Source organism: Shinella oryzae (genome assembly GCF_023038235.1).
GTDB lineage: Bacteria > Pseudomonadota > Alphaproteobacteria > Rhizobiales > Rhizobiaceae > Shinella > Shinella sumterensis.
In genome coordinates this window covers 2,034,585-2,144,797 of the sequence record NZ_CP081987.1, presented here as the reverse complement: position 1 = coordinate 2,144,797, position 110,213 = coordinate 2,034,585, and the positions used below count along the sequence as shown (strand labels likewise).

Sequence of the window (110,213 nt, the reverse complement as noted above, 5' to 3'; positions counted from 1 at the left end):
GCAGCTTGTCCCTGGTCACCAATGCGCCGTGGTGCTGGATGACGGTGGCGGCGACGTTTGCGGCGAAACGCGCGGCGTCCTCAGGGCTTGCGCCCGTGGCGAGGCGGGCGAGGAAGGCGCCGTTGAAACTGTCGCCGGCGCTGGTGGTGTCGACGATCGTCTCGACCTTTGCCGATGGGGCATGACTGCGCTCCTCGCTGAAGACCAGCGTCGCACCCTCGGCGCCGTCCTTCACCACGAGGTCGGCCACGCCGAGCGCGCGGTAGCGGGCGATGGTCTCCTCCAGCCCGGCATCGCCGAAATGGGTCGTTTCGTCGTCGAGGCTCGGCATGACAAGTGTGGCGGCGCGTGCGCCTTCGGTGATCGTGGCGCGCATGCGCGCGGCATCGTCCCACAGGCGCGGGCGGATGTTGGGATCGAAGGCGATGCGCTTGCCGGCGGCGCGCGCCCGGCGCAGTTCGGCCAGCAGCGTCTCCACATCTTCCGGCGGCAGGATCGCCAGCGTGATGCCGGAGAAGACGATGAGGTCGGAGGCTTCCATCGCCGCGCGCAGACGGTCGCCGTCACGCGCCAGCAGCCGGGCGGCGGAGGCGGAGCGCCAGTAGGAGAAACTGCGCTCGCCATTCTTCAGATGGATCATGTAGAGGCCGGGCGAACGGCCCTCGATGCGGGCGGCATGCGCCGTCCCGATGCCATGACCCTGCATGAAGGCAAGCATCTCGTCGGAAATCGTGTCCGTCCCGACGGCGGAGAGATAGTCGACGCTCCAGTCGGAGGGCAGGTACTGGCGGGCATAGTAGGCGGTGTTGAAGGTATCGCCGGCATAGCCCTTGCGCAGGAGCCCGCCGTCGGCCTGCATCAGCTCCACCATGCATTCGCCGATTGCAAGCAACCGCCCTGCCATGCCCTGTCCCTCCCGCCTAATTGCGTCGGAAAGAGGAAATACTGTCAAAGAGTTGGCGCGGCAAGACGATGCCCGCGCTTTCGGTTGCCTCTTGCCGCGAAAGGCGACCCAGGCCCGGCACATGGACGCCGTAATCGCGGGAAAGCCGTTCCACCTGCGCCTCGAGCCGGGCGGTGAAATCGTCGGCGAGAAGCTGCGGCGACAGGGCCAGCACGAAGAGGCCGGCGCCGGGCGATGCATCTCCCGCCTGGAAATCCGGCGCGTCGAGCGACCAGTTCGCGCCGGTCAGGCCTGCCGCGAGGATTTCGACCATCAGGGCGATGTTGGCGCCGCGCGTGCCGCCGAAGGCGAGAAGCGCGCCCTGCATGGCGGCGAAGGGATCGGTCGTCGGCCGGCCGTCCTGGTCGAGCGCCCAGTCGCCCGGGATCGGCTCACCGCGCGCCGCGGCCTCGCGCACCTTCACGAAGGCGGTGGCGCTGGAGGACTGGTCCATCAGCACGAAGCGGCCATGAGTGAGCGGTGCGGCGAAGGCGAGCGGATTGGTGGAATAGACCGGCTGGGTGGCGCCGGCGCCCGCAAGCAGAGCCGGCCCGTTCGTCGCGGCGATGGCGACGAGGCCTTCCGCCGCGAGGCGTGCGGCATACCAGCCGAGTTCGCCCGTCGTGTAGCTGTTGTGCGCGGTGAAGATGGAAACGCCGAGCGCTCTGGCCTTCGTGACGAGCTCCTCTGACGCGATGTCGAAGCCATACTGCGCCACGCCGCCCATGACGTCGCATTTCAGGATGGCCGGCACGGGGGACGTGATGAGGGGCTCGGCGCGCCCGTCGATGCGGCCATCGACGAGGGCGTGGAGATAATCGGTGAGGTGCGCGAAGCCGACCGCGCCCTTGCCGGCGGCTTCGGCGTCCACCGTCGCGCGGGCAAGCGCAGTCGCCGCCGCCTCGACCATGCCGACGCGCATCAGCGCGTTTTTTGCAAGCGCGAGGGCTTCATCTGGCAAAAGGGTGACGTCAGCTGTCATGCGGTCAACCTGTCTTGGAAAATCGGGGCATCATCCAGACCCGTCGCTGCTTCGTCAACCGGCGAAAAATCCCGCCGTACGCCGTTTACCCTCCACCGGGCGCGCGCTACATCTTGGCCGAAAGCAATCGAAGCCGGAGCGAGAACGCATGACGAAGCCCCCTGGAAAGGCCGACGACTGGTGGCGCGGCGCGGTGATCTATCAGGTCTATCCCCGCTCGTTCCAGGACACGACCGGGGACGGCATGGGAGACCTGCGCGGCATCACCCGGCGGCTCGGGCACATCGCCTCGCTGGGCGTCGATGCCATCTGGCTGTCGCCGTTCTTCAAGTCGCCGATGGCGGATATGGGCTATGACGTCTCGGATTACTGCGATGTCGATCCGATGTTCGGCACGCTTGCGGATTTCGACGCCATGCTGGGGGAGGCGCATCGCCTCGGCATGAAGGTCGTCATAGACCAGGTGATCTCGCACACGTCGGACCAGCATCCGTGGTTCATCGAGAGCCGTGCGAGCCGGGACAATCCGAAGGCGGACTGGTATGTCTGGGCAGACCCCAAGCGCGACGGCACGGCGCCCAACAACTGGCTGTCGATCTTCGGCGGGCCGGGCTGGGAATGGGACGGCGTGCGCAAGCAATATTACATGCACAACTTCCTGACCTCGCAGCCGGACCTCAACTTCCACAATCCGGATGTGCAGGATGCGCTCTTGAAGACCGTGCGCTTCTGGCTCGACCGCGGTGTCGACGGCTTCCGGCTCGATACCGTGAACTTCTATTTCCACGACAGGAAGCTGCGCGACAACCCGCCGCACGAACCCGACCCCGAAGAGATCGGCCTGGATGCGCCCGACGTGAACCCCTACGGCATGCAATCGCACCGCTACGACAAGACGCAGCCGGAGAACATCGACTTTCTCAAGCGCTTTCGCGCGCTGCTCGACGAGTATGAGGGGCGCATGACGGTGGGCGAGGTCGGCGACGGCGCGCGCTCGCTCAAGACGGTGGCCGATTACACAAGCGGCGGCGACAAGCTCAACATGTGCTACACCTTCGACCTGCTCGGCCCGGATTTCACCGCCGAGCACATCCGCAAATGCGTGCAGGCCTTCCAGCGCGCGGTGACGGACGGCTGGGTCTGCTGGGCCTTCTCCAATCACGACGTCAACCGCCATGTCAGCCGCTTCATCAAGGGGCTGGAGGAGCGCGAGCGGGTGGCCAAGCTTGCGATCACGCTGCTGTCGACGTTGCGCGGTTCGATCTGCCTCTACCAGGGCGAGGAGCTTGGACTGACGGAAGCGGAGCTTGCCTTCGAGGACCTGCGCGACCCCTACGGCATCCGCTTCTGGCCCGCTTTCAAGGGGCGCGACGGATGCCGCACGCCGATGCCATGGCAGCACGGCGAGGCGCATGCCGGCTTCAGTACGGCCAAGCCGTGGCTTCCCGTGCCGGAGGACCACGCGCGCCACGCCGTCGATACGCAGGAAAAGATCGCAGGCTCGGTGCTCAACCACTATCGCACGACGCTCGCCTTCCGCAAGGCGCACGACCTGCTGCATGACGGCGACATGGCCTTCGTGCATTCCAACCAGGACATCCTCGCCTTCACGCGCGAGAAGGGTGGCGAGAAGCTGCTGTTCGTCTTCAACCTGACGCGCGAGAAGGCCGAATTCGTGCCGGCGAAATCGCTGAAGCTCGGCGAGTCGGTCCCCGTTCCGGGCTTCGGCGCGAAGTTGAAGGACGGCACGATCGAGCTGGACGGACTGGATATGGCGTGTGTTCGGGTTTAGCTTGCGAGTATGCCAGCGCAATAGTATCATAAAGTGATACTTTGGAGATGCACATGGCTTCCAGTTACACGCTCGGCACTCACTATGAAACCTTCGTTCGTGAGCTTCTGGCCAGTGGCCGTTATGCCAGCGCGAGCGAGGTCGTTCGCGATGGCCTGCGCCTTCTCGAGGATCGCGAGATGCAGCGCGAGGCCAGGATTACGGCACTGCGGGAGGCTATTCAGGAAGGTTTGGAAAGCGGGCCCGCAACAGCGCTCGACATGAATGCGATAAAGGCACGCGCTCGCATCGGCCGGCGAACCACGCGCAATGCTTGAGGTCTTTCATCTTCCGCGTGCGGAGGAAGACCTGTTCGACATCTGGCGCTACATTGCGCATGACAGCGAAAGCGCCGCCGATCGACTGCTTGACAGGTTTGCCGATGCCGCAGAAAAGCTCGCGGCCCATCCGGACGCCGGCCGCCCGCGACCGGCACTGGCGGAAGGTCTGCGCAGCCTTTCTGTCGGAAACTACGTGTTGTTCTAAACGGTGACGCCGAACCGCCTGATCCTCGTGCGCATTCTAAGTCGCTATCTCGACATCGACGATGCGGATTTTCAGCCTTAAGGCAAACGTCACCCGATCAGCGCGAACCGGTCCACATCCACCATGCCGCGGTCCGAGATCTTCAGGTGGGGGATGACGGGGAGCGGCAGGAAGGCGAGCTGGAGGAAGGGTTCTTCCAGCGTGGCGCCGAGCGCGAAGGCAGCCTGGCGCAGGTGGTGCAGGGTATCGCGCACGCTTTCATAGGGCTCCAGGCTCATCAGGCCTGCGACGGGCAGGGCGATCTCGCCGGTGACCACGCCATTCTCGACCACGACGAAGCCGCCCTTGATCTCGCTCAGCCGGTTTGCGGCGCGGGCCATGTCGTCTTCGTCGACGCCGACCACGCAGATATTGTGGCTGTCATGGCCTACGGTGGAGGCGATGGCGCCTTTCTTCAGGCCGAAGCCCTGCACGAAGCCGTTGGCGTGGTTGCCGTTCTTGCCGTGGCGCTCGATGACGGCGACCTTGATGATGTCCTGCGCCAGATCGACTGTCGTCTGGTTGCCCTTGGCGGGCAGGCGGTAGCGCCGGTGTTCGGTGATGATCTTGCCCGGCAGCACGCCGATGACGGGGGTCTCCGCATTGGCGGCGGGCACGGCGAAATGGGCCGCCTCCACGGCGCGCGCCTTGACGCTGTCCAGCCCGACGGGGTCCACAGCGGCGCGGGTGGCGAAGAGGGCGTCGTCCACACGCCTGCCGGCGGAAAACACCATCTCGGCCTTGCAGTTCTCCAGCGTGTCGATGACGACGAGGTCGGCGCGCCAGCCTGGGGCGACGAGGCCGCGGTCGCTGAGGCCGAAGGCCTTCGCGGCGGAAATGGAGGCGGCGCGGTAGACGGCGAGCGGCGCCCGGCCATGGGCGATCGCGGTGCGGATCATGTAATCGAGATGGCCCTGCTCGGCGATGTCGAGCGGGTTGCGGTCGTCCGTGCAGAGCGCAAGGAAGGGCGACAGGCGTTCCGTCATGATGGGCAGCAGCGCCAGAAGATCCTTGGAAACGGAGCCCTCGCGAATGAGGATATGCATGCCCTTGCGGATCTTCTCCAGCGCCTCCTCGGCGGTGGTGCATTCATGCTCGGTGCGGATGCCGGCGGAAAGATAGCCGTTGAGGTCCTTGCCCAGAAGAAGCGGCGCGTGCCCATCGATATGCCCGCCCTGGAAGGCTTCCAGCTTGGCGAGGCAGACCGGGTCCTTGTGGATGACACCAGGGAAGTTCATGAACTCGGCGAGGCCGATGACCTTGGGATGATCGCGGAACGGCAGGAGCCGTTCGACGGGCAGGTCGGCGCCCGACGTTTCCAGATGAGTGGCGGGCACGCAGCTCGACAGCTGCACGCGGATATCCATGATCGTCTGCATGGCGCTGTCGAGGAAGAACTGGATGCCCTCCGTTCCGAGCACGTTGGCGATCTCATGCGGATCGCAGATCACCGTCGTGACGCCGTAGGGCAGGACGCAGCGGTCGAATTCGTGCGGCGTCACCAGCGAGGATTCGATGTGCAGATGCGTGTCGATGAAGCCCGGCACTACGATGCGGCCGGTGATGTCGATTTCCGTTCTGCCCGTGTAGGTGCCGCAGGTGCCGACGATTCGGTCGCCGCAGATCGCGATGTCCGACGCGACGAGTTCGCCCGTCACCAGATCGAAGAACTGCCCGCCCTTCAGCACGATATCGGCCGGCTCGCGGCCGGTTCCCTGGTCGATGAGGCGTTCCAAGTCGGTCATGGCGGGTCTCCCGAATCCTTTTCTGCGACTCTAGCGGGGTGCGCGCCGGAGGGAAGGGCTGTGCCGGGAAAACCTCAGGCCGGAAAGGTCACGGAGAAGGCGAAGCGTTTCGTTTCGCCGCCGTCCAGCACGCTCGTATAGGGCCGGTCCTTCAGTTCGGGCGACGCGCCGTATTCGGCCGCCGTGCCATGCCAGGGTTCGATGCACAGGAAGGGCGCGCCGGGCTTCGTCCACAGCGCGAGGTTGGGCAGGTTCTCGAAACGAAAGGCGAGGGACGGACCGCCCTCGGCGGCGTAGACGAGGCTGTCGCCGGCCCCTTGCGGGAAAACCAGGGCGTCGTTGGCGAACAGGTCGTGCGCGAGCACGAGGCGGCCGTGCTTAAAGGGGGATGGCGTGCGGCTCGTGGAGAGAAGGCCGTTTTCCAAGGGCTGGCGCAGCGGCTCGACGCCGTTTGCAAGCGTCACCGTATGCGGTTTTCCCGCGGCGCCCGGCAGCGGCCAGGAGAAGGCGGGATGGTAGCCGAAGCCGAAGGGCATCGGCTCTTCGCCCCGGTTTTCCACCATGCTGGCCACCGTCAACGTGCGGTCGTCGAGGCTGTGTTCGACGGTGAGACGGAAATCGAAAGGGTAGACGGCGCGGGTTTCGTCGGAGGCCTCCAGCGCATAGCGGCAGGCCGTGGCCGACGTGGTCTCGATGGTGAACTCGCGTCGCCGGGCAAAGCCATGCTGGGCCATGGGATAGGGCCTGCCGTCGATCAGCAGCGTATCGTCCGGCGCCTTGCCGACGATGGGAAACAGCACCGGCGAGCGGCCGGTCCAGAAGGCGGCGTCGCCGTTCCAGAGCCAGTTGCCGCCGTCTCCAGATGTTATGGACTGCATCTCGGCGCCGAGGGACGAGACCTCGACGGTCAGGAAGGCGTTCTCGATACGGGTGGTCGTCGGCATCGAATCTCCTTTTGCGGAAAGCCGGCCACACTTTAGCGCAAATCTTAGCGCCGCGTCTCGCGAAGGGCACGTTGCCGGCCGATCTGCAGCATCGCGATGCTGGCGAGCACGAGGACGATGGCAGCGATTTCCAGCATGCCGACCGTTTCTCCGGCCGCCCAGCCGATCAGCAGCGCGACGTTCGGCGTGATATAGGTCGCGCCGGAGGCAGCGACGGCGCCCAGTTCCTGTAGCAGGTAGTAATAGATCAGGAAGGCCATGCCCGTGCCGAGGATGCCGAGCCCCACGGCCACGCCCGCCGCCGCATGCCAGTCGGTCAGGATGGCCGAGATGCCGGTGCGGTCGGTGAGCGCGAGAAGCACGAGAAGGGCAAGCCCCGTTTGCCACGTGGCGAGTGCCAGCGGCGGCAGGTTATGGGGCGAGAGAAAGCGGCGCACATAGACATAGGAGAGGCCGAGGATGCTGGTGGCGGCAAGCATCCACAGCACGCCGTCGATATCGATGCTGCCGCCCGACCGCTCCCACGGGCGGGCGATCAGGACGATGCCGGCAAAGCCCGTCACCACGCCGGCGAGCATCAGGGCATTGGGCCGTTCGGTGCGCAGCACGAGAAGCGTGGCGAGCGTGGTGAAGAGCGAGATCGAGCCGCCGAGAACGCCCGCAATGCCGGACGGCAGGCGCGCGGTGCCCTCCGCGATGGCGAAATAGTAGAAGGCCGTCGCCAGCACCGCCATGACGAGGAAATGCGGAAGGTGCCGTATCTGCTCCCTGTGGATTACGCCGTTCCGCCATGCGACCACGGCAAGCGGCAGGAAGCCGAAGAAGACCCGCAGAAGCGTGATCTGCGCGGGCGTGATCAGCTCCGATGCCCATTTCATGTAGATGAAGTTCGAGCCCCAGAAGAGGCCGAGCAGGATAAAAGCCAGATAGATCGATCGCATGGATTTGCTCCCACCATGTGGGCCTCCGCCGCCAAGGCGGAGCCGACCCGGATCACGGTAAGGAGATGATGCGACCCGCCGCGCCATCCCTGTGGGACCGGCGCGACGGGAAGTCGCCTGTATACGACCTACTGTCGGCTCAGATGTTGTTCTGGAGCACGTCGCGCAGCTTGCCGAACAGCTCGTCGATATGGTGCTTTTCGATGATCAGCGGCGGCGAGAGCGCGATGATGTCACCCGTCGTGCGGATGAGCAGGCCCTGCTCATAGGCCTTGAGGAAGGCATTGAAGGCGCGCTTGGTGGGCTCGCCGGCTATGGGCGAAAGCTCGATGGCGCCGATCAGGCCGACATTTCTGATATCGATGACGTTGGGGCAATCCTTGAGCGAATGCAGGCCGTCTTCCCAGTAGGAGGCGAGTTCGCTGGCGCGGGTCAGCAGGCCCTCTTCCTTGTAGGTGTCGAGCGTGCCGAGGGCCGCCGCGCACGCGATCGGGTTGCCGGAATAGGTGTAGCCGTGGAAGAACTCGATCATGTGCTCCGGGCCGTTCATGAACGTGTCATGGATCTCGGAGGTGACGAAGACGGCGCCCATCGGGATCACGCCGTTGGTGAGGCCCTTGGCGGTGGTGATGATATCGGGCTTCACGTCGAAATACTGGGCGGCGAAGGGCGCGCCGAGGCGGCCGAAACCGGTGATGACCTCGTCGAAGATCAAGAGGATGCCATGCTGCGTGCAGATTTCGCGAAGCTTCTGGAGGTAACCCTTCGGCGGAATGAGAACGCCGGTGGAACCGGCGACCGGCTCGACGATGACGGCCGCGATGGTGGAGGCGTCATGCAGGGTGATGATGCGCTGCAATTCGCTGGCGATATCACCGCCATGCTCCGGCTCGCCGCGCGAGAACGCGTTCTTGTCGGGGAAATGGGTGTGCGGCATGTGGTCGACGCCGGTCAGCAGCGTGCCGAACATCTTGCGGTTGGAGACGATGCCGCCGACGGAGATGCCGCCGAAATTGACGCCGTGATAGCCGCGTTCCCGCCCGACGAGGCGGAAGCGCGAGCCGTCGCCCTTGGCGCGGTGATAGGCCAAGGCCACTTTCAGCGCCGTTTCGACCGATTCGGAACCGGAATTGGTGTAGAGCACGTGGTTCATGCCCTCGGGCGCGATGTCGACCAGACGGTTGGCGAGTTCGAACGCCTTGGGATGGCCGAGCTGGAAGGCGGGCGCATAGTCGAGTTCGCCCGCCTGTTCGCGGATCGCCTCGGTGATCTTGGGCCGGCAGTGGCCGGCATTCACGCACCACAGGCCCGCCGTGCCATCCAGCACCTGACGACCGTCATGGGTCGTGTAGTACATGTCCTTGGCGCCGACGAACAGGCGCGGCTCCTTCTTGAACTGCCGGTTTGCCGTGAACGGCATCCAGAAGGCACGCAGATCGTTGGGGGTGTTCAGGCGGTTGGACATGCGGTTCTCCATGGTCCCTAAAGTGCCGGGCCCCCGCAGGGCGGTGCCGGCCGGCAGATGCTTGGCGATTTTTACCCGATGGTCAAACTATCAACGCGCCGGCCACCGTCAAGGCGTCGTGCGGAGGAGCGCATAAGCAAAGCGCCCCGGACTTTCGGCCGAGGCGCAAAGAGGTGGTTATCGGGTGTATCAGGCGATGCGCAGTTTCTTTTCCGCGCCCGGCGCGGCGTAGATGCGGTCCAGCGAATCGAGGATCGTGAGAACGGCTGCGGACTTGCTGGAATAGTAGATCGTCTGGGCGTCGCGACGGGTCGTGACGAGGTTCTGCGCGCGCAGCTTGGACAGGTGCTGCGAGAGCGCCGACTGGCTGAGGCCGACCTTGGTGGCCAGCGCGCCGACGGCGATTTCGCCGCCGACCAGGACCCGCAGGATCAATAACCGTTTGGGGTTGGCCATCGCGGACAGGAAGTCGGATGCAACTTCGGCCTGCGTGTGCTCAGCCTCTGAAATCTTGTCCATCTGAAAACTCCTTCTGGCGTTTCCGCTTCAAATCATGACGTTTTAAGTTAATGCGCTTGTAAGCATATAAACAAAACCTCCTGCATCAAGGGCAAGAAATGGGGGTAGCAGCACACGCATAGCGCTAATATGAATGCGATATTCAAGTCTTGATGCCCGGGAGGTCGAGGTCGCTGGAAAGCCTCCGGCGCTGCTCAGTCGGATGCGCGCGCCTCCCGCAGCAGGCGGGCCAGCTCACCGCGCAGCGCGCCGGCAGCCGTCAGCACGTGCGGGAATTCGAGGCGCTTTAAACGGTCGCCGCTGGCGAGATCGACACCGGCCGCATCCAGGCCGACGATGCTCCAGTTTCCCTCCTTAGCGCCGCAATAGTGGGCTGCGTAGACGCCGGCGGCCTCCGCATGGTCGCTGTTCATGTGGTCGATCGCGCCTTGCTCCATGGCTGCGAGCGCATCGCGGGCCGGCGAATGAATCAGAAGATCGTCCGCCGTCAGCACGAAGGCCTTGCCGAAACCGCCGTTGAGATGGGCGCGCAGCGGCACGAGCCGGAAGAAGGCGAAATCGGGAAAATCGACATAGAGTTTCGCCTTTGGGTGGCGGCGGATGAAGCGCTCGCGAAGTGCCGTGCGGGCTTCACTTTCGCGTGATACTTCCTCGGCCTCGCACAGTACGGTGAGGCGGGGATGGGCGAGCGGATCGCCCTTGCCAGGTTCGCCCGCCAGCAGGGACGCGCGCGGATCGGCGCGCAATGCCGTGGTGTGCACGGAGAGCGCCGAGACCAGGATGACAGGTGTTCCGTCCGTATCGGTGCCCGTCAGCGTGCGGCTTGCGAAGGGCGCGCCCGTTTCCGGCTCGAGCACGGCCAGCGCGCAGGAGCGGGCGGAACGCAGCAGCGTGCGGGCGAGGTTGCGCGCCTTGTCGTCGGTGTCGCGCAGAACGCCGGGTTTGTCCTTCTCGGTCATGGCTGGGCTCCGTATCGGCAGGAAAAAAGCGGCGCCCCGGGGGGAGCGCCGCCCTGTCTAGACCGAAGCGGGCCGGTTGTCAGCCGCGCCGGCGGTGGCGCGTCAATCCGCCTATGACGTCCTGCGCGCTGATCGTGCCGACGACGGTGCCGTTTTCGACGACGCCGACATTGCCGGGCGTGCGCGCCATGGCGTCGAGCACGTCGACCAGCGGCGTTTCCGGCGCTGTGGTGGCCGTGACGGTGCCGCTGTGCGAGGCGCCGGGCTGCATGACATCGTGCGCCGTCAGCATGTTGATCGGGTTCATGTTCTGCACGAAATCCGCGACATACTGGTTGGCCGGGTTCTTCACGATCTCCTGCGGCGTGCCGCACTGGATGATGCGCCCGCCCTCCATGATGGCGATGCGGTTGCCGATGCGGAAGGCCTCGTCCAGGTCATGGCTGACGAAGATGATGGTCTTCTTCAGCCGGCGCTGGAACTCCAGGAGTTCGTCCTGCAGGCGGGTGCGGATCAGCGGGTCGAGCGCGGAGAACGGCTCGTCCATGAGCAGGATCGGCGCGCCCGTCGCGAAGGCCCGGGCGAGGCCGACACGCTGCTGCATGCCGCCCGAGAGCTCGTTGACCTTGCGGTTCGCCCATTTGGTGAGGTTGACGAGTTCGAGCTGCTCGGCGACCCGCGCCTTGCGCTCGCTGTCCGGCACGCCCGCAAGCTCGAGGCCGAAGCCGACATTGTCGGCGACGGTGCGCCAGGGCAGGAGCGCGAACTGCTGGAACACCATGGACACGGTGTGCATGCGGAAATCGCGCAGCGCCTTTGGCGTCGCCTTGTACGGGTTCACCGCGCCGTTGCCGGCCTTGACCGCCACATCGCCGCGCACGACGGGTGCGAGCCCGTTGACGGCGCGCAGCAGCGTCGACTTGCCCGAGCCGGACAGGCCCATCAGCACGAGGATCTCGCCCTCGTTGATCGACAGCGTGGCATCGGCCACGCCGAGCACGAGGCCGGTTTCGGCACCGATCTCGTCACGCGACTTGCCGGCATCGGCCAGCGCGAGCGCTCTCTGCGGATTGTCGCCGAAAATGATGGATACGTTGTTGAAGACGACAGCGTCGGTCATTTGCCGTCTCCTTCGTCAGCGGCGCGGAAGAGGCGATCGAGAATGATCGCGAGGATGACGATACACAGGCCCGCCTCGAAACCCATGGAGATGTTGACGGTGTTGAGCGCGCGCACCACGGGAACGCCGAGGCCCTTGGCGCCGACGAGGGCCGCGATGACCACCATCGACAGCGACAGCATGATCGTCTGGGTGAGGCCGGCCATGATCTGCGGCGTGGCGAAGGGCAGTTCGACCTTGCGCAGCACCTGGCCCGGTGTCGCACCGAAGGCTTGTGCTGCTTCGACCAGCGCGGGCGGCGTGGAGATGATGCCGAGGCGGGTGAGGCGGATCGGCGCGGGGATGGCGAAGATCACCGTCGCGATCAGGCCGGGCACCATGCCGAGCCCGAAGAGAATGAGGGCCGGGATCAGGTAGACGAAGGTCGGGATCGTCTGCATGAGATCGAGGATCGGCCGCAGGATGGAATAGAACCAGGGCCGGCGGGCGGCCGCGATGCCGAGCGGCACGCCGACGATCATGCTGACGCCGGTCGCCGCCAGGACGAGGGCCAGCGTTTCCGTGGTTTCCTTCCAGTAGCCCTGGTTCACGATGAGCAGCAGGCCGAGGAAGGTGAAGAGCGCCACCCCGACGGACCGGCGGAAATACCAGCTTGCGGCCGAGACGAGCAGGATGAGGGCGATGGAATAGCCGAATTTGCCGCCGGCGCTGGCGAACGGGCCCTGCAGCACATAGAGCACGGCATCGATGCCGGCCTGCAGGAAGACTTTCAGGAAATCAAACAGTCCCTTGCCGTTCGTCGTCAGCCAGCTGACGGCCTCTTTGGCGATGGGTCCGATCGGAATTTTGGAAACGGTAAGCCAATCCACGAGAATAGGTCCCTGGCTGGAGTGCGAATATTGGCAGCAAGGCGTCCGCAGGCGCAGGCGCAAAGCCGCTCGGATATGTCTGAAGCGCCAGCAGTATCCGGCGGCAAGAAGGGCGGGAAAGTTTCCTCCCCGCCCGATTCTTGTCTGTTAGAGACCAAGTGCGGTTTTCACCGCCGGCAGAGCCTCGCCGCTGCCGTCCTTCGTCGTGACGCCGGCGAGCCACGGCTCGATGGCGGCGGGGTTGGCCTTCAGCCACTCGGTCGCTGCGGCTTCCGGATCCTGACCGTCGTTCAGGATCTTGCCCATGATCTGGTTTTCCATCTCTAGCGAGAACTTGAGGTTCTGCAGGAACTTGCCGACGTTCGGGCACTCGGCCGTGTAGCCCTTGCGCACGTTGGTGTAGATCGTCGCGCCGCCGAAATTGGGGCCGAAGACGTCGTCGCCGCCGGTGAGGTAGGTCAGCTTGAAGTTGGCGTTCATCGGGTGCGGCTCCCAGCCCAGGAAGACGACCGGCGTGCCTTCCTGCTCGGCGCGGGCGACTTCGGCCAGCATGCCCTGCTCGGAGGACTCGACCACTTCGAAGCCCGAAAGATCGAACTTGTTGCCCGACACCATGTCGATGATCAGGCGGTTGCCGTCATTGCCCGGCTCGATGCCGTAGATCTTGGAGCCGAGTTCGTCCTTGTGCTTGGCGATGTCGGCGAAATCCTTGATGCCGAGTTCCGCACCCTTGGCATTGGTCGCCAGCGTGTACTTGGCGCCTTCGAGGTTTTCGCGAACGGTCTCGACCGAGCCGTCCTCGCGGAAGGGCTTGATGTCGGCTTCCATCGTCGGCATCCAGTTGCCGAGGAACACGTCGATGTCCTTGTTCGACAGCGAGGTATAGGTGACGGGAACGGACAGCACGGTGACTTCCGTCTCGTAGCCGAGGTTCTTGAGGATGGTCGTGGCGGTCGCGGTGGTGGCGGTGATGTCCGTCCAGCCGACATCCGAGAAGCGGACCTTGCCACAGCTTTCGGCCTCGGCGGCGGATGCGCCGGCCACGCCCAGTGCGATGACCGAGACGGCGGCGGCAAGCAGTGTCTTGAATGGTGATGCAGAGTTCATTTTATGGCTCCCCTTATAACTGGTGTATTAGACAATCATCAAAACAATGGGCTTTCAAGCCGTCTGAACTAGCCGGAAGCCTCTGAAAGGTCCAATAAATTTCGGGCCTGTTCGCAATTAAACACATTGATGTCGCACCGGATGGGCCCCGGTGTTTTCTGTGGTTTTCAGCCGTTTGCGGCTGGAAAATCGCCCCCTGACGCGCCATGAGGCGGGGACGGAGAAAATCATGGCCAAACTCTATTTCAGCTATGCGACGATGAATGCGGGCAAGTCGACGCTCCTGCTTCAGGCGTCCTATAATTACCGCGAACGCGGCATGCGCACGGCGATCTTCATCGCCTCCTTCGACGACCGCGCCGGCGCCGGCCGCATCTCCTCCCGCATCGGCCTCTCCGCGGATGCCATCGCCTTCGACCGGAGCGACGATCTCTATCGCCATATCGAGGACCTGAACGGCAACGGCGAGGGGCCGATCGCCTGTGTCTTCGTCGACGAGGCGCAGTTCCTGACGGAGGAACAGGTCTGGCAGCTCGCCCGCGTGGCCGACCGGCTGCATGTTCCCGTCATGGCCTATGGCCTGCGCACGGATTTTCAGGGCAAGCTGTTTCCCGGTTCGAAGGCTTTGCTCGCCATAGCCGACGAGATGCGCGAGGTGCGCACCATCTGCCATTGCGGGCGCAAGGCCACGATGGTGGTGCGGCTCGGCGCCGACGGCAAGGTGGCGAAGCACGGCGCGCAGGTGGAAATCGGCGGCAATGACAAATATGTATCCTACTGCCGCCGGCATTGGGACGACATCATGAACGCCGATTGACATCGGCGCCGGCAAAGGAGCCCTCCGATGAAGCCGCTTGCCGCACTGGCCGCCTTGCTCTGTCTTGCCACCCCGGCGCGCGCCGACGGGGATGCCGCCGCGGGTGCCGTGGTTTTCCGCAAATGCCAGGCCTGCCACTCCACCGAACCGGTCAATCGCGTGGGTCCGACCCTTGCCGGGATCGTCCGCCGGCCCGTCGCGTCCGTGGCGGATTACACATATTCGCCCGCCATGGCGGCCTTTGCCGAGGGCGGCAAGGTTTGGGACGAAGCGCTTCTTGCCGAATACCTCCTGTCGCCGAAGGCGATGGTGCCCGGCACGCGCATGACGTTTGCCGGATTGCGCAAGGCGGAGGATATCGCAGATCTCATCGCGTTTCTGAAAGCGCCGCAGGCTCCCTAGCGGGCGCGGAAAAATTTTCCGTGCAGCCTTGCGGCGCGTCCGGCCTGTCCCACATGTTCTGCGGGAAAACCCGCAGGCAGGTTCCTATCTGTCTGAAATCGTATAGTGTTGCGACGGAATAAATCGGGGGGCGAGGACGTCTGCCGTGGAGAGCTCAAGGGGATAGAGGCATATGGCCACACTTCAGAACTTCGATACGGAAATCGAGAAAACCCGCTCGGTCGTCGACCAGATGCGCGGCAAGCTGGAGCAGTCCGGCATCGTGCTGGAGCAGTTCGCCAAGGCGGATACCAAGCTCGGCGACGTGAATTTCGATATCGAGAATGCCCGTATCCAGGACGTCATCAACCAGCAGAAGGTGATGGAGGGCAATATCGCCGACCTCATCATCGGACTGGAGGATGCGACCAACATCTTCGGCACCGAATTCGAGAGCATGAAGAGCTATACGGGCTACGAAAAGTTCATCGGCATCTTCTCCAAGCAGAAGATGCAGCGCATGCGCACCGACCGTGTGCGCAACATGTCGCTCGCTGGCAACCTGCAGGAACTGCTTGCAAAGTCCGACACGATCGTCGGCATCCTCAAGGAGCAGAAGTCGATCCTCGAACAGCGCTACAAGACTTCCGAGGCGAGCCTGATCAGCGTGATCGAGCGCCGCAAGGGCACGATGACCAATCTGGAGGCCACGCAGAAGCGCATCGAGGAATTGAACCCGCTCCTGATGGACCTCGAAAACCGTATCGCCGCCTCCACCGACCAGCGCGCCCGCACAGACCTCGAAGGCGAGCGCTCGGCGCTGGCGACCGAATACAACCAGATGCAGGCGAAGGAACAGGAGCTTCTGGCGGAGAGCCAGACGCTGGAGCGCTACACCTCGATGTTCCAGACCTTCGTGGATTCGCTCAACAACCAGATCGCCGCGCAGAACACGCTGATCAACAAGCTGACCATCGATACCGAGCAGCGCATCGTGCTCTACAAGGCGCTGGAAGACTCGCTGAAGACGGCAGCCCAGCAGGACGTGGCGCACAAGATCAACACGCTCGGTTCGCAGGTCGATACCGCGGCCGAGGAAACGATGGCCGGCATCGGCTCCGCCTCGCAGCGCCATATCGGCGACCTCCTGGAGATGCACGAGAAGAACATGCTGGCGACGCAGGACATCCAGCGCCGCAAGAAACTCGCCGACGACGCCTTTGCCCGCCGGTTCCAGGCCGTCATGGACAAGCACAACGCCGCGAATTACGTGAAGTCGTGATGGTATTGGCCGTGCATTTCTTTGCCGGTGCTCAATTGCCCCTCACCCTAACCCTCTTCCCGCAAGCGGGGAGAGGGGACGTGCCCCACGCTGGGTTGAAGATGGGGGAAACCGACGCGGCATATCTCCTTCGCCCCGCTTGCGGGGAGAAGATGGCCGGCAGGCCGGATGAGGGGCCATGCTCTCCTTACAAGGGCGTTGTCCGATGAACGCCCCTGCCGACAGCGCCATCGCGCAATATTTCTCCACCATCCGATCCGCCCTCGGCGGCCTCGAGATCTTCCTAGGCGACCGCAATTCTCCGCTCTACCGCAATTCCGTGGTGGGCGAGGTGATCATGCCCTATCTCGCGCGGCTGAAGGCGTCCTTTGCCTGCTGGGAGAACCGCATCGGCTTCGTCGACCAGTTCCGCGTGTCGCGGGCCGAAAGCGGATTTCCGGTGTTCCAGAACGTGCTGGAGCTGGAAAACGACCGGCAGAGCGCGGAAAAGCGGCTTGCGGCCATGCCGAACGCCGACCAGCTGCGCACGGAAATGGCGGATTTCATTCTTCGCCAGAAGGCGTTCCCGAGTGACCTTCAGGCCCGCATGGCCGAACGGCTCTATCTGGAGCAGATCGGCAAGGGCGACATCTTCTCGCCCTTCGTGCTGCCCGAGACCATTCGCGTCGCGGTCAATCCCAAGACCATGCGGCCCTATTACGTGGTGTGCTGGGGGGCGTTCGACGGCTCGGCGACGCTGCCGATGGTCTATATGGCGATGATCGAGGATTCGAGCGACAACGTCGTGAAGATGCTCGTGACGAAGGACGGCAAGCTCAATCCGGATGTCGACATTCCGCTGCCGGTCGGCGGGCTGCTGAACCCGGAACTCGCCAGCCGCTTCGACGATTTCGCGCTGAAGAACAGCGCCTATTCGCTGACGCCGGTGACGATCGCCACCAATCTCGACAAGGATTTCCCCACGCTGCATCCCAAGCAGCTGCGCCGCATCGTGCTGGGGCCGTTCTATTCGGCCGGCATCACGGAGAACAATGCGCGTATCAACGACATCCTCTCCAAGGTGCGCCGGCCGGAAAATGCCTGGCTTCTGACCTGGACGGTGCAGGAGGTGTTCTCCAAGTCGGAGCGCCCCGCCCAGAAGGGGTTCTGGAGCTCGACGCCGGCGCAGGAGGAATTCCACATCGAGACCAGCGATCTCGAAGCCACGCGCATGGGCGTCAGCGCCTATGAGAAACATGCGCTGGTGCCGCACGATGCCTACCAGGCGCTCTACGCCGCGGGCGAGACCGAAGGCATTTTCGGCGCCTACAAGGTGCATGTGATTTCAGGAAACCAGGTGATCAGCGAGGTTTGAGGCCAACGTTCCCGGCCCGCTGTTCCCGGATTTTGCATAAGGATTCCCGATGAGCCTCAACGCCGGACTGACGACGATCCACGAAGACGACATCGCCAAACACCAGGCCGCCGCGCAGAGCCTCGTGTCCAAGCTCGTCATTCTCGAAAGCGACGACGGCCAGAACGGAACCGCCCTTGCCGGCACCGGCCGCCGTTTCGTCTCCACGGTCTCGACCGCCGGCGCGCGGCGCACGCGGGAGGTGGAACTGGCAAAGACCATCCAGGCGGTGCGGGCCGGCGATCCGCTGCTGTCGCCGCAGCAGCACGCCGTGCTCTACCGGGCGCGGCGCGGGCTGCAGGTGGCGCTTGCCGTGACGGACGCCTTCTCGCGCCAGACAAACCTCGAAGGGTTGCAATCGCGCAATCTTGCCGCGCCGCTGTCCGGTGACGAGGCCAACCAGTTCAAGGCGCTGCTTGCGGCCTCCGCCTATATCGCTGCCTTCACCTTCGCCGCCTATCTCGGCGCGACGCTGCCGGGCGAGGGCGAGCCGGTCGAGGATGGCGGGGAGCCGGACTATCTGTTCGACACGCCGCAGGATGCGCTGAAGAGCATGGTCTCGGGGCTCGACCGCACACTTGCCGGCGCGCCCGACGATGCCGCGCTCGTCAGCCGTGCGCGCGCCTTTTCACGCGTCGCCATCGAGGGGCTGATCTCGCGCCGCGCCCGTTTCACCGGGCTTGCCGGCTTCGAGAACGCGCATATCCGTATCGAGCAGGACGATTTCACGCTCTCCGGTTTCGACGTGGCGCCGGGCCAGAAGCGCAAGCGGCTGTCGATGACCTTCAAGAAGCCGAACGAGATCATCGGGAACCACATCGCCAAGTATCAGGCGATGAAGCTCGCAAAGATGCTGGTCGCCTACGATTTCGAACGGCAGATGAATCCGTTCGTGGAGCTTGGCGGCTTCCTCTTCACCTTCATTGGCGATGGCATGCCGGGAACGGGCAAGACGATCCTGATCCAGATGCTGGCCGGCCTCGTCAACGATTACTGCCAGACCGCCGGCTATGCTTTCCACTACGAGAATTTCGGCGTCGACCAGATCTCGTCCTACCAGGGCAAGTCCGGCCAGAACTGCAAGGAGTTCGTCACCAACGTCATGAACCCGAAGGCGATCGGTTTCGGGACCATCGATGACGTCGACCAGGTGGCCGCCAAGCGCTCCGATGACCGGGCATCCGCCGGCCAGCATGAAGTAACGGCGGTGCTGATGGAAAGCTTCGCCGGCGCCTCGACGGTGGTGCGGGGCAACTGCACCTTCGGCATGTTCTCCAACTATCCGGAGAACGTCGATGACGCACTGCGCCAGCGCGCCGGCGCCCGATGGCTGGTGGACGGGCCGCAGACCGAGGACGACTATATCGACATCTTCGCCATGCTGGTCGGCAAGAACCATTCGATCCCGCTCGGCGAGCACACGCTGTTCGAGGGACAGGAGATCAAGCGCGCCGTCTCGACCTCCTACGGGCAGCATGCCAGGCCGCAGGAGGAGGGGCTGCTTGCCGTGTGGGAGGCGCACGAGAAGGAACATGGCGCGATCCGCTCGCTCGCCGATGTCGGCGCCTACCTTCACCGCATCAAGGTCGCCGAGCCGCGCTTCACCGGCCGCGCGATCAAGAACATCACCGACGCGATCAAGATGCGCGCCATGGATGTGGACCTGCCGGACGACTGGTTCGTGGACGCGGGCACCTTCATGCACAAGAGCTACGACGAGAAGAAGGCCATGATCGAGGAGCTGCGCGGGCCCATCTCCATGGACATGGTGCTGCAGGAGATCAACCGCTACGCCGACTCGGAATTCCGCTACACCGACAAATCCGACGACGCCGCCGTCTCCGACATCATCCGCCGCGAACGCCAGCGCGAGAAGGCCATCCGCGAAATGGAGAAGATGAAGGCGGAGGGGCGGTGGTAGCGGCTTTGTTGGAAAAGTCTTGTCACAGATGCTATATGTCAGGGATACATGTACCCCAAGGAGGATGGCATGGCGAAACAGACGGCAATCCGACTTCCTGACGAGACCTATGAGAGGCTGCAGGCGTTGGCCGCACGGACTGGGCGCACAGCGACATATTACATTCGCGAGGCCATTGAACAGCATATCGAGGATCTCGAGGATATTTATCTCGCGGAGCAGGAACTTGAGCGCGTGCGGCGTGGCGAAAGCCGTGTCTATTCTCTGAAGGAGGTTGAGGACGAGCTTGGCCTGGGCGATTGAGATCACCGAAGGGGCTAAGAAAGAGCTCGATAAACTCGGTCATGTCGAGGCAAAGCGCATTCGTAATTTTCTTGTCACGAAGCTTGCTTCCTCGGAAAATCCTCGTCTGCTGGGCAGCGCTTTGCAGGGCGCGCGGCTGGGAAGCTATTGGCGGTATCGCGTTGGCGACTATCGGATCATTTGTGACATCCAGGACAACAGGCTTGTCGTGGTCGTCGTTCGTGTAGGACATCGGCGTGAAATATATTCCTGAAGTTTCCGGTGTCTCAGCATGAAACTCCTCCTCGAAGCCGAACTGATCTATGGGCGTTTGCTGCCGATCGATGAGCCGCATCTTGTCGAGCGCTACAACAAGGCGCTGGACGGGTTCGGGATGCGGCGCACGCAGCTTTCCCGTTTCCGCATCGATATGACGGGCTTTTCGCCTGAAATCGCCGATGAACTGGGCGACCGGGATTATCTCGATCCGAACCGCGTCAACCGCCGCTTCATCATCATGACGCCGGAGCAGGTGAACCTGCCGGTGGTGCATACGAGCTTTTCCAACACCGCCGCGCTGATGCACGAGTTCTTCTCGGCCAATGCACGCGCGATCAACGCGATCACCATCCGCGATGCGCTTTATGGCGAGATTGAGGACTCGGTGTCTGTCGTCAACGATATCGACGACCTGCTGTCGATCAACGAAGTGCGTTTCAAGGTGCTGTCGGCGGAGGACATGCTCGGCAAGGCGGCGGAGCTGCGCGGGTTGGTCGACCGGTTGAAGACGGTGCCGAACGCCTGGTCGGACGATGCGATGCTCAACCGCATGGCGGACCTCGCCAAGCAGACCGGCGACATCAGGCAGAACGCGTTGGTGCCGGACCAGCTGGTGTTTCGCCATGATGCCTATTGGGCGAACCATTTCGGCGGCGTCTATGTCTTTCTCGACGACAAGACGACGACGGTCATCTGCGATCCGACCGTGCCGGGCTTCCGCCGTTCGCGCCCGTGGCAGGTCAGCTATATCGCGCTCGACGACCACAAGCGCATCTTCGATTTCCTTGCCTCCACCGGGCGGCTGGAACTGCCGCGTGCCTCCTGGGTCGAGCCGTCCGGGCTCTTCCAGCACCGGGCGGACATGACGATCGTGAACCTCGTCAACCAGGCCGATCCCACGACCGATCTGGAGAAGATGGACCGGATCTGGCTACAGACCTGGATGCACCGCAATGCCGGGCTCGTGGCGCGCGACGGGACCTACCCCTTCCTGCAGGAGGCGATCCGCACGGTTGCGGCGACGGGCGAGATCAAGATCGCCGACGTCGCGCCGGAGCGGCGGTTCATGCTGGTGCGGGCAGCCCCCGCGCATCCCGATCAGTGGCTGGTCAACCGTCTGATTTCACAGATGGTTCCCTACGATTTCGTGTCCCGCTTCGTATTCGACAAGCAGGGTTTCTACACCGCCTACGATCAATACAGCGAAAAGTTCCGCGCCTATGTTGTTGCAACGTTGACGCGGACCTATCTGCAAGACAAGGCTGCCTTCCGCAGAAAACTTTACGGCATCAGAGAGGATAACCCCTATGCTTGATCCGGTCGTCGCGTTCTTCCAGCGCATCTTTTCGGCCATCGGCCGGGGTATCGGCACGGCGGTCGCCTGGCTGCTCTGGCCCTTCGTCACGGCGACGAACTGGTGCCGGGAGCGCAGCTGGATCATCAAGGGACCGATCGGTATCGCCGTATTGCTGCTCGTCGGTTTCTATGCCTATTTCATCTGGCAGACGCAGGTATGGAGCGGGTTCAATCCCGACTACGTCAACGCCTACAACCTCGCGCAGCGCAAGCAGGATGCCGGGGTCGCATCGGGTACCGATGCCACCACGCCGGCGGCCGGTGAAGCCGCAGAACCGGCGCCGAAGACCTGCGTGCGCTCGGCCATCGTGGACGTAACGGCCGATCTCATCGACTACAATGTCAACCAGAACGCCTGGATATCCTCCATGCTGCTCTACAAGCTCGGCCTGTTCGGGCTCGACTGGGACAGGACGCCGTGGTTCGACAACAAGGCGGCCTTCCAGCGCGGCGTCAACCAGACCGTTCGCCGCACCGCCGTCGAGCTCGTGGATGCGCTCGGCCGCGTTCGTGGTACCTCCGGCATCAACGCCGATCTCCAGCGCGCCCGCGGCAACCTGCAGTTCGACGAGGAGACCTGGTATTTCGGCTCGGATTCGCTTCTGCCCAAGACCCCGACGCCGAACTATTACCGCACCGCCATGGCGGACCTGCGCAAGTTCAACGCGTCGCTTGAAGCCTGCGACGCGATCTTCGACGGCCGTTCCGACAACCTGATCGAATTCCTCGACCGCATTTCGAACGACATCGGCTCCACCTCGGCCATCATTCGCGAGCGCTCCGAGTTCCACAACGGCGGCTGGTTCGATACGCGGGCGGACGATCGTTTCTGGTTCGCCTATGGCCAGCTTTACGGTTACTACGGCATTCTTTCCGCAGCCGGTGCGGATTTCGATGCCGTGATCAAGGCGCGCGGCATCGAGCCGCTGTGGACGGAAAGCATCAAGCAACTGCGTTCGGCGCTCAACATCCAGCCGGCGATCATCTCCAACGGCCGCGAGGACGGCTGGATCATGCCGACGCATCTGGCCACCATCGGCTTCTATATCCTGCGCGTGCGCTCCAACCTCGTGGAAATGCGCGACGTCCTGGCACGCTGATCGCCGATCCATTCCGGACGGCACGCATCGGAGGATGCGTGCCGTTTTCGTTTGGGCGCAATTTAAAAGCCGCATGTCGCTTCTGGCGTATCGGGCGGCAAATTCCGGCGTGGCATCGCGCACGGCTTCACGATGAAATGACGCGCCAGAACAAGAAAGTGCCGCTGCGGGAGAGGAGCCCGTGGTAGGCAGGAACGCTGAAGAGGGAGCGACACCGTATGGCTGATGTGAAGTCCGATATCGAAATTGCCCGCGCCGCGAAAAAGAAGCCGATCGCCGAGATCGGGGCGAAGCTCGGCATCCCGTCCGAACACCTGATCCCCTATGGCCACGACAAGGCGAAGATCGACGCCGCGTTCATCGCCGCGCAGAAGGGCCGCAAGAACGGCAAGCTGATCCTCGTCACCGCCATCAATCCCACGCCGGCCGGCGAGGGCAAGACGACGACCACGGTCGGCCTCGGCGATGGCCTCAACCGCATCGGCAGGAAGGCGATCACCTGTATCCGTGAGGCGTCGCTCGGGCCATGCTTCGGCGTGAAGGGCGGGGCGGCCGGCGGCGGCTATGCGCAGGTCGTGCCGATGGAGGATATGAACCTCCATTTCACCGGCGATTTCCACGCCATCACCTCGGCGCACAACCTTTTGTCCGCGCTGATCGACAACCACATCTACTGGGGCAACGAGCAGAATATCGACATCCGCCGCATCGCCTGGCGTCGCGTGATGGACATGAACGACCGGGCGCTGCGCCATATCGTCGGCTCGCTCGGCGGTGTCGCCAACGGCTATCCGCGCGAGACGGGCTTCGACATCACGGTCGCCTCGGAGGTCATGGCGATCCTGTGTCTTTCGGTCGACCTCAAGGACCTCGAAAAGCGCCTCGGCAATATCATCATCGGCTACCGGCGCGACAAGTCGCCCGTCTTCGCGCGCGACATCAAGGCGGATGGCGCGATGACGGTGCTGTTGAAGGATGCCATGCAGCCGAACCTCGTGCAGACGCTGGAGAACAATCCCGCCTTCGTGCACGGCGGTCCCTTCGCCAATATCGCGCATGGCTGCAACTCCGTCATCGCCACGACGACGGCCCTGAAGCTTGCCGATTATGTCGTGACGGAAGCCGGCTTCGGCGCCGACCTCGGTGCGGAAAAGTTCTTCGATATCAAGTGCCGCAAGGCCGGGCTGAAGCCCGATGCGGCCGTCATCGTCGCCACGGTGCGCGCCATGAAGATGAACGGCGGGGTGAAGAAGGACGATCTCGGCCGTGAGAATATCGAGGCGGTCAACAAGGGCTGCGCCAATCTCGGCCGGCATGTGCAGAACGTCAAGAAATTCGGCGTGCCCGTCGTGGTGGCGATCAACCACTTCACCACCGACACGGATGCGGAAATCCAGGCGGTGAAAGACTATGTGGCAACGCTGGGTGCAGAAGCCGTTCTATGCAAGCACTGGGCGGAGGGTTCGGCCGGTATCGAGGAACTGGCGCACAAGGTGGTGGAACTCGCCGAGTCCGGCCTCGCGCAGTTTTCCCCGCTCTACCCCGATGAAATGTCGCTTTTCGAGAAGATCGATACCATCGCCCGCGAAATCTACCACGCCTCGGAGGTCACCGCCGACAAGAGCGTGCGCGACCAGTTGCGGGCGTGGGAGGAGCAGGGCTACGGACACCTGCCGGTCTGCATGGCCAAGACGCAATATTCGTTCTCGACCGATCCGAACCTGCGCGGTGCGCCCTCCGGCCATGTCGTGCCGGTGCGCGAGGTGCGGCTGTCGGCCGGCGCCGGTTTCGTCGTCGTCATCACCGGCGAGATCATGACCATGCCCGGCCTGCCGAAATCGCCATCGTCGGAGCGGATCCGACTGAACGAGCAGGGCCATATTGAAGGCCTGTTCTGAGACTGAAGGGGCGCCGCAGGGCGCCCCTCAGGTTCTTCTTTGAAAGTGACGGCTACGCGCGGCCGAGATAATCCAGTTTGCCCACCGGCACGCCATTGTGCCGCAAGATCGCGTAGGCGGTCGTGAGGTGGAAGTAGAAGTTCGGCAGCGCGAAGGTGAGGAGGTATTCCTTGCCGGTCGACGTGTTGTCACCACCGCGCGATTTCACCGTGACCATGCGCTCCATCGCGCCCTCGAAGGCGGCCTGCGGCACGGACGCGAGGTAATCGGTGGTCCTGGTGATACGGGCGCGCAGGTCGGCAAGCGTCTTCTCGTCGTCCGCAAAGCTCGGCGCTTCCGTTCCGGTGAGGCGTGCGGCGGCGAACTTCGCCGTGTCGCTCATGCGCTGGATCTGGCCGGCCAGCGACAGCATGTCGGGCGCCAGCCGCGCGTCGACCAGGACCTCCGGCTTGATCTTGCGCTCCGCCGCAAAGGCCTCTGCCTTGTCGAGCAATTTGGAGAGCACGGTAAAGCCGCGCTGGAAGGCGGGCACGGAGATTTCGTAGGGCGTGATCGACATGGAAGGACCTTTGCGAATAAAGCGGGTCCGGGACAGATAGGTGGCGTGACCGGTCTTTTCAGCAGGTCCGTGCAATTAATCCGCGGCTACCAGCAATAGCGATAGCCGCCGCGCCGTTCCTTCACGTCGAGATGGAGATGGTTCTCGTGGGCGGCGTCGCTGCCGGGATCGAGCACCGTCGTGAAATAGAGGCAGGCGGCCTCCGTGATGGCGCGCTGGAACGCACCTTCAAGGGACGGGTCCTTGTCGGCCGGGCGGATCGTGATGGTCTTGCCGCTTTTCAGCGTGAAGCCCGCGATATCGATGGCGTTGCCGAAAGCATGCTCGGAAATCCGCCCCGTCTCGGCATTGTTGCGGTTGCGGCAGACATAGGCGGATGCCTGGGAAAGTTGGCTGACCGTCTCGCCCGGCATGGCCGTCGACAGCGCGGGCGCCACCGAGCCTTCCATCCAGCGGGCAAGCTGGAGGGCCGTGTCGCAGCGCACCGTGGCAGGGGGCTCGACCTTCACGCCGTCCTTGAGCGCACTGAGAAGGAGCGGCTTGTCGATGCCACAAGCCTTGCCGTCCTCAATGGCCGGCGCCTCCGTGAAGACGGCGCCGATCTTCTGCAAGGCAGCCCGGCATGCCGCCTCGTCGGCAGCGCTCTCCTTCGGCCGCTCCGCAGCCTTCTCTTCCTCTTCAGCGCTCTCCTTGTCCTTTTGTGCCGCCTTGTCCTGTTCGGTGGGCTTGCCCTCGCCCTCGCGCTTGCCCTTGTCGGCCTCGGCGGCAGCGCCCTCCGGCGCGGCCTTTTCCTTCTCAGGCGTCACCGTTTCCACCGGCCGCGGAACCGGTCGAGGCCCGTTCTCCGGCAGCTCGGCGGCGCCTGTGAGGGTGAGGATGGCCGCAAGAAGCGCGATGCGAGAAATGGTAGCGATCGGACCCGTCTCCTACGAAAGAGCACGTTGAAAACGCGGTAGGACCGATTTGGTTGCCGCAACCAGCCCCATAAATGCAAAAGCCCGCCGTCAGGCGGGCTTTCTCAGGTTCGGCTATCGATCAGAACTTCTTCGTAATCGAGACCTTGAACGTCCGGCCCGGTTCGCTGAAATAGTCTCGGGCGGCAAGCGCCGTGTCCGCCGGCACATCGAGAGCATTCCAGTACCGCTTGTTGAAGACGTTGAAGACGCCCGCCTGGACGCGCAGGCCGCTCAGATCGGTGTCGCCGATCTTTTCCGGCTGCCACCACACGGTCGCATCAACGATGCCGTAACCGGGAGCCTCGAAGCCCTTGCCCGTAACCTGGCCGTTGCTGGTTTCGCCGCGGCTGACCTTGTTGCGAGCCGACGCCATGCTGAGCGAGAGATCGCCGCCCCATGTCTCCGTTGCGTAACCGAGACCGACAATGGCGCGCAGCGGAGCGACGGAGTTGAGGTAGTCGTCCTTCTGCGTGTCCTTGCCATGCGACCAGGCGACCGAACCCCATGTGCGCCAGTTTTCATGGAAGCGCCATTCGCCGCCGAGTTCGACACCGTAGATCCGCACCTTGTTGCGGTTTTCGTAACCGGTGATGCCGCCGACCGGATAATCGCCGCCCGGGGGAGCGATGACGACGGTGTCGATGAAGTTGCGGTAGTAGTTGTTGAAGACCGTAGCGGACAGCGTGTAGTCGTCGCTCTCGTACCGTGCACCCGCTTCAAAGCCGTTGCTGGTTTCCGTATCCAGATCCGGGTTGCCCAGGCGGGCATACGAGCCGGGCGCGCCGTAGTTCTGATAGAGTTCGGTCACTGTCGGCGCGCGGAAGCCGCGGGCATACTGGGTGAAGAGTTCCAGTTCCTCGGTCGCCTGCCATGCAAGGCGCAGCTTGGGCGAGATGCCGAAGTCATCGGCCTTTTTCATATAGGCCGGGTCATAGTTCGGGCTGCTTTCGAAGGTCGCCGTCCGCTGAGGCGAATGGCTGTACCAGTCCAGGCGCACGCCGGGCGTAACGGTCAGGCGGTTATCGAAGAACTTGATGTCGTCCTCGAGAAACAGGCCTGCCACGCTGCTGTCCACATCGGGCATGTCGGACGCGTTGGTGTGCAGCATGCGGCATGATTGCGGGCCGAATGGCTGAGGAATGCCGTTCCAGTTGATCGTCGGGCAATTGTCCTTGCCTGCGGAATACTGATGGGTGTCCTGCCAGTAGATTTCGCCGCCGAAGCGGAAATTATGAGTGACGCCGCCGAGTACCAATTCCTTGGAGGCATTCCCGGTCAGGCCGTAGGAGGACTGCTCGAGCATGTTGTCGCGCATGTAGTCGCCGGTTGGGAAACCGTACCGGAAGGGGTCTCCGGGGATGATGTCGGCGCGTGCGTCGCGGAGACGGAAGCCGTTCGTCGTGCGGTTGAGGGTTTCCTTTTGCCAATAGGCGGTGAGGCTTGCCTTGTCGACGATGTCCGAACCATCGGGGGATTCGAAGTCGTAGCTTGCGGAGAGACGCTTGCGATCGACTTCATCGCCGGTCTTCAGCGTGCCCGGCCGATAGCTGGCTGTCGTGCCACGCCGATCGTCGATGTCCTCGTCGCGGTTGTATAGGTCTGCCGTCAGGCCGAGACGGTGGCCACCCTCGAGATACTGATGGAATTTGACGAGGAGGTTTCTCTGTACGAAGTCGGACGGGTTGGCTTCCGTGCGGGTGTTGCCGTAACCACCGATTTCACCGCGGTTCTTCGTTTCGTGGCCTTTCTTGTAACCACCCTGCACGAGAACCCAGGTATCGTCATAACGCGCGGCGACAGCGGCATTGCCTCCCGTGCTGCGGTCGGTGCTGTCATATCCGCTCTTCACGAGGCCGCCAAACGCCTTGCCGTCTTCGATGAGGTCTTCCGGATTGAGCGTGCGCAGTTCGACGACGCCACCGAGCGCACCCGAACCGTACTTGCTCGAATCCGCTCCCTTCGTGATGTCGAGCGAAGACAGGCTGTCGAAATCGAAGGCGTTGACGCCGCCCCTGGCGCTGTCGCGCGGGTCGGTCAGCCATGGCAACCGGATGCCGTCGATCGTCGTCAGGACGCGGTTATCCTGAAGGCCGCGCAGGTTGACGCTCTTGCTGGTGCTGTTGAAGTTCACACCGGCGTCGACACGGCGGGAGAAGTCGTTGAAGTCGGTGACCATCCGTTGGTCGAGTGTGGACCGTTCAGTCGTCTTCGTCAGGGGCGACTGTGCGACGCGCGCCTGCTTCTTTCCCTGGACCGTGATGGTTTCGAGTTGCGTCTCGGTGGTCGTCGCCTGCTGGGCGAGGGCGACCGTGGGAATGCAGAAGATGAGGGCGACCGATCCACTCAACAAACGTAGACGCGGCGATTGGGACCAGCGCATGAAGGCTCCTTGGCATTTTGCAATTGGGCGGAAATGTGGCTACTAAATGTTTCCTCAATGAGTCAAGTTTGAATATGATTTTTTTAATCATGTTTTTCGGCGTTGCGCTTTTGCGACATGTGGGGAAATGCCCGGCCTGCGCACGCGGTGGTCTTGCGCTGTTGCGCATCTCGCGCTAACAATCCCCGCCATGACCAATATGAACATCATCGCTGGCTGGTGGTGGGCTCGCTGAGGCGGCCTTGACCAGTCATGCGTGATTGAGACGACAAGCCGCCCGGAAAATTCGAGGCGGCTTTTTTGTGTTTTGGGCCGCCTTCTCGAAGACCGGGCCTGAAAACGGAGTGGGGAATGGCGACGAAAGTTCTTGTTGACGGCAGCGAGGCCTATGAGACCAAGGGCGGAGTGACCGTCACGCGGCGGCGTCGCGCGGCAGATTACGCCAATGCGATCTCGACCTATGTCGACAAGCTCGACGAGCGGCGCGGCGCGGTGTTCTCGTCGAACTACGAATATCCGGGCCGCTACACCCGCTGGGATACGGCCGTCGTCGATCCGCCGATCGGCATTTCCTCCTTCGGCCGTGCCGTCTGGATCGAGGCCTACAATGCGCGCGGCGAGGTGCTGCTCGCCTTCATCGCCGACCGTCTTGCCGCTGTGCCGGAACTGGCGCTCGGCGCGCGCACCGCAAGCCGCCTCGATCTCGACGTGAAGATGCCCGACAGGGTGTTCACCGAGGAAGAGCGCTCGAAGATGCCGACGGTCTTCACGGTGCTGCGCGCCGTGACCGATCTCTTCCATTCGGATCAGGACGCCAATCTCGGTCTTTATGGCGCCTTCGGCTACGATCTCGCCTTCCAGTTCGACGCCATCGACCTGAAGCTCAAGCGGCCGGACGACCAGCGCGACATGGTGCTGTTTCTGCCGGACGAAATCCTCGTCGTGGATCACTATGCCGCCAAGGCCTGGATCGACCGCTACGACTTCGCAAAGGATGGACAATCGACCGAGGGCAAGGCCGAGACGATCGCGGCCGAGCCGTTTGAGACCGTCAATGTCATCCCGCCGCATGGCGACCATCGCCCGGGCGAATATGCCGAACTCGTCGTCAAGGCGAAGGAAAGCTTCCGGCGCGGCGACCTTTTCGAAGTGGTGCCCGGCCAGAAATTCTTCGAGCGCTGCGAAAGCAAGCCCTCGGAAATCTCGCGCCGTCTCAAGGCGATCAATCCGTCGCCCTATTCCTTCTTCATCAATCTCGGCAACCAGGAATATCTCGTCGGCGCCTCGCCGGAAATGTTCGTGCGCGTGTCGGGCCGCCGCATCGAGACCTGCCCGATCTCCGGCACGATCAAGCGCGGCGATGACCCGATTGCCGATTCGGAGCAGATCCTGAAGCTGCTCAACTCCAAGAAGGACGAGTCCGAGCTCACCATGTGCTCGGATGTCGACCGTAACGACAAGAGCCGTGTGTGCGAACCCGGTTCGGTGAAGGTCATCGGCCGCCGGCAGATCGAGATGTATTCGCGCCTTATCCACACGGTCGACCATATCGAGGGCCGGCTGCGCGACGACATGGACGCTTTCGACGGCTTCCTGTCGCATGCCTGGGCCGTGACGGTGACGGGCGCGCCGAAGCTCTGGGCCATGCGCTTCATCGAGGCGCATGAGAAGAGCCCGCGCGCCTGGTATGGCGGGGCGATCGGCATGGTCGGCTTCAACGGCGACATGAACACGGGTCTGACGCTGCGCACCATCCGCATCAAGGACGGCATTGCGGAAGTGCGCGCCGGCGCCACGCTGCTCTACGATTCCAACCCGGACGAAGAAGAAGCCGAAACCGAACTGAAGGCCTCCGCCATGATCGCAGCCATTCGTGACGCAAAGTCCGGCAATGCCGCCAAGGTCCAGCGCGATGTCGCTTCGGTCGGGGCGGGCGTGAAGATCCTGCTCGTCGATCACGAGGACAGCTTCGTGCACACGCTCGCCAACTACTTCCGCCAGACCGGTGCGGAGGTGACGACCGTGCGCACGCCGGTGCCGGAAGAGGTGTTCGACCGCATCAAGCCCGATCTCGTCGTGCTGTCGCCCGGTCCGGGCAACCCGAAGGATTTCGACTGCAAGGCGACGATCAAGAAGGCGCGCGCCCGCAGCCTGCCGATCTTCGGCGTCTGCCTCGGCCTGCAGGCGCTGGCCGAGGCCTATGGCGGGGAGTTGCGGCAGCTCGCCATTCCCATGCACGGCAAGCCCTCGCGCATCCGCGTGCTGGAGCCGGGCGTCGTGTTTTCCGGGCTGGGCCGCGAAGTCACGGTCGGCCGCTACCATTCGATCTTCGCCGATCCCTCGACCCTGCCGCGTGATTTCATCATCACGGCCGAGAGCGAGGACGGCACGATCATGGGCATCGAGCATGCCAGCGAACCCGTCGCAGCGGTGCAGTTCCACCCGGAATCGATCATGACGCTCGGGCAGGATGCCGGCATGCGCATGATCGAAAACGTGGTGGCGCATCTTTCCAAGAAGAAGGACGCCAAAAGCAAGGTGGCCTGACCGACCGTTTGCCGCGCCTGTCCACGGGACAGGCGCGGCGCAGCCGGAGATAATGGAATGATACAGTCCAAGCGAATGATCGCCGGAATTTTTGCGGCTCTCAGCCTGTCGGCGGCAGGGGCCCACGCGGCGGACGAGCGGGAGGCGGCGGCGAGGACCCTCGTTACGGCCAGCCTGCCGGTCTGGCTGGCGCAGGCCGGCGCCTTCACCGCCGATACGACGGCGATCCAGGCGGCGACCGAACGTTCCGCGCACGGTCTCGCATCCACGCTCCCCGAGACCTGCGACGTGGCGCGCATGAACCACGACCTCTGTGGCGTGAAGCTGGTGCGCATTCCGTCCTTGGCGATGGCGCCGGCACTGCTCGAAAAAGACACCGTCGCGGTGCTGCAAAAGGATTTCGGCGCCGTCCGCCGGGGCGATGTCCTCGTGCACAATGCGACGTACCAAGGCGCTGCCTCGCTGGGCATAACGCGGGTGATCGGCATGCCGGGCGATACGGTGGAGATCCGGGCGGGGGACGTGCTTGTCAACGGCACGCCGTTTGCCCGCGAGGCGACCGGCGAGACCTATGGCGACGACATCTTCTCCGCTGCGGTCGTGCGCGAGACGACGCCGGAAGGGCGCAGCTACACGATCGCCATGCCGGACCCGCGTCCACAGACCCAGGCGGACAATTTCGGGCCCGTGACGGTGCCGGAAGGCAAATATTTCGTCATGGGCGACAACCGGTACAACTCGCTCGACAGCCGGTTTCCCGACATGTTCAACGAAGACGGCTTCGTCGCGCAGTCCGACGTCGTCGGCGTCGCAGCCTCGGTTCTTGCGGCCAACGACCATGCGCGCATCGGGCTGACGCTCCGCTGAGACGCCGAAGGCCGTTTGCGGTTTTGACAAACCCGCCCGTCTGCTCTAAACGCCATCATTAACAAACCGCCTGCGCGACACACCGCGCGGGCGGTTTTGCGTTGATGGGCCAGGCTTTTTGCAACTCGGTTGCATGCGCATGGAGAGCGGCATGGAAAAATCGGATATCAGGACGGTCCAGCGGCTGGCGCTGTGGGGCATTCCCTTCGCATTCTTCGTGATGGGCCTGAAGCTCGTCGCCTGGTGGGTGACCGGTTCGGTCGCGCTCCTGTCGGATGCGATGGAATCGAGCGTCAACGTGATCGCCGCCATCGTGGCCTTCGCGGCGATCAGCTATGCGGCGAAACCGGCGGACAAGACGCATCCCTTCGGCCATCACAAGGCGGAATATCTCTCGGCGGTGCTCGAGGGCGTGCTCATCGTCGTCGCAGCACTTCTCATCGTGAAGGAGGCGCTGCCGGCGGTCTTCGCCCCGACAAGGATGGATGCGCCGGCGCTCGGCCTTGCCATCAATTTCGCGGCCGCGGTCTGCAATGCGATCTGGGCGACGGTGCTCATTCGTGCCGGCAAGCGCTACCGCTCGCCGGCGCTGGCGGCGGACGGGCAGCATATCCTTTCGGATGTCGTGACATCCGTCGGCGTGCTTGTCGGTCTCGTGCTGGCGATCCTGACCGGCTATGCGGTGCTTGATCCGCTGCTTGCCGTGCTCGTCGCGCTCAACATCCTCTATCAGGGCTGGAAGGTCATCGCGCATTCGGTCGATGGGTTGATGGACCATGCGGTGGAGCCGGAGGAGGCCGAGGCGATCAAGGCGGCGATTGCCGCCAATGCCACGGGTTCGCTTGGCGCGCACGATCTCAAGACCCGGCGTGCGGGTGCGGCGACGTTCGTGGATTTCCATCTGGTCGTTCCCGCCACGATGCCGGTCGGGCAGGCGCATGATATCTGCGATCGCCTTGAAGATGCCATCCGGGAGGTGCAGCCCGGCGCGCAGATCGCCATCCATGTCGAGCCGGAAACGGAGCAGGCGCATGGCATCAAAGTCAAGATCGAAAGGATCACACGATGAGCAAGACAGACGTTTCAGGCCTCTCCCAACTGGGCCAGAAGGTCGATCTTCCCGCAGATCCGGACGCGGCGGTGCTGGAAAGGGTGCCCAGCAGCCATGCCGGCACGGATTTCGTGGTGCGATTCACCGCGCCCGAATTCACCTCGCTCTGCCCGATGACCGGTCAGCCGGACTTCGCGCATATCGTCATCGACTATATTCCCAATGGCTGGTTGGTCGAATCGAAGTCGCTGAAGCTCTACCTGCATTCCTTCCGCAACCACGGCGCCTTCCATGAGGACTGCACCATCGACATCGCCAAGCGGCTGGTCGATCTGCTGGAGCCGAAATGGCTGCGCATCGGCGCATACTGGTATCCGCGCGGCGGCATTCCGATCGACGTTTTCTGGCAGACCGGAGATGCGCCGCAGGGCGTGTGGATTCCCGAACAGGGCGTGCAGCCCTATCGCGGATGCGGCTGAAGCGGTTCAGCCGAAGGCAAGCGCAAGGCCGGCCAGTGCCGTCAGGCCGCCGATGATGCGGGCCACGATGCCGTTGCCCGAAAGTCGCGCAATGCCCAGACCGAGCCCGATGCCGGCGGCATGCAGCAGGGCGGTCGCGATGACGAAGCCGACGCCGAAGGGCAGGGCGCCCGCGGCACCAAGCTCGCCGCCATGAGCGTGGCCATGGAACAGCGCGAAGACCGCGACGATTGCCATCGACATCGCCGTATCCAGCCGGACGGCCATGGCGACGAGCAGGCCGAGCGCCACGACGGAGGCGAGGATGGCCGGCTCGACGAAGGGCAGGTCGATGCCGGCGATGGCGAGGCCGAAGCCCACGGCCATGGTCGCGACGAAGGCGAGCGGCACGCGCCACAGGGCATTCCCGCCGATCTGCGCGGCCCAGAGGCCGACGGCGACCATCACAAGAATGTGGTCGAGGCCGAAGAGCGGATGCGAGAAGCCGGCCATGAAGGAGCCGTGCTCGGCCGGGTTGAGATGGGCGAAGGCGGGTGCGGTGGTGGCGGCGAAGGCGAGGGCCGCCAGCGCAAGGATCCTGATCATGATGTCCCCTGTCTTCCGGCCCCGGGAGCGGGCCGGGCATCGATTTATCACCGTGCCATCCTAGGGGCAGCGCGGCGGCCAAGTCCATACGCAATTCATGCAGGGTCGGGCGCGCCCGTCGTCCGCCGGCACGGCGTTTACCCTGTTTTCCAGTGTCGCGGCGAGGCTCTATCGCGCCTTATCCGTTTTGTTGCATTGTCTTGGCGGGTGAGTCGCATTATCTGACAGCGACACGACTATTGACGAGCAATCCGGAGACTTTGGATGAGCGACGAGGACGACAAGAAGACGGAACTGCCCCTGGGCAAGGAAACGGAGGCGAACCTTTTCAAGTCGCGTTCGATCTTCATCTACGGGCCGATCAATCAGGAACTGGCGCAGAAGGTCTGCTCGCAGCTCGTGGCGCTTGCCGCCGCCAGCGATGAGGATATCCGCATCTACGTCAATTCGCCGGGTGGCCATGTCGAATCGGGCGATTCGATCCACGACATGATCAAGTTCATCAAGCCGAAGGTCTGGATGATCGGAACGGGCTGGGTGGCCTCCGCCGGCGCGCTGATCTATGTCGCCGCTCCCAAGGAGCAGCGCCTTTGCCTGCCCAACACCCGCTTCCTGCTGCATCAACCGTCGGGCGGCACCCGCGGCATGGCGTCGGATATCGAGATCCAGGCCCGCGAAATCATCAAGATGAACGAGCGCCTGAACAAGATCTTCGCCGACGCTACCGGCCAGCCGATCGAGAAGATCGCCAAGGACACGGACCGCGACTACTGGCTCTCGGCTGAAGAGGCCAAGGGTTACGGCCTCGTCTCGCGCATCGTGACGTCTCAGGCCGATATCTGAGCGGCCTGACCCCTCATCCCCTGCCGGGACCTTCTCCCCGCAGGCGGGGAGAAGGGGCAGAACGGTCAAGCCCATCGCTCCTCTCCCCGCCTGCGGGGAGAGGATGTCGGGAGGCAGATGAGGGGCATCTGCTAAAAATTTCATCCCCCGCTTGCCCTTTTATCATTCAAAAGTTATAGACGCCTCATGTTGAAGACCGGCGCACAGATCATCGAACGAGTTTCCCGCGGCAGCGCAGCTGTTCGCGAGCGTTCGCGCGGCTTCTCCTCGCTTCTTCTTCTCGGCCTTACGCGCGGTTGCCGGGTTCGTTGAGGAGCGCCCGGCGGCCGAAAAGCCCGCCCAGGCCATAGCTCCTCGTTTCACCCTATGCATTCATTCCGGTTCTGGCCGCCATGGCCACATTCGCCGTCGCAAAATGCGCATGGTCCTTGCTACAGCGGCCTTTGCACGTCATGAAATGACGTGCGGCGCCGGAGAGCTTGCGCTAAGACGCTTTCGCGAATGCCGGGACGACGAAGAGACGAAGACGATGATTTTGAAGACCCATACGCCCAAGCAGGGCATGCCCGAAGCCGCCGCCAAGTATCAGCCCTATCCTGCCATCAACATTCCCGACCGCACCTGGCCGGGCAAGGTGATCGACAAGGCGCCGATCTGGTGTTCGGTGGACCTGCGCGACGGCAACCAGTCGCTGGTCAACCCGATGGGCCACGACCGCAAGGCCCGCATGTTCCAGCTGTTGCTGGACATGGGCTTCAAGGAAATCGAGATCGGTTTCCCCTCGGCATCGCAGACAGACTTCGATTTCGCCCGCTGGTGCGTCGAGCAGGGCAATGTGCCGGAAGATGTGTCGCTGCAGGTGCTGGTGCAGTGCCGTCCGGAGCTGATCACCCGCACCTTCGAGGCGCTGGAAGGCGCGCATAACCCGATCATCCACTTCTACAACTCAACGAGCGAGTTGCAGCGCCGCGTGGTGTTCGGCAAGGACGTCCATGGCATCAAGCAGATCGCGACCGATGCCGCCAAGATGATCACCGATATGGCCGCCAAGGCCGGCGGCGGCTACCGTTTCGAATATTCGCCGGAAAGCTTCACCGGCACCGAGCTGGAGGTTGCGCTGGAGATCTGCAACGCGGTCGTCGAGATCGTGAAGCCGACGGCCGACAACAAGCTGATCCTCAACCTGCCTTCGACCGTCGAGATGGCGACGCCGAACGTCTATGCCGACCAGATCGAGTGGATGTGCCGCAACATCGACAATCGCGAGAACGTCATCATTTCGCTGCATCCGCACAACGACCGCGGCACGGGTATTGCAGCCACCGAACTGGGCCTGATGGCCGGCGCCGACCGCGTCGAAGGCACGCTGTTCGGCAATGGCGAGCGCACCGGCAATGTCGACGTGGTGACGCTGGCGCTCAACATGTACACGCAGGGCGTCGATCCCAAGCTGGACTGCTCGGATATCGAGCGGATCAAGTCGGTCTATGAATATTCCAACGAGATGGTCATTCCCGAGCGTCACCCCTATGTCGGCGAACTGGTCTATACCGCCTTCTCCGGCTCGCACCAGGATGCGATCAACAAGGGCATGAAGGCCATCAAGAAGGCCAACAAGCCGCTGTGGGAAGTGCCCTACCTGCCGATCGATCCGCAGGATGTCGGCCGTTCCTACGAGGCGATCATCCGTATCAACTCGCAGTCCGGCAAGGGCGGCATCGCCTATATCCTGCAGGAAGACTACGGCATCAACCTGCCGCGCAACCTGCAGGTCGAGTTCCGCGACGAGATCCAGCGCATCACCGACGAGGAGGGCGTGGAGCTTCCGGCCAAGCGCATCCACGAAGAGTTCATGCGCACCTATGTCACGCAGCCCGACACGCGCCTGCGCTTTGTCGACCATCACACCTATCCCGATACGAAGGGCAAGGGTGGCCGCATCGTTGCCGCCGAGATCACAGACGGCGGCGAGACGAAGCGCATCGAGGGCAAGGGCACCGGACCGATCGACGGCTTCATCCATGCCCTGTCGATCTATCTCGGCATCGACATGTCGGTCGCCGACTATTCCGAACACTCGCTGCAGCAGGGTTCGAATGCCGCGGCCATCGCCTATGTCGAGGTCGTGCATCCCGGCGGCAAGCTGTTCGGCGTTGGCATCAACACGAATATCGTGACCGCCTCGCTCGAGGCGATCGTATCTGCCGCCAACCGCGTGCTCACGACACGCCGCTGATTCCACGTCATTAGACATAAAAACCCGGCAATCGCATTGCCGGGTTTTTTGTTTTGAGCATGTCGGTCTGGCCGAACGTCGTTCGTCTTCCAGATATCGATCAACCAGACCACTGAAGAGAGGATCATGTCATGGCGAAGAACACCATCTGCATCTGGTACGACAAGGATGCCGAGGCGGCGGCACGCTTCTACGCGCAAACCTTTCCCGATAGCTCTGTCGGCGCGGTCACGCGTGCGCCGGGCGACTATCCCAGCGGCAAGGAGGGGGAGGTGATCGTGGTCGCCTTCACCGTGGCGGGTGTTGAATGCATCGGCCTCAACGGCGGCCCGATCTTCAAGCACAACGAGGCCTTCTCCTTCCAGATCTCCACGGAGGACCAGGAGGAGACCGACCGTTACTGGAACGCCATCGTCGGCAATGGCGGACAGGAGAGCGAATGCGGCTGGTGCAAGGACCGCTGGGGCATTTCCTGGCAGATCACGCCGCGTGTGCTGACCGAAGCGCTTGCTGTCGGCGGTGAGGAAGCCAAGCGTGCTTTCAGCGCGATGATGACGATGAAGAAGATCGACGTGGCGGCGATCGAGGCGGCACGGCGCGGCTGAGGCCGGAGCCTCCCCATCCGGCGCGGGATTAGTCCCGCGTCGGACGATTCGGCAGACCGAAAAAACTCAGATCGTCGTGGAGACAGCCTCGGCGATACGCTCCAGATCCGGGTCGGCGGACGGGCCGACGACCACGAAGGAGGCATCGCCCTTCTGCCAGGAGATGAGCCCGACATCGTTGCGCATGCTTTCCACCATCGCGGTGGTCCCCTCGACCGGGTCGCTCTTCAGGAAACAGATCGCGAAGATCTCGTTTTCGGCGTCCCGGTAGAGCAGTTGCGCCGTCGGCTTGCCGTTGGCGACCAGCAGGCGTGCACCCTCGAAGGTCAGCTTCTGCGCCGTCAGGTCCGGCACGGTGAAGGCCACGCCGGTGCTGGCCGCGAGCCACTCCGCGATATGGTCCTTCTCGCTTGCCGGCACTTCCACGAGATGACGCGCCTGCCGCGCATAGATGCGGTGATAATCGGCGATATCGTCCAGCCAGGTGCGGGCGGGCGTGAACTCGTTTGCGGCGGACTGGAACGAGGTCTGCTTCTGCTCCGAAATCAGGTAGCCCACGGCGCCGCCGGCGAGAAAGATCACCAGCGAGGCGGCCAGCGCCTGCGGCCAAAAGGCGCTCCGGCGCGGGGCGCGGGTTTCCGAAATCGGGATGGCGGCGAAGCCGAGCGAGGACGATGTGTCGTCATCGCCGCCGCGGGCTTCCTTGATGTTGCGCACCAGATCGAGCGGGATGGGCTCCTGCAGCATCCTCTCGAAGGCGCGGGCGCCGAATTCGCTGCCGAGCTTGAGCTTTTCGTAGACGGCGCGTGCGGCAGCATCCTCGGCGAGGATCGCGTCGATTTCGGCCACTTCGTCCGGCGGCAACTGGCCGTCGAGATAGGCGGACAGGCGGACTTCCAACGGGAGACCCTGCGTACTTCCAACCATCAGGCCCTCCTTTCCGTCTGCTCGGAGATCATGGCCGACAGCCTGATGCGCGCCGCCGAAAGCCGGCTCATCACGGTGCCGATCGGTATGCCGAGAATATCGGCCGCCTCGCGGTAGCTGTGGCCTTCGACATTCACCAGAAGGAAGACGCTGGACAGGCCTTCAGGCATCGTCATGATCAATTTGTGCAACTGCTTGGCATAGACCGCCTTGTCGGCCGATGCCTCGATATGCAGGCTATCCTGCTCGGCCACGTCTACCGTGCCGGACCCTGTGCGGACCTTTCGCTTGCGGATTTCGTCCACCCAGAGATTGCGCGTCATTGCATAAACCCAGCTTTCGAGCCGGCCTTCACCGTTCCAGAGATGGCACCGCGTGATCGCTCTTTCGCACGCCTCCTGCACGAGATCGTCTGCATCGCTGCCGTTGCGCGTCAGTGTCATGGCGAAACGACGCAGCTTCGGCAGCAAATTGACCAGTTCTCGCCGGAACTCATTCGATTCAGCCGTCGGACGCATTGCTTTTCCAGGGAAACGTTTGGGATCAAGGCTCTATTCGCCGCCGCGATGACGGCGAATGCCTGATATGAAACATTCTTCCACTGGTCTGCAAGCATGAACGGCACCCGGATGAGCAGTTTCCTGCGTTCCCGTCTGGATTGTTTGTCGGTTTCCGGCGTCTTCAGCGTCCCGGGGCACGCATGGCCGATGTCAGTAGGTGGTGCGTTCGCCGCCAAGCGATTGCAGGAGCGCGCGATAGGCCCAGGTGTTTTCGCCGCCGCGGTCGCGAATCTCGACGAGCTGCACGCGGGCACCCTCGACATCGCCCTGCTCGAGCAGCGCCTGGCCCATATAGGAGCGGGCGAGAATGTAGTTCTCGTCCTTCTGGAGCGCACGCTTGTAGTAGGTCATGCCGAGCTCGATGTTGCCGAGCTTGCGGGTGTTGTAGCCCATATAGTTGAGGATGCGCGGATCCTCCTGGTCATAGGCGGCGCGCAGCGCGCGAAGCGCATTTTCATGCTGGCCGGCATAGGCGAATTCGCGCGCGGCTTCGTAGAGCTTGTCGTCGATGAGCCGCTCGCTCTTTTTCTGTTCCTCTTCCGTCGGCTTTTTCTCCACGGGCTTCAAGTCTTCCGGCGCAATGCATTCCTTCTTCTCGTCGCTCCAGATCTTGCCGTCGGTGCAGGTCGTCGTGGTCTCGGTGGCGACAGGGGGCGTAGTCGTATCGGACTCTGCGGCCCGCGCCGGCGAGAAGGCCGCAAGCGAGACGGCGGCGCAGAGTGAGAGCAGCAGTTTATGGCGGTGAATGGTCATGGTTCCCTCCGAACGTGTCGACTGCCGGGCGCTGGCCGTCAGGGAAGCGGGCCCGTCCGATGTCGTTGCATCCGGCGGGGCTGTCCAAGAAATCATGACGGTTCAATGGTGTGATCTATTCGGACGATTCTAGAATTTTGTCATTTCCGCAAGTGCCAGACTTTGGGCGTCCGGCGTCAGGGCGTAGCGCTCGCGCAGGATGTTCCAATCGCCCGGCGAACCGGAGATCGAAAACAGATTGTAGCCCGCCGGCGGTTTGTGCCCGCCCGGCCCCTGCGAGGCGGAGGCGATGCCGACGACCGGCACGGGCTTCGTCTGGCCGGGCAGCCAGTGCACGGTGTCGAGATGGGTATGGCCGTGCAGCACGAGCTCGGCCCCGCCGCTGGTGATGGTCGCGGCGAAGCGACGGATGCCGATCATGCGCTTGTGGAAGGCGGTGGCGCCGCGGATGGGCGGGTGGTGGATGAGCACGACACGGAACAGTCCGGCTTCGCCCGCCGCGCGCAGCATGTTGACGGTCTCGCGCGCCTGCCGCCTGCCGAAGTAGCCGGAGGCCGAAAAGGGCGGCGTCGCGACCGCCGTCGAGCAGCCGATGATGGCGACCGGCCCGCGCACGCGCAGATAGGGGAAGACGTGCATGTCCTCCTGCCATTCCACCGGGGCGGCGTCGCCGCGCATGTAGGGATACCAGGCGCGCGTCGATTTCTCGTAGGCGCCGCGCACATAGGCGTCGTGATTGCCCGGCACGACCGAGACGTTTTCCGGCTGACCGGCCTCGGCGAGCCAGTGGCGCACGGCCGCGATCTCCAGCCGCGAGGCGAGGTTCACGAGGTCGCCGGTGATCGCCAGGTAATCGGGCGCCTGCCGCTCGATATCGTCGAGCACGAGGTCGAGCGTATTGGTGAAGAGATGCCGGCGGCGATTGCGATGCCAGTTGACGAAGCCCGTGATGCGCTTGGAAAACAGTTCCACGAAGGTGAGGGCGGGCAACGGCCCGAGATGGACATCCGAGATATGGGCAAGTCTGAACATACCCTTCCTTAGAGCATAAGGTCGTTAAGGGAAACGCAAGGCGTGGATATTCCGGCCTGGGCGATCACGCAGGCTTGATTTGCGGACGGCGTTGCTGCGAAGTGCCGGAATGGAACAGGACACGCTGCCCGATTTTCCGACGCGAAGCCTTCAGGCGCGGCTCCTGACATGGGTGCTGCACCGCTATTTCGCATGGTCGCGCGGCATGACGATGGGCGTGCGTGCGGCCTGTTTCGATGCCGATGGCCGCGTCTTCCTTGTGCGCCACAGCTACGTACCCGGCTGGCATTTGCCCGGCGGCGGGATCGAACGCGGCGAGACCGCGATTCAGGCGCTGGCCAAGGAGATGCGCGAGGAGGGAAACCTCGAAATCGGCGCCGCGCCGCGCCTGCTTCATGTCTATTTCAACCGGCGGACCAGCAAGCGCGACCATGTGCTGTTCTATCGCTGCGACGGCGTGACCCAGACCGGCCCGCGGCTCAAGGACCGGGAGATCGTAGAGGCGGGGTTCTTTTCCCTTGACGCGCTGCCGGCCGCCACCACCGTGGCCACCCGCCGGCGGCTGGAGGAAATCGCCGGCCGGGCGCCGTTTGCGGATATCTGGTAGGTCAGGCGGCCTTCAGCTTTTCCCTTCCATGCGGCGCGCTCAGGTCGATGGCCGGTCCGACCGGGACGATGCCCGTCGGGTTGATCATGGTGTGGGAGCGGTAATAGTGCTCCTTGATGTGGCGCATGTTGACGGTCGCCGCGACGCCCGGCACCTGATAGAGCTCGCGCAGGTAGCCGTAGAGATTGGGATAGTCCGCGATCCGGCGGATGTTGCACTTGAAGTGGCCGACATAGACCGGATCGAAGCGCACCAGCGTCGTGAAGAGCCGCCAGTCTGCCTCGGTGACGCGGCCGCCCGTCAGGTAGCGGTTCTTTTGGAGCCGGTCCTCCAGGCTGTCGAGCGTTTCGAACAGCGTGGTGACGCTGCCCTCATAGGCGTCCTGGGTGGTGGCGAAGCCGGCCTTGTAGACGCCGTTGTTGACGGTGTCGTAGATTCGGTCGTTCAGCGCGTCGATTTCGGCGCGCAGGATTTCAGGGTAGAAATCGTCGGTCGAGCCGGTCAGGTGGTCGAAGGCGGAGTTGAACATGCGGATGATCTCGGCGGATTCGTTTGAGACCATGCGGTTCTGTTTCTTGTCCCACAGGACCGGGACGGTGACGCGGCCGGAATAGTGCGGATCGGCCTTGAGATAGACCTCGTAAAGCGCGGAGGCGCCGAACAGGGGATCGAGTGTGCCGCCGTTCTCGCCCTTGAATTCCCAGCCCTTCGACAGCATCAGCGGATCGACGACGGACACGGTGATGAGGTCTTCCAGCTTCTTCAGCGTGCGGAAGATCAGCGTGCGGTGCGCCCACGGGCAGGCATAGGAGACATAGAGATGATAGCGGTCGGCCTCGGCCGCGAAGCCGCCTTCGCCGCTCGGGCCCGGCGCGCCATCCGGCGTGATCCAGTTGCGGAACTGCGAAACGGAGCGCTTGAAATGACCCTTGGTGGCCTTCGTGTCGTACCAGACGTCGTGCCAGACGCCGTCAACCAGCATGCCCATGATCTTCTCCTTCTGATCGGCCCGGTGGCCGTGAACTTGCGGCCATAGATAGCGCATGGGGCCGCACTGGATAGGCGCAATTTCGTGAACAGTGCGTTTTGCCCTTTGACGGAAGCAAATTTTCTGCTATCGGCGCAGTCCAGCACCGGCACTCAAGCCGGCGAGGAAGACGAACGCATGTTCCATACGGGAAACCCACGACGACGCTGATGCTCCTGCTGCGCCCCCCTTCGGCGGCGGCGCCATAACCTGCATCCCCAAGCTCCGTATCCGGTTTCCCATCGCCATGAATATGCTCAAGCACGATCTCGTCTACCTGACGGAAGATGTCTCCCACGACGCCGCCATCGAACTCATCAATGAAGAAGCCTTCGGCCCCGGCCGGCATGTGCGCGCTGCCGCGCGCATCCGCGAGCAGGGCCCGCACGACCTTTCGCTCTCCTTCGTCTGCACGGATGACGGCGAAACGATCGCCTCGGTGCGCATGACACCGGTTCTGGCCGGCGGTGTGAAGGGCCATCTGCTCGGTCCGCTCGCCGTGCGGCCCTCGCACAAGAACCAGGGTATCGGCCGCGAACTGCTGCGCATCGCCTGCGCCTCCGCCCGGCGGAAGGGCTCCGAAGCCGTCATCCTGGTCGGCGACCCGCCCTATTACGGCCCGCTCGGCTTCGAGAAGGTCGCGTGGAATGCGCTGTCGTTTCCGGGACCGGTCGACCCGGCACGGGTGCTGGTCATGCCGTTTGCGGCCGATACGCACGAGCGGCTGAAGGGTGTGATCGCCTGGCGGGGGTGACGAGGGCGCTAACCCCCTCATCCGACCCTTCGGGCCACCTTCTCCCCGCAGGGGAGAAGGAAAAACGAGACGTTCGCGATCCTCCCTTCTCCCCGACCGGGAGAAGGTGCCGGCAGGCGGATGAGGGGGCCTCTCGACGCCTCAATCCTTCACTTCCATGAAGCGGATGCGGTTCTGGAACGGATCCGTCACCGTTACCTCCAACCGCGAGCCTTCATCCTCCAGCCCGGGCTTCATGTAGCGATAATCCTTGTCGATAAGCTCCTTCTGGAAGGCGCGGATGCCCTTCATGTAGACGACCATGTTGCCGCCGGGCGTGGCGTCGCCCGCATGTTCGGAGAGGTGCAGCCTGAGGCCGCCGCGCGAGACCTGCGTGTAGAGCGGGAAGTTCTCACCATAGCGATGCTCCCAGTCGACGGAGAAACCCAGGAAACCGAGATAGAATTCATGCGCCTTCGCAACATCGAAGATGCGCACGATCGGCACCGCCTGCTCGAAGGCGATGGCGCGCTCGGCGGGCTTTGCCTCGATCCTGGCCGACAGGATGTTCCAGGTGTCCGCGCCAAACTGGCGGGCGACGATCTCAAGCGCTTCACTGTGGGTGATCTCGATCTTGCGGGCGGCCAGCATGTCCCGCATGGCTTTCGCCATGGCCTTGGCATCGCGAAAATCGCGCATGTCCGTTCCTCATCTTCCGGCGAAGTCCCCGTCAGTGCCCGCATTGCCGACGCCTTCGCCCAACGATGAACGGTGGAGAAAAGGTTCTTGTGGAGGCGTTCGCCATACCTTGGGGAAAGGCGCGGGTCTGCCGGCCGCCTCCGGCCGTGCGGCCAGTCTAGCCCAGGCCGGCGTGGCCCGCCAGCGCTATTCGCGCTAGCGGCCTTCGCGATACCACATGGCGGAGAAGGCGAGCAGCAACAGCCCGGCGCCGGCAAAGCCGGCGAACAGCGGCAGGGAATTGATGCCCTTCAGCACGGTCTCGTCCGTCATGCGCAACGACAGGCGGCCTTCATCGACGGTGCGGACCTGCCCGGAGACCGGCAGCAGGGGCGGCAGCGAAACCGCGTCGCCCTCGGCGTCCACCAGCCGGCGCACGGTGCCCTTGGTGGCATCAGCAAGCGGCTTCAGCGTCTGCGTGGTGGAGATCGTCGCCTTGAACTCGGGCGCATCGACCGCGCCGACATGGACGAGGGCGTTGAGATCGCCGTTGGTGATCTCGTAGAGGCCGGTTTCCGTGGTCTGGACCTCGGCGCGGTAGAGGCCGGGTTCGGCCTCCGTCAGCGCGACCTGCTGTGTTGCCCCGGATGGCAGCTTGAGCGTGGCCTCGCCGGGCGCATCGCCTATGGTCTGGCGGTTGATCTGCAAGGTGCGGCCGAAGGTGCGCGCCGTCAGCGCCTCCTCCTCCAGCGCCGGCTCCTGCATCAGCCAGTGCGCGGTGCGCCGGTAGAGCGAGACATGCGGGCCGCCGCCTTCGAAGCCGCGTGCCCACAGCCAGCCCTGGTCGGAGAGCAGCATGGCGACGCGGCCCTTGCCGGCGCGGTTGAGCACGAGCAGCGGCTTGCCGTCATTGGCTTCCATCACGACGTTGCCGTCGGGGCGCTGGACGTCCACGGTGCGGAACCACCGGCCCCAGTGCGGCGGCTCGTCGTTGGCGCCTTCCAGGCCGCGCGTCACGGGATGTTTCCTGCCCTGGTCGGACAGCCGCGGATAGAACGGCGTATCGTTCATTGCGCCGGTCGGGGCGGCGGGCAGCACGACCGAGAGCGGCGTCAAGGCGATGGAATCGCTGCCCGCATGTTCGGGACCGGCGGCAATCAGCAGCGCCCCGCCGTTTTCCACATATTGCGCGATGTTGTCATAGTAGAGGATCGGCAGCACGCCGCGGTGCTGATAGCGGTCGAAGATGATGAGGTCGAACTCGTTGATCTTGTCCACGAACAGTTCACGCGTCGGGAAGGCGATGAGCGAGAGTTCGTTGATCGGCGTGCCGTCCTGCTTTTCCGGCGGTCGCAGGATGGTGAAGTGCACGAGGTCGATGGCGGTGTCCGACTTCAACAGATTGCGCCAGGCGCGTTCGCCGGCATGCGGCTCGCCTGACACCAGGAGCACGCGCAGGTTCTCGCGGATGCCCTCGATGACGTGGACGGCGCGGTTGTTGGCCGTCGTGATCTCGCCTTCGACCGGCGCCACCTCGAATTCGAGGATGTTGTTGCCGCCGCGCGGCACTGTGAATTCGAGCGGCTGTTCGGTGCCGGGCGTGGCATTTTCCGACGCGATCTCGTTGCCGTTGAGGCGCACGGTGACGCGCGCCGTGCCGCCGGGACCGGCACCGTCGTCCACCACGCGGAACTTCAGTTCCTGCTTTTCGCCGACGATGCCGAAGCGGGGCGCGCTGACCACCTCGATCCGGCGGTCGAATTCGTCGGGACGCCCCGTCACGAGCGCATGCAGCGGCGCGTCGAAGCCGGTGAAGGCGTCGGCGTCTGGAATGTCGTGCACCTGCCCGTCGGTGATCATGATCGCGCCGCCCACCCGCGAACGCGGCACGTCGGCAATGGCGGCGTTGAGCGCGTCGAACAGGCGCGTCGAGGGCGTGTCCGAGGTGCCGTCGTCGCGGGCTTCGACGATGCGCGGCTCGATGCGCGGATAGCGGGCGAAGCGCTCCTTCAGGCCCTCCAGCGCCGCATCGGTCTGGGCGGTGCGGGTCTCGTTGTCCTGGCTCTGGCTGCGGTCGACGATGACGGGGACGATGGTGGACAGCGCCTCGCGGTCCTCCTGAAGGAAGACGGGATTGGCAAGCGCCAGAACCAGAAGCGCGAGCGCCAGCGCCCGGATGACGGAGCCGCGCAGGCCGCGCCAGAAACCGAGGGCGGCAAGCGCAAGCCCGACGAGGCCGATGATGGCGATCGCGATCCAGGGCAGGAAGGGGGAGAATTGGAGCGTCATGTCACTGCCCCAGCCGTTCGAGGAGGGCGGGCACGTGCACCTGGTCCGCCTTGTAGTTGCCGGTCAGCATATACATCATGATGTTGACGCCGGAGCGGAAGGCGTGTTCGCGCTGCATCTCATCCGGTGGCACCGTCGGCAGCAGCGCCATGCCGTTGGTGTCGATGGCCCAGGCGCCGGCGAAATCGTTGCCGGTGATCATGATCGGCGAAACGCCGTCGCCCGCGCGCGCCGGCCGCGCTGGGTCTTCCGCGCGGTCGAGCTCCGCTTCGATCCACAGCGGGCTTCCGGCATAGCGGCCCGGGAAATTCGCCAGCAGATAGAAGGATTTGGTTAGCACGTGGTCCGCCGGCACGGGTTCCAGCGGCGGAATGTCGAGATTGGCGAGGATCGCCTGCAGGCGCTCCGTATTGGGGCTCGTCGCATTGCCGTCGAGCGTCACGAACTGGTCGCGCGTGTCGAACAGCACCGTGCCGCCGTTGCGCATATAGGCGTCGATGCGGCTGATCGCGGCGTTGGACGGCATGGGTGCGGTGGCGCTGACCGGCCAGTAGATGATCGGGTAGAGCGCCAGCTCGTCCTTCTCGATGTCGATGCCGACAGGCTCGCCGGGCTCCAGCGTCGTGCGGTAGGTCAGGAACTCCGTGAGGCCGGCAAGGCCGCGTTCGGAGATGCGGTCCACCTCGCTTTCGCCGGTCACGACATAGGCGAGATGCGTGGTGTCGAGCCGTGACAGGATGGTCTCGTCGCCGGGTTTGCTGTCGGCCGCATGACCTTGCTGCGGCATTGCCATCAGTGCGCCCGTGCAGAGGGCGAGCAGCACGGCGGCCGTCGCACTGCGGCGTGGCACGCGGCGGGCGGCAGCGGCAAAGGCGCCGCCCATCAGGAGCACGATGGCGCAATCGAGGATCAGCAGCAGGGCCGCGAGCGTGAAGAGATAGGGTTTCAGCGACCAGGTCTCCTTGCCGGCAAGCGGCTCGCGCAGGATGCTTGCGCCTTCGGGCAGGACAAGCGGGCGGATGGCGTATTCCGGCGGGAAGAGGTTGTGCGCGACATAGCCATCCTCCGAGCCGTAGAGGCCGGGGGGATTGTCGAAGCTCGCGACGACCTTCGACCCATCGCCGGCCGCGAGCGGCTTGGCCTCGCCGGTTGCGGCGGCAAGCGTGCCGCTCGCCGTCATCAGTCGGTAGGGGGGAAGGCCCGCCGCCGCCTGGCCGCCTTCGGCCGAAACGCCGCCGCCACGCGACAGCTGCACGGTGCGGCGGAGCATCTCCACGAAATCACCCGACAGCGGCAGGTTCGACCAGCCGGTTTCCGCACTGATATGGAAAAGCACGATGCGGCCGGAGCCGAGCGGGCCCGTCGTGACCAGCGGCGTGCCGTCGGCAAGGCTCGCCCAGGTGCGTTCGGCAAGGTCGGGCGTCGGCTCGGCAAGCACCTGCCGCTTGATCAGGATGTCCTGCGGCGCGCGCATGCCGAAGAACGGGCTGTTTGCCGGATAGGCCGACAGCGGCTGCGGCTCGGACCAGGACAGCGCGCCGCCGAGCGCGCGTTCGCCCTTGCGCAGCACGACGGGCACGAGCGGATCGTCGCCCGGAGCGGCTGCAAGGCGCGGGCCGGCGAAGCGGATGAGCATGCCGCCGGCCTCGATCCAGCGCTGGACCTCGCCTTGCACGTCTTCGGGAAGGCGGCCGATATCGGCCATGATCAGGACGGAGGGGTTCTGCTCGAGAATCTGGGGAATGGCGACGGAAAGGTCCGCCACATCAGGCTCGATGAGATCGGCATAGGGCGCAAGCGCCCGGTTGATGTAGTGCAGCGGCGACAGCAGCGGCTGGCTCGCGTCCACCACCTCGCCGGACAGGAAGGCGACGCGCCGACGGCGGAAGCCGTCATCGAGCAGGTAGGCGCCGCCGGCATTGGCGAGGCCGTCGATGCTGATGCGGGCAAAGTCGTTGCGCAGTTCGAAGGGGGCCGTGATGGTCCCGGTCGTCGTCGTCGCGCCCGCAGCGAAGTTCGCGGTGCCGGTGGCGATGGGGCGGCTGCGCGAATCGAATGCCGTCAGCGGCAGGCTGCGCGCCGGCCCGCCATCGAGGCGGGTCAGGGTGACGGTCAGCGCACCTGCGCCGTTCACCGCCGAGGTGATGGCGACGGCGGCTGCGCCGTCGCCCTCGATCAGGCGGAAATCGGCGGGCGAGAGGCCTTGCAGGGCGGTGACGGTTTCGTCCGTCTCGCCGCCGGCCATGCCGTCGCTGATGAAGGCGAGCGTGCCGGGTGCTGCGCCATCGAGCGCGGTGCGCAGCGAGGCGATGGCGGCGGTGCGGTCGGCGGGCAACGGGCGCGGTTCGGCGGCGGCAAGGCGCGTGCGCGCGGTCGCGGCATCGACCGGCACCGCATCATGCTGGCGGTCGGCAGTCAGCACCAGCGCGATCGGCACGTTGCGGCTTTCGGCATCGTCGATCAGCGTGGCGGCGGTGTCGACACGGTTTTGCCAGTCGGTGGCCGAGGCCCAGGTGTTGTCGACGACGAGCGCGAGCGGGCCGCTCGATGCGAGCGTGTTGGTGCGCGGGTTGAAGACAGGATCGGCGATGGCGAAAATGACCGCGGCCGCCATCAGCATGCGCAGCAGCGTGAGCCACCAGGGGCTCTGCGCCGGCGTCTCCTCGCGCTTCAGGATCGAGGCGAGGATGGCGAAGGGCGGAAAGACCTCGGCTTGCGGCTTGGGCGGCGTGAGGCGCAGCAGCCACCAGATGACGGGCAGCAGCACGAGCGTGGTCAGCACGGCGGGAAAGGCGAAAGCGAAGGCGCTCATCGGCCGCCCTCCGCCCGCATCGCCGGCATGCCGGAGAGATACATGTGCACGGCGACCAGCGCTTCGGAGGCGAGACGATCGGTCCGGTGCGGCACGAAGCTCCAGCCGAGATGGCGCAGGCTTTCGGCCAGCGTCTGACGGCGCGCGACATAGGCGCGGGCATAGTCGTCCTTCAGCGTCTCGGCGCGGCCGGCGGTGATCTTCTGGCCGCTTTCGGGATCGGTGAATTCGGTGCGGCCCGTATAGGGGAAGGTCTCTTCCGCCGGGTCCGCCACCTCGATGACGTGGCCCTTGAGGCCGCGGCGGGCAAGCGGGCCGAGGCGCGCCATGACATTTTCGACCGGATCGAGGAAATCGCCGATCAGCACCACATCGCTGTTGCCGCGGATCATGCCGGTGTCCGGCAGGCCGCCGGTGGCGGGGTTGTGCATGAGGGCGGTGGCAAGGCGCTCGGCGGCGTTGCGCGCGGCGATCGGTTCCATGATTCCGGGGCAGCCGATGCGCTCGCCGGAGCGCGCGAGGATTTCGGCCAGCGCCAGCATGATGACGAGCGCGCGGCTCTCCTTCGATACGGTGCCGAAGGTCGATTTGTACATCATGGAGGGGGAAAGGTCGGTCCAGACCCAGACGGTGTGGGCGGCCTCCCATTCACGGTCGCGCACATAGGTATGGTCGTCACGGGCCGAGCGCCGCCAGTCGATGCGCGACAGGCTTTCGCCGTCGACATAGGGCCGGAACTGCCAGAAATTCTCGCCGATGCCGCGCTTGCGGCGGCCGTGCCAGCCGGCGATCACAGTGTTGGCGAGGCGCTGGGCCTCCACCATGCAATCGGGAATGAGGGCGGCACGCGCCTGCGCGCGCGAAAGCACGTCGCGGGTCGGTGTTGGCTCGACGATCTGCCCGACGGAGGCCATGCGCTTTCTCCGCTCAGCCGCCCGCCTGCCGGACGAGATCGGCAATAACATCCCGAACCGACATGCCTTCGGCACGGGCGGCGAAGGTGAGCGCCATGCGGTGTTGGAGCACGGGTTCGGCAAGCGCCAGCACGTCGTCGACCGAAGGCGCGAGGCGGCCTTCATAGAGCGCGCGGGCGCGGGCGCACAGCATCATCGCCTGGCCGGCACGCGGGCCCGGGCCCCAGGCGACATGCTTGTCCGTCGAGGCGATGCCGTTGCCGGGGCGGGCGGAGCGCACGAGCGAGAGGATCGCATCGAGCACCTTTTCGCTGACCGGCATCTGGCGGATGAGGGTCTGGATTTCCACCAGCCGCTCGGCCGAGATGGCGGCCTCGGCCCGCGTCTCGCTGACACCGGTCGTCTCCAGCAGGATCTGCCGTTCGGCGGCAAGCTCGGGATAATCGACATCGACCTGCAGCAGGAAGCGGTCCAGCTGCGCCTCGGGCAGGGGGTAGGTGCCTTCCTGCTCCAGCGGGTTCTGGGTCGCCAGAACGTGGAAGGGCTTTGGAAGGTCGTTGCGGGCGCCGGCCACGGTCACATGGTATTCCTGCATGGCCTGGAGCAGGGCCGACTGGGTGCGCGGCGAGGCGCGGTTGATCTCGTCGGCCATCAGGAGCTGGGTGAAGATCGGCCCGGGCACGAAGCGGAAGGAGCGCTTGCCGTTCTCGTCCTGGTCCATCACCTCCGAGCCGAGGATATCCGACGGCATGAGGTCTGGCGTGAACTGGATGCGGCTGGAAGCCAGCCCGAGCACGGTGCCGAGCGTGACCACCAGCTTCGTCTTGGCAAGGCCCGGTACGCCGACGAGCAGCGCGTGGCCGCCGGAGAGCACGGCAAGCATGGTCTGCTCGACCACGCTTTCCTGGCCGAAGATCACCTTTGAGACTTCCGTGCGGATGACGGCGATATCCGAAAGCGCCCGTTCCGCCGCCGCAATCACCGCCTTTTCGTCCAGGCCTGCCTCGTGGGAATTCTGAACGCCCATGCTCATCTCCAGTGCCGGTAAAGGATATCCGCGAATCGTGGTCCTGCCGCGTCCGCGTCCTACATAAAGACCTTATTAGCGTAGCCGTGGCTGACAAGCGGCCACGAAATGACTATCTCGTGAGTGTATCCACCCTTTCCTCGCGGGAAGAACGGTCTCTTGTCGAGATAGGGGTGAACCGGGACGGAACAATGGCAACGGGTGAAATTCGCGAAAGCACGGATGCAGCGGGACTGGCCGCCCTGATTGCGCGCGCCGGCGCGGAGACGGGCGGACGCGGCCTGCCGCCGGTCGAACGCTGGAATCCGCCGTTCTGCGGCGATATCGACATGGAAATCCGCGCCGACGGCACGTGGTTCTATCTGGGCACGCCGATCGGCCGCGCGCCGCTGGTGCGCCTTTTCTCCACCGTCCTGCGCAAGGACGAGGATGGCCGGACCTATCTGGTGACGCCTGTCGAGAAGGTCGGCATCCGCGTCGTCGATGCGCCCTTCCTGGCGGTGGAAATGAATGCGAGCGGGAAGGGCGATGCGCAGACGCTGACCTTCCGCACCAATGTCGGCGACGTGGTCGAGGCCGGGCCGGAGCATCCGCTGCGTTTCGTGATCGAAGGCGAAAACAGCGAGTTGAAACCCTATCTGCTCGTGCGCGGCCGGCTGGAGGCGCTCGTCTCGCGCGCCGTGATGTACGATCTGGTGGCGCTCGGCGAAACCATCGCCATCGACGGTGTCGACATGTTTGCCGTGCGCTCGGGCGGCATGGTCTTTCCCGTCATGCCGGCCGCCGAGCTGGATGCGCTTTCACGATGAGTTCTGCGCCGTACAGTGCCGCCGAGTTCCGCCGCCGCGCGGGCGAGCAGATGCTCACCATCGGCGACGAGACTTGGCGCGAGCATGGCGACAGCCTGCTCAATCCCGCCGTCATTCCCCATCTGGAAGGCATGAAGCTGCGTGACGCGGCGGTGCTTATACCCGTCGTCGACGACGGCGAGGAGGCGCGGGTGATCTTCACCCAGCGCACGGCGACCCTGCGCAAGCATTCCGGCCAGATCGCCTTTCCGGGCGGGGCCGTGGATGACGAGGACGCGGATGTGGAAGCCGCCGCCCTGCGCGAGGCGGAGGAGGAAATCAGCCTCGACCGCCGTTTCGTGGAGCCGGTCGGCCGCCTGCCGCAGTACAAGGCGCTGTCGGGCTTTTCCATCACGCCGGTGCTGGCGGTGGTGCAGCCGGGTTTCGAGCTCATTCCCAACCCGTCGGAAGTCGACAAGGTCTTCGATGTGCCGCTGTCCTTCCTGATGGATCCGCGCAATCACGAGCAGGGCAGCGGCGTCTGGCTCGGCAGCGAGCGCCATTATTATCGCATGCCCTATGAGGGGCATAACATCTGGGGCATCACCGCCGGCATCGTGCGGGTGATCTATGAAAGGCTTTATGCATGAGTTCGGTTGCGGGCGAGGCGTGGTTTTCCGATCCGGCGCTCGTGCGGGTGCTGTCGCTGCTGAACAGCGACGGCGGCGAGGCACGCGTGGCGGGCGGCGCGGTGCGCAACAGCCTGATGGGCCTGCCGGTCGCCGATATCGACATCGCCACCACCCTGCCGCCGCAGGACGTCGTGGAACGGGCGAAGGCGGCGGATATCAAGGCGGTGCCGACCGGCATCGAGCACGGCACGGTCACGCTCGTCATCGGCGGCAAGCCCTTCGAGGTGACGACCCTGCGCCGTGACGTGGCGACAGACGGACGCCACGCCGAAGTCATGTTCGGCACCGACTGGCAGACCGATGCAGGGCGGCGCGACCTGACCATCAACGCGCTTTATGCGACGCAGGACGGCACGGTGATCGACCTCGTGAACGGCCTGCCGGATATCGAAAGCCGCACCGTGCGCTTCATCGGCGACGCAGCAAAGCGCATCGCCGAGGATCATCTGCGCATCCTGCGCTTCTTCCGCTTCTTCGCGCTCTACGGCAGCGGCCGGCCGGATGCCGAGGGGCTGAAGGCCTGCGCGCGGGCAAAGGACAAGCTCGGGCGGCTGTCGGCCGAGCGGGTCTGGGCCGAGACGAAGAAGCTGCTGGGCGCGCCCGATCCGGGCCGCGCGCTCTTGTGGATGCGGCAGGCCGGCGTGCTGAGCGAAATCCTGCCCGAGACGGAGAAATGGGGCATCGACGCAATCCCCGGGCTGATCGAGGCCGAGAAGGCGTTCGGCTGGCAGCCGGATGCGCTGCTCAGGCTGGCGGCCATCGTGCCGCCGGATCGCGAACGGCTAAAGGCTCTTGCCGAGCGGCTGCGTCTCTCCAAGGCGGAGGCCGCGGTTCTCGATGGTTGGGCGGCCGCGCCCGAAATCGCGCCGAAACTGGCGGAGACCGCCTTCGACCGGCTGCTCTACCGCAATGGCCCGAAGGGACTTTCGATGCGGTTGAGGCTCGCGCTCGCTTCGGCCCGCGCGCGCGGGCTTGGCGACGCGGATGCGCTTGCCTTCGCCGGACTTTGCCAGCGGCTGTTGGCGCGGGCGGAAAAATGGCAGAAGCCCGCTTTCCCGCTCACGGGGGCGGACGTGCTTGCCGCCGGTGTGCCGGCCGGACCGGACGTCGGTACGATGCTCGCGCGCATCGAAGATGAATGGGTGGGCGGGAATTTCCATGATGACCGGGCAAGGCTGCTTGCCCGGCTGAAGGCGCTCGCCGGGGAGGGCTGACCCTCCCGTCATTCCGCTTCCGCCGTCAGGCGGCGTCGGCGGTATTTTCGTCGACGATGCGCTGCTTGATGTTTTCCACCATGTTTTCACGGATCGTGGTTTCGCCGTGGGCTGTGCGCATGTGCTCGACGGCGCGGCGCACGACTTCGGCGTCGTCGCTGGCGCGTGTGTGCCATTCGCATCCCGGGACAAGTGAACCGCATTCAAAAAGTCTCATGACTATCTCCTGTCGTTTCAACGGGGGCAGTTTAGCAGACAAGGCCCCGAAGACCAAATCCGCAGAAGCGGGGCAGGGTTCCGCCCGAGGCTTCGAAATCAGCCGTTGTGGCCGGCCTTCGCCCAGGCGTCGAAGCAGGCCGAGGTCTCCGGTTTGGCCGGTCTGGCGGCCTCGCCGGACAGATGGTGGATGCCACCGGACAGGCGCATCCGGGCTTCCGCGACGAAATAGTCGTGCGGAAGATCCACGCCGCTTTCGGCGCGCATGGTTTCGGCGAACTGATTGATAAAGTCGACGGACCGCGGGCCGTTGCCCGGCTGCAATCCGGTCTTTGCGGAATTGCTCATGACTGTCTCCTCCACGAGTACGTCAATGGAGGTAGTGTACCATGCAAAAGGATCAAGTCCCGATCACAACACCGCTAGCGGTGAAGATCGTGTGCAGACGAATGGTGAGACGTCAGGGCCAGCGCACCACGGGCGGGAGCGACGACAGGATGGAATCGACATTGCCACCGGTCTTCAGGCCGAAGAGCGTGCCGCGGTCGTAGAGCAGGTTGAACTCGACATAGCGGCCGCGGCGCACGAGCTGTTCGTCGCGATCCTCTTCCGTCCAGCCCTTGTTGAAATTGGAGCGTACGATACGGGGATAGACCATGGCAAAGGCGCGGCCGACATCCTGCGTGAAGGCGAAATCCGCGTCCCAGCCGCCGAGCTCTTCCGGCGAATGCAGCCAGTCAAAGAAAATGCCGCCGGTGCCGCGCGGCTCGTTGCGGTGCTTCAGGAAGAAGTACTCGTCGCACCATTCCTTGAATTTCGCGTGATCGGCCACCGCATGGCGGTTGCAAGTGATCTCCATCGCCTTGTGGAACAGCGCGGTATCAGGGTCGCTCATCACCCGGCGACGATCGAGCACCGGGGTCAGGTCCGCGCCGCCGCCGAACCAGCGGCTGGTGGTGACGACCATGCGCGTATTCATGTGAACGGCGGGGACATTGGGGTTGACCGGATGGGCGATCAGCGAAATGCCCGAGGCCCAGAAGCCGGGGTCCTCATTCGCTCCGGGAATCTGCCCCCGGAACTCGGGGGAGAATTCTCCATAGACGGTGGATGTGTGGACGCCGACCTTCTCGAAAACGCGGCCTTCCATCATCGACATGCGGCCGCCGCCGCCTTCGCCACCCTCGCGAAGCCAGTCCTTGCCCACGAAACGGCCGGGCTGCATGTCGGAGAGCGGGCCTTCCAGGTCGTCCTCGATGGCTTCGAAGCTCGCGCAGATCGCGTCGCGCAGATGCTCGAACCACGCGCGTGCGGCGGCCTTCTTGTCCTCGATGTCGTCGGGCAGGCCTTTCGGCAGGTCTGGTCGTTCCATGATGTTTCCCGCTGACGGCCGCGCCGCCGAATCGCATTTCGGTCACACTCCTTAACTTTGCACCGTTTGGCAACAAAGCGGGGCATTTCCGCTGGGGACGGCGGGACTCGCAAAACGGGCGCAGCCGGCCTATATTGAGCGTATAGAATGTGCTGCCAGGAGGAAACCTGCATGGCGCGTGTTCCAGGACCGCCGCCCCTCGACGGGCTCCGCCGCCACATCGAGCGCAGCAGGCTCGCGAAAGGCGTGAGCGGAGGGCATTTCGTGCGCGAGACCTTCTGCATGGAGCGCCAGGACGCCCGGGAGAAGGCCCGGGAATGGTTCGACCAGTGGCCGAAGGCCGCCTACTGGACAGAGGTGGAAAGCTGGCGGGCCCTGGACGGCGACCGTATCGAGTTCACCATGCGCCGGCTGCCGAGCGCCGATTGAGGCGCTGCTGCAGGGCGTGATGGAGCGCCATATGTGCAAGCTCGATTGACGGCGGACCGCGGCCCCCCTATTTTACCGCTATCGTCATCAACAGAAAGGCGCCGTTGCGGTTCTCAAGCACGGCTCATAGTCCTTGTTCGAACTCGCGATTGCTGTCTTCCTTATCCTCTTCAACGGGGTTTTTGCCCTTTCCGAACTTTCCATCGTTTCCGCCCGCAAGCCCCGCCTGAAAACCATGGCGGCGCAGGGCGTGCGCGGTGCAGCCACGGCGCTGCGCCTGGCGGAAGACCCCGGCAAGTTCCTTTCCACCGTCCAGATCGGCATCACGCTCATCGGCATTCTCGCCGGTGCGTTCTCGGGTGCCGCGCTCGGTGGCCGCCTGCGCGACATCCTCGCCGCCGAGGGCGTGCCGGACTGGCTGGCCGACCCGCTCGGCTTCGGTATCGTCATCTTCATCATCACCTATCTGTCCGTCGTCGTCGGTGAGCTGGTGCCCAAGCAGATCGCGTTGCGCAATCCCGAGCGCTTCGCCTCGATGGTCGCGCCCTCCATGTCGCTTCTGTCGAAGATCGGCGCGCCGGCCGTCTGGGCGCTCGATGCCTCCACGCGGCTGATCTTCCGCCTCATGGGCCAGCACGCGGCGTCCGAGACGGTCGTGACGGACGAGGAAATCAAGACCATCGTGGCCGAGGCGGAAGCCGCCGGCGTCATTGAAGGCGGCGAAAAGCTGATGATCGCCGGCGTCATGCGCTTTTCGGACCGCGAGGCGCGTGGCCTCATGACGCCGCGCAACGATGTCGACTGGGTCGACCTCGGCGACACCATCGAGGAAATCCACCAGCAGCTTGTCGAAAGCCAGCATTCGCGCCTGCCGGTCGCCGATGGCGGGCCCGAAACCATCGTCGGCGTCGTGCAGAAGCGCGAACTGCTTTCCGCCCTGCTGAGCGGCCAGCCGCTCGACATCCGCTCCTTCGTGCGCCCCGCGCCGATCGTGCCGGATACGATGGATGCGATGCGCGTTCTGGAAACGCTGCGCAATTCGGAAGTGCCGATCCTGCTCATCCACGACGAGTATGGCCACTTCGAAGGCGTCATTACGCCCGCCGACGTGCTGGAGGCGATCGCCGGCGTGTTCCGCTCCGATATCGAGGAGGGGGACGACGAATACGCGGTCCAGCGCGACGACGGTTCTTGGCTCATTTCCGGCGCCATGCCGATCGACGAGATGGCCGACCGGCTCGGCCTGTCGCTGCCGGCCCGCCGCAGTTACCAGACGGCCGCCGGCCTGGTCATCGAATCGCTGCAGAAGCTGCCGAAGACCGGTGAGGTCACCGAAACCCAGGGCTGGCGCTTCGAGGTGGTCGACATGGACGGCCGCCGCGTCGACAAGCTGCTGGTCACCCGCCTGGACTGACCTCGGCTAAACTGCATCGGGTTCGAGCAGTCTCGGGCCCGGGCCTTCCGCGCGGAGCGTATCCAGCGGGTTGCGCAGCGGGCATTCCTGCATGGACAGACATCCGCAGCCGATGCAGCCGTCGAGCTGGTCGCGCAGCCGCGTCAGCCGCTCGATACGCTCATCGAGCGTGCGGCGCCACGTCCTGGAGAGCGCGCTCCAGTCCTTCACAGTCAATGGCCGGTCGTGCGGCAGCACGGCCAAGGCTTCGGCGATTTCGGCGAGCGGTATGCCGGTGCGTTGCGCCACCTTGATCACCGCGACGCGCCGCAGGATGCCGCGCGGGTAGCGCCGCTGGTTGCCGCGGTTGCGCTGGCTGCGGATCAGCCCCTTCTCCTCATAGAAATGCAGGGTGGAAACCGCCACCCCGCTGCGTTCGGCGACCTCGCCGACGCTGAGTTCCCGGGACATCGCGCCGTTGGGACATTTTTCCGTCATGGTGTTGACCTCAAGTTTGGTTGAGGTTTTATACCACGCGCTCCCAGTTTTCAAACGGAGCGCAAAACACATGACGACACGACTGACCATCGCCCTCATCTATGGCAGCGGCCGCGAGGGGCGTTTCGCCGATACGGTCGCGGGGTGGCTGGAACCGGAGCTCGCCGGCTTTTCGCAATACGATATCGTGCGCATCGACGCTGCGGAGCTGGTCTTCACGCCCGGCGGTCTCGACGAAGCGTCGGCGGCGCTGGTGGAAAGCTGCATTTCGCAGGCGGATGCCTTCCTCATCGTCACGCCCGAATACAACCACGCCTATCCGGCGGCGCTGAAGGCGATCGTCGACAGCTGCTTCCGCCCCTGGCATGCCAAGCCCGTCGCCTTCATATCCTATGGCGGCATCTCGGGCGGCCTGCGTGCCGTCGAACAGCTGCGGCTGGTCTTTGCGGAACTGCATGCGGTGACGATCCGTGAAACGGTGAGCCTCGCCCATGCCTGGACGCAGTTCGACCCCGCCGGAAATCCGTTCCGCCCCGGCCTTTTGAACGGCCAGCTCGCCATGCTGATGTCGCGTCTGGCCTGGTGGGCGCATGCCCTGAAGGCGGCGCGGATCGCGACGCGCTACGACGAGGTGGCGGCATGAGACCCTCCGATTATGCAGCCTCATGCGATCACCATCGCATTGGCAACGGGCATGTTTCGATATCGGTGGATCGCTTCCGGCAGGCACGTTTAGCGATCTGCCGGAACGCGCGTCAGGCAAACCCGGTCTGGCGCAGCGCCTCGCCGCAGATCATGGCGGCGGAGAGGGCGACGTTGATGGAGCGCTGGCCCTCGACCATGGGGATGAGGACGCGCCCGTCGGCGGTGTCGTGCACATGGTCCGGCACGCCGGCGCTTTCGCGGCCGAAAAGCAGGATGTCGTCGGGGCGGTAGGCGAAGTCGGTGTAGAGGTCTGCGGCCTTGGTGGAGGCGAGGATCAGGCGGCGGCCGGTCTCATTGCGCCAGTCCTTGAACCGGTCCCAGCTGACATGGCGCGTCAGCGTCACCGCGGCGAGATAGTCCATTCCGGCCCGCTTCAGGCTGCGGTCGGATATGTCGAAGCCGGCCGGCTCGATGATGTCGACGGCCATACCCATGCAGGCGGCGAAACGCAGCATCGTGCCGGTGTTGCCGGCGATGTCGGGCTGGTAGAGGGCGATGCGCAGTGCAGACATGCCGCTTCGCTACAGCAATTCACAATCCGACGCGACGTCGTTCTGCACGCCGCGCGGCGAAATGGTGGGAGGCACAGCGCCAAAGGGATTGGGATCCGGTGGATGTGGCGGCAAGGCAACAGGATTGGTCGCAGATGGGAAATCGCGCCGAAGCGTCTGGAAAATTGCATCGTTTCGGGTTAACCACGGCACATCTGAAACGCGAGAAAGGGAGGAACATGATGATTAATGCCCATCGGCTGCGCCTCCCGGCTGGAATCACGCCTCTTCTCGCTTAGGCATTTCGCCGCCCCCATTTCCTTCGTGCCTGCATATCAATTCGCCGTGTGACGCTTTCGTCGCCCCGCGGCACACCAAGCGGAATCCCGCTCCCGACTGCGCCCCTTTGCGCCGTCCGTGCCGGTTCCGTCCTATATTACGGAGAAAGCCATGTTCGGCTGGTTCGAAAGACGTTTGAATCCCTACCCCTCGGCTGCACCCTCGCTGCCGCCCAAGGGGATCATCCCCTTCGTGTGGCATTATACGCGCCCGGCCGCACCCTGGCTTGCCGTGCTGGGCTTCTGCTCCATGGCGCTCGGCATCGCCGAAGTGCTGCTGTTCCAGTTCCTCGGCAACATCGTCGACTGGCTTTCGGCCGGTGACCCCGGCACGTTCCTCGCCCGCGAGGGCGGCACGTTGATCTGGATGGCCGTGCTTCTGCTCGTGCTCATTCCGCTTTTCGGCGCGCTGCACACGATGACCATGCACCAGGCGCTCGCGGGCAATTTCCCGATGATCGCCCGCTGGCAGATGCATCGTTATCTCATCCGCCAGAGCATGACCTTCTTCTCCAACGAGTTCGCCGGCCGCGTCTCGACGAAGGTGATGCAGACCTCGCTTGCCGTGCGCGAAACGGTGATGAAGATCATCGACGTCTTCATCTATGTGGTGAGCTACTTCATCTCGATGATCGCGATCATCGCGTCGGCGGACCTGCGTCTCGTGGTGCCGCTGCTCGTGTGGTTCGTCGTCTATATCTGCATCCTGCGCTACTTCGTGCCGAAGCTTATGCGGGTTTCGCGCGAGCAGGCGGATGCGCGCTCCATGATGACGGGCCGGATCGTCGACAGCTACACGAACATCGCGACGGTGAAGCTGTTCTCGCATGCCGGCCGCGAGGAAACATATGCCCGCGAAGGCATGGACGAGTTCCTGCAGACGGTGCACAAGCAGATGCGCTTGATCACGGCCTTCAATATCGCCATCGACGTCAACAACGTCATCGCGATGTTCTTCACCACGGCCATCGGCATCTATTTCTGGATGTCGGGCGACGTGACGGTCGGCGCCGTCGCGGTGGCAGCCGGCCTTGCCATGCGCATCAACGGCATGTCGCAGTGGGTGATGTGGGAAGTGACCGCGTTGTTCGAGAATATCGGCACGGTCTATGACGGCATGGGCATGATGACCAAGCCGCACGACATCAAGGATGCGCCCCAGGCGCCGGCGCTGCCGGCGGCAAAGGGCGCCATCACCTTCGATCACGTCCGCTTCCACTACGGCAAGAACAAGGGCGCGATCGAGGACCTGTCGCTCGACATCGCCGCCGGCGAGAAGGTCGGCCTTGTCGGCCGGTCCGGTGCCGGCAAGACGACGCTGATGAACGTGCTCCTGCGCTTCTATGACCTGGAGGCCGGCCGGATCACGATCGACGGCAAGGACATCGCCACGGTCACGCAGGACAGCCTGCGCTCGCAGATCGGCGTGGTGACGCAGGACACGTCCCTGCTGCACCGTTCCATCCGCGACAACATCGCCTATGGCAAGCCGGAGGCGACGGATGCCGAGATCATCGAGGCGGCCAAGCGGGCCAATGCCTGGGACTTCATCGAAAGCCTGAGCGACCACCAGGGCCGCAGCGGCCTCGATGCCCAGGTCGGCGAGCGCGGCGTAAAACTCTCCGGCGGCCAGCGCCAGCGTATCGCGATTGCCCGCGTCTTCCTGAAGGATGCGCCGATCCTCGTGCTGGACGAAGCGACCTCGGCGCTCGATTCGGAAGTCGAGGCGGCGATCCAGGAAAACCTCTTCGCCCTCATGCAGGGCAAGACGGTGATCGCGATCGCCCACCGCCTGTCGACGCTGACGGAGATGGACCGTCTCGTCGTGCTCGACAAGGGCCGCATCAGCGAGATGGGCACGCATGCCGAACTGGTCGCCCGGGGCGGCATCTACGCCGACCTCTGGACGCGCCAATCCGGCGGCTTCATCGCCGACGACGCAGCCGAGACCGAGGCGGCGGCCCAGTAAAAACAGAGGCCCCCGGCAGAGCCGGGGGCACTCGTCATGTGCCGGATCGCTTGGACGTCAGTTCCAGCCCGAGCGCTTGCATGACTGTGAGCATGGATTTGAGCGTCGGATTGCCATCACTGGCGAGTGAACGGTAAAGCGCTTCACGGGCAAGGCCGGTTTCCTCCGCCACTTTGCTCATGCCTCTTGCACGCGCCACAACGCCAAGCGCATGCGCGATATAACCCGCATCCCGGGTTTCAAAGGCGTCTTTCATGAAGACATCCACGGCCTCATCGGATGTGAGTGCTTCCGCGGGATCGTAGTTGCGTAGTGTTTCGTTCATTTCAGTCGTCCAATTTGGCCGCTAACGTCTTTGCGGCCGCTATGTCTCGTTTCTGGCTGCCCTTGTCGCCGCCGCAGAGCAGCACGATGATCTCGTTGCCCCTGCGGGTGAAGTAAATGCGATATCCGGGGCCATGATGGATGCGGATTTCGCTGACGCCGTCCCCCAGGGATTTGACATCGCCAAGCAATCCATAGGCGATACGGGTCAGTCGCGCCGCGATCAGCGCACGTGCTTTGCGATCGCCGAGCGCTTGCTCCCAGTTCCGGAAAGTCTCGGTCTGTTTGATCTGCAGCGCCATGGCGTGTAACTTTAACATTACAGTTTCGGAAAAATCAAGATTCGCGCGGGATGCGTTGACGGGAGGTCGCTTCCTTTCCGAACTTTAATTTGCCGCCCGGCCAAAACGGCCTATATCGGGGGCATGATCTTCCGGCCGCTTTTCTCCTTCTTCGAGACCTGGATAAAGCCATTCGAGCGGCGCGATGACCTGCGGCCGCCGGCGGGGCTGTTTGCCTTCGTGTGGTTCTACGTGCGGCAGGCGAAGGCGCCGTTTGCAGCGCTCCTGGTGCTGGGCGGCATCACGGCAGGGATCGAGGCGGCGACCTTCTGGTTCGTCGGGCGTCTCGTCGACATGCTGGCGACGGTCAGGCCCGGCGAGGGGTGGGGCGGCCTGCTTGCCGCCCATGGAACCGAACTGCTGCTGATGCTCTGCCTCATCGGGATCGTGCGCTTCGTCGTGGCGTTTCTCACCGCACTGGTCGACCAGCAGGTCATCACGCCCGGCTTCTACAATCTCGTGCGCTGGCAATCCTATGTGCATGTCGCGCGCCAGTCGCTGTCGTTCTTCCAGAACGACTTCTCCGGCCGCATCGTCACCAAGGTCTGGTCGGCGGGGCAGGCGACGGGCGACGTCATCACTTCCTTCATGGAAAGCATCTGGTTCGTGTCGATCTACACGGTCTCGACGCTCGTGCTGCTCGGCCAACTCGACTGGCGGCTGGCGGCCGTGCTGTTGGCCTGGCTTGCCATCTTCGCCGTGCTGGCACGCCATTTCGTGCCGCGCATCCGCGAGCATGCCCGCCAGTCGGCCGAGGCGGGGTCGATGATCAGCGGCCGCATGGTCGATGCCTATTCCAACATCCAGACGCTCAAGCTCTTCGGCCGCGACGATGCGAACGACCGCTACATGCGCGCCGGCTTCGATATCTTCCAGGCCACGATCCTGACATTCACGCGGCTGCTGACGTCGCTGCGCGCCTCGCTCGCCTTCCTGTCGGGCCTGATGATCGCGGGCATGGCGGTACTATGCATTCACCTGTGGCTGACCGCCGTGATCAGCTCGGGTGCCGTCGCCTTCACCATGGCGCTGGTGCTGCGCCTGAACTTCCTGCTCAACCGCCTGATGACGCAGCTCAACAGCATCATGCGCAATGTCGGCACGATCCAGAACTCCGCAGACCTGATCTCCCAGCCCATCGGCCTCGTCGACAGGCCGGATGCGACCGCGCTCAAGGTCGCGAGCCCCGATATCCGTTTCGAGAACGTGCGCTTCCATTATGGCCGCCAGTCCGGCGTCATCGACGACCTGACGCTGTCCATCCGGCCGGGCGAGAAGGTCGGCATCGTCGGGCGCTCAGGGGCGGGCAAGTCGACGCTCGTCAACCTTCTCCTGCGGTTCTACGACCTGGAGGGCGGCCGCATCCTGGTCGGCGGACAGGATATTGCCGCCGTCACGCAGGAAAGCCTGCGCGCCAGCATCGGCATGGTCAGCCAGGATACGGCGCTGCTGCACCGCTCGCTGCGCGACAACATCCTCTTCGGCAACCCGGATGCCAGCGAAGAGCAGATGATCGAGGCCGCCAGGAAGGCGGAGGCGCACGATTTCATCCTCCAGCTGGAAGACCAGCGCGGGCGCCGTGGCTATGACGCCCATGTCGGGGAGCGCGGCGTGAAGCTCTCGGGCGGCCAGCGCCAGCGCATCGCGATTGCCCGCGTCATGCTGAAGGATGCGCCCATCCTCGTGCTGGACGAGGCGACCTCGGCCCTCGATTCGGAAGTCGAGGCGGCCATCCAGTCCAATCTCGAGCGGCTGATGCGCGGCAAGACCGTGCTGGCGATCGCCCACCGCCTCTCGACCATCGCCGCCCTCGACCGCCTGATCGTGATGGATCGCGGCCGGATCGTGGAGGAGGGCACGCATGGCGAGCTCGTCGCGCGCGGCGGGCTTTACGCGGACCTCTGGTCACGCCAGTCGGGCGGTTTTCTCGGGCAGGCGGAAGCGGCGCAATAGGGCCGCCGCGCGGTCGTAAACAGGCACGCCTTTGTGCCTTGAAAGGGCTGCGCTTTCCGGTGCCGTCCTGATCGATGTCAAGCCCTTACGGTTTTCCCGCGACAATGTGCCCACCTCCTCTTGCCAAGGCTGGACATAATTTGCGATCAAGCATAGAACGCGCCGGATTGACGGGGAATCTATGGCCGTATTGTGTCCGGATATTGCCGGTTCCCAGGGGGCGTTGCGGTTTTCCGCAGACTTTGCGTGAGAGGATGGTTTAGCCGTGAGCGAACACGAGACAACAAGCGAATCCCATGGCGAGCCCACTCGCCGCGATTTTCTTTACCTGACCACCGGTATGGCGGGCGTCGTGGGCGGCGTTGCCGTCGCTTGGCCGTTCATCGATCAGATGCGTCCGGACGCGTCCACGCTGGCGCTCGCTTCCATCGAGGTCGACGTCTCCAGCCTGACGCCGGGCATGTCCCTGACTGCCAAGTGGCGCGGCAAGCCGGTCTTCATCCGCAACCGTACGGACCAGGAAGTCGAGGAAGCCAAGGCCGTCGCGCTCGCTGACCTGAAGGACCCGGTTGCGCGCAACGCAAACATCGCGCCCGACGCCCAGGCGACGGATATCGACCGCTCCGCCGGCGAAGGCAAGGAGAACTGGATCGTCATGATCGGTTCGTGCACGCATCTCGGCTGTGTTCCGCTCGGCCAGGCCGGCGATTTCGGCGGCTGGTTCTGTCCCTGCCATGGTTCTCACTACGATACGGCCGGCCGTATCCGTAAGGGTCCCGCCCCTGAGAACCTGGCTGTGCCGACCTTCTCGTTCGTATCCGACACAGTCATCAAGATCGGTTGAGGGGACACCTGATAATGAGTGCTGAACATTCCACCTACCAGCCGACGACTGGCATCGAAAAATGGGTCGATTCGCGCCTGCCTCTGCCGCGCATGATCCATGACAGCTTCGTTTCCTACCCGGTACCGCGCAACCTGAACTACGCCTACACCTTCGGCGCCATGCTGTCGGTGATGCTGATCGTGCAGATCGCCACCGGCATCGTGCTGGCCATGCACTACGCCGCCGAAACCACTGTCGCGTTCAACTCGGTCGAAAAGATCATGCGCGACGTGAACCACGGCTGGCTTTTGCGCTACATGCACGCCAACGGCGCGTCCTTCTTCTTCATCGCGGTCTACCTGCACATTGCCCGCGGCCTCTACTACGGCTCCTACAAGGCGCCGCGCGAAATCCTCTGGATCCTCGGCGTCGTTATCTACCTCCTGATGATGGCGACGGGCTTCATGGGCTACGTTCTGCCCTGGGGTCAGATGTCCTTCTGGGGCGCGACGGTCATCACCGGCTTCTTCTCGGCCTTCCCCTGGGTCGGCGAGTGGATCCAGCAGTTCCTGCTCGGTGGCTTTGCCGTCGACAACCCGACGCTGAACCGCTTTTTCGCGCTGCACTACCTGCTGCCCTTCATGATCGCGGGCGTCGTTGTCCTGCACATCTGGGCGCTGCACGTCACCGGCCAGACGAACCCGACCGGCGTCGAGGTGAAGTCCAAGACGGACACGGTTCCCTTCACGCCCTATGCGACGCTGAAGGACGCCCTTGGCGTATCGGTCTTCCTGATCGTCTTCGCCTGGTTCATCTTCTACATGCCGAACTATCTCGGCCATCCGGACAACTACATCCCGGCTGACCCGCTGAAGACCCCGGCCCACATCGTTCCGGAATGGTACTACCTGCCGTTCTACGCGATGCTGCGCGCCATCACCTTCAACATCGGCCCGATCGACTCCAAGCTCGGTGGCGTTCTGGTGATGTTCGGCTCGATCATCATCCTGTTCTTCCTGCCGTGGCTCGACACCTCCAAGGTTCGTTCCGCCGTCTACCGTCCGTGGTACAAGCTGTTCTTCTGGATCTTCGTGGCCAATGCCATCATGCTCGGCTGGCTGGGCGCCATGCCTGCCGAAGGCATCTACGTCATCCTCTCGCAGCTCGGCACGGTCTATTACTTTGGCTTCTTCATCGTTCTCATGCCGTTGCTCGGCCTGATCGAGACCCCGAAGCGCATTCCGAATTCGATCACGGAAGCGGTTCTGGAAAAGAAGAACGCCAAGGCGGCCAAGGCCTGAGACGGGCGACGAAAGGAACCATGACAATGAAAAAGCTTGTTGCAGGCATTCTGTCGCTCGCCCTCGTCGCCGGTCTGGGCGCCTCCTTCGCTACGGCGGAAGAGGCTGCGCCCGCAGCCGGTGCGGAGGCCGAACACGCCACGCCGCACTATCCGTTGCATAAGCCCAAGCAGCAGGACTGGTCCTTTGCCGGTCCGTTTGGCAAGTACGACAAGGGCCAGCTTCAGCGCGGCCTGAAGGTCTACACCGAAGTCTGTTCGGCCTGCCACTCGATGAACCTCGTCTCCTTCCGCACGCTGGAAGGGCTTGGCTACTCCGAGGCCCAGGTCAAGGCCTTCGCCGCGAACTACGAAGTCCAGGACGGCCCGAACAGCGACGGCGAGATGTATATGCGGAAGGCCGTGCCCTCCGACCACTTCCCGTCGCCCTATGCCAACCACGAGGCGGCTGCCGCTTCGAACAACGGTGCGGCTCCGCCGGACTTCTCGCTGATCGCCAAGGCGCGCGGCATCACCCGCGGCTTCCCGCAATTCGTCTTCGACATCTTCACCCAGTACCAGGAAGGTGGCCCGGACTACATCTACTCGCTGCTGACGGGGTATGATGAAGAGAAGCCGGCGCATCTCGAAGTCGCCGAGGGTACGCACTACAATCCGTACTTCGCCAATGCCGCGGCACTCGCCATGGCAAAGCCGATCTCCGACGACCAGGTCACCTATGACGACGGCTCGCCGCAGACGGTCGACCAGTATGCGCATGACGTCGCCGCCTTCCTGATGTGGGCCGCCGAGCCGCACCTCGAGGAGCGCAAGCGCACCGGCTTCATGGTCATGGTCTTCCTGCTGATCTTCACTGGCCTGATCTATCTGACGAAGAAGTCGGTCTACGCGAACAAGGAACACTGAGCGATCTTATCGCCCGGTTCGAAAGGCGGCCTTCGGGCCGCCTTTTTTGTTGTGGGGCGGTGCCGCACCTGCAATAACCGGTCCGTCTTCCGCAGCCGGGAAATTCCATGTCTACCGTTGAACAAGAACTCGTCGCCGCGATCCGCAACATTCCGGACTATCCCAAGCCCGGCATCATGTTCCGTGACATCACCACGCTGCTCGGCAATCCGCGTGCCTTCCGCCGCGCCGTGGACGAGCTGGTGCACCCCTACGCGGGCATCGGCATCGCGAAGGTCGCCGGCATCGAGGCGCGCGGCTTCATCCTCGGCGGCGCCATGGCGCATCAGCTGTCGACCGGCTTCGTTCCCATCCGCAAGAAGGGCAAGCTGCCGCACGAAACCGTGCGCATCGCCTACAGCCTGGAATACGGCGTGGACGAGATGGAGATGCACAAGGATGCCATCAAGCCGGGCGAGAAGGTGATCCTCGTCGATGATCTGATCGCGACCGGCGGCACGGCGGAAGCCGCGGTGAAACTGCTGCGCCAGATGGGCGCCGACATCGTCGCCGCCTGCTTCGTCATCGACCTGCCGGAAATCGGCGGCCGCAAGAAGCTGGAAGCGCTCGGTGTGGAAGTGCGAACGCTGGTGGCCTTCGACGGGCATTGAGGCGGGGTTTTCTTACTCGTCGTTGCGGCGTACCCCCTCTGCCCTGCCGGGCATCTCCCCCACAAGGGGGGAGATCGGCAAGAGGCGCGACCTTCGCTCAATCAACGGCAATAAAAAGGAATGGCAGCATTGCCCCATCCAATCTCCCCCCCCTTGTAGGGGAGATGCCCGGCAGCGCAGAGGGGGGTAACTCCAGGCCCCTTCTTAGATAAACTCCAGCACCGTGCTTTCGAACCGGATGACCGGCTCGCCGCTCTGGTTTTCTCCCGCGCAACGGATCGTGTTGAGCACCCGGTCCTTGCGCGTCGCCAGTTCGCGTGAGGCGAGCAGCGTGACTGAATAGCTGATCGTATCGCCGGCGAAGACTGGTCTGAACCACCCGAGCTTTGTGAAGCCGGGCGAGGGGCCAAGCTTCGGCGGTGTGATGCCCTCTGCGATCAGCCGCCGGCATTCGGCGGTCCAGAAGGCGACGAAGCATTTCATCCAGCCGGCGCTGGTGTGCCAGCCCGAGGCGCACAGGCCGCCGAACAGGCTTTGCCGGGCGAGCTCGGCATCCAGGTGAAAGGGCTGCGGATCGAAATCCCGGGCGAAGCGGATGATGTCGTCCGCCGTGAAGGTGTTCGAGCCGATCGCGACCGTCTCGCCGAACGGATAAAGCTCAGCCATCCGCATGGGCGGCATCCTTTCCGGCAAGGCGCATCATGTTGACATATTCCGAGATGGCGACGACTTCGCCGCGCTGGTTGGTCACTTCGGCGCGCAGCCGCACGATTCCGATGTCGGGCCGCGAGCGCGAGACGCGCGCCTCCAGCACCTCGCAGTGGCCGCCGAGCGTGTCACCCGCCAGCACCGGGCGCTTCCATTCCATCAGGTCGACGCCGGGCGAGCCCTCGGAGGTGGAGCCGTCGATATAGGCTTCGCAGAGCATGCGCATCATCACCGCGCTGGTGTGCCAGCCGGAGGCGGCCAGTCCGCCGAGAATGCTGGCGCGGCCGGCGGCTTCGTCGAGATGCATGGGCTGCGGGTCGAATTCCCGGGCGAAGGCGATGATCTCGTCTGCCGTCAGCGTACGCTCCCGGAAGGTGAAGCGGCGTCCGGGTGTGAAATCTTCAAAGCTTCTCTTTGCCACGATCCGTTGTCCTGTTGCGGGCAGGAGAATGGCGGTCATGACTGCGTTTTGCAAGCTTGTCAGGCGCAGGCGCGGCGCTATGGTGCGCGGGCAACAGGAGACGACGCGCGATGCAGACTTTGAAATCCGTTCTCGACGGCGCGGCCGGCGAGGGCATCATTTCCGGCGAACAGGCCGGGGCGCTCCTGCCCTATATGGAAGCGCGCGGCGTCGGCCTCAATGTGCCGGCGCGGGCCGATGCGCTCGATATCGGCGGGCCGGCGGAGGATCGCGCCATCGCGCCGGTCGAGGATACCGAAGCGCCACGCTTCATTCGCGGCTTCCACGATGTGCTGATCACCATCGGCGTTGCCATCGTCATGGCGGGTGTCTGGGGCATCGGCGCGTTTCTCCTGGCGTTGCCGGCCATCATCATCCTTGCGGAAATTCTCGTGAAGCGGCAGCGGCTTGCGCTTCCCGCCGTGCTGCTGACGGCGCTCTACGTGCACTGGATCCTCACGACGTCGCTCCTGATGCAGGATGAGGCGATCGGCCAACAGGATGCGATCGTCGGCTTCCTGCTGACGGTGGCGCCGCTATGCGGGCTCCTGCCGCCGTTCTACTGGCGCTACCGTATCCCGCTCTCATTGAGCCTCTGGTATCTGTCGCTTGCGGCTCTGGCGCTCGGCATCGTCTTCCTCGGGCTCGGGCGGATGCTTGGTAGCGCCGACCTTTTCACCGAGCATTCGACGCTATGCGCCGGCATTTTCCTTGTCACGGCACTTGCGCTGTTTGCCGTGGCGATGCGTTATGATCTGTCGGATCGTTTCCGTGTCACGCGCCGCTCCGATATCGCCTTCTGGCTGCATCTCGTCACCGCACCGGCGCTGCTCTATTCGACGCTCAGCTTCGTCTTTCTCGGCGACTTCGCGAACAACACGCTGTTCAGCAGCGGCAAGGGCCTGCCGGATGCGCTGGTCATCGTTGCGATCGTCGTCGTGCTCATGGGCATCGGGCTTGCCATCGATCGCCGCGCCTTCGTGACCTCGGGCCTGCTGTCGCTCGGCCTTGCCACGGCAAGCCTGCTCCAGCGCACCACCGCTGCCCCGGAAACCTATATCTTCCTGTCCCTGCTGATCGTCGGGATCGTCGTTTTGACCATCGGTATCGGCTGGCCGCATTTCCGGCGCTGGGTTTTGACGCCGCTGCCGCTTGCGCTCAAAGAAAAACTGCCGCCTCTCCGGTGAGGGACGGCAGTTCGAAAATCGTCGGTCCGGCGCGACCTTACGTGTTGAAGCGGAAGTGGATGACGTCGCCGTCCTGCACCACATATTCCTTGCCTTCGTCGCGGCCCTTGCCGGCTTCCTTGGCGCCGACCTCGCCCTTGTAGGCGATGTAGTCGTCATAGGCGATGGTGAAGGCGCGGATGAAGCCGCGTTCGAAATCCGTATGGATGACGCCGGCGGCCTGGGGCGCCTTGGTGCCGCGCACGATCGTCCAGGCACGCGTTTCCTTGGGGCCGACGGTAAAGTAGGTGATCAGGTCGAGCAGGTGGTAACCGGCGCGGATCAGGCGGTCGAGGCCGGCTTCGTCGAGGCCGAGGGCGGAAAGGAATTCCGTCGCTTCCTCTTCCGGCAGCTGCGCGACCTCGGCCTCGATCGCAGCCGAGATGATCACGCATTCCGCACCCTGTTCCTTCGCCATGGCGGCGACGGCTTCGGTATGCGCGTTGCCGTTCACCGCATCGCCTTCCGCGACGTTGCAGACATAGAGGACCGGGTGGGAGGTGAGCAGGTTCAGGCCCTTGAGGATTTCGATCTCCTCCGGCGCCAGCGTCTTGAGGAGAAGACGCGCCGGCTTGCCCTCGTTGAGCAGCTTCACCACGGCTTCCATGATCGGCAGCTGGGCAAGCGATTCCTTGTCCTTGCCGGTGGCGCGCTTGCGGGTCTGTTCGACGCGGCGCTCGAGGCTCTCGAGGTCGGCGAGCATCAGCTCGGTCTCGATGGTCTCGGCATCGCCGACCGGATTGATGCGGCCTTCGACATGGGTGATGTCGTCGTCCTCGAAGCAGCGCAGCACATGCACGACGGCATCGACTTCGCGGATATTGGCGAGGAACTTGTTGCCGAGGCCTTCACCCTTCGATGCGCCGCGCACGAGGCCGGCGATATCGACGAAGGAGATGCGCGTCGGGATGATTTCCTTCGAGCCCGCGACGGTGGCGAGCGCCTTCATGCGCGGATCCGGTACGGCGACTTCGCCGGTGTTCGGCTCGATGGTGCAGAAGGGATAGTTCGCCGCCTGGGCGGCAGCCGTCTTGGTGAGTGCGTTGAAGAGGGTCGACTTGCCGACATTCGGCAGGCCGACGATACCGCATTTGAAGCCCATGGAGATGGTCCATTCGTCTTGATAAAATCGTTGCCCCGCTATGGGGGAAGGACGGGGCAGGGTCAAGACCCGGACGGCGCGGGGCCTTGAACTCCGCCCGCCTGCGGTGCACAATGAGCGCACACTGCTCGAAGCCAATGTCGTGAGGAGCTTCCGATGAGCAATGGCGACACCATCCTCGACCCGAAAACCACCACTAAGCCCAAGCTCGAAAGGCCGAAGCTCTACAAGGTGCTTCTCGTCAACGACGACTATACGCCGCGCGAATTCGTCGTGCTGGTGCTGAAGGCCGTGTTCGGCATGGCGGAGGAGACCAGCTACCGCGTGATGATGACGGCGCACAAGATGGGGACCTGCGTGGTCGTCATCTGTGCCCGCGATATCGCGGAGACCAAGGCCAAGGAGGCGACGGACCTTGCCAAGGAGGCGGGCTTCCCGCTGCTCTTCCAGACCGAGCCGGAAGAGTAGGTCTTTGCGCCTGCGCGGCGGGGACGTCAGTCGCCCTTGTTGCCGAAAAGCTTCTTCAGCATGTCGGCCATCGGGCCGCTTGTCGGCAGCGCCTTCGGCTGGGCATGGTTGCGCGCGGCGCGGATATGGGACTGGCCGGCGGGTTTCTTGGCCGGCTTGTCCTCCTCCGGTTTGCTGCCGGTGGCGAGCGCCAGCTTGTTCATGAGCTGCGAATCCTCGCCGCGCACCAGCATGTCGGCGTGGATCGCAAGCTCGTCGAGCAGCGGATCGAGCCAGGTGTGATCGGCCTTGGCGAAATCGCCGAGCACATGGTTGGTCACGAGTTCCTTCGCGCCGGGATGGCCGATGCCGAGACGCAGGCGGCGGTAATCCTTGCCGCAATGGGCATCGAGCGATTTGATGCCGTTATGCCCGCCATGGCCGCCGCCGACCTTGATGCGGGCCTTGCCGGGCAGCAGGTCCAGCTCGTCGTAGATGGCGACGATATCCTTGGGCGCGAGCTTGTAGAAGCGCATGGCTTCGCCGACGGATTCGCCTGACAGGTTCATGAAGGTCTGCGGCTTGACCAGCAGGACCTTGTCGCCGGCAAGCTCGCCCTCGGCGATTTCCGCCTTGAACTTCTTCGACCAGGGCGAGAACGGGTTCTTGCGATGGATGGCATCCAGCGCCATGAAACCGATGTTGTGGCGGTTGCCCGCATATTTCGCACCCGGATTGCCGAGGCCTGCGATGATCAGCATGGATTGCTCCGCCAAAGCATGTCGTTTCGCCTTCACCACCGCGAATGCGCGCGGAAGTCAACCATGAGCGTGTATTATTTGTGGGCGCGGGTCTGGGACGTGCGCGGGTTCGGCGGCAGGCCGTAGGCCGTAAAGATGCGGTCCTGCTCGCCGCTGACGATCAGCTTGTCAAGCTCGGCCTGCATGCGTTCGACAAGATCAAGAGGTGTATTCCTGTTGCAGGCGACGCCGTAGACCTGGCCGGCCAGCATCATGGCCTTTTCCACGGGAATGCCATCCAGCCGCATTTTCTCGTAGGTCTTGACCGAGGTCGGCATCAGGTCGATTCGGCCGCTCAACAGCTTGCGCAGGGTGACGTCGATATCGGCGGCAAGGTCGATGTCATGGAATCCGATCTGCTCCAGGGCTTCCACCGCGAAGTCGCCGCGCTGCGAACCGACCCTGAGCTCCCGCGCCTTGACGATGGTGAGGTCGTCGTAGACGGCATCCTGCCGCTTGAGCATGACCATCTGGTCCTTCAGCAGCGGCTTGATCCAGAGGAAACGGGTGGCACGGTCGCGGTTGTATCCCGTCGTGAAGACACAATGCATCGGCTGTTTTTCGGCGAGGGTCAAAGCGCGTGCCCAGGGCATGATTTCCAGCGTGTAGTCGATGCCGGCGCGCTCTGCGACGAGCGTCATCTGGTCGACCGAGATGCCGGTGATCGCGCCGGCTTTCGTATAGTTGAAGGGCGCATATTCCTCGGTGAGGAGGTGGATGGTCTGGCCGCAGGCGGAGGAGAGCGGTGCGAGTGAGAGGCCGAGCAGCAGAAAGAGTGTCTTCATCATCCTGTTCCCGGCTGGTTCCTCAGGAGGCCACTTTTTGCGTGTGTGCGTCCGATGGCGGCAGTTCGTCCAGTTTGGCGAGAAGCGCTTCGATCGGCAAGGGGCGGCTGAAAAGGTAGCCCTGGCCGAACTCGACATTCATGGCCTGGAGCATGGACCACTGCTCCTCGGTCTCGATGCCCTCGGCGACGACGGCGCAGCCCATCTGGTGCGATATGGTGCGGATGCCCTCCACGAGCATGCGGCTCTTGCGGCGCACGTCCTGCTGCTCGCTTGTCAGCGACCTGGTGAAGGACTGGTCGATCTTCACGATGTCGACCGGGAAGCGGTTGAGGTAGCTGAGCGACGAGAAGCCCGTGCCGAAATCGTCGAGCGCGATGCGGCAACCCAGGCTGGAGAGCGCATCAAGCACGGAGCGCACGACGGGATTGTCGAGCATCAGCACGGCCTCGGTGATTTCGACGACGATGCGCGAGGGTGGGAGGCCGGCCTCCATCAGGAGCGCTGCGACGCGCGAGGGCAGGGCCGTTTCGAACTGCAGCGGAGAGAAGTTCACCGCGAGATAGCTTTCGCCCAGTCCTTCCAGCTTCGAGATGGCGGACAGATGGGCAATGGCCCTGGAAAGAATGCAGTCACCGATACGGCCGATCGAGCCGTTTTCCTCGGCGATGCCGATGATGTCGGCCGGGGAGAGCAGGCCGCGTTCGGGATGGTTAAGGCGCATCAGCGCCTCGAAACCGGCGACGCGCCCGTCCGACAGCGCGACGATGGGCTGGAGGTAAGCGTCGAACCAGTCCTCGCGCAGGCCCTGTTCGATGAACTGTTCTGTTTCCAGCCGCTTGCGGGCGATATCCACCATGTCGTTGTCGAAGAGCTGGACGCCGTTCTTGCCGCCGCGCTTGCGGGCATACATGGCCATGTCCGACTTCTGCAGGAGGCAGGCGGCCGTCGTGGCGTGATCGGGGTAGACGGCGATGCCGACGCTCGCGCTGACATTCAGCTCCGCGCCGTTGATGATGAGCGGCGCGCGCATGCCCTCGACCAGCCCCTCGCTGATCTCGGTGGCGAGCCGGCAGGCGTCGGGCGCGCAGAGCAGGATGGCGAACTCGTCGCCGCCGAGGCGGGCGATGACGTCGTTGCCGTGCAACTGGCCCCGCAGGCGCTCCGCCATTTCGCGCAGCACCGCATCGCCGGTCGCATGGCCGAGATTGTCGTTGATCCACTTGAAGCGGTCGAGATCGATGAAGATGCAGGCGAGTTGCTGGCCCAGCCTGTCGGCATCGCCGATCAGGTCGTCCAGTACGAGTTCGAAGCCCTGGCGGTTGAGCAGGCCCGTCAGATGGTCCGTGATGGCCTGCCGGTGGTTGCGGTTTTCGGCGTCCTTGAGACTGGTCACATCGGTCATGACGGAAAGCGACAGCGACGGCCGTTCGTCGCCTGTCGCCATGTCCGTTTCTAGGATGAGAACGTCGATCACGCTGCCGTCGGCGCGCCGGAAGCGCAGGGTGACCTCGCAGATGCCATTCCCTTCCGTCTGCGCGAGATGGCGATGGTTATAGGTGTCGCGGCAATCCTCTACGAGAAAATCAGTGAAGGCGCGGCCGATCACATCGTCGCGGGTATAACCGGTGGCCGTCAGCCAATAGTCGCTCACGGCGGTGATGCGGCCTGTCGCATCGATGGAGAACAGCATGGCCGGGGTGAGATTGTAGATTTCCGTCGTCCGTGCGTGGGCAAGCTTCAGCTCGGCCTCCTCGCGTTCGAGCTGGCTCTGCATCTCGTTGAAGTTATGCGCGAGCGCGCCCATCTCGTCCTTCGAGGTCCAGTCGACATGATGGCGCGAGCCCAGGCGGCGCGTCGCCTCGATTGCCGCCGTCAGGCGCATGAGCGGGCGTATGATGGTGATCCGGTTGCCGATGATGGCGGCGGTGAAGAGCGTCGCGACGGCGAAGAAGAAGATGGCGAAGATCGCCATCTCGTCCTTGCTGAAGCGGGAAAGCAGGCCCTGCTTTTCCAGCCAGATTTCCGCCGTGCCGACCTTCTTGATGCCGTCGCTGGCCCGGTAGAGGATGTCCGCATTGACGACGGAGCGGGCGTCCTCGATGGCGGGTCGGTCCGCCGGCCGGCTGATGTCGATCATCTCGGCGGTGTCGCGCACGCGCACGAAGCTGATGTCGGCATTGCCTTCCAGGGATGCGACGATCTGGGCAACGCTGTCGAGATCGAAATCCCACACCGGCTTTCCGAGTGTTTCGACATTGGCCCTGAGCAGGGCTTCGGTGCTTTCCGTTCGTTCGCGGGCGACGCGGTCGGACGACAGGATGAGAAAGAGGACGAAAAGCGGTGCGACGAAAACCAGGAGCGCACCGATAACGATGGCAATGAACCGGCTCTCCACCGAATGCATCTTCATGCCGGTTGCTCCCCCGCCGGTCCGCGAAGCCCGCCCGTTATGTCTTTGGCTTTCGTCATGCCGATCAGCGTTTCACCAAAAACTTAAAGGTTGCTGAAATATCCGTCCGTAAAAGTGCCGATAATTCAAACTTGCCAGATGTTTGAGCCAAAGAAAAACCCCGCCTCCTGGGGAGACGGGGTTTTCTATTAGAGGCTGCTTTCGAGAAAAGCTTATTCCTCGGTCGCTTCCACTGCTTCTTCTTCTTCAACGCCGGCAGCCGGGACAGCGATCGTCGCGATCGTGAAGTCACGGTCGGTGATGACCGGGCTCGTGCCCTTCGGCAGCTTGATGTTGGAGATGTGGATGCCGTCGCCGACCTTGAGGCCGGTGAGGTCTGCCGTCAGCGAATCCGGAATGTCGCCGGCCAGAGCATGCAGCTCGACAGCGTGGCGAACGATGTTCAGGACGCCGCCAGCCTTGATGCCCGGGGACTTCTCTTCGTTGATGAAGTGAACCGGAACTTCAACGACGACGTGGGTGTTGCCCGAGACGCGCAGGAAGTCGACATGCATGGTGAAGTCGCGGACCGGATCGAGCTGGTAGTCCTTCGGGAGAACCTTGATCTTCTCGCCGTTGACGTCGATCGTGGCGACGGTCGTCTTGAAGCCGCCGGCGTAGATGCGCTGGGTGACGTCCTTCGTGGAGATGGCGATAGCGAGGGGGGCCTGCTTCTCACCATAGATGACTGCCGGAATGAGACCGTTGCGGCGAAGTTCACGGGAGGACCCCTTACCAACCCGTTCGCGCGTTTCGGCCTTAAGCTCGTAGGTATCGTTGCTCATGGCAAAACCTTTCATGTGTTACTGGAGAGTTTTCCCCGGCAGGCGTCTTCGCCGGCCGCGCAAAACTTGAGGATTTCGTGAAAGCCTCATCCGCGTTGCCTCCAAGGGTGTCTACGCGGACGGGGCTCGATAAACGAGAATCCCCGGAAATGCAAGGCCGCGACCGGATTGACACATCCCCGCAGTATATGGAAGTTCCGCCCAGTTCGTTTTTGGCAAGGAGACCATGATGATAAGACAGACCCTGATGGCTTCGGCCGCTGTTGCGCTCGTTTGTGCCGGCACGGTCCATGCCCAGGAGGTTTCGGTGTCCGAGGCCGCAAACATCCAGAAGCGCCTGACGCATTACCTGCCGAAGGACCTGGTCGATGCCGGCATGGTCACGGTCCGGGCCGCGACGTCTTTCTATGAATTGCGCTTCGATCCCGCACCGCTTTTGGCAAAGGCGAAGGACGGAGCGCTCAATGTCGAAGGCCTGAAGCCGATGGTTTCCCATCTGCGGCCGATGCCCGAGGGGACCTACCGCATCGAGTCGAATGACAGCCTCGACATCAAGGGCACGATCGACACGCCGGCGGACCCCATGTCCTTTTCCTACGTGCTCGACTCCATGAAGCTCGACGGGATCTATGACCCGGAGATCCTGTACTTTACCTCGGCCGACTGGTCGGCCAACAAGATCGCCTTCTCCAGCGTCACGCCCAAGGAAAGCGTTTCGGCGACCTTCGGCCAGTCGGTGATGTCGATCGCCGCGGAGAAGAAGAGTGCCGACACGCTCGACATTTCCACGAAGGGCGTCATGCAGGCCTTTGCGGAGACCATCACCAGCAAGGATTCCGGCAAGGTGGATATCAGCGCCGACAAGGTGGATATCGACGTCAGCATGGACGGTGCACGCTACAAGACGGTGCAGGACATTGTCTTCTTCATCCTCGACAACATCGACAAGCCTCAGCTCGACCCGCCTGAAACCGCGCGTCTCAAGCAGCTCCTTCGCGATTCCCTTCCGGTCTTCGACAATCTGAAAGAGACGATCCACGCTTCCAATGTTGCCATCGGCACGGACAAGGGAAATTTCGGCGCCGATGGTCTCGTCTATAACATCGACATGAATGGCGTCGCCCATTCCACGCGTGTCGGCTTCGGCATCGATATCGATAAGCCGCGGCTTCCCGCCGGTGTGGTGCCCGCGGCCTTCGAGAGCGCGGTGCCGGAACACGCGACCTTCAAGATGGCCGTCGCCAATCTCGACCTTGCCGGCGCCGTCACCTACATGCTCGACCATGGCGACTTCTCCAAGAAGGAGCCGTTCACCCCTGAGCAAAATGCCGAACTCGGCCGCATCGTGCTGCCGGACGGCATGATGACGTTCGAGCTCGAGGATGTCTCGGCTGTTTCGCCGATCTATGACGTGCGCCTCACCGGGACGATGCAGGTCCATATCGAGGACAAGGACCGCCGCAAGGCCGACCTGACGCTGACGATGCGCAAGTTCGACGAGACGGTTGCCTACCTCCAGAAGAATGCGGCGATCGTTCCGGAATTCGGCCAGGCCTCCTTCGGGCTCCTGATGATGAAGGGCCTGGCGCGCGATGCGGGCGACGGGGCACAGGCCTGGGATGTCACGGTCGGCGAGGACGGCAAGGTGCTGATCAACGGCCGCCCGTTGCCGTTCCAGCCGTAATCAACGCCGGCGCAGGGCCATGAGATGGGCGAGGCCGAGCATCAGCCCACCCGCCAGCAGGCCCCAGAAGGCGCCGGAAATGCCGAGGAAAGAAACGCCTGAGGCGGTGACGAGGAACGTCACCGCCGCGGCTTCGCGACCCTCCGGCTCGCGGAAGGCGTTGAGCGCGGAAGCGGCAAAGGCGCTGATCAGCGCAAGGCCGGCGACGGCCTGGATGAGGATCGGCGGGGCCAGCGCGACGAAGGCCGTGACCGCACCGGCCGCCAGCCCGAAGATCACATAGAAGGCACCGGCATTGATCGCCGCCCAGTAGCGTTTCGCCGGGTCCGGGTGTGCATCGCTGCCCGCGCACATGGCAGCGGTGATGGCGGCCAGATTGACGGCATGGCCGCCGAAGGGCGCGGAAAGCAGCGAGAACGCGCCCGTCACGGCAAAGAGCGGCCCGGGTTTCGGCTCGTAGCCGTTGACCTTCAGCACGGCGATGCCCGGAATGTTCTGCGAGGCCATGGTGACGATGAAGAGCGGCAGGGCGATGCCGACCAGCCCGGCCATGGTGAAGGATGGCGCGACGAGTTCGGGCTTCGGCAGAAGCGATGCGGCAAGGCCGCTCAAGGCGCCGTCCGGGATGTCGACGCCGAAGGCCAGCACCGCGATGAAGGCGACGAGTGCGGCCGGCACGGCGTAAAGCCGGTTGATGCTGCCGACGATCGCCCAGGCGAACACGATCGGCAGGCCGAGCAGCGGATCGAAGGCGATGGCTTTCACCGGGGCGAAGCACAGGCCGATCAGCACGCCCGCCAGCATCGCATTGGCGAGCGTCGCGGGAATGGCGGCGACCATGCGGCCGAGTGGCTTCCACAGGCCGGCGATGACGATCAGCAACGCACAGATGATGAAGCCGCCCACCGCCGTCGAGAAACCGCCTTCGATGGCGCCTGACGTCGCGAGCAATGCAGCGCCGGGCGTCGACCAGGCAATGGATACGGGCAGCTTCGTCGCGACGCTGAGCACGATGGCGCACAGGCCCATCGAGACGGAGAGCGCCATCAGGCCGGAGGCGGCTTGCGCCTCGGTGGCGCCGACCCCGATGAGACCATGCAAAACGACGGCGAAGGAACTGGCGAAACCGACAAAGGCAGTGAGTAGACCCATGAAAAGGGCTTGGGCGGAAAAATCGCGAAACATGGCAGGATCGATGCTGGAAAAGGATATGCACTGGTAACAGGCGGCGGGACGGTTGGAAACAGCCTTGTTGTGCGGCTCCCCGCTGCCCATATCCGTGTTGAACCTTCGTTCCGCTGGACCTTTCGCTGCAAACGGTTCTATAGTTCGCGGCATTGTATTCCAGTGCGACGGTCGGTCGGAAGCTTTCGGGAGGAGAGCCGATGCCTGTGCGTTTCGATCACGCGGATCATGTCCAGACCGTGGTGGCTCATGCCTCGGCGGCTGCGAATTCACCCGTTGCGGCGTCCTGGCGGCGTTGCCTGACGCTGCATGGGCTGTCGCCGGAAGAGGCGCGCGTGCCGTGGCGGCTGACGGAGAGCGAGTTCCGGCAGGCCCGGTCGCGCTCCAGCGATCTTATCGAGGAAGCGCGCGGCGAAATCGACCGCCTGTTCGCCACCGTCGGCAAGGCCGGCTGCTGCCTGCTCCTGACCGACGAGAACGGCATTGCGCTGGAACGCCGCGGCGCCGCCGGGGACGACCGCGATTTCCGCGGCGTCGGCCTCTGGTCGGGTACGGTGTGGAGCGAGGCGAGCGTCGGAACCAACGGCATCGGCACCGCCCTTGCCGACGAGCGCGCGGTCCTCATCCTGCGCGACCAGCATTTCCTGTCGCAGAACACCCGGCTTTCCTGCACCACGGCGCCGATCCGCGACCATACGGGCCGCATTGCGGCCGCCATCGATATTTCCACCTGCCGCGACGACGCCAACGAGATGACCATGTCGATCCTCTCGCAGGCCGTACGCGATGCCGCCGCACGCATCGAGGCCGGGCTGTTCCGGCGGGCCTTCTCCGCAGCCCGCATCCTGCTCGTGCCCGTGGAGGGCAGGGCCTCGCCGGCGCTCCTGGCCGTCGACCGGGACGATCTGGTGCTCGGCGCGACACGCGCGGCCCGCCAGGTGCTGGGGCTCGACGACCGGCGCATCGCCACCGGCATTGCCGCCTCCGACCTTCTGAAAGAGGATCGCGTGGAGGAGGGCCGGGACCTCGACGATGCCGAGCGCGCGGCGCTACGCCGCGTGCTGACGCGTGCCGGCGGCAATGTCAGCCATGCGGCCGACCTGCTTGGAATCAGCCGGGCGACGCTCTACCGGAAGATGAAGAAGCTCTCGATCAACTGATGCTGCGGCGCAGCACAGCCTGTCGCATTGCCCTGTCTCAATTCTGAAACAGTCGCGCCGGCCATCGGCGCCGTCGACCTATCGCGAAAGGGCAAAGCACCGCACCATTCCTCCCACGGCCCATCCGGGCCCTTCATGGGAGGAATGACAATGCTGCATCAGAAGATCGTCGAGAATCCGTACAAGGCGAAGTACGGCAACTTCATCGGTGGTGAGTGGAAGGAGCCCGTCGCGGGCCGCTACTTCGACAACATCACGCCGATCACCGGCGGCAAGCTCTGCGAGGTCGCCCGCTCGGACGCTGCCGATATCGAGCTGGCGCTCGACGCCGCCCACGCCGTCAAGGACAAGTGGGGCCGCACCTCTTCGACGGAGCGCGCCAATATCCTGATGAAGATCGCGCAGCGCATGGAGGACAACCTGGATCTGCTTGCCCGCGCCGAGACCTGGGACAACGGCAAGCCGTTGCGTGAAACGATGGCCGCCGACATTCCGCTCGCCATCGACCACTTCCGCTATTTCGCCTCGTGTGTGCGCGCGCAGGAAGGCACGATCGGCGAAGTCGACCACGATACGATCGCCTATCACTTCCACGAGCCGCTCGGCGTCGTCGGCCAGATCATTCCCTGGAACTTCCCGATCCTGATGGCCGCCTGGAAGCTTGCGCCGGCGCTTGCCGCGGGCAACTGCGTGGTGCTGAAGCCCGCCGAGCAGACGCCGTCCTCGATCCTCGTCTGGGCCGAGCTGATCGGCGATCTCCTGCCGGCCGGCGTGCTCAACATCGTCAACGGCTTCGGCCTGGAGGCCGGCAAGCCGCTCGCCTCCAACCCGCGCATCGCCAAGATTGCCTTTACCGGCGAGACGACGACCGGCCGCCTGATCATGCAATATGCCAGCCAGAACCTCATTCCGGTCACGCTGGAACTGGGCGGCAAGTCGCCGAACATCTTCTTCGCCGATGTGATGAACGAGGACGACGACTATCTCGACAAGGCGCTGGAAGGCTTTGCGATGTTCGCGCTCAACCAGGGCGAAGTCTGCACCTGCCCGAGCCGCGCGCTCGTGCATGAAAAGATCTACGACCGCTTCATGGAAAAAGCCATCAAGCGCGTCGAGAAGATCGTGCAGGGCAATCCGCTCGACACGGCGACGATGATCGGCGCGCAGGCGTCGTCCGAGCAGCTGGAAAAGATCCTGTCCTATATCGACATCGGCCGGCAGGAAGGCGCGGAAGTGCTGACCGGCGGCGGCCGCAACGATCTCGGCGGCGATCTGGCCGGCGGCTACTACGTCAAGCCGACCGTCTTCCGCGGCAACAACAAGATGCGCATCTTCCAGGAGGAAATCTTCGGGCCGGTCGTATCGGTCACGACCTTCAAGGACGATGCGGACGCGCTCGCCATCGCCAACGACACGCTCTACGGCCTCGGCGCCGGCGTGTGGAGCCGCGATGCCAACCGTTGCTACCATTTCGGCCGTGACATCCAGGCGGGCCGCGTGTGGACCAACTGCTACCACGCCTATCCGGCGCATGCCGCATTCGGCGGCTACAAGCAGTCGGGCATCGGCCGCGAGACGCACAAGATGATGCTCGACCACTACCAGCAGACCAAGAACATGCTGGTCAGCTATTCTCCCAAGGCGCTTGGCTTCTTCTGAGCCGACGCCGGCCTTCTCCTACCCCCCGGGGAAGGCAACCGCAGGGCAGGGCGCTTTCTCCGTGACCTGCCTCCTCCCTCTCTCCGGGTTTCCGGAGGGAGGGAAACCTGTTTCGGGAGGCTGCGATGCCAGACATGCCAGAAGCCATGACCGAGCCGCGGGTCGTCGCGACCGATGCGGCGCTTGCGCTCATCCGGGAAATCCAGGCGGATTATCCCGATATCCTCTTCCACCAGTCGGGCGGCTGCTGCGACGGTTCGTCTCCCATGTGCTATCCGGCGGACGATTACATCGTCGGCGACCGTGACGTGAAGCTCGGGGAAATCGGCGGCGTGCCGGTCTATATCAGCGAGAGCCAGTTCGACGTGTGGAAGCACACGCAGCTCATCATCGATGTCGTGCCCGGCCGCGGCGGCATATTCTCGCTCGATAACGGACGGGAGAAACGCTTCCTCACCCGCTCGCGCCTGTTCGGCGGTGGCGAGGCCTGCCCGCTGCCGCCGCGCTGAGCGCGAAAAAGCCCCGCCTTGCGGGCGGGGCGTGCTGTCTGTCGCCTCAGGCCGTGATCAGTAAGCCTGGCATTCGCCGGGCCGGACCACGCGATAGCCGGCGGCATCGGCCGAGCAGGAATTGCCGAAGGTCTTCAGGTCGCGGCCGCGCTGGGCGCAGACCGGGTTGTATTCCATCGTGCACATGCGCTGGCCGCCGCCGCTGCCGCCGCCGACATTGCCACCGCTCCAGTCGTTGTCACGGTCACGGCCCGGGCGGTCGCGTCCGCCGCCGTCGCCCCACTGGTCGCCCGGCCGGCCGAACTGGCACTCGCCGCGGCCCATGATGTCATAGCCGCTCTTGCGCGCCTCGCAGGCGTTGGCGAAGGTCTGGCGATCGCGTCCCCGCGCGCCGCAGACCGGCGCATATTCGCGCGTGCAGGCACGATCCGGATCGGGATAGGGCTCCGGACGGCCGCCTTCGCGACGGCACTCGCCGGGGCCGGCGACACGGTAGCCGCTTTCGCGTGCCTCGCAGGCATTGGCGAAGGTCTGGAGATCGCCGCCGCGTGCGCCGCAGACCGGGCGGTACTCCCGCGTGCAGGCCTGCGGGCCGGGGCGGTAACCCCCGCCGCCCTGATCGACGTCGACCTGGCAGGCTGCGAGCGTGCCGGCCGCAAGAAGAATGGCAATGCGTCCGGCAAGCCGGCGAAGGAAAGGCGACGTCACGGTCATGGACTCCTCCTGTGAGACTGATGGAACCTAGCGCAGATTCGGCGGACGCAAAATCGGGTTCTGCGCGCAAAGACGCCGGAGACGCAAAGGCCCGCGCAACCGGATGCCGGTGCGCAGGCCTGAAGGAGAGAGGGGAGCCGTATCAGTCGAAGAGGCTGGAAACGGATTCTTCCGCGCTCGTGCGGTTGATCGCCTCGCCAAGCAGGTTGGCGGTCGAGATGACGCGGATATTGTGCGCGGACTGCACGGCCGTGGTCGGCTGGATCGAGTCGGTGATCACGAGCTCCTTGAGCTTCGACGAGGTGACGCGGGCAACCGCGCCGCCCGAGAGCACGCCATGCGTGATATAGGCGGTGACGCTGGTCGCACCGTTCTTCAGCAGCGCTTCGGCCGCGTTGCAGAGCGTGCCGCCGGAATCGACGATATCGTCGATCAGCAGACAGTCCTTGCCGGTCACGTCGCCGATGACGTTCATGACCTCGGACTCACCGGCGCGCTCGCGGCGCTTGTCGACGATCGCCAGCTGGCAATCGAGCCGCTTGGCGAGCGCACGCGCGCGCACCACGCCGCCGACGTCGGGCGAGACGACCATGACGTTTTCGAGATTGTAGTTTTCCTTCACGTCGCGCGCCAGGATCGGCACGGCGTAGAGGTTGTCGGTCGGGATATCGAAGAAGCCCTGGATCTGGCCGGCATGCAGGTCCAGCGTGAGCACGCGGTCGGCGCCGGCTTCGGTGATCAGGTTGGCGACGAGCTTGGCGGAGATCGGCGTGCGCGGACCCGGCTTGCGGTCCTGGCGGGCATAGCCGAAATAGGGGATCACGGCCGTGATGCGGCGCGCCGAGGAGCGGCGCATGGCATCGATCATGATCAGCAGTTCCATCAGGTGGTCGTTGGTCGGGAAGGACGTGGACTGGACGACGAAGACGTCCTCGCCGCGTACATTCTCCTGGATTTCAACGAAGATTTCCTGGTCTGCGAAGCGTCTGACCGTGGCGCGGCCAAGCGGAACATTCAGATAATTGCAGATCGCTTCGGCCAGAAGCCGGTTCGAATTGCCCGCGAAAACCTTCATTTATGGTCCGCCTGTTATTCTGCTGATGGGGGGCCTTTAAGCGGCAAAAACTGCGAATGCAAGGCCCCAAGGGGCTCGAAAAAGCGATTCTTCGCATTTCGCTGTGATTTACCGTTTCGAGGGTCTTAACCGGGCGCGGCGTCGCGCCAGTCGAGATACTGGCGAATGGTTTTCTGCGCGATGGCCTCCATCGTCCGCGGGGGGACAGCCGCCCAGGGATCGGATTCCGTGCCATCGACGCTTTCCTGGCCCTGGATGCGATGCAGCCGCGCGCCGGAGCCGTCCAGCACGTCCCAGACATAGATGACGGTGGTCTTGCCGGCGTCGTTCATCGCCGAGAAATAGCCCTTGAGGATATGGTTTGCCGAAGTGTCGGAGGCGCTGCGGATCGTCAGCCCGCTCGAGCGGGCTTCGGCCCCCAGCCGTTTGGAGAGCGGCGTCACGGCCTGCACCGGCGCACCGATGATCGGCAGGAAACGGATCGTCTCGCCGCCCGCGGCCTTGGCCGGCGGAAGCGCCGCAAGCTCTTCCGCGCCTTCGGATGTCTCCGCCGCAAGCGAACGCTGCGCGGCCGTGCGGCTCAGTTCCGCTTCCGTCGTCGAGACGCTTGCGCCGCCCTGGTTGCGCGCAAGCGCATCGGCCTGGCCCTGAAGGGTGCCGGCCGTATCCGCGCCGGTCGAGCCGCCGCCGACGCCCGGCGAGGCGAAAGCTGTTTCCGCGGACGTGCCTGCCACCGGACCGGTATCGGCGCTCATCCGGTCGAGGTCGCTCTGGGTGACCGGCGGCGAATTGAAATTTCCCCCGACATCGGCGCGCGGGATCAGCGCATCGGTGCTGTTGCAGCCGGCCAGGATTGCCATGAGGCCGATCAGTGCCAGCCGCTTGTTCAGCTTCTGCATCGTCATCGTCCGTGTCCTGCGGAGGTGGTGCCCTCCGTTCCCCGCATCGAGTTATGCGGGATGGCTCCGGGCCCTGTCAATTACAGGATGTTGCCGGTGAAAACCCCGTCAGACCTCGATGAAGTCGAGCCCGTAGCGCGACAAGGCTTTTGGCGTGTCGGTCGTCGTCAGGTATGTCTGGCCGAGCGTCATCGCGGTGCAGCTGTCGGAATCGAACAGCAGCGTGTGCACGAACAGCGACATGTTCGGCTCGATCTCCTGCGGATTGCCGAGCAGGAAGGACTGATGGTCCATCCACGAAGGGGCAAAACGCGCGCCGACGGAATAACCGCACGTGTTGAGCCGGTGGCGCGCAAGGCCGCGCTCGTCGATGAGCCGGGTGAAGGTCTCGAAGACCGTGCCGAACGTGTTGCCGGGCCGAAGCACCATTTCCATCGCCTGCAAGGCCTCGCGGCAGGCGCTGTAGAGCTCGCGGTGGCGGCTGGTCGGCTCGCCGACGATGGCCGTGCGCATCATCGGCGCATGATAGCGTGCGCTCACACCGGACCATTCCAGCGTCAGCTGATCCTGCGCATCCAGCCGGCGCCGGCCGGATTTCGACCGGCAGAGCAGGGCGTCGGCGCCCGAGCCGATGACGAATTCATTGGCGGCATAATCGCCGCCGCCGGTCAGCACGGCATTCTGCAGTGCAGCGAGGATCGCCGCTTCGTCGGCGCCGGCGGCGATCAGCGGGCGCGCGGCATCGAGCGCATCGTCGGACAGGGCCGCGGCGCGCTCGACATAGGCGATCTCCGCCGGGCTCTTGATGAGCCGCAGGCGGCTGACGAGGCCGGACGCATCGACGATCTCGCCGAAGCTCTGGAGCTGGTTGTCGAGCAGGCGGGTGTTGCGGCCCGTCAGCCCGTGCGTATCGTATTCGATGCCGATGCGGCAGCCGAGCAGGTCGAGGTCCGAAAGCAGGTTCTTCAGGTCCATCGTCGGGTCCGCATTGACGCGGTCGACCCAGATCTCGATCTTTTCGATATTGGAGGTGTGGCGGGCCTGGCGCAGGTCGGCCGAGCGCGTGAGCAGCACCATGCTGCCATCGGCCTTCACGACGAGCGTCTGGAAGAAGCAGTAGCCGAAGGTATCATAGCCCGTCAGCCAGTACATGCTCTCCTGCGCAAAAAGCAGGACGGCGTCGAGCTTGTCCTCCCGCATGCGGGCGGTGAGCCGCTGGAGCCGGTTGGCGTATTCCTCGCTGTCGAAGTGAAGTGCCATGGCGGTGTCTCCCTCGTCTTCGTCTGTTGTTTGCGCTTCAGCCCGCGATCATGATCGCCGAAATCTGGCGGCCGTAATCGGGCTCCTGCCGGTGCGTGGTGCGCCGATAGGAGAAGAAGCGATCTTCATCGGGATAGGTGCAGATGTCGAGATTTTCGGCCGTCACGCCGGCGTCGTTGAGGCGCTGCGTGGTGAAGGCCGGCAGGTCGAACATGCTGTGGCCGGGTTTCTCCGAAGGCGTGAAGTAGCGGCCGTAAGCCGGATCGACGGCCAGGAAACGCTCCACGAATTCCGGGCCGACCTCGTAATTCTGCCGGCCGATCGAGGGGCCGAGGCTGGCGACGATGGCCTCACGGCGTGCACCGAGCGCCTCCATGGCGGCGATGGTGTTCTCCAGCACGCCGAAGAGCGCGCCCTTCCAGCCCGCATGCGCCGCACCCACGATGCGGGCCTCCGGATCGCAGAACAGGATCGGGCCGCAATCGGCCGCGAGAACGCCGAGCACGACGCCGGGCGTGGCCGTGACGAGCGCATCCGCTTGCGGGCGGCTGCCGTCATAGCCGGCATCGACGGTCACGACATCCGGCGAGTGGATCTGGTGCACCGTCGCGAGCCGGTCCGGTTCGACGCCGAACCAGCGGGCGACACGGGCGCGATTCTCCTGGACGTTTTCTCGCGCGTCGTTCGAGCCGAGGCCGACATTGAGGCCGCGATAGATGCCTTCCGAGACGCCGCCGGCGCGCGTGAAGAAGCCGTGGCGCACCAGGTCTCCGGCGCGTTCGGCGATCAGCGGGCTCTGGATCGGGGAGGGAAGCGCTTGGTCCTTCATGGTCTCTCGGCTGGGCTTGGAGGGGCCGCCAGGCAAGGAACTCGGCCGGGGCATGCGGGGTGCAAATCGGGCGGGATGTTGTCCGCCCGAGGCCGGCGTGTCAATCCGGCTGGCGGAACGGAAACAGTGCAAGCGGTTCGCTGCCGACCGCCAGGACTTTGAAAAGATCGCCCATTCGGCCTGCACCGGAACCGGCGAGACGGGCAACATCGTTCAGAATCTGCTGTTGCGCCGCCTCGTCGCGATTGCGCCCGAGCGCGGAGGCGCGCTCGCCGATGCCCAGGCCGACGAGGAAATCCCCCTGGTGCAACATGCCGTGAATGTGGAGACCGGAGGCTGCCGCGGCAGCTGCCAGACGCTCGAAGTCCACGTGGCTCGTCAGGTCCGCCTCGCCGGGATGGGCAAGCGGCGGATCGAAATCGTGCTTGAGGACCGCCTGAAGCGTATCGCCGAACCCGCTGACGAAATGACCGTAGTCGATGATGAGGGCGGTGCCGCCGAAGCGCGCGATGCGCTCGCCGATCGTCGCCATCACCGCTTCGCGCGCCGGGGCGATCTCGAAGATCGTGCCGTTCGCGACCGTCTTGTGATTGTCCGGCAGCAGCGCGGGGTCGATGCCCGCGACGCCAGCGGCGAAGGTGAGTTCGTCTTCGGCATCGAGCCCGACCAGGCGTTCACGGAAGCCGGTGGGCGTCTTGACGAACTGGCGGATGGGAATGGCGTCGAACAGCTCGTTGGCCGCGAGCAGAACGAAGCCGTCGGGCAACTCCTCGAAACTGTCGTGCCAGCTGACGCGGCCGGCATGAAGCCCGAGCGTCTCCTGCTGGATTTCGCGCAGCCTGGGGCTCGTTTCCACGAGGTGGAAGGTTGCGCTCTCGTAGAGTTGCGGCGCCAGCTTGGCGACGACGCGCAGCATGTCGGACATCATGGTGCCGCGGCCGGGGCCGATCTCGGCGATGCGCACCCGCTCCGGCCCGCCATGCTTCTGCCAGGCATGCACAAGGAAGATACCCAGCATTTCGCCGAAGAGCTGGCTGATTTCAGGCGCGGTGACGAAATCGCCGGCGCGGCCGAACGGGTCCCGGGTGCGATAATAGCCATAGTCCGGGTCGGCGAGGCACAGCGCGAAATAGTCCGTGATGCTGATCGGACCGTTGGTGTGGATCAGCGCCTTGATCTTGCGGGCGAGCGGTGTCGGCATGGTGTTGATCCGTTCAGGCGCTGGCCGGTTCGGCCGGGCGCGCACGCAGGATGGCCCAGATGCCGAGCGCCAGCATGGGCAGCGACAGCACCATGCCCATGGTCAGCCAGCCGCCGAAGAGATAACCGAGTTGCGGATCCGGCTCGCGGAAGAATTCGACCGTGATGCGCGACAGCGCGTAGCCCGCGACGAAGATGCCGGTCACGAGGCCCGGCCGCTTCAGCGCGCCGAAGCGATAGATTGCAACGGCGATCACGGTCAGTAGCACGATGCCCTCGAGCCCGGCTTCGTAAAGCTGGCTCGGATGGCGGGCGAAGGGGCCGGCTTCCGGGAAGATCACCGCCCAGGGCGCATCCGACAGCCGCCCCCAGAGCTCGCCGTTGACGAAGTTGGCGATGCGGCCGAAGAACAGGCCAATCGGCACGACGGCGGCGACGATATCGAACAGGCTCCACAGCGGGATCTTGTGACGCCATGCGAAGAGGATCATGGCAAGCGTCGTGCCGGCGAAGCCGCCATGGAACGACATGCCGCCTTTCCACACCTGAAGGGCGCGCAGAGGGTCGGCCGCGACATTCGGGAAATCGTAGAACACGATATAGCCGATGCGCCCGCCCAGAATGATGCCGACGGCGGCCCAGACGAGGAAGTCGTCGAGCTGGACACGGGTGATCGGCGCTTCGCCGGCCCACAGGCGCGGCGTTTCGATCAGCCTGCGGGCGTAAAGCCAGCCCAGCATGATGCCCGCGACATAGGCGATGCCGTACCAGTGCACGTCGACCGGGCCGATTGAGAAGGCGATCGGGTCGATTTCGGGATAGGGCATGATGGCAAAGAGCTGCGCGATATTGGTCAAGCGTGGAACGTCCTCGTTTCGGGCGGAAGATGGCGAGGCGTTGCGGCAGGGTCAAGGCGGGAAATGGCGATTGCCGGCGCCCGGCATGTCCCTGACAGGACGATCCACCGGAATCCGCTTGCAAGCGGCGGTCCAAGACCCTACCTCAAGGACAGAATGCGGGCGTGAGCGCCTGCCGCAACCATCGACACCCGAGGAGGGAAGGCCCATGACCACCGGTGCGAACCGCATTTTCGACGATTTCGCCAAGCTGATGACCGATGCCGCGGGAGCCGCCCAGGGCGTTCGCAAGGAAGCCGAAACGATGTTCCGCGCGCAGGCCGAACGCTTCATCAACGGGCTCGACCTCGTCAAGCGTGAGGAGTTCGAGGCGGTGCGCGAAATGGCCATCAAGGCGCGCGATGAAAACGACGCACTTTTGAAGCGGCTCGAAGCCCTGGAAGCGCGCCTCAACGCGGGCAACTGAACCGTTTCGCGACAGGTTTCGACAGCACGGACTCGGTTGGCGTGATTCACATCGCGCCAACCGTTTTTTTTAATAAAATTTTTACCCCTGTGGACACTTGCGAAAAGCCCTTTTGGCAGAGTCTCTTAAGCGCTCGACCTGAATCTTTTTCGGAGCCGCTTTCCACAACCGTCCGGGGAAAACAGGTGCTCAGGGGCTGGCGTCGTGACTCCGCCGTTATACACTGATTTTAAATGATGATTCGAAACGGGCGGCGCAAGCTTCGGACAGGGTAAGTCGTCCAGTCTGCGTGCAGTGCCTAGCAATCATTCAGTGTTGTATCCGGAGTAAGGTTTGCCGCGTCGTGTGTGTGAGCGCGATGATGCATGCCTGCCGGCCTTGAAGGTGACGCATGAGCCTTATGGAATTGGATATCGGGCGCCAGTCCAACCCGGTCGACATGATCGAATTCGTCGCGGCGAACAACGACTGGACGTTCGAGCGGTCGGGCGAAGACGAGATCGCGATGACCGTCGAAGGCAAGTGGACGGACTACCACGTCTCCTTCTCCTGGATGGAGGAATTCGAGGCGCTGCACCTGGCCTGCGCCTTCGACATCAAGGTTCCCGAGAGCCGGGTCAACGAGGTCATGTGCCTCCTCTCCCATGTCAACGGACAGGTGCTGATGGGGCATTTCGACCTCTGGCGCCGCGAGGACGTGGTGATCTTCCGCCAGTCGCTGCTGCTTGCCGGCGGCGCGGAGCCGACCAACCAGCAGGTCGAGGTGCTGCTCTCCAGCGCGCTCGAATCCTGCGAAGCCTATTTCCAGGCCTTCCAGTTTGTCGTGTGGTCGGGCATGGATGCCCAGTCCGCCGTCGACGCCGTGCTGTTCGAGACGGTCGGGGAGGCCTGATCATGAGCGTGGCCGCGAGCGGACCGATCGTTCTCATCGGCGCCGGCAATATGGGCGGCGCGATGCTCGCCGGCTGGCTGAAGAGCGGTATTTCTGGCGCGTCGGTCATCGTCATCGATCCCGGCCCGCAGCCGGCCATGGCCAAGCTGATTGCCGATAACGGCGTGCGCCACGAGACCGCGGCCCCCGAGGGCGTCAAGGCCGGCGTCATCTTCGTCGCGGTCAAGCCGCAGGTCATCGATCAGGTGCTGCCGCCGCTCAAGGAATTGGTTGGCCCCGAGACGGTCATCGTCTCCGTGGCCGCCGGCAAGACCATCGCCAATCTCGAAAGCCATCTCGGCGAGGCCGCCACCGTGCGCGCCATGCCGAACACGCCGGCCATGATCGGCCGCGGCGTGACAGGTGCTTATGCCAATGCGCGCGTGACCGATGCGCAGCGTGATTTCGTGCATGCCCTGCTCAAGGTCAGCGGCCCGGTCGAATGGGTCGCCAGCGAGGGCGATATCGACGCCGTCACGGCGGTTTCGGGCAGCGGCCCGGCTTATGTCTTTTATCTCGTCGAGTGCATGGCAGAGGCAGGCCGCAAGGCGGGCCTGCCGGCGGACCTCGCCATGCGCCTCGCACGGGAAACGGTCGCGGGGGCTGGTGAACTGCTTCACCAGTCCCCCGACGACGCCAGCCGCCTGCGCCAGAACGTGACCTCGCCGGGCGGCACCACGGCTGCTGCCCTTTCGGTGCTCATGGCAGACGACGGCATGCAGCCGCTGTTCGACAAGGCGATTGCAGCGGCGCGCAGCCGCGCGGAGGAACTGGCGGGTTAAGCCGTTTTCCTGAATCGCGGGAATCGGTTAGTCCGTTCTTTTCATCCGGTTCCTTGCGGACTTCATGTTCCCCGGGAATTGCCCTGAACGATTGCAGGATCTTCCTCCATGACCGAAACCATTGCCTATGCCGATTTCGAACGGGTCGATATTCGCGTCGGCACCATCATCGAGGCGCTGCCGTTTCCCGAGGCGCGCAAGCCGGCCTACAAGCTGACCATCGACTTCGGCCCTGAAATCGGCACGAAGAAATCGTCGGCCCAGATCACCGTCCACTACACGCTGGAACAGCTGGTCGGACGCCAGGTGCTTGCCGTCGTGAATTTCCCGCCGCGACAGATCGGGCCTGTCCGTTCGGAGGTTCTGACACTCGGTTTCGAGGATGAAGCCGGCGCGATCGTTCTGGCCGGCGTGGACCAGCCGGTGCCGAACGGTAAGAAGATGTGCTGACACCGTTCTAGTGAATGTCGCGTGAGAGTGGCGGGCCCAGCCGGAAATCCGTGAACTCGGCTTCGAAGCCCTCGCGCTGCGGCGAGCAGGCCATGACGCCGACCGAGAGATCGGCATATTCCGTCGGGAAATAGGCGAGGCGGGCCATCCGCCATTCCACCATGGCGTCGGTCCTGTACTGGATGAAGAGCGCATCGCCATTGCGCGTGACGCGGACGGAGATCAGGTCGAAATCATCTTCGATGCGGAAGGCCGACCAGTCGGAATGGCCGCGCGTGACGACGACGCTGAAATGCTTCGCGCCATCGGTGAACTCGATTCCGCATTTCACCCAGGCCGTTTCATCGTGGCGGATCATCAGGCCGGCCTGGTCGTAGAGCGTTTCGTAGCGGCCGCGAAAGGTCGTCTCCAGCGTGAAGTCGCCGGACCATCGGCGGTGCAGGAAATGGCCGCTGTCGGGCTGGAATCCGTAATAGGTGCGTTGCCAGAAATCCGTCTTGAGGCCGGTGCGCACATGCAGGCTGCCCTCCCGCACGTCCGCGGCGGGCGGCGGATTGAGCCAGGCGAGATCATCGAACGGGGCTTTGCTCATCGGGTCTTCCTGTCAAACGGGAACGCGGATCGTCACGCGCAGCCCGCCCAACGGGCTATCTGAGAGCGTGACATTGCCGCCGTGGCTGCGGGCGATATCGAGCGCGATGGCAAGGCCGAGGCCGGTGCCGGAGGCATCGAGGTTGCGGGCCTCATCGAGGCGGAAGAACGGCTTGAAGACGTCCTCGCGGACGTTTTCCGGAATGCCGGGGCCATCGTCGTCGACGGTGACGGTCAGCCATTTGGCGCGATGGCGCGCCTCGACATGCACGGTCTTCGCATAGCGCAGCGCGTTGGAAACGACGTTGCCGACGAGGCGCGTGAAGGCGTTGGGCCGCACCATGATCTCGTCGTCGCCGTCGATTTCGCTGGAGAAGGCGCGCTCGTGCAGTTCGGCTTCGAGGGACAGCCGGTCTATGAGGTCGGAGAGGCGCAATTTGCCGACATCCTCCTCCGCGTCGCCGCGCGCGAAGGAGAGATAGCCTTCCAGCATGGTCTGCATGTCCTCGACATCCTTGCCCATGCCCTGAAGCTCGGGTTTGTCGCCGGCGAGCGCCAGCTGCAGCTTGAAGCGGGTGAGGATCGTGCGCAGGTCGTGGCTGACGCCCGTCAGCATGGCGGTGCGCTGTTCGATCTGGCGCTCGATGCGTTCGCGCATGAGAATGAAGGCGAGGCCGGCGCGGCGCACTTCATCGGCGCCGCGTGGCGCGAAATTCTCCGGCATCCTCTGCCCCTTGCCGAAACTTTCGGCCGCCTGCGCCAGGGCGAGGATGGGGCGGATCTGGCCGCGCAGGAAGAGGATGGAGATGAGGATCAGCACCAGCGAGGCCCCGACCATCCACAGAAGGAAGATGTGGGTGTTCGATGCGTAGGCCTGGTTTCGCCGCGCATAGACGCGCAGGATCTTGTTGTCGAGCAGGATGCGGATCTCGACGACCTTGCTTTCGCCGACGGTGTCGATCCAGAACGGACGCCGGATCTGGCGGACGATCTCCTCGCTCAGGATCTCGTCGAGGATGTTGAAGAAGGGCTTGCTGCGCGGCGGCGGCAGCGTCGTGCCCTGCTCGACGGAGATGATCAGCTCCAGCCGCTCGCGGGCTATACGGGTGATCTCCGCATAGTCGTCGTCCTGCGGATAGGTCTCGATCAGGTCGATGATCGCGGCAATGTCGCGGGTGACGGCCATGGAGAGGCGCTGCGTGACGAGCTGCCAGTGGCGTTCCATGAACACGAAGGCGACGACCGCCTGGAGAAGCACCATCGGCAGGATGATGATGAGCAGCGAGCGGGCATAGAGTCCGGTCGGCATCTGGTGGCGCAGCCAGCGCGTGAAGCGCTTCCAGCCGGCGGACGGCGCACGCTCGATATCCCGCCGGAAAGCCGAAAACAGGGTCATGTGGCCACACTCCCCGACGGACCGCGCACGGTCAACCCTGCTCCACGCTCAGGCGGTAGCCGATGCCGCGCACGGTCTGGAGCCAGACCGGATTGGACGGGTCCTCCTCGATCTTGCGGCGCAGGCGGTTGATCTGCACGTCGATCGTGCGCTCGCCCACTTCCGTTTCCTCGCCGATGAGCTCGTGGCGCGGGATCGTTTCGCCGGCACGCTGGGCAAAGAGCAGCATGATGTCCTGCTCGCGGTCGGTGAGGCGGATGGGGTCGCCGCCGCGCTTCAGCTCCTTGCGCACGATGGAGAAGGTGTAGGGGCCGAACATGACCTGCTCGATCTTCGGCCCGGCGGGCGCTGCATTGCGCTTGAGGATGTTGTTGATGCGCAGCACGAGTTCGCGCGGTTCGAAGGGTTTGGACAGGTAGTCGTCCGCCCCGGCTTCCAGACCCTCTATGCGCGCGCGGGATTCGGCGAGCGCCGTCAGCATGAGGATCGGCACGGGCCGGATGTCCCGCAGGCTCTTGGTGAGCGACAGGCCGCTTTCGCCGGGCATCATCACATCCATGATGATGAGGTCGAAGTCGAGGCCGCGCAGCTTGCGCCGCGCCTCATCGGCATCTGCCGCCACGGTCACGCGAAAACCCTGCTCCACGAGGTAGCGGCCGAGAAGGTCGCGGATGCGGGTGTCGTCATCGACGACGAGAAGGTGGGAAGCATCGTCGGAAGGCGCGCCGGCAGCCGTCATCGTCTTCAATCTCCTGAGACCGGTCAGTCGCTCTTGGCATTCTGCATGCCGGCGAGGAACCGGATTACGGTGCGCCGATCGTCCGGCCCCATTTTCTCGAATGCACGGGCGATGCGGCGGGATTGCGGCTCGGCCAGCGCCAGCGCCAGTTCCCGCCCGGTGCGGGTGGGGTAGAGCTTGCGCTGGCGGCGGTCCTCGGCGCCGGCCACCTGGTGGATATAGCCGGAATCCACGAGCTGCTTCAAGACGCGGGCCAGGCTCTGCTTGGTGATCTTCAGCGTATCGAGGAGATCGGCGACGGTCATGCCGGGCTCGCGGTTGACGAAGTGCACGACGCGGTGATGGGCGCGCCCGAAGCCGCTCTTCTCGAGAATGGCGTCGGGATCGGAAACGAAGTCGCGATAGGCGAAGAACAGACCCTCGATGATCTCCATGTCGATGCGGCCGTCGCCGGTCATCGCGTCCTCGTGCAGCTCGTTCTTGCCGTCTTTGTCCGGCATCTGTCGGGCCACGGTGTCATTTCCTTTCATGTCGCCTCGCCCTTGCGTAATATTCGGCAAGATATGTCAGCTTTGTTGACATATTTTTCCGCGATTGCTAAGGGTTCCCATCGTTTTTGCGGTCCCTGGGGGCACCGTCGCGCGGTGTTTGCCCGATTCTCAATCTGGACTACCTTTCCACGCAGGTAATCCCGCCGTTTCTGGTTAGACCGCAATTGGCGAAACAATCAACAGAAAGAATGGCGTGAGAGCGCCGGAGGATGACACGATGGCAGTTCCCTTCGATCAACTGGATGGACAAATCTGGTTCAACGGTGAGTTCGTCGACTGGAAGGATGCAAAGATCCATGTGCTGACGCATGGCCTGCACTATGCAAGCGCCGTGTTCGAGGGCGAGCGCGCCTATGGCGGGCGCATCTTCAAGCTGACCGAGCATAACCAGCGCCTGCACGCCTCCGCCGAAATTCTCGGCTTCAAGATTCCCTATTCCGTCGAGGAGCTGGATGCCGCAAGCGTGGAACTCCTGAAGCGCCAGGGTTTCTCCGAGGCCTATGTCCGCCCGATCGCCTGGCGCGGATCGGAAATGATGGGCGTTTCGGCGCAGAACAACCGCATCAACGTCGCCATCGCCATCTGGCAGTGGGGCAGCTACTTCAATCCGGCCGAAAAGCTGAAGGGCATCCGTCTCGACATCGCCGAGTACCGCCGTCCCGACCCGCGGACCGCGCCGTCGAAGTCCAAGGCGGCCGGCCTCTACATGATCTGCACCATCTCCAAGCATGCCGCCGAGGCCAAGGGCTATGCGGATGCGATGATGCTGGATTATCGCGGCCAGGTGGCCGAGGCGACCGGCGCCAATATCTTCTTCGTCAAGGACGGCGTCATCCACACGCCGACACCGGACTGCTTCCTCGACGGCATCACGCGCCGCACGGTCATCGGACTGGCCAAGCGCCGGGGCTATCAGGTCGTCGAGCGGGCCATCCTGCCGGAAGAGCTGTCGGACTTCTCCGAATGCTTCCTGACCGGCTCGGCCGCCGAAGTGACGCCGGTTTCCGAAATCGGCCCCTATCGCTTCACGCCGGGCACGATCTGCGAAACGCTGATGAACGACTATATGAAGGAAGTCTATCCGGTCGCTGCGGCTGCCGAGTAACCTTCGGCCAAATCATCTAATCCAAGTCGGCGGCCCCTGCGGGCCGCCGTTTTTCGTTCCGCGTTCAGGCGGATTTCTTGCCGAGAACGGCACCGGCAATCGCCGTCAGCACGCCGCCGCCGACCAGGCCGCCGATGCCGTTGGCGACGAGGCCGCTCAGGCCCGCTTCGCCGCCGAGCAGTTGCAGCAGCATGCCGCCGCCCACGCCGCCGATGGCGCCGACGATCGTGCGGACGATGACGCTGACGGCGGCCTGCTTGAGAGCCGCGCCGGCAACGTTGCCGCCGACAGCGCCGGCAATGAGTTGCGTGATGATGGGCATCAATGCTTCCATGACATTCCCCTCCTGGTCGTCCGCTGAAGGTTCCCCCCAAAGGCGGACAGGTTGCGCTCGGACCACAGCGCCCTCGGGCCCGCGACCCGTGCCGACAGACTCGGCACTTGAAGGGTGCGGCCAAATTCGGGGACTGTCAATTTATCCGTGTGGTCCGCATGGCGCATTCGCCGTCTGGTGCAGGCGGAAGCCCTGTTTCCGCGGAAACAGACGCGTTTTGCGCTTCGTCGTAAAAGACGGTGGAACAAAGATGCCGCACGGCTATTTCCTGAGCACTATCAAGGAGACGGACAATGCTTTCCAAGACGACGACGCCGCACGATACGGTTGCCCGGGGGCTTCGGCCGGTGGTTTTCCTTTATGCCATGCTCAATATCGTCGTCGCCACGGTTCTGCTATCGACCGTCTCGCTTTCGCCCGTCGCCGGCCCCGCCGAAGAAATGGCAAGCCTTCGCTGACGTCCCGCTTGGTGTGAGGCGCCGCTTCCGGCTATAGGTGGGGCAAGCGGCAACCAAGCGAGGACCCCATGGGCATGCTTCAGGCGGGCATCATTCCCGTCACCCCCTTTCAGCAAAACTGCACCATCCTCTTCGATACGGAGACCAAGCAAGGCGTCGTCGTCGATCCGGGCGGCGATGTCGATGCCATCATGCGAACGGTCGAGGAGAACGGCATCACGTTGACGGCGATCTGGCTGACGCATGGCCATATCGACCACGCGGGCGGCGCGAAGGAACTCAAGGAAGCGCTCGGCCTCGACATCATCGGTCCGCATAAGGACGACCTGCCGTTGCTTCAGGCCCTGGAGACGCAGGCGCAGCGCTTCGGTGTCGCCATGAAGGTCTCGAACGTCGTTCCCGACCGCTGGCTGGAAGACGGCGACACCGTTTCCTTCGGAGAACACGAATTCGAGGTGTCCCACACGCCCGGCCATGCGCCGGGGCACGTCATCTACTTCAACCGCAAGCAGGGCTTCGCCCATCTCGGCGACGTGCTGTTCCAGGGATCGATTGGCCGGACGGACCTGCCGGGCGGCAACCATGAGCAGCTGCTCCAGTCGATCCGCGACAAGGTTCTCCCGCTCGGAGACGACGTCGGGTTCCTGTGCGGGCACGGGCCGGGCGGCCGTATCGGCGAGGAACGACGGACCAATCCGTTCCTGCGCGGGCTGTGAAACGAAAACGGGCGCCGTCAGGCGCCCGTTTTTCTTCATGTGCGTTCTGTCAGCCCGCGGTGCAGAAATGCTCGCGGCCGTCGTAGCCGACGAAGGTGCCGCTCTGCGGGTCGAACGAGCGATAGCGGCGGGCGCAGTAATCGTACCAGGACCGGGTCCAGGGCTCGTAGCTCGGGGCCGGGCGGTAGATCACGCGGCGCTCGGGTTCCGGATAGTATTCCGGCTCGACATAGCGGCGCTCGATGTAACGCGGTTCATCGTAGCGGGGCTGGGAGGCGATCGCGCCGCCGATGATGACGCCGGTGGCAAGACCGAGCGCGCCGCCGATGAGGGCGTCGCGGTCACGGTGGCGGCGGTGTTCACGATAGCCGCCGTCGCGCCAGTAGCCGTCGCGGTCGCGCGCCTGGGAAACGCCGGCAGTTGCGGTCAGCGCCGTCGCGGCGACGGCAACGGACAGGACCAGGGCCTTCATTGTGTTCTTCATGGCATCGTTCCTTTGGACGCCGGCTTTTGCCGGTCGATGACAATACCAAACTAGACGATTTTGGCTGAACGCAGGCTGAACGAAAAAACCCGGCATCACTGCCGGGCTCCAACTCAAAAATCCTGAAATAACCGGTTCAGCCGGCAATCTCGAGGTTGACCGCCTTCGGGCCTTTGCCGCGGCGATCAGGTTCCGTGTCGAAGCTTACCTTCTGGTTTTCGGAAAGGCCGTTCAGGCCGGAAGCCTGTACAGCAGAGATGTGTACGAAAATATCCGCACCACCATTGTCGGGCTTGATGAAACCAAAGCCCTTCTCAGTGTTGAAGAATTTTACAATGCCAGTTTCGGCCATGCGTCAGGTCCTTTTCTCTCTGCCCGTATATTGGCGGCGGGCAGAACGTCAGTTTTGCCCCGAAGGGCGTTAGGCAGGCAGTTCTCGAGGTTGAGGAAAGGGTCCTGTTTTCACCGCAGCCAGCCAACCATATGACCCTGGGATCATCCAGATGTTGACTGCCCGGAATTATTTCGCGTCTCCGGCGCGCTTTTATTAAAGGTCTTCCCGTGTCCGCAAATTGCCCGAACAAAGGAAGATTGATGTGTTTGTGGCAAATTGGCAAGCAAAAGTTTTGGCGGGCATTTGACATGCCTCACTTTGGTCAAATTGCGGGCGATTGCCGAAAAAGTCGCCGCCTTCCATGACGGGGCAGGTTCCCGGCCAAATCTATATTGTGCGGCTGCGGGAAACGGCTGCCTCATACTTCGGCGGGCATGTCCTTGCGGCGATCGCGCAGAAGTTCCGGTACCAGTTCCACAGCAAGCATGGCGAGGAAGATGATGCCGCAGCCAATATAACCGGCCGTGCTGATGGTCTCGCCGAGCAACAGCACGCCGAAAAGTGCCGCGAAGAGCGCCTCGCTGGACAGGAAGATCGCCGCCTGCGGCGCGGTCGTGTAGCGCTGGGCAATGTTCTGCACGATGAAGGCGAGGCCGCTGGAGAACAGGCCGGCATAGAGGATTTCCGGCAGCGCGCCGGTGATGGCGGCGAGGCTGATGGGCTCGAACAGCGCACCGACGGCGCAGCCCAGCGCCCCGCAGATGGCGAACTGGGTGAGCGACAGCGCCAGCGGCCGCCCGGAGCGCCCGGCGAAGACGCCCACGCAGATCATCTGGACCGACCAGAGAACCGCACACAGGATGGTCAGCATGTCGCCGACCGTCAATGCCGCAAGGGTGCCTCCCGATAACAGGAAGATGCCGACGGACGCCATGACAGCGGCCGGCCAGATGACCCAGTGCGGCCGGCGGCGCAGTATCAGCACGGTGAGAATGGGCGTGAAGACCACATAGAGCCCGGTGAGGAAGCCGGAATTGGTGACGGTCGTCGTGAGCAGCCCGACCTGCTGCGAACTGGCGGCGGCGAAGAGCGCAAGGCCCGTTAGCACGAAGCCGGCCATGTCCCTGCGGCTGACGGGGGTTTCGGCGCGCATCTGCTCCCATCGGGCGAAGGGCAGGGCGACGAGGGTCGCCACCGCAAAGCGCAGGCCGATGAACCAGATCGGCCCCAGCGTCTGCATCGCGGTCGACTGGGCGATGAAGCCCGCGCCCCAGATGGCGCCGGCCAGCAACAGGAGAAGGTTCGCCTGAACGCGCGTCATGTCATTCCACCCTGATGGAGGTAACCGGCGCGGAAGGCGCCCTTCATCCTGCTAGCAGGCGCCCGTTTTTTGGGCAAGGGTGGTGGCTCAGTCCGTCGCCGCGGCCCGCGACACGCGCAGCAGGGCGCCGTCGTCCTCGTCGGTCAGAAGGAGAAGCGCTCCATCCGGCGCGACGACGATATCGCGGATGCGGCCGAACTCCCCGTCGAACATGCGCTCCTCCGAGAGGATCGCGCCGTTCTCGTCGCGCTCCAGCCGGGCGACCAGCTGATAGGCGAGGGCAGCGACGATCAGGTTGCCGTCCCATTCGGGGAACATCGCGCCGCGATAGACGGCGATGGCGCCGGGTGCGATGGATGGGTCCCAGTAATAGAGTGGAGGCTCGTAGCCCTTGGACGTCGAGCCGAGCTCGAATTCCGCGCCGGAATAGTGCCGGCCGTAGGAGACGCGCGGCCAGCCATAATTGTGTCCGGGCTGCGGATTGTTGATCTCGTCACCGCCGCGCGCGCCATGTTCGGCGGTCAGCAGCGTGCCGTCCCTGGGATCGATGGCGATGCCCTGCGGGTTACGGTGGCCCTTCGACCAGATTTCCGCCAGACCGTCCGGACTTCCGAGGAAGGGATTGTCCGCGTGGGGTGTGCCATCGGGATTGATATGCAGGATGGCGCCGGCATGGTCACGCGGATCCTGGGCGCGTTCGCCTTCGCCGCGGTCTCCGATGCCGAAGAAGAGGCTGCCGTCGCCGGCAACCGCGATGCGCGAGCCGAAATGCTGGCCGCGCGTCGTTAGGCGGTTCATCTGGAAAATGCGGGTCGTGCCTTCGAGCCGGGTTGCGTCTTCCGACAGCCGCGCCCGGGCGACCGCTGTGCCGGTGCCGCCATCGCCGCGCGCACTATAGGTAAGGAAGAGAATGCGGCTGGTTTCGAAATCGCGCGCGAGGGCGATATCGAGCAGCCCGCCCTGGCCGTTCGTCGCCACGTCCGGCACGCCGGATATGGGAGGGGAAACTTTGCCGGACTGCACCCGCCGCAGCGCGCCGCCTTTTTCGGAAACCAGATAGCTGCCGTCCGGCAGCACTTCGACGGACCAGGGATGATTGAGGCCGCTTGCGACGGTTTCGACGGCGAGCGGCGCCTTCTTGCTGGGAATGATGCGAGGCGCGGCCGAGGCCGGCGCGAAAGACAAGGGCAGCGCGGCCACAAGGGCGAAGACCGCCCCGCTCCATATGCCTATCCTGCGTCCCTGCCGTGCCTGCATAGCCATCTCCCGCGTCTCGCCGTTACCTGACCCAGAGCCGTGCGGCTTGCAAGAGCGGCGGCAGCCGGCGTGTCACTTTTGCGCGGGCTGGACCTGCTGCGAGGCTGCATTGCCGATGCCCGAGGTCTTGATCGTGTCGAGGGCGACGGCGGGCGGCGACATCAGGCTGACCACCATGAGCACGCATGCGGCCAGCGCCGTCATGGCGATGAGGAACATGGCGCGTGATTCACGAAGCTTTGGCGACTTGGCCGGCTTGTCTTCATCCAGAAACATGGTTGTCCCCTGTCTTTGCTTTTTCCTTGAACGGCGTCCAAAAGGCCTGCCGAAATCGGCGCGACAAGGACCGAATTGCGGCAAGGCCCGACATTTATTGTGGCGGAAAAAAGGCATGGTAAAAATGTCACGTTTCCAAATGCTTCAGGCGAATAGAAGGACTGTCCGCGCCGTCTTAGACACCCCTTCTGCCGAAGTGCCGAACGGGTCTTGCGGTACGGTTTTCAACGGGCATGGGGGCGTCGGAAATAGCTGCGGGCTTGTCCGCTGCGGGACGGTCCTCGCCGATGTCGGGAAAGGTCGAGTTGAAGTGCGTCGGGGCCAGCTCCGGCCGGGCGAGCAGGAAGCCCTGCATTAGCGGGCCGCCCATCTCGCGGCAGAGCGCCATGGTCTCCGGCGTCTCAATGCCGCCGACAATGGCCTCGATGGTCCTGTCTGAGAACTGACTTATCATGACGCGCAGGAGCGCCAGGCCGGCGGAGTTTTCCGCAAATTCGTGGAGCCATGATGTGTCGAAGGCCACGAATTGCGGCTTCAGCCGTTCGAGGCGTGCAAGATCGCGGTCGTCGCCGGTATATTCGTCGATGGCGATGGAGAAGCCGGCCTCGTGCAGCCGGTCGGCGAAAAGCGCAAGGGCCTCGGCATCGTCGCCGGGTAGCTGGCGGATCTCGCAGGCGATCCGTTCGGGTGCAATGCCCGCCTCATGGGCGGCAAGTCGCAGCCACTCCACCTCCTGGCGCATGGCGTGCGGCGCACGATAGAGCCCGGAATGGACACTCATGATGAGGGCGGCGTCACGCCGGCCGATCAGGCCGGCGTTGAGAATGTGAAGGCTGCGGCACAGACCGTCGACGGCGGTGCGCTCGTCCTCCGGCACGCTCTGGAAGAATTCGCCGGGAGACGTCGGCATGTCGCCGGCGCTGGCGCGGATCAGCCCCTTGAAGGCGGCGATCTGCAGCCGCCCGTCCGCATGTTCGCGGAAGATCGGCTGGAGCGCCGATTGCAGGAGATAGGGGCCGTAGACGGCGCTGTAAGCACCGTCGGCCTGCCGCACGAGATTGGTGAAGATGCTTCTTTCGCCCATGCAGAGCACCATCAACAGGAGGGCCATCGACCGGCGGAGGATAGGGCCAATCCGTTAAGGCCTGCTTAATCCTTCGCGTAAAAATCTCATCCTTCTCCTTCGCTTCAACCTTTTGGTGTTTGCGCTTTCCCGCTTGCGGGCGATCCATTCGCTTTTGTGATGAGGTGCATGAAATTTTACGCGGAAGCCCGGTTTTCCTGCTTTTTTTCGATCGCGTGCTTGCAAGACCGGCGCAGTTTCGACATAGACCTAACCGCTATGGAGCCCGGCGCTCCGGGTCCATGGCGCCAAGCCGTCTTTGAACCCGATGAGGACATCTCCATCATGGCCTTTCTTGCCGACGCCCTTTCCCGTGTGAAGCCCTCCGCCACCATCGCCGTTTCCCAGAAAGCGCGCGAGTTGAAAGCGAAAGGCCGCGATGTCATCGGGCTTGGCGCAGGCGAGCCGGATTTCGACACGCCTGACAATATCAAGCAGGCCGCCATCGACGCGATCAACCGCGGCGAGACGAAGTACACGCCGGTTTCCGGCATCCCGGAACTGCGCGACGCCATCGCAAAGAAGTTCAAGCGCGAAAACAACCTCGACTACACCGCCGCGCAGACGATCGTCGGCACCGGTGGAAAGCAGATTCTTTTCAACGCCTTCATGGCCACCATGAATGCGGGCGATGAAGTTGTTATCCCAACACCTTACTGGGTTTCCTACCCGGAAATGGTGTCGCTTTGCGGCGGCACGCCGGTCTTCGTCGCGACGACACAGGAAAACAAGTTCAAGCTGAAGGCGGAAGACCTTGAAAAGGCGATCACGCCCAAGACCAAGTGGTTCATCTTCAACTCGCCGTCCAACCCGTCGGGTGCCGCCTACAGCCATGACGAGCTGAAGGCGCTGACCGACGTGCTGATGCGCCACCCGCATGTCTGGGTGCTGACCGACGACATGTACGAACATCTGACCTATGGCGACTTCAAGTTCGCCACACCGGTCGAGGTCGAGCCCGGCCTTTATGACCGCACGCTCACCATGAACGGCGTCTCGAAGGCCTATGCCATGACCGGCTGGCGTATCGGCTATGCGGCCGGCCCGCTCAACCTCATCAAGGCCATGGACATGATCCAGGGCCAGCAGACCTCCGGCGCGTGCTCGATTGCACAGTGGGCGGCTGTCGAGGCGCTGAACGGCACGCAGGACTTCATTCCCGAAAACAAGAAGATCTTCGAAGGCCGCCGCGATCTCATCGTCTCCATGCTCAACCAGGCCACTGGCATCGAGTGCCCGTCGCCGGAAGGCGCCTTCTATGTCTATCCGTCCTGCAAGGGGCTGATCGGCAAGACCGCGCCGTCGGGCAAGGTCATCGAGACGGACGAAGACTTCGTGTCCGAGCTTCTGGAAGCGGAAGGCGTTGCCGTCGTGCACGGTTCGGCCTTTGGCCTCGGCCCGAACTTCCGCATCTCCTATGCGACGTCGGAAGCCCTGCTGGAGGAAGCCGGCAAGCGCATCCAGCGCTTCTGCGCAGCCTGCAAGTAAGGCCCGCCGCTTTCCTGATTGAAGAACCCGCCGGAGACGGCGGGTTTTTTCATAGCCCGATCAGCGTCAGCATGACGAAAGTGGCGAAGAGGATGAAATGCGTCATCCCCTCGATGGCGTTGGTCTCTCCATCGTTGAGGTTGATGGCGGCGGCGATGAGCGTGATGGTCACCATCACCGTCTGGACCGGCGACATCGCCATGATGAAGGGCTGGCCGGTATAGAGCGCGATGGCTTCCATCACGGGAACCGTGAGGATGACCGTCGACAGCGAGGCGCCCATGGCAATGTTGACGACGGACTGCATGCGATTGGCCAGTGCCGCGCGCAGCGCCGTCAGGATTTCGGGTGCTGCCGAAATCGCGGCGACGATCACCGCCATCAGCGCCGGCGGCGCGCCCGTGCCCTTGAGCCCGGCGCCGAGCAGCACGGACATCACTTCCGCCATGGCGCCGATCAGCACCACGCCCGCGATGATGACGAGGATGGAGACGGTCGCGGATTCCTCTTCCTCCGGCGGGCTGCTTTCGGGACGCTCCTTCCGCTCGGCGCGCGGATAGGCATAGCTGAAGAAATAGCTGTGCGCGCCCACCTGCATGCGCAGGAACACGGCATAGAGCGTGATCATCGCGCCGATGGTGAAGAGGGAATAGAGGTGCCAGCTTTCGCGCGGCACGAATTCCGGCACCACCATGGAGATGCCCATGGCCGTCAGGATCATCACACCGTAGGTCTTGCCGGAATCGTCGTTATAGGGTTGCTCGCCGTGGCGAATGCCGCCGAGCAGGGCGGCAAGCCCGAGAATGCCGTTGATGTCGAGCATCACGGCAGCGTAGATCGTGTCGCGCACGAGCGTGGGCGAGGTCTCGCCCTGCATCATGATGGCGAGGATCACCACCTCCACCAGAACCGCCGAGAGTGTCAGGATCATCGTGCCGTAGGGGTCGCCCACCTTCGAGGCGAGGATTTCGGCGTGGTGCGCCACGCGGGTGGAGACCAGCACGATGACCGCGATCAGCGCGAAGGCGGCCGCCAGCATCGCCGGACGCCCCATCTCCAGCAGGCTGTGTTCCGTCGCATAGGCAAGGACCGCCGCGGCGAGGCCGGCAAAGAGAAAACGTTCCTTGGTGAGGCTGGAAAGCATGGGCGGACGGCTCCGTGGCAGATGATCCATCGGTAGATGTAGCCGCGCCGCGCAAAAAGAAAACGCCCGCGTGCTGCGACGCGGGCGTTTTCTCGTGGGTAAATGACGGGCCAGGGGACGTTGGCCCTCCGGCCATGGCCTCAACCGGTCAGGCGACGTTTTCCAGCGCCGGGTAGTCGGTGTAGCCCTTCGCGCCGCCGCCGTAGAAGGTATCCTTGTCCGGCGCGTTGAGAACCGTGTCGTTCTTCAGGCGCGTCACGAGGTCGGGGTTGGAGATGAAGAGCTTGCCGAAAGCGACGAGGTCTGCCTTGCCTTCCTCGATTGCATCGATGGCCATTTCGCGGTTGTAGCCGTTGTTGACCATCCAGGCCGCCGTGCCGCCTGCGGCCCGGTAGGCGGCGCGCAGCGCGTCGTAATCGAACGGGGCGTCGCCCTGCTGGAAATCGCGGGGACCGCCCGTGGCACCCTCGATGACGTGGATATAGGCGAGGCCGTGGCGCGCAAGGCCTTCGACGACATGGGTGAAGAGCGGCTGCGGCGCCGGATCGAAGACGTCGTTGGCGGGTGTTACCGGCGAGATGCGGATGGCGGTGCGCCCGGCGCCGATTTCGGAGGCGATGGCATCGACCACCTCGAAGAGGAAGCGGGCACGGTTTTCGATCGAGCCACCGTAGTCGTCGTCGCGCTGGTTGCTGCCCGAGCGCAGGAACTGATCGATCAGGTAGCCGTTGGCGGCGTGGATCTCGACGCCGTCGAAGCCGGCTTCGATCGAGGCGCGGGCGGCGCGGCGATAGTCTTCCACGATGCCGGCGATCTCCTCGCGGGCAAGCGCCCGGGGCTCGGACGTCTCGGCGAAGGAGCCGCTGCCGTCGGCATCGATGAGATAGGTCTTCGACTTGGCCTGGATGGCAGAGGGGGCGACCGGCTTGCCGCCGTTCGGCTGCAGGCTGTCATGGGAGACGCGACCGACATGCCACATCTGCACGACGATCTTGCCGCCGGACTTGTGCACGGCATCCGTGACCTGGCGCCAGCCGGCAAGCGCTTCCGGCGTGTAGAGGCCCGGCACGTCGGCATAACCCTGGCCCTGCTGGCTGATCGGCGTGCCTTCGGTGATGATGAGGCCTGCCGATGCGCGCTGCTCGTAATAGGCGGCATTCAGCGTGTTCGGCACCGCGCCCGGAGAGCGGTTGCGCGTCAGCGGCGCCATGACAATACGGTTGGCAAGCTGGATGTCGCCGATCTTGATGGGGTCGAAGAGCGAGGTCATGGAGTATCCTTTTTCTGGCTGGATGCCGGCTCGAGGGTGCTGTTGATGTGGTGGAGAAAGGCCGCGATCTTGTCTTCGTCGCGTCTGAAGAACACCCATTGGCCCACCTTGCGCGTCGTCACGAGACCGGCGCGCTGCAAGGTGGCAAGATGGGCGGAAACGGTGGACTGCGAAAGATCGCAGCGTTTTTCGATCTGTCCGGCGCAGACGCCGAAATCCAGAGGATGCTCCTGGCCGGCGAAATAGGCCTGCGGCTCCTTCAGCCAGGCAAGGATCTCCAGCCGCGTGGGATGGGCCAGCGCCTTCAGGATTTCGTCTGTGTCGGGTTCGGGGGCGGTCATGCCTGTTGCGTCCGATCGGTGTATATCGCTTTTATCCGATATTGGGATCGCGTTTGCGCGATACAAGGGGCAGGGCAAAAAAAGAGGGCCACAAGCGTAAGCCTGGGCCCTACGAAGTTTGAAGGTTAAGAACCTCCAGAGGGGAACAGCCAGCGCGCGGTACTGGGAGGAGAAAGACCGCATGTGCGTTGGCTGAGATAAATATGGGGCAGCGCTTGCGTTTCTTCAAGGCAAACGCGTGCCAAGTTTTGCGAGAAACTTGGAAATTCCAACTTGGTTAACGAAAGGCAAAAAAAGAGGGCCACAAGATCAACTTGGGCCCTTTATAGTTTTGAAGGTAATAAAACCTCCAGAGGGGAACAGCTGGTGCGGTGGCACTGGGAGGAAAAAGCCACCGAAATGCATCAGCTGGGCGCGATATGATGGTTTTTTGAGCAAGCGGCAACCATTTTATGTGCATGCCAGCCATGCACGAGGCGCAGGCCTTGCTCAGAAGTTCCAGTTGCGCGCCTTGGCGACGATGAAATCCCTGAAAACCTTGAGTTTCGCCGAGTTTTTCATTTCACTTGGATAGCAGAAATAGGTGTCGAAGGAGGGAATATCCGCGCTCAGCGGAAGCTGAAGCAGCCCCGGGTCGCGTCCGACGATGTAATCGGGAAGCATTGCGACACCTATACCCAGCAGGCAGGCGCGCTTGATCGAGGTCTGGCTGTTGATTTGCAGGATGGAGGGGCGGGGATTGTCCGAATCACGTCCGGCGATTTCCAGCCAGTTGACGTCGAGCAGGTAGTTGGGCGCCGGCTCGCCGAAGGTGATGATTTTGTGATTGTCGAGGTCGTCGATCGACTGCGGTTCACCATAGCGGTTGATGTAGGACGGCGCGGCATAGATATGCATGTGCACCGTGAAGAGCCGCCGCTGGATGAGGTCCGACTGCTGCGGTTCGCGCAGGCGGATGGCGCAGTCGGCGTGGCGCATGTTCACGTCCAGCTCCTCGTTGTCGAGGATGAGCTGGACCTGCATGTCGGGATAGAGCGCGAGGAATTCCTGCACCTTGTCGGTCAGCCAGCCCTGGCCGAGGCCGACGGTCGTGGTGATGCGCAGCTTGCCGCTCGGCTTTTCGGTGTTTTCCGTCAACTGGACGCGCACGCCTTCGAGCTTCATCAGCACGTCATGCGCGGTGCGGTAGAGGATTTCGCCCTGCTCGGTGAGGATCAGTCCGCGCGCATGGCGGTGGAACAGCTTGATGCCGACATCCTGCTCCAGCGCACTGACCTGCCGGCTGATGGCCGATTGAGACAGGTGCAGCTTGTCCGCCGCATGCGTGAACGAGCCGGCCTCGGCCGCGGCGTGAAATATCCGCAGCTTGTCCCAATCGAGCGGCATTCTATCCCCCATAAGTCCCTCCTGCGGGCAGACGACGTCTCCCGCTCGGTCGCTGATTCAACTGTTCCCACGTGGGAGGTCGGATGGAATCCGCCTCCCTTGGTTGGCGGCTTCTACTCGGCCGCAATTGCGACAGGCATATGACCTGCAAGGTACTTTTCGGTTTCCAGGGCCGCCATGCAGCCCATCCCGGCGGCCGTCACGGCCTGGCGATAGATGTCGTCGGTGACGTCGCCTGCGGCAAAAACGCCCGGCACGTCCGTCGCCGTGGAATCGGGCGCGGTCCACAGGTAGCCGTTCGGCTTGAGACGCAGCTTGCCCTTGAAGAGTTCGACGGCCGGCGCATGGCCGATCGCGACGAAGACGCCGTCGGTCGCCATGTCGCTGATGTCGCCCGTCTTGACGTTGCGCAGGCGCACGCCGTTGACGGAGGCCGGCATCGGCGGCTTGGGGTCCGCGCCGAGATATTCCAGAACCTCGTGGTCCCAGACGATCCTGACGTTCTCCTTGGCGAACAGGCGCTCCTGCAGGATGCGCTCGGCCCGGAAGGTGTCGCGGCGGTGCACGACGGTCACGGTTTTTGCGAGGTTGGCGAGGTAGAGCGCTTCTTCCACGGCCGAGTTGCCGCCGCCCACGACGATGACGTCCTTGTTGCGGTAGAAGAAGCCGTCGCAGGTCGCGCAGGCAGAAACGCCGAAGCCCATGAACTTGTGCTCGGTCTCGATGCCGAGCCACTTGGCCTTGGCGCCGGTGGCGATGATCAGCGCATCGGCGGTCCATTGGGTGCCGCTGTCGGTGGAGATGCGGAAGGGGCGCACGTCGAGGTCGACATTGGTCACGAGGTCGTTGACGATCTCGGCGCCGACATGCTGGGCCTGCTTGAGCATCTGCTCCATCATCCACGGGCCCTGCACCGGATCGGCATAGCCCGGATAGTTTTCCACATCCGTGGTGATCATCAGCTGGCCGCCCTGTTCCATGCCGGCGATCAGCACGGGTTCCAGCATGGCGCGGGCCGTGTAGATCGCGGCGGTGTAGCCGGCGGGGCCGGAGCCGATGATCAGCACCTTGACGTGGCGCGAATTCGCGGTAGCGGCGGACATGGTCGTTCCTTCCGGGGCATTCTGCCCCAATCGGCCCGCCGCGCGGCGTCGTCGCGCAGGCCAAGGCCAGCATTATCGATGTTCAGCTCTCATTTATGAGGGGACTGCCGCGAGTTTCAAGTGCGCGTGGGCCGTTGCCAACAAGCAAGCGGACCCCCGTGACATATTTGTGCCTCTTGCAGTAACAATGTTGCGCTGTTGCGCCGATTCGGATCACTTCCGGTCGCCCTCCCGAAAGGTCTGTAAATTTCCATGTTTCGTGCCGAACTCGATGCCATCGACATCCGTATCCTGAAGGAGCTTCAGGCGGATGGCCGGATGACCAATGTGGAGCTTGCCGCGCGCGCCGGCATTTCCGCGCCGCCCTGCCTGCGTCGCGTGCGCAAGCTGGAGGAGGCGGGCATCATCGAGGGCTATACGGCGCTTCTGAACGCCCCGGCGCTCGGCTACGATCTCGTCGCATTCTGCATGGTCGGACTCAAGCACCAGTCGGAAGCCAACCTCAAGGCCTTCGCGGCGGCCACCGGCGAATGGCCGATGGTGCGGCAGGCCTGGATGGTGTCCGGTGACAGCGATTACCTGCTGCATTGCGTGGCGGAAAACCTCACCCGCTTCCAGGATTTCGTCATCGAGGAACTGACCGCCAATGCGCAGGTCGATACGGTGCGCACCATGCTGACGATCCGCCAGGTCAAGAAGGTCGGGCTGGTCGAGCTTTAAGCCGGCTCAACGGCCCACCGCGCGGGCATAGACCTCGCCCAGCCGCCGGGCTTCGTTCTCGATCGCAAAATGGGTTGCGACATGGTGTCGTGCCCGGTCGCCGACGGCCTCACGGCGGGC

At 64.0% G+C, this 110,213-nt stretch carries 113 protein-coding genes and 1 pseudogene (2 of these 114 cut by a window edge); 50 read left to right on the top strand and 64 right to left on the bottom strand.

Features of this window, described 5'->3' with window-relative positions; all coding sequences use genetic code 11:
• Both K6301_RS10545 and K6301_RS10540 read right to left on the bottom strand, forming a co-directional pair.
• Window positions 1-904, bottom strand: partial view of a sugar kinase gene (locus K6301_RS10545; RefSeq protein WP_247216725.1) — the 5' portion only. Its footprint begins 14 nt before the window's first position; the window shows 904 of its 918 coding nt (coding positions 1-904); the start codon lies at window positions 902-904; its stop codon lies off the left edge, out of view.
• A gap of 16 nt (window positions 905-920) precedes the next feature.
• Window positions 921-1,925 carry an Ldh family oxidoreductase gene (locus tag K6301_RS10540; RefSeq protein WP_247216723.1) on the bottom strand — a complete coding sequence of 335 codons (1,005 nt, stop codon included), beginning with the start codon at window positions 1,923-1,925 and terminating at the stop codon, window positions 921-923.
• A 148-nt stretch (window positions 1,926-2,073) separates the two neighbouring features.
• On the opposite strand from K6301_RS10540, the gene bglA reads away from it, so the two are divergent.
• Genes bglA through K6301_RS10525 form a run of 3 tightly spaced genes read left to right on the top strand, consistent with a single transcriptional unit; the run spans window position 2,074 to window position 4,242 of the window.
• Window positions 2,074-3,717, top strand: a complete 1,644-nt coding sequence (gene bglA, locus K6301_RS10535; protein ID WP_247216721.1) for a beta-galactosidase BglA — start codon at window positions 2,074-2,076, stop codon at window positions 3,715-3,717.
• Between the two features lie 53 nt (window positions 3,718-3,770).
• Entirely contained in the window at window positions 3,771-4,034 is a 264-nt protein-coding gene (locus K6301_RS10530; RefSeq protein ID WP_247216719.1) for a type II toxin-antitoxin system ParD family antitoxin, read from the top strand.
• Window positions 4,027-4,242, top strand: coding sequence for a type II toxin-antitoxin system RelE/ParE family toxin (locus tag K6301_RS10525; RefSeq protein ID WP_247216717.1), 216 nt, complete (start codon window positions 4,027-4,029; stop codon window positions 4,240-4,242). Before K6301_RS10530 ends, K6301_RS10525 begins: the two co-directional genes overlap by 8 nt.
• Window positions 4,243-4,331: 89 nt before the next feature.
• Here K6301_RS10525 and ade read toward each other — a convergent pair whose 3' ends face one another.
• From ade to K6301_RS10480, 9 genes are all read right to left on the bottom strand, one after another.
• Window positions 4,332-6,026 (bottom strand): adenine deaminase, encoded by a 1,695-nt coding sequence (ade, locus tag K6301_RS10520; RefSeq protein ID WP_247216715.1) that lies wholly within the window; start codon window positions 6,024-6,026, stop codon window positions 4,332-4,334.
• 74 nt (window positions 6,027-6,100) lie between these two features.
• The gene (locus tag K6301_RS10515) at window positions 6,101-6,970 is read right to left on the bottom strand and encodes an aldose 1-epimerase family protein (RefSeq protein WP_247216713.1); all 870 of its coding nucleotides are present in this window, start codon (window positions 6,968-6,970) and stop codon (window positions 6,101-6,103) included.
• A gap of 44 nt (window positions 6,971-7,014) precedes the next feature.
• On the bottom strand, window positions 7,015-7,911 hold the full coding sequence (locus K6301_RS10510; RefSeq protein WP_247216711.1) for a DMT family transporter: 897 nt from the start codon (window positions 7,909-7,911) through the stop codon (window positions 7,015-7,017).
• Window positions 7,912-8,050: 139 nt separating this feature from the next.
• Entirely contained in the window at window positions 8,051-9,376 is a 1,326-nt protein-coding gene (gene aptA, locus K6301_RS10505) for an omega-aminotransferase AptA (RefSeq protein WP_134646928.1), read from the bottom strand.
• 189 nt (window positions 9,377-9,565) lie between these two features.
• Window positions 9,566-9,895, bottom strand: coding sequence for an ArsR/SmtB family transcription factor (locus K6301_RS10500; RefSeq protein WP_247216709.1), 330 nt, complete (start codon window positions 9,893-9,895; stop codon window positions 9,566-9,568).
• A gap of 194 nt (window positions 9,896-10,089) precedes the next feature.
• The gene (locus K6301_RS10495) at window positions 10,090-10,854 is read right to left on the bottom strand and encodes a HugZ family pyridoxamine 5'-phosphate oxidase (protein WP_247216707.1); all 765 of its coding nucleotides are present in this window, start codon (window positions 10,852-10,854) and stop codon (window positions 10,090-10,092) included.
• A gap of 79 nt (window positions 10,855-10,933) precedes the next feature.
• Window positions 10,934-11,974 carry a choline ABC transporter ATP-binding protein gene (gene choV / locus K6301_RS10490; protein WP_247216705.1) on the bottom strand — a complete coding sequence of 347 codons (1,041 nt, stop codon included), beginning with the start codon at window positions 11,972-11,974 and terminating at the stop codon, window positions 10,934-10,936.
• A complete protein-coding gene (choW, locus tag K6301_RS10485; protein ID WP_134646936.1) occupies window positions 11,971-12,843 on the bottom strand; it encodes a choline ABC transporter permease subunit in 873 nt (290 codons plus the stop codon). The genes choV and choW overlap by 4 nt, the downstream gene beginning before the upstream one ends.
• 147 nt (window positions 12,844-12,990) lie before the next feature.
• Entirely contained in the window at window positions 12,991-13,950 is a 960-nt protein-coding gene (locus K6301_RS10480) for a choline ABC transporter substrate-binding protein (RefSeq protein WP_247216703.1), read from the bottom strand.
• A gap of 229 nt (window positions 13,951-14,179) precedes the next feature.
• On the opposite strand from K6301_RS10480, the gene K6301_RS10475 reads away from it, so the two are divergent.
• The 10 genes from K6301_RS10475 to K6301_RS10430 all read left to right on the top strand — a co-directional run bounded on the left by K6301_RS10475 (window position 14,180) and on the right by K6301_RS10430 (window position 24,659).
• Window positions 14,180-14,767 carry a thymidine kinase gene (locus K6301_RS10475; protein ID WP_247216701.1) on the top strand — a complete coding sequence of 196 codons (588 nt, stop codon included), beginning with the start codon at window positions 14,180-14,182 and terminating at the stop codon, window positions 14,765-14,767.
• 27 nt (window positions 14,768-14,794) lie between these two features.
• Window positions 14,795-15,169 (top strand): c-type cytochrome, encoded by a 375-nt coding sequence (locus tag K6301_RS10470; protein WP_247216699.1) that lies wholly within the window; start codon window positions 14,795-14,797, stop codon window positions 15,167-15,169.
• A 172-nt stretch (window positions 15,170-15,341) separates the two neighbouring features.
• Complete coding sequence (locus K6301_RS10465) at window positions 15,342-16,430, top strand: hypothetical protein (RefSeq protein WP_247216698.1); 1,089 nt, start codon at window positions 15,342-15,344, stop codon at window positions 16,428-16,430.
• Window positions 16,431-16,635: 205 nt separating this feature from the next.
• A complete protein-coding gene (locus K6301_RS10460) occupies window positions 16,636-17,784 on the top strand; it encodes a hypothetical protein (RefSeq protein ID WP_247216696.1) in 1,149 nt (382 codons plus the stop codon).
• Between the two features lie 49 nt (window positions 17,785-17,833).
• Window positions 17,834-19,744 carry an AAA family ATPase gene (locus tag K6301_RS10455; protein WP_247216694.1) on the top strand — a complete coding sequence of 637 codons (1,911 nt, stop codon included), beginning with the start codon at window positions 17,834-17,836 and terminating at the stop codon, window positions 19,742-19,744.
• Between the two features lie 69 nt (window positions 19,745-19,813).
• Window positions 19,814-20,047 (top strand): type II toxin-antitoxin system RelB family antitoxin, encoded by a 234-nt coding sequence (gene relB, locus K6301_RS10450; RefSeq protein WP_247216692.1) that lies wholly within the window; start codon window positions 19,814-19,816, stop codon window positions 20,045-20,047.
• On the top strand, window positions 20,031-20,300 hold the full coding sequence (locus K6301_RS10445; RefSeq protein ID WP_247216690.1) for a type II toxin-antitoxin system RelE family toxin: 270 nt from the start codon (window positions 20,031-20,033) through the stop codon (window positions 20,298-20,300). Before relB ends, K6301_RS10445 begins: the two co-directional genes overlap by 17 nt.
• 18 nt (window positions 20,301-20,318) lie before the next feature.
• Window positions 20,319-21,620: a DUF6638 family protein gene (locus tag K6301_RS10440; protein ID WP_247216688.1), complete on the top strand. Its 1,302-nt coding sequence runs from the start codon at window positions 20,319-20,321 to the stop codon at window positions 21,618-21,620.
• Window positions 21,613-22,761, top strand: coding sequence for a DUF2333 family protein (locus K6301_RS10435; protein WP_247216687.1), 1,149 nt, complete (start codon window positions 21,613-21,615; stop codon window positions 22,759-22,761). Before K6301_RS10440 ends, K6301_RS10435 begins: the two co-directional genes overlap by 8 nt.
• 218 nt (window positions 22,762-22,979) lie before the next feature.
• Window positions 22,980-24,659 (top strand): formate--tetrahydrofolate ligase, encoded by a 1,680-nt coding sequence (locus K6301_RS10430; RefSeq protein WP_247216684.1) that lies wholly within the window; start codon window positions 22,980-22,982, stop codon window positions 24,657-24,659.
• A gap of 52 nt (window positions 24,660-24,711) precedes the next feature.
• Here K6301_RS10430 and K6301_RS10425 read toward each other — a convergent pair whose 3' ends face one another.
• The 3 genes from K6301_RS10425 to K6301_RS10415 form a co-directional block, all read right to left on the bottom strand.
• Complete coding sequence (locus K6301_RS10425; protein WP_247216683.1) at window positions 24,712-25,218, bottom strand: DUF1993 domain-containing protein; 507 nt, start codon at window positions 25,216-25,218, stop codon at window positions 24,712-24,714.
• An 86-nt stretch (window positions 25,219-25,304) separates the two neighbouring features.
• Window positions 25,305-26,024, bottom strand: a complete 720-nt coding sequence (locus K6301_RS10420; protein WP_247216682.1) for an extensin-like domain-containing protein — start codon at window positions 26,022-26,024, stop codon at window positions 25,305-25,307.
• Window positions 26,025-26,253: 229 nt separating this feature from the next.
• Window positions 26,254-28,554, bottom strand: coding sequence for a TonB-dependent hemoglobin/transferrin/lactoferrin family receptor (locus tag K6301_RS10415; protein WP_247216681.1), 2,301 nt, complete (start codon window positions 28,552-28,554; stop codon window positions 26,254-26,256).
• A gap of 351 nt (window positions 28,555-28,905) precedes the next feature.
• Here K6301_RS10415 and K6301_RS10410 point away from each other — a divergent pair, with 351 nt between their 5' ends.
• The 4 genes from K6301_RS10410 to queF all read left to right on the top strand — a co-directional run bounded on the left by K6301_RS10410 (window position 28,906) and on the right by queF (window position 33,498).
• Window positions 28,906-31,101, top strand: a complete 2,196-nt coding sequence (locus tag K6301_RS10410) for an anthranilate synthase (RefSeq protein WP_247216680.1) — start codon at window positions 28,906-28,908, stop codon at window positions 31,099-31,101.
• 57 nt (window positions 31,102-31,158) lie between these two features.
• Window positions 31,159-31,968 carry a signal peptidase I gene (gene lepB, locus K6301_RS10405; protein WP_247216679.1) on the top strand — a complete coding sequence of 270 codons (810 nt, stop codon included), beginning with the start codon at window positions 31,159-31,161 and terminating at the stop codon, window positions 31,966-31,968.
• Between the two features lie 151 nt (window positions 31,969-32,119).
• On the top strand, window positions 32,120-33,037 hold the full coding sequence (locus K6301_RS10400; RefSeq protein WP_247216678.1) for a cation diffusion facilitator family transporter: 918 nt from the start codon (window positions 32,120-32,122) through the stop codon (window positions 33,035-33,037).
• On the top strand, window positions 33,034-33,498 hold the full coding sequence (queF, locus tag K6301_RS10395) for a preQ(1) synthase (protein ID WP_247216677.1): 465 nt from the start codon (window positions 33,034-33,036) through the stop codon (window positions 33,496-33,498). The genes K6301_RS10400 and queF overlap by 4 nt, the downstream gene beginning before the upstream one ends.
• Window positions 33,499-33,504: 6 nt before the next feature.
• Here queF and K6301_RS10390 read toward each other — a convergent pair whose 3' ends face one another.
• Window positions 33,505-34,083 (bottom strand): HupE/UreJ family protein, encoded by a 579-nt coding sequence (locus tag K6301_RS10390; RefSeq protein ID WP_247216675.1) that lies wholly within the window; start codon window positions 34,081-34,083, stop codon window positions 33,505-33,507.
• A gap of 264 nt (window positions 34,084-34,347) precedes the next feature.
• Here K6301_RS10390 and K6301_RS10385 point away from each other — a divergent pair, with 264 nt between their 5' ends.
• From K6301_RS10385 to K6301_RS10375, 3 genes are all read left to right on the top strand, one after another.
• Window positions 34,348-34,926, top strand: a complete 579-nt coding sequence (locus tag K6301_RS10385) for an ATP-dependent Clp protease proteolytic subunit (protein WP_117366840.1) — start codon at window positions 34,348-34,350, stop codon at window positions 34,924-34,926.
• A 529-nt stretch (window positions 34,927-35,455) separates the two neighbouring features.
• Window positions 35,456-37,162 carry a 2-isopropylmalate synthase gene (gene leuA, locus K6301_RS10380; RefSeq protein ID WP_247216673.1) on the top strand — a complete coding sequence of 569 codons (1,707 nt, stop codon included), beginning with the start codon at window positions 35,456-35,458 and terminating at the stop codon, window positions 37,160-37,162.
• A gap of 131 nt (window positions 37,163-37,293) precedes the next feature.
• Entirely contained in the window at window positions 37,294-37,767 is a 474-nt protein-coding gene (locus K6301_RS10375; protein ID WP_247216672.1) for a VOC family protein, read from the top strand.
• Between the two features lie 66 nt (window positions 37,768-37,833).
• On the opposite strand, the gene K6301_RS10370 is transcribed toward K6301_RS10375, so the two are convergent.
• The 4 genes from K6301_RS10370 to K6301_RS10355 form a co-directional block, all read right to left on the bottom strand.
• Window positions 37,834-38,694 (bottom strand): anti-sigma factor family protein, encoded by an 861-nt coding sequence (locus tag K6301_RS10370; RefSeq protein WP_247216671.1) that lies wholly within the window; start codon window positions 38,692-38,694, stop codon window positions 37,834-37,836.
• A complete protein-coding gene (locus tag K6301_RS10365) occupies window positions 38,694-39,212 on the bottom strand; it encodes an RNA polymerase sigma factor (protein WP_160869739.1) in 519 nt (172 codons plus the stop codon). The genes K6301_RS10370 and K6301_RS10365 overlap by 1 nt, the downstream gene beginning before the upstream one ends.
• Before the next feature lie 192 nt (window positions 39,213-39,404).
• Window positions 39,405-40,007 (bottom strand): tetratricopeptide repeat protein, encoded by a 603-nt coding sequence (locus K6301_RS10360; RefSeq protein ID WP_247216670.1) that lies wholly within the window; start codon window positions 40,005-40,007, stop codon window positions 39,405-39,407.
• Between the two features lie 129 nt (window positions 40,008-40,136).
• Window positions 40,137-41,039, bottom strand: coding sequence for a metallophosphoesterase family protein (locus K6301_RS10355; RefSeq protein WP_247216668.1), 903 nt, complete (start codon window positions 41,037-41,039; stop codon window positions 40,137-40,139).
• Window positions 41,040-41,148: 109 nt separating this feature from the next.
• Between K6301_RS10355 and K6301_RS10350 the strand changes: the two genes are divergently transcribed.
• Window positions 41,149-41,646 carry an NUDIX domain-containing protein gene (locus tag K6301_RS10350; protein ID WP_247216667.1) on the top strand — a complete coding sequence of 166 codons (498 nt, stop codon included), beginning with the start codon at window positions 41,149-41,151 and terminating at the stop codon, window positions 41,644-41,646.
• Window position 41,647: 1 nt separating this feature from the next.
• Here K6301_RS10350 and K6301_RS10345 read toward each other — a convergent pair whose 3' ends face one another.
• Entirely contained in the window at window positions 41,648-42,634 is a 987-nt protein-coding gene (locus tag K6301_RS10345; RefSeq protein ID WP_247216666.1) for a glutathione S-transferase family protein, read from the bottom strand.
• Window positions 42,635-42,926: 292 nt separating this feature from the next.
• On the opposite strand from K6301_RS10345, the gene K6301_RS10340 reads away from it, so the two are divergent.
• Window positions 42,927-43,427 (top strand): GNAT family N-acetyltransferase, encoded by a 501-nt coding sequence (locus tag K6301_RS10340; protein WP_134647248.1) that lies wholly within the window; start codon window positions 42,927-42,929, stop codon window positions 43,425-43,427.
• A pseudogene (locus K6301_RS25090) lies at window positions 43,415-43,558 on the top strand (endonuclease domain-containing protein); the annotation flags it as partial. The gene K6301_RS10340 and the pseudogene K6301_RS25090, both read left to right, overlap by 13 nt.
• A gap of 10 nt (window positions 43,559-43,568) precedes the next feature.
• Here K6301_RS25090 and K6301_RS10335 read toward each other — a convergent pair.
• The 5 genes from K6301_RS10335 to K6301_RS10315 form a co-directional block, all read right to left on the bottom strand.
• Complete coding sequence (locus tag K6301_RS10335) at window positions 43,569-44,105, bottom strand: glyoxalase superfamily protein (RefSeq protein WP_247216664.1); 537 nt, start codon at window positions 44,103-44,105, stop codon at window positions 43,569-43,571.
• Between the two features lie 195 nt (window positions 44,106-44,300).
• Entirely contained in the window at window positions 44,301-46,373 is a 2,073-nt protein-coding gene (locus K6301_RS10330) for a hypothetical protein (RefSeq protein ID WP_247216663.1), read from the bottom strand.
• A gap of 1 nt (window position 46,374) precedes the next feature.
• Entirely contained in the window at window positions 46,375-49,185 is a 2,811-nt protein-coding gene (locus tag K6301_RS10325; protein ID WP_247216661.1) for a DUF4159 domain-containing protein, read from the bottom strand.
• The gene (locus tag K6301_RS10320) at window positions 49,182-50,099 is read right to left on the bottom strand and encodes a DUF58 domain-containing protein (RefSeq protein ID WP_247216659.1); all 918 of its coding nucleotides are present in this window, start codon (window positions 50,097-50,099) and stop codon (window positions 49,182-49,184) included. The genes K6301_RS10325 and K6301_RS10320 overlap by 4 nt, the downstream gene beginning before the upstream one ends.
• Window positions 50,100-50,112: 13 nt before the next feature.
• Window positions 50,113-51,126, bottom strand: a complete 1,014-nt coding sequence (locus K6301_RS10315) for an AAA family ATPase (RefSeq protein ID WP_247216657.1) — start codon at window positions 51,124-51,126, stop codon at window positions 50,113-50,115.
• A gap of 191 nt (window positions 51,127-51,317) precedes the next feature.
• Here K6301_RS10315 and K6301_RS10310 point away from each other — a divergent pair, with 191 nt between their 5' ends.
• The 3 genes from K6301_RS10310 to K6301_RS10300 are packed head-to-tail and all read left to right on the top strand — an operon-like array spanning window position 51,318 to window position 53,820.
• Window positions 51,318-51,935 carry a DUF1285 domain-containing protein gene (locus K6301_RS10310; protein WP_247216655.1) on the top strand — a complete coding sequence of 206 codons (618 nt, stop codon included), beginning with the start codon at window positions 51,318-51,320 and terminating at the stop codon, window positions 51,933-51,935.
• Window positions 51,932-52,564, top strand: a complete 633-nt coding sequence (locus tag K6301_RS10305; protein ID WP_247216654.1) for a CoA pyrophosphatase — start codon at window positions 51,932-51,934, stop codon at window positions 52,562-52,564. The genes K6301_RS10310 and K6301_RS10305 overlap by 4 nt, the downstream gene beginning before the upstream one ends.
• Window positions 52,561-53,820: a CCA tRNA nucleotidyltransferase gene (locus tag K6301_RS10300; protein ID WP_247216652.1), complete on the top strand. Its 1,260-nt coding sequence runs from the start codon at window positions 52,561-52,563 to the stop codon at window positions 53,818-53,820. The genes K6301_RS10305 and K6301_RS10300 overlap by 4 nt, the downstream gene beginning before the upstream one ends.
• 25 nt (window positions 53,821-53,845) lie before the next feature.
• On the opposite strand, the gene K6301_RS10295 is transcribed toward K6301_RS10300, so the two are convergent.
• The 3 genes from K6301_RS10295 to hemF all read right to left on the bottom strand — a co-directional run bounded on the left by K6301_RS10295 (window position 53,846) and on the right by hemF (window position 55,408).
• Complete coding sequence (locus K6301_RS10295; RefSeq protein ID WP_134647008.1) at window positions 53,846-54,037, bottom strand: DUF1059 domain-containing protein; 192 nt, start codon at window positions 54,035-54,037, stop codon at window positions 53,846-53,848.
• A gap of 98 nt (window positions 54,038-54,135) precedes the next feature.
• Complete coding sequence (locus K6301_RS10290; protein WP_247216651.1) at window positions 54,136-54,384, bottom strand: hypothetical protein; 249 nt, start codon at window positions 54,382-54,384, stop codon at window positions 54,136-54,138.
• 112 nt (window positions 54,385-54,496) lie between these two features.
• A complete protein-coding gene (hemF, locus tag K6301_RS10285) occupies window positions 54,497-55,408 on the bottom strand; it encodes an oxygen-dependent coproporphyrinogen oxidase (protein ID WP_247216649.1) in 912 nt (303 codons plus the stop codon).
• Between the two features lie 171 nt (window positions 55,409-55,579).
• Here hemF and K6301_RS10280 point away from each other — a divergent pair, with 171 nt between their 5' ends.
• Complete coding sequence (locus K6301_RS10280) at window positions 55,580-55,837, top strand: hypothetical protein (RefSeq protein ID WP_247216648.1); 258 nt, start codon at window positions 55,580-55,582, stop codon at window positions 55,835-55,837.
• Window positions 55,838-55,970: 133 nt separating this feature from the next.
• Window positions 55,971-57,251, top strand: a complete 1,281-nt coding sequence (locus K6301_RS10275; RefSeq protein ID WP_247216646.1) for a hemolysin family protein — start codon at window positions 55,971-55,973, stop codon at window positions 57,249-57,251.
• A gap of 6 nt (window positions 57,252-57,257) precedes the next feature.
• On the opposite strand, the gene soxR is transcribed toward K6301_RS10275, so the two are convergent.
• Window positions 57,258-57,728, bottom strand: a complete 471-nt coding sequence (soxR, locus tag K6301_RS10270) for a redox-sensitive transcriptional activator SoxR (protein ID WP_247216644.1) — start codon at window positions 57,726-57,728, stop codon at window positions 57,258-57,260.
• 70 nt (window positions 57,729-57,798) lie between these two features.
• Between soxR and K6301_RS10265 the strand changes: the two genes are divergently transcribed.
• Window positions 57,799-58,371 carry an NADPH-dependent FMN reductase gene (locus K6301_RS10265; RefSeq protein WP_247216642.1) on the top strand — a complete coding sequence of 191 codons (573 nt, stop codon included), beginning with the start codon at window positions 57,799-57,801 and terminating at the stop codon, window positions 58,369-58,371.
• 112 nt (window positions 58,372-58,483) lie between these two features.
• On the opposite strand, the gene K6301_RS10260 is transcribed toward K6301_RS10265, so the two are convergent.
• Complete coding sequence (locus K6301_RS10260) at window positions 58,484-58,945, bottom strand: tRNA (cytidine(34)-2'-O)-methyltransferase (protein ID WP_247216640.1); 462 nt, start codon at window positions 58,943-58,945, stop codon at window positions 58,484-58,486.
• Between the two features lie 429 nt (window positions 58,946-59,374).
• Between K6301_RS10260 and K6301_RS10255 the strand changes: the two genes are divergently transcribed.
• Entirely contained in the window at window positions 59,375-61,231 is a 1,857-nt protein-coding gene (locus K6301_RS10255; RefSeq protein WP_247216638.1) for an ABC transporter ATP-binding protein, read from the top strand.
• 34 nt (window positions 61,232-61,265) lie between these two features.
• Here the strand turns inward: K6301_RS10255 and K6301_RS10250 are convergent, their stop codons facing one another.
• Both K6301_RS10250 and K6301_RS10245 read right to left on the bottom strand, forming a co-directional pair.
• A complete protein-coding gene (locus tag K6301_RS10250) occupies window positions 61,266-61,556 on the bottom strand; it encodes an addiction module antidote protein (protein ID WP_247216636.1) in 291 nt (96 codons plus the stop codon).
• A 1-nt stretch (window position 61,557) separates the two neighbouring features.
• Window positions 61,558-61,857, bottom strand: coding sequence for a type II toxin-antitoxin system RelE/ParE family toxin (locus tag K6301_RS10245; protein WP_247216634.1), 300 nt, complete (start codon window positions 61,855-61,857; stop codon window positions 61,558-61,560).
• Between the two features lie 123 nt (window positions 61,858-61,980).
• Between K6301_RS10245 and K6301_RS10240 the strand changes: the two genes are divergently transcribed.
• From K6301_RS10240 to K6301_RS10220, 5 genes are all read left to right on the top strand, one after another.
• Window positions 61,981-63,849 (top strand): ABC transporter ATP-binding protein, encoded by a 1,869-nt coding sequence (locus tag K6301_RS10240; RefSeq protein WP_247216632.1) that lies wholly within the window; start codon window positions 61,981-61,983, stop codon window positions 63,847-63,849.
• A 265-nt stretch (window positions 63,850-64,114) separates the two neighbouring features.
• On the top strand, window positions 64,115-64,693 hold the full coding sequence (petA, locus tag K6301_RS10235) for a ubiquinol-cytochrome c reductase iron-sulfur subunit (RefSeq protein WP_134647031.1): 579 nt from the start codon (window positions 64,115-64,117) through the stop codon (window positions 64,691-64,693).
• A 14-nt stretch (window positions 64,694-64,707) separates the two neighbouring features.
• A complete protein-coding gene (locus K6301_RS10230) occupies window positions 64,708-65,976 on the top strand; it encodes a cytochrome b (RefSeq protein WP_247216630.1) in 1,269 nt (422 codons plus the stop codon).
• A 26-nt stretch (window positions 65,977-66,002) separates the two neighbouring features.
• Window positions 66,003-66,881 carry a cytochrome c1 gene (locus K6301_RS10225; RefSeq protein ID WP_247216628.1) on the top strand — a complete coding sequence of 293 codons (879 nt, stop codon included), beginning with the start codon at window positions 66,003-66,005 and terminating at the stop codon, window positions 66,879-66,881.
• Window positions 66,882-66,988: 107 nt separating this feature from the next.
• Window positions 66,989-67,531 (top strand): adenine phosphoribosyltransferase, encoded by a 543-nt coding sequence (locus tag K6301_RS10220; protein ID WP_134647037.1) that lies wholly within the window; start codon window positions 66,989-66,991, stop codon window positions 67,529-67,531.
• Between the two features lie 204 nt (window positions 67,532-67,735).
• On the opposite strand, the gene K6301_RS10215 is transcribed toward K6301_RS10220, so the two are convergent.
• Together K6301_RS10215 and K6301_RS10210 are read right to left on the bottom strand one after the other, a co-directional pair.
• Window positions 67,736-68,203 (bottom strand): MaoC family dehydratase, encoded by a 468-nt coding sequence (locus K6301_RS10215; RefSeq protein ID WP_247216626.1) that lies wholly within the window; start codon window positions 68,201-68,203, stop codon window positions 67,736-67,738.
• A complete protein-coding gene (locus tag K6301_RS10210) occupies window positions 68,190-68,660 on the bottom strand; it encodes a MaoC family dehydratase (RefSeq protein ID WP_247216624.1) in 471 nt (156 codons plus the stop codon). The genes K6301_RS10215 and K6301_RS10210 overlap by 14 nt, the downstream gene beginning before the upstream one ends.
• A gap of 110 nt (window positions 68,661-68,770) precedes the next feature.
• On the opposite strand from K6301_RS10210, the gene K6301_RS10205 reads away from it, so the two are divergent.
• The gene (locus tag K6301_RS10205; RefSeq protein ID WP_247216622.1) at window positions 68,771-69,886 is read left to right on the top strand and encodes a hypothetical protein; all 1,116 of its coding nucleotides are present in this window, start codon (window positions 68,771-68,773) and stop codon (window positions 69,884-69,886) included.
• Between the two features lie 37 nt (window positions 69,887-69,923).
• On the opposite strand, the gene ychF is transcribed toward K6301_RS10205, so the two are convergent.
• Complete coding sequence (gene ychF / locus K6301_RS10200; protein ID WP_134647045.1) at window positions 69,924-71,027, bottom strand: redox-regulated ATPase YchF; 1,104 nt, start codon at window positions 71,025-71,027, stop codon at window positions 69,924-69,926.
• A gap of 156 nt (window positions 71,028-71,183) precedes the next feature.
• On the opposite strand from ychF, the gene clpS reads away from it, so the two are divergent.
• The gene (clpS, locus tag K6301_RS10195) at window positions 71,184-71,495 is read left to right on the top strand and encodes an ATP-dependent Clp protease adapter ClpS (RefSeq protein WP_247216620.1); all 312 of its coding nucleotides are present in this window, start codon (window positions 71,184-71,186) and stop codon (window positions 71,493-71,495) included.
• A gap of 26 nt (window positions 71,496-71,521) precedes the next feature.
• Here clpS and pth read toward each other — a convergent pair whose 3' ends face one another.
• The 4 genes from pth to K6301_RS10175 all read right to left on the bottom strand — a co-directional run bounded on the left by pth (window position 71,522) and on the right by K6301_RS10175 (window position 76,296).
• Window positions 71,522-72,235, bottom strand: a complete 714-nt coding sequence (gene pth, locus K6301_RS10190) for an aminoacyl-tRNA hydrolase (protein WP_247216618.1) — start codon at window positions 72,233-72,235, stop codon at window positions 71,522-71,524.
• A gap of 74 nt (window positions 72,236-72,309) precedes the next feature.
• A complete protein-coding gene (locus K6301_RS10185) occupies window positions 72,310-73,059 on the bottom strand; it encodes a substrate-binding periplasmic protein (protein ID WP_247216616.1) in 750 nt (249 codons plus the stop codon).
• A 22-nt stretch (window positions 73,060-73,081) separates the two neighbouring features.
• The gene (locus tag K6301_RS10180) at window positions 73,082-75,466 is read right to left on the bottom strand and encodes a putative bifunctional diguanylate cyclase/phosphodiesterase (protein WP_247220577.1); all 2,385 of its coding nucleotides are present in this window, start codon (window positions 75,464-75,466) and stop codon (window positions 73,082-73,084) included.
• A gap of 218 nt (window positions 75,467-75,684) precedes the next feature.
• Complete coding sequence (locus K6301_RS10175) at window positions 75,685-76,296, bottom strand: 50S ribosomal protein L25/general stress protein Ctc (protein WP_247216614.1); 612 nt, start codon at window positions 76,294-76,296, stop codon at window positions 75,685-75,687.
• 229 nt (window positions 76,297-76,525) lie between these two features.
• Between K6301_RS10175 and K6301_RS10170 the strand changes: the two genes are divergently transcribed.
• Window positions 76,526-77,980 carry a hypothetical protein gene (locus tag K6301_RS10170; RefSeq protein ID WP_247216612.1) on the top strand — a complete coding sequence of 485 codons (1,455 nt, stop codon included), beginning with the start codon at window positions 76,526-76,528 and terminating at the stop codon, window positions 77,978-77,980.
• Here K6301_RS10170 and K6301_RS10165 read toward each other — a convergent pair whose 3' ends face one another.
• Window positions 77,981-79,165: a benzoate/H(+) symporter BenE family transporter gene (locus tag K6301_RS10165; protein WP_247216610.1), complete on the bottom strand. Its 1,185-nt coding sequence runs from the start codon at window positions 79,163-79,165 to the stop codon at window positions 77,981-77,983. It lies immediately after the preceding gene.
• Window positions 79,166-79,365: 200 nt separating this feature from the next.
• On the opposite strand from K6301_RS10165, the gene K6301_RS10160 reads away from it, so the two are divergent.
• From K6301_RS10160 to K6301_RS10150, 3 genes are all read left to right on the top strand, one after another.
• The gene (locus tag K6301_RS10160; RefSeq protein WP_134647057.1) at window positions 79,366-80,325 is read left to right on the top strand and encodes a helix-turn-helix domain-containing protein; all 960 of its coding nucleotides are present in this window, start codon (window positions 79,366-79,368) and stop codon (window positions 80,323-80,325) included.
• A 150-nt stretch (window positions 80,326-80,475) separates the two neighbouring features.
• Window positions 80,476-81,984 carry an aldehyde dehydrogenase gene (gene adh / locus K6301_RS10155; protein ID WP_134647059.1) on the top strand — a complete coding sequence of 503 codons (1,509 nt, stop codon included), beginning with the start codon at window positions 80,476-80,478 and terminating at the stop codon, window positions 81,982-81,984.
• A 134-nt stretch (window positions 81,985-82,118) separates the two neighbouring features.
• Window positions 82,119-82,493: a DUF779 domain-containing protein gene (locus K6301_RS10150; RefSeq protein WP_247220576.1), complete on the top strand. Its 375-nt coding sequence runs from the start codon at window positions 82,119-82,121 to the stop codon at window positions 82,491-82,493.
• Window positions 82,494-82,550: 57 nt separating this feature from the next.
• Here K6301_RS10150 and K6301_RS10145 read toward each other — a convergent pair whose 3' ends face one another.
• From K6301_RS10145 to lgt, 7 genes are all read right to left on the bottom strand, one after another.
• Window positions 82,551-83,207 carry a Kazal-type serine protease inhibitor domain-containing protein gene (locus K6301_RS10145; RefSeq protein ID WP_247216608.1) on the bottom strand — a complete coding sequence of 219 codons (657 nt, stop codon included), beginning with the start codon at window positions 83,205-83,207 and terminating at the stop codon, window positions 82,551-82,553.
• Between the two features lie 142 nt (window positions 83,208-83,349).
• Complete coding sequence (locus K6301_RS10140; protein WP_134647063.1) at window positions 83,350-84,282, bottom strand: ribose-phosphate pyrophosphokinase; 933 nt, start codon at window positions 84,280-84,282, stop codon at window positions 83,350-83,352.
• Between the two features lie 125 nt (window positions 84,283-84,407).
• Entirely contained in the window at window positions 84,408-85,181 is a 774-nt protein-coding gene (locus K6301_RS10135; RefSeq protein ID WP_247220575.1) for a hypothetical protein, read from the bottom strand.
• Between the two features lie 108 nt (window positions 85,182-85,289).
• Entirely contained in the window at window positions 85,290-86,441 is a 1,152-nt protein-coding gene (locus K6301_RS10130; RefSeq protein ID WP_247216606.1) for a M24 family metallopeptidase, read from the bottom strand.
• A 37-nt stretch (window positions 86,442-86,478) separates the two neighbouring features.
• A complete protein-coding gene (gene pgeF / locus K6301_RS10125) occupies window positions 86,479-87,270 on the bottom strand; it encodes a peptidoglycan editing factor PgeF (RefSeq protein ID WP_247216604.1) in 792 nt (263 codons plus the stop codon).
• 100 nt (window positions 87,271-87,370) lie between these two features.
• Complete coding sequence (locus K6301_RS10120) at window positions 87,371-88,471, bottom strand: class I SAM-dependent methyltransferase (RefSeq protein WP_134647069.1); 1,101 nt, start codon at window positions 88,469-88,471, stop codon at window positions 87,371-87,373.
• 13 nt (window positions 88,472-88,484) lie between these two features.
• Complete coding sequence (lgt, locus tag K6301_RS10115; RefSeq protein ID WP_425475394.1) at window positions 88,485-89,297, bottom strand: prolipoprotein diacylglyceryl transferase; 813 nt, start codon at window positions 89,295-89,297, stop codon at window positions 88,485-88,487.
• A 238-nt stretch (window positions 89,298-89,535) separates the two neighbouring features.
• On the opposite strand from lgt, the gene K6301_RS10110 reads away from it, so the two are divergent.
• The 4 genes from K6301_RS10110 to K6301_RS10095 all read left to right on the top strand — a co-directional run bounded on the left by K6301_RS10110 (window position 89,536) and on the right by K6301_RS10095 (window position 91,956).
• Window positions 89,536-89,793, top strand: a complete 258-nt coding sequence (locus K6301_RS10110; RefSeq protein WP_247216600.1) for an accessory factor UbiK family protein — start codon at window positions 89,536-89,538, stop codon at window positions 89,791-89,793.
• Window positions 89,794-90,184: 391 nt separating this feature from the next.
• A complete protein-coding gene (locus tag K6301_RS10105; RefSeq protein WP_134647073.1) occupies window positions 90,185-90,685 on the top strand; it encodes a type III secretion system chaperone family protein in 501 nt (166 codons plus the stop codon).
• 2 nt (window positions 90,686-90,687) lie between these two features.
• Complete coding sequence (gene proC / locus K6301_RS10100) at window positions 90,688-91,506, top strand: pyrroline-5-carboxylate reductase (RefSeq protein ID WP_247216598.1); 819 nt, start codon at window positions 90,688-90,690, stop codon at window positions 91,504-91,506.
• A 108-nt stretch (window positions 91,507-91,614) separates the two neighbouring features.
• Window positions 91,615-91,956, top strand: a complete 342-nt coding sequence (locus tag K6301_RS10095; RefSeq protein ID WP_134647077.1) for a tRNA-binding protein — start codon at window positions 91,615-91,617, stop codon at window positions 91,954-91,956.
• Window positions 91,957-91,963: 7 nt separating this feature from the next.
• Here the strand turns inward: K6301_RS10095 and K6301_RS10090 are convergent, their stop codons facing one another.
• From K6301_RS10090 to K6301_RS10075, 4 genes are read right to left on the bottom strand one after another with little or no spacing between them, the layout of a single operon-like run.
• On the bottom strand, window positions 91,964-92,548 hold the full coding sequence (locus K6301_RS10090; RefSeq protein WP_247216596.1) for a DUF1349 domain-containing protein: 585 nt from the start codon (window positions 92,546-92,548) through the stop codon (window positions 91,964-91,966).
• Between the two features lie 12 nt (window positions 92,549-92,560).
• Entirely contained in the window at window positions 92,561-93,943 is a 1,383-nt protein-coding gene (locus K6301_RS10085; RefSeq protein WP_247216594.1) for an ATP-binding protein, read from the bottom strand.
• A gap of 31 nt (window positions 93,944-93,974) precedes the next feature.
• A complete protein-coding gene (locus tag K6301_RS10080; protein ID WP_247216592.1) occupies window positions 93,975-94,682 on the bottom strand; it encodes a response regulator in 708 nt (235 codons plus the stop codon).
• Window positions 94,683-94,705: 23 nt separating this feature from the next.
• Complete coding sequence (locus K6301_RS10075; protein WP_425475393.1) at window positions 94,706-95,194, bottom strand: MarR family winged helix-turn-helix transcriptional regulator; 489 nt, start codon at window positions 95,192-95,194, stop codon at window positions 94,706-94,708.
• A gap of 256 nt (window positions 95,195-95,450) precedes the next feature.
• On the opposite strand from K6301_RS10075, the gene K6301_RS10070 reads away from it, so the two are divergent.
• Window positions 95,451-96,338 carry a branched-chain amino acid aminotransferase gene (locus K6301_RS10070; protein ID WP_247216590.1) on the top strand — a complete coding sequence of 296 codons (888 nt, stop codon included), beginning with the start codon at window positions 95,451-95,453 and terminating at the stop codon, window positions 96,336-96,338.
• A gap of 64 nt (window positions 96,339-96,402) precedes the next feature.
• On the opposite strand, the gene K6301_RS10065 is transcribed toward K6301_RS10070, so the two are convergent.
• Window positions 96,403-96,672, bottom strand: coding sequence for a hypothetical protein (locus K6301_RS10065; protein WP_247216589.1), 270 nt, complete (start codon window positions 96,670-96,672; stop codon window positions 96,403-96,405).
• Between the two features lie 293 nt (window positions 96,673-96,965).
• On the opposite strand from K6301_RS10065, the gene K6301_RS10060 reads away from it, so the two are divergent.
• The gene (locus tag K6301_RS10060) at window positions 96,966-97,130 is read left to right on the top strand and encodes a hypothetical protein (RefSeq protein WP_247216588.1); all 165 of its coding nucleotides are present in this window, start codon (window positions 96,966-96,968) and stop codon (window positions 97,128-97,130) included.
• 74 nt (window positions 97,131-97,204) lie between these two features.
• Window positions 97,205-97,846: an MBL fold metallo-hydrolase gene (locus tag K6301_RS10055; protein WP_247220573.1), complete on the top strand. Its 642-nt coding sequence runs from the start codon at window positions 97,205-97,207 to the stop codon at window positions 97,844-97,846.
• Between the two features lie 49 nt (window positions 97,847-97,895).
• On the opposite strand, the gene K6301_RS10050 is transcribed toward K6301_RS10055, so the two are convergent.
• The 6 genes from K6301_RS10050 to K6301_RS10025 all read right to left on the bottom strand — a co-directional run bounded on the left by K6301_RS10050 (window position 97,896) and on the right by K6301_RS10025 (window position 102,602).
• Window positions 97,896-98,330, bottom strand: coding sequence for a BA14K family protein (locus K6301_RS10050; RefSeq protein ID WP_134647090.1), 435 nt, complete (start codon window positions 98,328-98,330; stop codon window positions 97,896-97,898).
• 136 nt (window positions 98,331-98,466) lie between these two features.
• Entirely contained in the window at window positions 98,467-98,682 is a 216-nt protein-coding gene (locus K6301_RS10045; protein ID WP_134647092.1) for a cold-shock protein, read from the bottom strand.
• Between the two features lie 400 nt (window positions 98,683-99,082).
• On the bottom strand, window positions 99,083-99,985 hold the full coding sequence (locus tag K6301_RS10040) for a DMT family transporter (protein WP_247216587.1): 903 nt from the start codon (window positions 99,983-99,985) through the stop codon (window positions 99,083-99,085).
• A gap of 87 nt (window positions 99,986-100,072) precedes the next feature.
• Window positions 100,073-101,242: a PQQ-dependent sugar dehydrogenase gene (locus K6301_RS10035; protein WP_247216586.1), complete on the bottom strand. Its 1,170-nt coding sequence runs from the start codon at window positions 101,240-101,242 to the stop codon at window positions 100,073-100,075.
• Window positions 101,243-101,314: 72 nt separating this feature from the next.
• The gene (locus K6301_RS10030; protein WP_134647098.1) at window positions 101,315-101,518 is read right to left on the bottom strand and encodes a hypothetical protein; all 204 of its coding nucleotides are present in this window, start codon (window positions 101,516-101,518) and stop codon (window positions 101,315-101,317) included.
• 175 nt (window positions 101,519-101,693) lie between these two features.
• Window positions 101,694-102,602, bottom strand: coding sequence for an EAL domain-containing protein (locus tag K6301_RS10025; protein WP_247216585.1), 909 nt, complete (start codon window positions 102,600-102,602; stop codon window positions 101,694-101,696).
• A 324-nt stretch (window positions 102,603-102,926) separates the two neighbouring features.
• Here K6301_RS10025 and K6301_RS10020 point away from each other — a divergent pair, with 324 nt between their 5' ends.
• On the top strand, window positions 102,927-104,129 hold the full coding sequence (locus K6301_RS10020; RefSeq protein ID WP_134647101.1) for a pyridoxal phosphate-dependent aminotransferase: 1,203 nt from the start codon (window positions 102,927-102,929) through the stop codon (window positions 104,127-104,129).
• 49 nt (window positions 104,130-104,178) lie between these two features.
• Here the strand turns inward: K6301_RS10020 and K6301_RS10015 are convergent, their stop codons facing one another.
• The 5 genes from K6301_RS10015 to trxB form a co-directional block, all read right to left on the bottom strand.
• Window positions 104,179-105,273, bottom strand: a complete 1,095-nt coding sequence (locus tag K6301_RS10015; protein WP_247216584.1) for a calcium:cation antiporter — start codon at window positions 105,271-105,273, stop codon at window positions 104,179-104,181.
• 148 nt (window positions 105,274-105,421) lie between these two features.
• A complete protein-coding gene (locus K6301_RS10010) occupies window positions 105,422-106,543 on the bottom strand; it encodes an alkene reductase (protein ID WP_247216581.1) in 1,122 nt (373 codons plus the stop codon).
• Entirely contained in the window at window positions 106,540-106,884 is a 345-nt protein-coding gene (locus K6301_RS10005) for an ArsR/SmtB family transcription factor (protein ID WP_247216580.1), read from the bottom strand. Before K6301_RS10005 ends, K6301_RS10010 begins: the two co-directional genes overlap by 4 nt.
• Window positions 106,885-107,373: 489 nt before the next feature.
• A complete protein-coding gene (locus K6301_RS10000; protein WP_247220572.1) occupies window positions 107,374-108,270 on the bottom strand; it encodes a LysR family transcriptional regulator VtlR in 897 nt (298 codons plus the stop codon).
• 113 nt (window positions 108,271-108,383) lie between these two features.
• Window positions 108,384-109,373: a thioredoxin-disulfide reductase gene (gene trxB, locus K6301_RS09995; protein ID WP_247216579.1), complete on the bottom strand. Its 990-nt coding sequence runs from the start codon at window positions 109,371-109,373 to the stop codon at window positions 108,384-108,386.
• A 252-nt stretch (window positions 109,374-109,625) separates the two neighbouring features.
• Here trxB and K6301_RS09990 point away from each other — a divergent pair, with 252 nt between their 5' ends.
• Window positions 109,626-110,093, top strand: a complete 468-nt coding sequence (locus K6301_RS09990) for an Lrp/AsnC family transcriptional regulator (RefSeq protein ID WP_241598151.1) — start codon at window positions 109,626-109,628, stop codon at window positions 110,091-110,093.
• A 6-nt stretch (window positions 110,094-110,099) separates the two neighbouring features.
• Here the strand turns inward: K6301_RS09990 and K6301_RS09985 are convergent, their stop codons facing one another.
• On the bottom strand, window positions 110,100-110,213 hold the end of the coding sequence (locus K6301_RS09985) for a glycosyltransferase family 4 protein (RefSeq protein WP_425475331.1). The gene runs 954 nt beyond the window's last position; 114 of the gene's 1,068 nt are visible here — the last part of the coding sequence; the start codon falls outside the window, past its right edge — the gene reads right to left on this strand; it ends in the stop codon at window positions 110,100-110,102.

Coding starts and splice junctions, on each gene's coding strand:
- K6301_RS10540 (WP_247216723.1), bottom strand. CDS start 1,925: ATGACAGCTGACGTCACCCTTTTGCCAGATGAAGCCCTCGCGCTTGCA.
- bglA (WP_247216721.1), top strand. CDS start 2,074: ATGACGAAGCCCCCTGGAAAGGCCGACGACTGGTGGCGCGGCGCGGTG.
- K6301_RS10530 (WP_247216719.1), top strand. CDS start 3,771: ATGGCTTCCAGTTACACGCTCGGCACTCACTATGAAACCTTCGTTCGT.
- K6301_RS10525 (WP_247216717.1), top strand. CDS start 4,027: ATGCTTGAGGTCTTTCATCTTCCGCGTGCGGAGGAAGACCTGTTCGAC.
- ade (WP_247216715.1), bottom strand. CDS start 6,026: ATGACCGACTTGGAACGCCTCATCGACCAGGGAACCGGCCGCGAGCCG.
- K6301_RS10515 (WP_247216713.1), bottom strand. CDS start 6,970: ATGCCGACGACCACCCGTATCGAGAACGCCTTCCTGACCGTCGAGGTC.
- K6301_RS10510 (WP_247216711.1), bottom strand. CDS start 7,911: ATGCGATCGATCTATCTGGCTTTTATCCTGCTCGGCCTCTTCTGGGGC.
- aptA (WP_134646928.1), bottom strand. CDS start 9,376: ATGTCCAACCGCCTGAACACCCCCAACGATCTGCGTGCCTTCTGGATG.
- K6301_RS10500 (WP_247216709.1), bottom strand. CDS start 9,895: ATGGACAAGATTTCAGAGGCTGAGCACACGCAGGCCGAAGTTGCATCC.
- K6301_RS10495 (WP_247216707.1), bottom strand. CDS start 10,854: ATGACCGAGAAGGACAAACCCGGCGTTCTGCGCGACACCGACGACAAG.
- choV (WP_247216705.1), bottom strand. CDS start 11,974: ATGACCGACGCTGTCGTCTTCAACAACGTATCCATCATTTTCGGCGAC.
- K6301_RS10480 (WP_247216703.1), bottom strand. CDS start 13,950: ATGAACTCTGCATCACCATTCAAGACACTGCTTGCCGCCGCCGTCTCG.
- K6301_RS10475 (WP_247216701.1), top strand. CDS start 14,180: ATGGCCAAACTCTATTTCAGCTATGCGACGATGAATGCGGGCAAGTCG.
- K6301_RS10470 (WP_247216699.1), top strand. CDS start 14,795: ATGAAGCCGCTTGCCGCACTGGCCGCCTTGCTCTGTCTTGCCACCCCG.
- K6301_RS10465 (WP_247216698.1), top strand. CDS start 15,342: ATGGCCACACTTCAGAACTTCGATACGGAAATCGAGAAAACCCGCTCG.
- K6301_RS10460 (WP_247216696.1), top strand. CDS start 16,636: ATGAACGCCCCTGCCGACAGCGCCATCGCGCAATATTTCTCCACCATC.
- K6301_RS10455 (WP_247216694.1), top strand. CDS start 17,834: ATGAGCCTCAACGCCGGACTGACGACGATCCACGAAGACGACATCGCC.
- relB (WP_247216692.1), top strand. CDS start 19,814: ATGGCGAAACAGACGGCAATCCGACTTCCTGACGAGACCTATGAGAGG.
- K6301_RS10440 (WP_247216688.1), top strand. CDS start 20,319: ATGAAACTCCTCCTCGAAGCCGAACTGATCTATGGGCGTTTGCTGCCG.
- K6301_RS10435 (WP_247216687.1), top strand. CDS start 21,613: ATGCTTGATCCGGTCGTCGCGTTCTTCCAGCGCATCTTTTCGGCCATC.
- K6301_RS10430 (WP_247216684.1), top strand. CDS start 22,980: ATGGCTGATGTGAAGTCCGATATCGAAATTGCCCGCGCCGCGAAAAAG.
- K6301_RS10425 (WP_247216683.1), bottom strand. CDS start 25,218: ATGTCGATCACGCCCTACGAAATCTCCGTGCCCGCCTTCCAGCGCGGC.
- K6301_RS10415 (WP_247216681.1), bottom strand. CDS start 28,554: ATGCGCTGGTCCCAATCGCCGCGTCTACGTTTGTTGAGTGGATCGGTC.
- K6301_RS10410 (WP_247216680.1), top strand. CDS start 28,906: ATGGCGACGAAAGTTCTTGTTGACGGCAGCGAGGCCTATGAGACCAAG.
- lepB (WP_247216679.1), top strand. CDS start 31,159: ATGATACAGTCCAAGCGAATGATCGCCGGAATTTTTGCGGCTCTCAGC.
- K6301_RS10400 (WP_247216678.1), top strand. CDS start 32,120: ATGGAAAAATCGGATATCAGGACGGTCCAGCGGCTGGCGCTGTGGGGC.
- queF (WP_247216677.1), top strand. CDS start 33,034: ATGAGCAAGACAGACGTTTCAGGCCTCTCCCAACTGGGCCAGAAGGTC.
- K6301_RS10390 (WP_247216675.1), bottom strand. CDS start 34,083: ATGATCAGGATCCTTGCGCTGGCGGCCCTCGCCTTCGCCGCCACCACC.
- K6301_RS10385 (WP_117366840.1), top strand. CDS start 34,348: ATGAGCGACGAGGACGACAAGAAGACGGAACTGCCCCTGGGCAAGGAA.
- leuA (WP_247216673.1), top strand. CDS start 35,456: ATGATTTTGAAGACCCATACGCCCAAGCAGGGCATGCCCGAAGCCGCC.
- K6301_RS10375 (WP_247216672.1), top strand. CDS start 37,294: ATGGCGAAGAACACCATCTGCATCTGGTACGACAAGGATGCCGAGGCG.
- K6301_RS10370 (WP_247216671.1), bottom strand. CDS start 38,694: ATGGTTGGAAGTACGCAGGGTCTCCCGTTGGAAGTCCGCCTGTCCGCC.
- K6301_RS10365 (WP_160869739.1), bottom strand. CDS start 39,212: ATGCGTCCGACGGCTGAATCGAATGAGTTCCGGCGAGAACTGGTCAAT.
- K6301_RS10360 (WP_247216670.1), bottom strand. CDS start 40,007: ATGACCATTCACCGCCATAAACTGCTGCTCTCACTCTGCGCCGCCGTC.
- K6301_RS10355 (WP_247216668.1), bottom strand. CDS start 41,039: ATGTTCAGACTTGCCCATATCTCGGATGTCCATCTCGGGCCGTTGCCC.
- K6301_RS10350 (WP_247216667.1), top strand. CDS start 41,149: ATGGAACAGGACACGCTGCCCGATTTTCCGACGCGAAGCCTTCAGGCG.
- K6301_RS10345 (WP_247216666.1), bottom strand. CDS start 42,634: ATGGGCATGCTGGTTGACGGCGTCTGGCACGACGTCTGGTACGACACG.
- K6301_RS10340 (WP_134647248.1), top strand. CDS start 42,927: ATGCTCAAGCACGATCTCGTCTACCTGACGGAAGATGTCTCCCACGAC.
- K6301_RS10335 (WP_247216664.1), bottom strand. CDS start 44,105: ATGCGCGATTTTCGCGATGCCAAGGCCATGGCGAAAGCCATGCGGGAC.
- K6301_RS10330 (WP_247216663.1), bottom strand. CDS start 46,373: ATGACGCTCCAATTCTCCCCCTTCCTGCCCTGGATCGCGATCGCCATC.
- K6301_RS10325 (WP_247216661.1), bottom strand. CDS start 49,185: ATGAGCGCCTTCGCTTTCGCCTTTCCCGCCGTGCTGACCACGCTCGTG.
- K6301_RS10320 (WP_247216659.1), bottom strand. CDS start 50,099: ATGGCCTCCGTCGGGCAGATCGTCGAGCCAACACCGACCCGCGACGTG.
- K6301_RS10315 (WP_247216657.1), bottom strand. CDS start 51,126: ATGGGCGTTCAGAATTCCCACGAGGCAGGCCTGGACGAAAAGGCGGTG.
- K6301_RS10310 (WP_247216655.1), top strand. CDS start 51,318: ATGGCAACGGGTGAAATTCGCGAAAGCACGGATGCAGCGGGACTGGCC.
- K6301_RS10305 (WP_247216654.1), top strand. CDS start 51,932: ATGAGTTCTGCGCCGTACAGTGCCGCCGAGTTCCGCCGCCGCGCGGGC.
- K6301_RS10300 (WP_247216652.1), top strand. CDS start 52,561: ATGAGTTCGGTTGCGGGCGAGGCGTGGTTTTCCGATCCGGCGCTCGTG.
- K6301_RS10295 (WP_134647008.1), bottom strand. CDS start 54,037: ATGAGACTTTTTGAATGCGGTTCACTTGTCCCGGGATGCGAATGGCAC.
- K6301_RS10290 (WP_247216651.1), bottom strand. CDS start 54,384: ATGAGCAATTCCGCAAAGACCGGATTGCAGCCGGGCAACGGCCCGCGG.
- hemF (WP_247216649.1), bottom strand. CDS start 55,408: ATGGAACGACCAGACCTGCCGAAAGGCCTGCCCGACGACATCGAGGAC.
- K6301_RS10280 (WP_247216648.1), top strand. CDS start 55,580: ATGGCGCGTGTTCCAGGACCGCCGCCCCTCGACGGGCTCCGCCGCCAC.
- soxR (WP_247216644.1), bottom strand. CDS start 57,728: ATGACGGAAAAATGTCCCAACGGCGCGATGTCCCGGGAACTCAGCGTC.
- K6301_RS10265 (WP_247216642.1), top strand. CDS start 57,799: ATGACGACACGACTGACCATCGCCCTCATCTATGGCAGCGGCCGCGAG.
- K6301_RS10260 (WP_247216640.1), bottom strand. CDS start 58,945: ATGTCTGCACTGCGCATCGCCCTCTACCAGCCCGACATCGCCGGCAAC.
- K6301_RS10255 (WP_247216638.1), top strand. CDS start 59,375: ATGTTCGGCTGGTTCGAAAGACGTTTGAATCCCTACCCCTCGGCTGCA.
- K6301_RS10250 (WP_247216636.1), bottom strand. CDS start 61,556: ATGAACGAAACACTACGCAACTACGATCCCGCGGAAGCACTCACATCC.
- K6301_RS10245 (WP_247216634.1), bottom strand. CDS start 61,857: ATGGCGCTGCAGATCAAACAGACCGAGACTTTCCGGAACTGGGAGCAA.
- K6301_RS10240 (WP_247216632.1), top strand. CDS start 61,981: ATGATCTTCCGGCCGCTTTTCTCCTTCTTCGAGACCTGGATAAAGCCA.
- K6301_RS10230 (WP_247216630.1), top strand. CDS start 64,708: ATGAGTGCTGAACATTCCACCTACCAGCCGACGACTGGCATCGAAAAA.
- K6301_RS10225 (WP_247216628.1), top strand. CDS start 66,003: ATGAAAAAGCTTGTTGCAGGCATTCTGTCGCTCGCCCTCGTCGCCGGT.
- K6301_RS10220 (WP_134647037.1), top strand. CDS start 66,989: ATGTCTACCGTTGAACAAGAACTCGTCGCCGCGATCCGCAACATTCCG.
- K6301_RS10215 (WP_247216626.1), bottom strand. CDS start 68,203: ATGCGGATGGCTGAGCTTTATCCGTTCGGCGAGACGGTCGCGATCGGC.
- K6301_RS10205 (WP_247216622.1), top strand. CDS start 68,771: ATGCAGACTTTGAAATCCGTTCTCGACGGCGCGGCCGGCGAGGGCATC.
- ychF (WP_134647045.1), bottom strand. CDS start 71,027: ATGGGCTTCAAATGCGGTATCGTCGGCCTGCCGAATGTCGGCAAGTCG.
- clpS (WP_247216620.1), top strand. CDS start 71,184: ATGAGCAATGGCGACACCATCCTCGACCCGAAAACCACCACTAAGCCC.
- pth (WP_247216618.1), bottom strand. CDS start 72,235: ATGCTGATCATCGCAGGCCTCGGCAATCCGGGTGCGAAATATGCGGGC.
- K6301_RS10185 (WP_247216616.1), bottom strand. CDS start 73,059: ATGAAGACACTCTTTCTGCTGCTCGGCCTCTCACTCGCACCGCTCTCC.
- K6301_RS10180 (WP_247220577.1), bottom strand. CDS start 75,466: ATGCATTCGGTGGAGAGCCGGTTCATTGCCATCGTTATCGGTGCGCTC.
- K6301_RS10175 (WP_247216614.1), bottom strand. CDS start 76,296: ATGAGCAACGATACCTACGAGCTTAAGGCCGAAACGCGCGAACGGGTT.
- K6301_RS10170 (WP_247216612.1), top strand. CDS start 76,526: ATGATAAGACAGACCCTGATGGCTTCGGCCGCTGTTGCGCTCGTTTGT.
- K6301_RS10165 (WP_247216610.1), bottom strand. CDS start 79,165: ATGTTTCGCGATTTTTCCGCCCAAGCCCTTTTCATGGGTCTACTCACT.
- K6301_RS10160 (WP_134647057.1), top strand. CDS start 79,366: ATGCCTGTGCGTTTCGATCACGCGGATCATGTCCAGACCGTGGTGGCT.
- adh (WP_134647059.1), top strand. CDS start 80,476: ATGCTGCATCAGAAGATCGTCGAGAATCCGTACAAGGCGAAGTACGGC.
- K6301_RS10150 (WP_247220576.1), top strand. CDS start 82,119: ATGCCAGAAGCCATGACCGAGCCGCGGGTCGTCGCGACCGATGCGGCG.
- K6301_RS10145 (WP_247216608.1), bottom strand. CDS start 83,207: ATGACCGTGACGTCGCCTTTCCTTCGCCGGCTTGCCGGACGCATTGCC.
- K6301_RS10140 (WP_134647063.1), bottom strand. CDS start 84,282: ATGAAGGTTTTCGCGGGCAATTCGAACCGGCTTCTGGCCGAAGCGATC.
- K6301_RS10135 (WP_247220575.1), bottom strand. CDS start 85,181: ATGCAGAAGCTGAACAAGCGGCTGGCACTGATCGGCCTCATGGCAATC.
- K6301_RS10130 (WP_247216606.1), bottom strand. CDS start 86,441: ATGGCACTTCACTTCGACAGCGAGGAATACGCCAACCGGCTCCAGCGG.
- pgeF (WP_247216604.1), bottom strand. CDS start 87,270: ATGAAGGACCAAGCGCTTCCCTCCCCGATCCAGAGCCCGCTGATCGCC.
- K6301_RS10120 (WP_134647069.1), bottom strand. CDS start 88,471: ATGCCGACACCGCTCGCCCGCAAGATCAAGGCGCTGATCCACACCAAC.
- lgt (WP_425475394.1), bottom strand. CDS start 89,297: ATGCCCTATCCCGAAATCGACCCGATCGCCTTCTCAATCGGCCCGGTC.
- K6301_RS10110 (WP_247216600.1), top strand. CDS start 89,536: ATGACCACCGGTGCGAACCGCATTTTCGACGATTTCGCCAAGCTGATG.
- K6301_RS10105 (WP_134647073.1), top strand. CDS start 90,185: ATGAGCCTTATGGAATTGGATATCGGGCGCCAGTCCAACCCGGTCGAC.
- proC (WP_247216598.1), top strand. CDS start 90,688: ATGAGCGTGGCCGCGAGCGGACCGATCGTTCTCATCGGCGCCGGCAAT.
- K6301_RS10095 (WP_134647077.1), top strand. CDS start 91,615: ATGACCGAAACCATTGCCTATGCCGATTTCGAACGGGTCGATATTCGC.
- K6301_RS10090 (WP_247216596.1), bottom strand. CDS start 92,548: ATGAGCAAAGCCCCGTTCGATGATCTCGCCTGGCTCAATCCGCCGCCC.
- K6301_RS10085 (WP_247216594.1), bottom strand. CDS start 93,943: ATGACCCTGTTTTCGGCTTTCCGGCGGGATATCGAGCGTGCGCCGTCC.
- K6301_RS10080 (WP_247216592.1), bottom strand. CDS start 94,682: ATGACGGCTGCCGGCGCGCCTTCCGACGATGCTTCCCACCTTCTCGTC.
- K6301_RS10070 (WP_247216590.1), top strand. CDS start 95,451: ATGGCAGTTCCCTTCGATCAACTGGATGGACAAATCTGGTTCAACGGT.
- K6301_RS10065 (WP_247216589.1), bottom strand. CDS start 96,672: ATGGAAGCATTGATGCCCATCATCACGCAACTCATTGCCGGCGCTGTC.
- K6301_RS10060 (WP_247216588.1), top strand. CDS start 96,966: ATGCTTTCCAAGACGACGACGCCGCACGATACGGTTGCCCGGGGGCTT.
- K6301_RS10055 (WP_247220573.1), top strand. CDS start 97,205: ATGCTTCAGGCGGGCATCATTCCCGTCACCCCCTTTCAGCAAAACTGC.
- K6301_RS10050 (WP_134647090.1), bottom strand. CDS start 98,330: ATGAAGAACACAATGAAGGCCCTGGTCCTGTCCGTTGCCGTCGCCGCG.
- K6301_RS10045 (WP_134647092.1), bottom strand. CDS start 98,682: ATGGCCGAAACTGGCATTGTAAAATTCTTCAACACTGAGAAGGGCTTT.
- K6301_RS10040 (WP_247216587.1), bottom strand. CDS start 99,985: ATGACGCGCGTTCAGGCGAACCTTCTCCTGTTGCTGGCCGGCGCCATC.
- K6301_RS10035 (WP_247216586.1), bottom strand. CDS start 101,242: ATGCAGGCACGGCAGGGACGCAGGATAGGCATATGGAGCGGGGCGGTC.
- K6301_RS10030 (WP_134647098.1), bottom strand. CDS start 101,518: ATGTTTCTGGATGAAGACAAGCCGGCCAAGTCGCCAAAGCTTCGTGAA.
- K6301_RS10025 (WP_247216585.1), bottom strand. CDS start 102,602: ATGGGCGAAAGAAGCATCTTCACCAATCTCGTGCGGCAGGCCGACGGT.
- K6301_RS10020 (WP_134647101.1), top strand. CDS start 102,927: ATGGCCTTTCTTGCCGACGCCCTTTCCCGTGTGAAGCCCTCCGCCACC.
- K6301_RS10015 (WP_247216584.1), bottom strand. CDS start 105,273: ATGCTTTCCAGCCTCACCAAGGAACGTTTTCTCTTTGCCGGCCTCGCC.
- K6301_RS10010 (WP_247216581.1), bottom strand. CDS start 106,543: ATGACCTCGCTCTTCGACCCCATCAAGATCGGCGACATCCAGCTTGCC.
- K6301_RS10005 (WP_247216580.1), bottom strand. CDS start 106,884: ATGACCGCCCCCGAACCCGACACAGACGAAATCCTGAAGGCGCTGGCC.
- K6301_RS10000 (WP_247220572.1), bottom strand. CDS start 108,270: ATGCCGCTCGATTGGGACAAGCTGCGGATATTTCACGCCGCGGCCGAG.
- trxB (WP_247216579.1), bottom strand. CDS start 109,373: ATGTCCGCCGCTACCGCGAATTCGCGCCACGTCAAGGTGCTGATCATC.
- K6301_RS09990 (WP_241598151.1), top strand. CDS start 109,626: ATGTTTCGTGCCGAACTCGATGCCATCGACATCCGTATCCTGAAGGAG.